The sequence below is a fragment of the Nocardiopsis oceani genome (assembly GCF_054777395.1).
This window is the reverse complement of the sequence record NZ_BAAHAR010000006.1, coordinates 56,443-163,929: the sequence shown is the minus strand read 5'-3', so window position 1 is coordinate 163,929 and position 107,487 is coordinate 56,443. Positions and strand designations below refer to the sequence as shown.

The following is a 107,487-nucleotide window of genomic DNA, read 5'->3' as shown; positions in this document are numbered from 1 at the left end:
CCCCCACGGGCAAACCCCACCCAACAGCCCCCACCCAACAGCCCCAACCCACTGAGCACCCACCACGCCTGAACCCACCCACCCAACAAACCCCACACCCCTGTCCGGTCAGTGCACCTAGGCCACGTTTCAACAGGATGCGGCGGGGCCGGGGTCGGGGCGGGGGCGTGCGGCAGGACGCGGTGGGGCACGCGGCCGGGCACCAAGTCCGGACGCGCTCAGTTCTGGTGCTCGACCGCCGGTGTCCGTGTGGATTCCTCGCTCTGCTTGGGCAGCCAGCGCAGGGCGAGCAGCGCGACGGCGAACGACGCGGCGCTCGCGACGGCCGCGGCGACGTGCATCCCGCTCAGGAAGGCTGTTCGGGCGCCCTCGGCCATGGCAGCGGACAGCCCTGGGGCGTCCAGCGTCTCGGTCAGGGTTTCCGCCACGTCGGGCCCCTGTAGGCGAAAGACCAGTGCGGCGGCTGATCCGAGGAGGGAGACACCCAGCGCGTTGCCGAGTTCGTTGCTGGTCTCGGCGATGGCGCCGGCCGATCCCGCGCGTTCCTTGGGTACGGCAGAGACCGCTGTCTCGGCGACCACGCTGAACGAGATGCCGTAGCCGACGCCCGCGATGACGGTGGAGGTGATGAACCAGGCGACTCCGGCCTCGGTGGTGGCCGGGAGCAGCAGGGCGAGCCCGGTACCGACCAGCAGGTGCGAAGCGGCGAGCGCGGTCCGCTTTCCGAACCGGTGGAAGAACTTGGGCGTCGCGATGCAGGTCACGGTGAGTGTGAGGGCGCCCGGAACCGCCAGCATCGCCGCGGTGAGGACGTCGAGGCCGAGGACTGACTGGAGGTAGATGCCGGTGAGGTAGCTTGCCGCGGACCACACGAAGAGGGACAGCAGCCCGGTGGCGATTGCGAGGGAGAAGACGCGCTCCCGGAACAGGGAGAGGTCGAGCAGGGGGTGTTCGAGCCCGCGCTGCCTGCGGAGGAACCACCACAGGAGGCCGACTCCGACCACCGCCGTGGCGCCTTGGGACCAGGCGAGCCCGTGTCCGGCGGCGTCCTTGACGGTGTGCACGGTCAGCAGCAGGCCTGAGGTCGACAGGACCACGCTCAGCGCGTCCACCCGCCCGGGCCGGACGCCGCGCACCTCCCGCAGGACGAGGGGCGCGAGCACGAGGAAGGCCAGGACGACGGGGATGTTGATCAGGAAGACCGATCCCCAGGCGAACGTGCTCAAGAGCAGTCCTCCCGTGGCCGGGCCGATCGCGATACCCGCGGCGAACGTCGCCGCGAAGAGCCCGATCGCCTGGGCCCGCTGTCTGGGGTCGCGGAAGAGTTCGCTGATCACCGCGAGCCCCGAGGGCAGGAGGGTGGCTCCGCCCAGTCCCATCAGCGCGCGGAAGGCGATGAGCGCCTCCGGGGAGGGTGACAGCGCCGCCCCGACCGACCCCGCGCCGAATACGGTCGCGCCGATCATCATCAGTCTGAGGCGTCCGTAGCGGTCCCCGATGCTGCCGAAGGTGATGAGCAGCGAAGCGACGACGAACCCGTAGATGTCGAGGATCCACAGGGACTGGTCAGCTGTGGGGGAGAGGGCGTCGGTGATGCGGGGCATCGCGAGGAAGAGGATGGAGTTGTCCATCGCGACCAGGAGGACCGGGCCCAGGACGACGGCCAGGCCCAGCCAGGAGCGGCGGCTCGTCCGGTTCCCCGGAGAGCGGGACGTGAGTTGTTCATTCATGGATCCGACAGTGGCCGCCGCTCCGAGAACCAGCCAGAGCCGTGCCGTGGGTATCCCTGACAGGTGCAGGCGCCACCGAGCCGTCCGGACCTACGATCGGGGTATGGAACTCGAGAGCCTCGGTACCTACCTCAGAAGCCGACGGGACCGTGTCACCCCCGACGACGTCGGCCTGCGCGTGTACGGTTCGCCGCGCCGCGTTCCCGGGCTGCGGCGTGAGGAACTGGCCCAGCTCGCGGGGGTCAGCGCCGGGTATTACACGAGGTTGGAGCAGGACCAGGCGGGCACGGCCTCAGTGCAGGTGCTCGACTCCCTGGCCCGTGTGTTGCGGCTCGACGAGGTCGAGGTGGTCCACCTGCACAACCTGGCGGGCCGCCCGCCGGTGGCGCGCCTGGTCCGGCCGCGGCCCGAGGAGCCGCATCCGCGGGTCCTGGCACTGCTGGGATCCCTCGGGGAGGGGGCACCGACGGTCCTGCTGGGCCGCCGAGGCGACATCCTGGCCTGGAACCGCGCCGGGCACGCCCTGACCGCCGAACACTTGGACTTCGACGCGCCGACCGATCCCGAGAACCGTCCGTCGGCGCCTCGGATGTTCTTCCTCGACCCGCTCACCCGCGACCTGCACCGCAACTGGGACGAGCTCGCCGTGGTGCACGTGGCCTACCTTCGCCTGACCGCCGGTCGGCACCCCACCGACGGGCGTCTGGCCGAGCTCATCGGGGAGCTGATCATGCGCAGCCCCGAGTTCGCGGCACTGTGGTCCGAGGTGGACGTGCGCGACTGCACTGTCGGGACCATGCGCCTCCAGCACCCCACCGTGGGCGCGTTGGACGTCGACTACCAGTGCTGGCTCCAGCCCGACAGCCCGGACCACCGGCTCGAGGCCTACACCGCCCGCTCCGCCTCCGACCGCGACGCCTTGCGGCTCCTGCCGATCCACCGCTCCGGGGAGTCGAAGCCGGCGCGTTCCGGCGGCACACGCTTCAGCCGCTGATGTTCTCGGCGAGGGCGTCCAGGAGGTCGGCGCGGCGGTCCGGGTCGTTCTGGGCGTCCCGCCAGCGTTCGGGTACCGGTGGACCCTCCTCCAGGAGACGGCACAGGAGCGTGTCGAGTGCGCCGGGTGGATCGGCGTCGAAGGCCGCCCGGTGGGCCTGGGCCCGGGCGGTGAGCTCGTGGGCCAACCAGCTCAGCCACCGTTGTTCACTCTCCTGGAGGACCTCGGTCCGAGGGGCGTCCTCACCGTAGGTGCTGTCGGCACCGGGAGGCTGGGCGGGGACCGGGGTGTAGGGCGCGCTCCGGGACCGGCCTCGGGCGCGTTGCACCAGGGCGAAATGGTCGGGCATGCGCAGGGCCATTCTGCTGAGTACCCCGGTCAGGCGGCGGGCCACGTCCTCGCCGCTCAGGTTGGGCAGCAGCTGGCGCAGGAGCAGTCGGCGGCGCTGGTCGGCGGTGCGGCCGGGGTCGGCGTCACGCCCGGAGGCCAGTTCGGCGAGCTTGCGCAGCAGGTAGTCGCCGGTGGCGGTGGAGACCATCGGTGGTTCCTTGACCGTGGTGAGAGACCGGCCGTGCAGGTCGGCGACGGGCACGGCGCTGCCGTCCTCAGTGAAGGAGACGGACTCACCGGGGTGGATGTCCTCGGGTAGGTCGGCGGCCGGGTTGCCCCATCCCGCGGTGAGTACCAGCAGGGCCAAGGCTTCCTGCTCGATCACGTCGGTGGCGATCCGGGCGACGTCGCGCCTTTGGGCCCAGCGGCGGGGGCGTTCGGAGAAGATGCAGCGGAGCTGGCCGCCCTGGCCGCGGTGCGGGTAGACGTGGCGCAGGTTCTTGTAGGAGCGGTCGCGGCGCACGTCGTCCAAGGCGTCCCGGAGCCGGTGCGCGGCGCCGCGGTCCACGCCCCTGTCGTCGGGCAGGGCGCGGGCCATGCGCATGGCGACGACGCTGTGCGGGTCACCGGCGTGCTCTGGGCACGGGCAGTGTTCGACACACAGCTCGACGTAGTCGCAGAACTGTTCGGAGTGCCCGGCGCAGTCCTGTGCGGTTCCGTCCGCGGAACATGCTCCGCAACCCAGTGCACGCGTGAAGACGTGCAGGAAGGCGGTGGAACGGAACAGCCCCCAGGCGGAGCAGTGGTGTTCACTCACGAACTCTTCTCCCCGAGTGATTCGGGGCGGGGACGTTCCCCAGCCCTTCCGGGGAGACGCGCTGACGAGCTGTGAGTCCTTCGGTGACACTCCTGCGTTAACGGGAGGTCATACAACAAAATAGGTCCGTTGGTGCTGAACTGTCAATTGACGACCATGATCCTGAAAAAGACCGCGAGTGCAATTATTGGATTAAACGGTCATAGGTCACAGGTGTCTCAGAATGAACAGGGGTTTTCGCTCCGAAGAGATCCCCGTGCCCGATCCCGATCCCGACCCTGCCCCCTGGCCCCTGGCCCCCGGCCTCCGGGGCCGGTGTCCGATCCGGTGTCCGAGAGACTGCGGTGAGGGCCTCGGAACGGGGGGCGGCGCGGAGGGCCGGACAGCGTGGCCGAGCGCCATGGATCGAGAAGAACGGGAGGCCGCCGGATGCCCGTGGTCAATCTGACGCCGCATGAGGTGAGAATCGTCGACGAGCAGGCGCGCGTGATCCGGAGCTGGCGCAAAGCACCGGATCCGGCCCGGGTAGAGGCGGTGCGCACTCCCCTGAATCCGGTGGAGGGTCTGCCCCTCCTGGCCGAGAGGCGCAGCCGCGCGGTCCTGCCCGAGCCGAGGGAGGGGGTGTGGTACATCGTCTCCTCCGTCGTGAGCTCGGCCCATCCGGAGCGGGACGACCTACTGGTGCCCTCCGATTTCGTGCGGGACGACAGGGGGATGGTCACCGGCTGCCGTTCATTTGTGCTCACGTCACCGAAGGGGCGTCCACCAGCGCGCGAACCGGAGAAAGCACTCACGTGATCCATTCCGGGCGCGGTTGAGTAATCTGGCCCCTGCTCCTGTAGCCCGGAAACGGCCGGAAACGGCTCGTTCCCACCCGTGTGGGAAAGGAAACCGTGGACGAACCCCGAGTCGCCGTCGTCCTCGTGGGGCAGAACCCCACCCCGGCCCTGCTGGCAGCGCTGACCCTGCCCGTCGACCAGCTCATCCTGGTCTCCAGTGACGGCACCCTGACGGTCGCACGCCGGGTCGCCGACGCCGTCGAACGCCTCGCCCCCCGCATCTCCGTGCGTGTGCTCAGCGTGGGCCCGGACCCGCACGACCCCCGTCCGGTCACCGCGCTCCTGGATTCCGTCCGCCGCGCGCTCTCCGGGCGGCCCTGGTACCTCGACTACACCGGCGGAACCAAGGTCATGAGCGTGGCCGCAGCTCTGCACCATGAGAACGCGCTTCCGCCCGTGGCCCGCCGCTGGCGCCACTACCTGGACCCCCGCGTCGACGTGCTGCGCACCGCGGACACCACCCGCTCCGGGCGCCCGGTGCACGGCCGAGGCGTGGACTTGCGCACGCTGGCCGCGATCCACGGGGCCCACTGGTTGGACGACCGCGACCCCGAACCCGTCCGAAGGTTCCTCGAAGGCGGTACGGGCGCCCTGGCCGACGCGTTCCCCCGCCTGCCCGAAGGCGAGCGGAACGGGATCGCGGCCGAGGGGCGCGTTCTCGCCCATCTGAGGCGCCTGCTGAGCGGACGGTCCGATACGGAGGTCCTCGGCGCCCGACGCGTCGCCGACCCCTTCCGCCGTGGCGGTTCGATCGCGGACTTCGACGTCCTGGTCCGCCACCGGCACCGCGTGCTCTGCGTGGAGGCCAAGACGCGTGCCGAGGACGTGGTCGCCCGCGCCGGGTGGACCGTGGCCAAGGCCCGACGGGTCTTCGGCAGTGCCACCCAGGTCCTCTTCGTCTACGCGGGTCCTGTCGTCTCCGAGCTGCGTGAGGAGATCACCTCCTACAACCCGGCGCTGTCGGCCCGCCACGTCCACACGTGGAACCTGGACACCCTGCTGGAGCGGGTGACCTCCTTCGACGAGGTGCGCGACAGGTTCTTTCCGGTCCGGGCCGCCGCGCCCCCACCCGGGCCCCGCGGCGCGGCCGCCACGTCCGAACCCGCAACCCGTGTGCCCGCACGGCCCTCCCGCCACCCGGGCCCGGACGACGGGCCTTTGCTCGTCACACCGCTCGGTGGAAGCAGACTGGGCACGCTCGCAGCCGTGCACGCGCACCGCCCGGCCCGCACCCTCGTGCTGCCCTCCAACCAGAGCCTGCGCGCCAAGGTGCGCGACGCGGTCGCCCGCACGCTGCATGCGGCTGAACACCCGGACGGCCCTCCGGCCGACCCCGACACCCTGCGTTCCGAGGGCTACCGGAACCGGGTCCGGCTGGCCGCCGACCCCGTGGACGGTTACGACGCCGACGCCGTCGCGGCGGTCGCCCTCGAGTGGATCGAGCGGGAGCGCGGGGAAGGCCAGCCGGTGGCCGTCGACATCACCACCGGCACCAAGGCCATGAGTCTGGGACTGGCCAAGGCCGCCCGCCTCAGCGGAGCCTGTGCCACCTACCAGCGGGCCCGCGACCGGTCGGTGGTCTGCCTGAGGCACGGCCGGAGCGAACTCGAGGGACGCGCCAGCATCGACTGGCCGCTGGTGCTGTCCGGTTACGAACCCTTGCCGTCCGAGGGGGCCGCGCCGCCGGATGCCGGGGCCCTGTCGGGTCTGGTCACCGGCCCCGCGCGCGACCAGGTGGACGTGGCACTGCTCGACCTGGCCGCCGACGAGCTCCGCACCGCGGCCACGGGCCGGTGCCGGGTGTGGTGGGACGCCTCCCTGGCCGACCCGGACTCCTTCCTGACCGCGCAGGAGCGGCCCAGTCTGGTGCTGACCTTCGACGACCGCGCGGTGGGCCTGACCGCTCCGGCCCGGAGCCGGAGACGCACCTTCGACGGACCGCTGCGGGACGTACGTCCGGGCGCGTGGGCCCAGAGCGTGTTCGCTGCGACACTGCACCTGAACGTGCGCTGTGATGTGGCCGGTACGGTCCTGGCCCTGACCAGGCCGGGAGGCGACGTGTCGCGCGCGGGGGAACTGGTGGACTGGATCGCCCAGGTCGACGCGGGCGATCGGACCGACCCGGCCGAACACGCTCCCGGCCTCTGCTTCGGTGAACCCCTGCGTCCCCTGGTCTTGGCGGTGGACCCGGACCGCCCCCCGGAGCTGCTGCGTACGGACGCCTCCAAGCTCTGACCCCGGGGCGATCCGTCCGCCCGACCCACACCCCGCCAATCCGCGCCCCGCCCCCGTGCCCCGCACCGGCCGGTGCGCCAAGATGGGGGGCGGGGCGCGGCGGCCTGGCCGCGCGGGATCGAAGACGGCGGAATATGCGGTACACGGGCGGTTGGGTCCTGGCAAGCGCGGCGGTGTTCTTCCTCTCCGGCTGCGTTCCGGGGGCGGAGGAACCCGAGCCCCCACCCGTGGACAGCGTCGACTGGACACCCTGCTTCTCCGACTCGGAACTGGACGAAGCGCCCGAATGGGGCGGCGACCCGGACTGGCTGGAGACCCTGGAGTGCGGGACCGTCGCAGTCCCGCTCGACCACGGCGATCCCGAAGGCGCCACCGTCGGGCTGGCCTTGGCCCGGCAGCCCGCCAGCGGGCGCGCGGACGAGCGGATCGGTTCGCTGGTCCTCAATCCGGGCGGACCCGGCGAGCCCGGTGTGGAGATGCTCGACTTCCCCTTCCTGGACGACGACGTGCACGCCGCCTTCGACGTGGTCTCCTTCGACCCGCGCGGGGTCGGCGAGAGCGAGGGCTTCGCCTGCGGCGACTGGTACGCCATGGACGAGGCCCGCCGGGGCGTCGCCGACCCCGAGAACGTCACCGACACCGACCTCGCCGCTCTGGAGGACACCGCCAGGGACTACGCGGACAGCTGCGCGGAAACGGTGGGGGAGGAGTTCCTCGCCAACATGGGCACCGTCAACGTGGTCCGCGACCTCGACCTGGTCCGCGAGGCCCTGGGCGATGAACAGCTCACCTACGCCGGCTTCTCGTACGGCACCCATATCGGCGCCCTGTACGCGGAGATGTTCCCCGAGGACACCCGGGCCCTGGTCCTGGACGGCGCGGTGGAGACCGAACGCCCCAACGTCGAGATCGCCGCGGAGCAGGCCGACGCCTTCCAGGGCACTTGGGACCAGTTCGTCGCCGGTTGCGTACGGCGCGGTGACTGCCTCTTCAGCGGCGAGGACGAGGCGGACGCCGAGATGGGCGGGCTCCTGGATCGGCTCGACGACGACCCGCCCGAAGCCCGGGGCATGCCGGTGGACGGGTCCGCCCTGTTGGGGATGGTCAGCATGGAGCTCTACTACGAGGCGGCCTGGGACGAACTGGCCGACACCCTCGCCGCCTTGGACGAGGACCCGGAGGGTGCGGGGCCCCAGCTGGACCGCCTCTACGACAACACCTTCGGCCAGTACGAGGAACGCGACGCGGACGAGGGCGAGCGGGACCCCGTTCCGGGCTCCGGGGAGTTGGACTCCGAGGCCGCCCTCACCGCCGTGAACTGTGCGGACCGCTCCGACCCGACCGACCCCGAGGTGTACCGGGACACGGCCGAGCGGGTCGCCGGGGAAGCGCCGTTCTTCGGTCCTGACCTGGTGTGGGAACAGCTGCCCTGCGCCTACTGGGCCGATACCGAGGAGGCACCGACCGGGTTCACCGCCCCCGACGCGCCGCCGATCCTCGTTGTGGGCACGGTCGGTGACCCGGCCACCCCCTACGCGTGGGCCGAGGAGCTCAGCGACCAGCTGGCGACCGCGGCCCTGCTCACCTATGAGGGTTCGGGGCACACGGTCTACGGCTACGGCAATCCCTGCATCGACGAGGCGGTTGACGCCTACCTCCTGGACGGGGACGTCCCGGAGACCGGGTACTCCTGCCCGCCGTGGTGACACCCCTGGGAGGCCCCGGCTGGTAAAGACCGGCTGGTAAAGAGCAGAGGAACGCACTGTTTACCCGTGCGCCGGAATGTGCACCACAGTCACACGCATGATCACTCAGAGTATTGAAGCCTCGGTGTTTCCTTGCTGTGAAGGAGGGTGTGCGGGTGCGCTGCACGGGCGGACGGGCTCTCGCTGCCGCGGTTCTGACGGCGGTCATGGTCGCGACCACGGGGCTGGCCCCGGCCGACCGGAAGGACGGAGAACTGCCCTTCTACGGACAGGAGATCGAGTGGGAACCCTGCTTCACCGCGGAGGAGCTCGCTGAGGCCGATCCCACCGAGGGCGATCCCGACTGGACGTCCCGGCTGGAGTGCGGAACCCTCACCGTGCCCGTGAACCATGGAGACACCGACGGGGAGACCATCGACCTGGCCGTCATCCGGCACCCGGCCCAGGGTCCCGCCGAGGCTCGCCAGGGCTCCTTGGTGTTCAACTTCGGCGGCCCCGGAGGTCCGGGCGTCGAACCGATGCGCTCCGGTCCGCTGGCCGTCGGCAAGGAGGTGCGCGACTCCTTCGACCTGGTCTCCTTCGACCCGCGCGGCGTGGGAAGGAGCGAGGGGTTCATCTGTCCCGGCTGGCGGTCCATGGAAAGGCCGCTGGCGGACGTCCGAGGCGTCGAGCCGGCGGACGTCACCGACGCCCAGCTGCGCGCCCTGGCGGAGGGCGCCCGCGACCACGCCCGCAGCTGTGTGGAGGAGGCGGGGGAGGAGTTCCTCGCCAACATGGGCACCGTCAACGTGGTCCGCGACCTCGACCTGCTCCGCGATGGGCTGGGGGACGGCGAGCTCAGCTACGTCGGATTCTCGTACGGCACCTACATCGGGACCCTGTACGCGGAGATGTTCGCCGACCGCACCCGGGCCATGGTCCTCGACGGGGCCGTCCAAGTCGAGCGGGACGCCATCGCCGACGGGGTGGAACAGGCCGAGGGGGCCCAGACGGCCTGGGAGGTTTTCGTCGGCTACTGCCTGGACGGGGCTCCCGAATGCCCGTTCACCAGCGCCGACGCGGCCACCGCCGAAATGGAGGAGATCCTGGCCGCCCTCGACGCGGACCCGCTCGCCATCGCGGGGCAGAAGGTCGACCGGGACGCGCTGCTCAGTCTGCTCCGGCGGTCGCTGCAGGGCGAACAGAACTGGCCGAACGACGCCCGCTTGCTTGCCCGGATGGCCGAAGGGGAGTCCGATGACGAGTTCGTCCAGAATTATCTGAAGGGTCCTCTCGCCAGGGAGGACGCACGCCCGGGAGCCGAGGAGTCCGCGTTCGCCGCCGTGCAGTGCGCCGACCACGCCAACCCCGACGAGCCCGGCGCCTACCGGGACGGTGCCCAGCGGGCCGCGGAAGGCTCCCCGCTCTTCGGCGGCGACGGGGTGTGGCCGTTCCTGCCCTGCGCCTACTGGCCCGACACCGAGATCGCCCCCACCGGGCTGACCGCCCCGATGGCGCCGCCGCTCCTGGTCGTGGGTACCCGCGGCGATCCGGCCACCCCGTACGCGTGGTCCGAGGAGCTGGCCGGTCAGCTCACCTCCGCGACCCTGTTCACCTACGAGGGCGGCGGCCACACCGCGTACGCGGGCGGGCGCTCCTGCGTCGACGGCGTGGTGGACGCCTACCTGCTGCGCGGTGAGATCCCTGCGGAGGATGCTTCCTGCCCCAGCGAACTCTGAGCCGCCGCGTCCAGCTTCCAGCTCCCTCGCCAGGGTGAGCACACTCCCTCCCAAGGGGGAAGCGGCGCCGTTCCGGACCGGGAAGACTCGGAGGCGAGCGGAGACAACGGGGGAGAGGACCAGCGATGAGCCAGAGTGAACGGGACGCCACGGGGGACGGCCCGGTAGGCGGTCTCACGGGGACACCACCCGGTTGGCTCGCCCGGTCCGCGGCCGCGGCGGGGCTACTCCTCGGGGCCGGACACCTGGGGGTCACCGGCGGGTTCGTGGTCACGGGGCTACAGGACCCCTCCTCAGGCTTCCTGGCCTGGGTGTTCGTGCCGGTGGCCATCGCACTGGCCTTCGCGGCCGCGGCAGTGGAGCTCGGGCGTTCCGGGGCGGGACGGCGCCCTGGGATGCTGTGGGCCTGCGGGACGGCGGCGGTCCTCATGCTTGCGCTCACCCTCGTCGGGTTCGCGTCGCTGGTCTTCGGCGCGAGCCCGGCGTCCCTCTTCCTCGGGCCCGGACCCTATGCTCTGCCCGGCGCGGTGCTGTTCACGGCACTCACGGTCAGTGCCCTGCGGATGCGGGACCGAACGCCTCCTCCGGCGGATCCAGCCGCGCCGTCTCCCGGTAGCGCCCCGGGGAGCGGTCGAACTCGCGCTTGAACGCGTTGGCGAAAGCGAACTGCGAGGTGTACCCGACCCGCGTGGCGATCGCGCTCAGCGGGGCGTCCGTCTCGCGCAGAAGCCGCGCTGCGGTGGTCATCCGCCACCAGGTCACATAGGCCAGCGGCGGCAGTCCCACCAACGCGCTGAACCGCCGGGAGAAGGCGGCCCGGGACAGTCCGGCCCGATCCGCCAGCAGCGCCACCGTCCACGGGTGGGCCGGATCGTGGTGCACGGCCTGGATCGCCGCGTACACCGCCGGGTCGCGCATGGCGCCCGCGAAACCGCAACCCGCACCCTCGTCCTCGCCCGTGGAACGCGCCTCTTCCAGGAAAGTGCGCAGGATGTAGACGAGCAGCATGTCCAGCAGGTGCGGGACCAGCGTGTCGCTGCCGGGGCGGGTCGTTCCCAGTTCGCGGCCGAGCAGTCCGACCGCCAGCGGCAGCTCCGACTTCTGCCCCACCCGAGCGGGCAGGTGCACCACGGAGGGGAGCCCGGTGAGCAGGGGATGCGGTCGGGTGGAGCCCACGTGGTAGAAGCCGCCCACCGTGACACAGGCCGGTTCCCCCGACCCCACGTTCCCGGCGGCGGTCGCGCCGAACCGTTGGAAGGGCGGCGCGAACCCGTCCGAACTCTTCAGGTTCGGTACCGGCTCACCCGCTTCGGGCCGCAGGAGATCGCCCCGCTCCCGTAGGAAGTCGACACAGTTCAGGTCGAGAGGCGCAACATTGGGGTCGCTGGCGAGGGCGTGTGTGCGGCCACGAGGCAGGAAGAGCACGTCACCTGCGCCCAGCTGGACCGGAGCCCGGTCGTCCAGCAGCAGCCAGCACGAACCCTGCAGCACCACCTGGAACCCGGCTCCGCTCGATGCACCAGCCGCATCCGAGAATCGCATGCCCCAGGGCGCGTACCACTCGACCCGGGCCGAGCGGGGCTGACCGGTGCGCAGGGTCGAGACGACGTCACTGAGAACATCCATACCGCCACAGTATCCAAGATCACCCGATTGATGGACTTCCGCGTATACAGCAGAGCCAATGACGCATAGGAAATCTCGCCAAAGATTCGTACGGTCATCCTTGTACCTACGTCACAAGGGGGAGGAACCATGACCGAGTCCCGTATCGGAACCAGCACCGCCCGCAGCACACCGGCCTCCCGGCGGCCGCGCCTGGCCGCGGTGGCCGCCGCCACGGCCGCCAATATCGTCCTCGCCCTCCTCGCACCACTGTTCGGCGCGGATCTGGAGGTCGCACCGCCCGGCCAGGACCCGATGCCCCTGTCGTTCGCCGACTTCGCACTCTTCAGCGCCGCGTTCGGCCTGGTCGGCTGGGGCGCACTGGCCGTGGCCGAACGCCTCTTCGGCGCCGGTCGCGGGCGCCTGGTGTGGACCGCCGCGGCGGTCCTCTTCACGCTGGTGTCCTTCGTGCCGTCCCTGAACGCCGGGGCAACGCCCGCGACCGCCGCCGTGCTCGTGTTCTCGCACGTCGTGGTCGCCGCGATCGTCATCCCCGTGTTCTGGCGCAGCTCCCGGGTCGCCTGAGCCCGGAGCCGTGCGCGTATACTCCGGGCATGGCCGACACACACGCAGTGGAGCGGGCCCCCTTCAGGGCCGCCCCAGGGCTGTGCCGGTCTCCTACAGCCGCGACGGCCCCCGCGACCGGACCCTCCAAGGTCACCTGGTCGACCTCCACCCTGCGCGAAGCGCCCGAGACCGGCCTTCGCGCCCTGCACGGCCACGGTTAGCGACCTCACTTCCGACGCTCCGGGCCCAGGCGCCCCCGTCCGCGTCACACCGTTGTTTCTCCGGCTCCACCCCATGTCCCCACATTCCGGCGGCCCGCGGCACCCCGCGGCCGTACCACCGGTGCCGGTCGTGTTCCACGTCCGCGCCACCTTCGAAGGGACACCCCCTGAAACTGAGCTCGCTGCTCAACGGCCATGACCACCGGGTACTCCGCGGCACCCCCGACATCCCCGTCTCTGCGGCGCCCTGCGTCGACCTCGACCGGGTAGCCCCGGGATCCCTCTACCTCGCCCTTCCCGGACACCGCGCGGGCGGCCTCGACGGTCTGGCCACCGCGTTCTCCCGCGGTGCCGTCGCCGCCGTCGTCGAGGAACCCCTGCCCGAAGGCGCACCGGCCGTGCCACCCGGTGCCTGCGTGGTGCGGGTGGAGGACGCCCGGATCGCGGCTGCCCTCCTCTCCGCCCGCCACCACGACGAGCCCGGAAGCTCGATGGACGTGGTCGCGGTCACCGGCACCAACGGCAAGACCTCGGTGTCGTCCATGTACGAATCCCTGCTAAGGATCGCCAACGGCGCGCGGATCGGGGTCATCGGTACCTCCGGCGCCCGGACCGGCGGCGACCAGATCCCCATGCCCAGGACGCTGCTGAGCACGCCCGAAGCCCCGGACCTGCAGTACCTGCTGGCCCGCATGCGCAGTCGGGGAACCCTCAGCGTCGTACTGGAGGCGACCTCCATGGGTCTGCTCGAACACCGTGTCGACGGCGCCCACATCGATGTCGGCGTCTTCACCAACCTCACCCAGGACCACCTGGACGACCACGGCACGATGGAGTACTACCGGGAGGCCAAACTGCGTTTGTTCCGGGGTATGTGCGGCCGCGCCGTGGTGAACGCGGACGACCCCGTGGGCGCCGCGATCCCGGAGATGATGCCCGGAGCCGTGACCACGTACTCCGTCGAGCGCCCGGCCGACTACCGAGCAACCGACTTGGCCGTCGACGCCTCGGGCACCCGGTTCGTCCTGCACCACGACGGCCGCAAGTACCCGGCGGCGATCCCCATGCCGGGGCGCTTCTCGGTGTCCAACGCGCTCGCCGCGCTGGCCGCCTGCCATGTGCAGGGGCACCACCTGGAGGGCCTGGTAGCGGCCCTGGAACGCATGCCGCAGATCCCGGGCCGCTTCGAGCACTTCGCCGCTCCGCGCGGGGTCTCGGTGATCGTGGACTACGCCCACTCACCGGACTCGCTCGACCAGGTCCTGAGTACGGTGCGCGGATTCGCCCCCGGCCGGGTGTACACGGTCTTCGGCTGCGGGGGTGACCGCGACACCACCAAGCGCGCCCGGATGGGCGAGATCGCCGGTACCCACTCGGACCGCTGCGTGCTCACCTCCGACAACCCCCGTCACGAGGACCCGGAAGCGATCATGGACCAGGTCGCCCCGGGTATCGAGGCCACCGGAACCCCCTTCTCCCGGATCGGTGACCGGCGTGCCGCCATCGACCGGGCCCTCTCAGTGGCCCGTTCCGGCGACACCGTGGTCATCGCGGGCAAGGGCAGCGAGCCGTACCAGATCGTCGGCGACGAGATGCTGCCCTTCGACGACATGACCACCGTGCGCGCACTGACTACCGGTCACTGACCGCCCCCTCCGGCGGTCTTCTCGAAACGGGAGGGGAACGGGAAACGGGACTGCAGGAAGTCGTGGATCATGAGGTTCACCGCCTCCTGGGCCTCGGGTGGGGTGTCGAAGTCGTTGAGGCAGAAGAAGTCCACCTCGTCCGAGGCCTCCAAACCCGCCAGCCGGTCGGCGGCGTCGGCGGCCGCGATGTCCACGTAGCGCAGGTTGTACTCGCCGGGAACGGCTCGTCCGGTGAACAGCGCGTAGTGGTGGTGCATGGTGGCCGCGAAACCCACATCGTCCAGGGAACGGAACCGGGACCGGGTCGTCTGCTCCACTTCCTCGCGGTACCGCTCCTCCAGTTCCTGCGCCACCTGGCGGATCTGCGGGTGGGGCGTGTGCTTGAACTTGTGCGTGATGTGGCGGCCGAAGGCCTCGAGGAACAGGGCGCGCACGTTCTTTCCCGCTGAGTTGGGTGCGGGCTCGCCCTCCACCGGCTTCCCGGTCCCGAACTGGTACGGGGAGAAGGGCACCCGCGCGATGCCGTTGGCGTGGAAGAAGTGGGATGCCTCGACGGGGCGGGCAAGGAACACGTCGTCGTTGAAGTACAGGTAGCGGTCGGTCAGCTCGGGGATGTGGTGCAGCCGGGCACCGATGGCGTGCGAGTTGAAGGTCGGCAGGGCCTCGGGGTCGAAGATCTCGCGGTGGTCCACCACGCTGATCCCCGGCGCGTCGGTGTCCAACCAGGCGGGGACCTGGTCATCGGTGACCAGGTGGACGTGGCGCACGAACGGTGCGAACGTCTCCAGGGACCGCAGGGAGTAGCGCAGCTCTTCGCGGTCGGTGAAGCGTGAGGCGTTGCCGGCCAGCGGGTTCGTCTGAGGGGTCTGGCCCTTGTGGCGGGCACGCTTGGCCGCGTGCTCGGGGTCGTCGCCGTCCACCCACGTGTAGACCACGTCGACGGGGAAGTCCACGTCCTCGGCGAGCTTCCAGGTGAAGGGCTCGTACGTGGGGTGTCGACGCTCGTTCACCGTCAGGGTGGCGGGCTTGCGCTCCTCGCGGGGCAGCACGTCGGCCACCTTGTTGCGGGTGGGCGCCACCAGGGAATCGGCCAGGACGGCGGGCGGCGTCTGGGTGCGCAGCTTCTTCAGGATCTCGGCCGAGTCCTCGCGCTCCAGGATGGCGGCGCCGTCCCGCCAGAACTGCACGTCGCAGCCGTACTCGAGGCTGGCCAGCACCCGTCCCCCGGGGGAGAGCAGCGGTTCGGCGAACCGGATGATCAGCCCCGACTTGATGGACTCGTCCAGCGCGCCGTCCGCGTAGGCGGAGCGGGCGGTGACGACACCGCCGGGGCCGGGCTTGACCGCGTGCAGCGCGCTCTGTGCGTAGAGCTCGCGCATGGCGTCCAGGAACTTCTTGCGCTCAGTGCGGTGGACGCCGACCACGTGGCGGAGCGGGGAGCGGCCGCGGACGAGGAAGTAGTCGACCCCGGCGTGTTCCAGCGCGGCGGTGACCAGTTCGAGGTTGTGCGCGCTGGCGCCGGCGGCGGTGAAGCGCTCAACGGTCCGGCCCAGGGTCTCGGCGCCGTCCAGGGCGCAGGCGCGCACGGCCGGGTCGCTCTCCATGACCGACGTACGCCGTCGGGCGATCTTCTCCTGTCGACGCGCCTCAGCGGCCCGGTCGGCGGCCTCTTGGCGTTCGGCTGCCAGCCGTGCCTGGGTCGAGGGGGGAAGGAGCTTTTCGCCAGCTCGTTTGACTCGTGAGGCCAGGGGCACGGGCGGGGGCCTTTCTGCATGGCTGGACGGGTGCGTGGCGCCACCGGAACCCTGGACGCTGGTCGCGGGACACCACTGACGTGACGGGTGATCCTAAGTCCAAGTTGGCACGATTTGGCGTAACGAGACTGTTTTGTCGCCTACGTTCGGTCATGATGCCCTGGCCGAATGTGCCATGGGCGTATGTGCCGAGGGCCCCGTCTATTCCACAGCGGCCGGAATCGGACACCAAGGCAATCCGGGTGCGTGTCGGCGCACCGGTGCCGTATCTATCACGTAGCAGGTCGATAGGGGTGTCTCCGCCTCGTAGCGCGGAGTGTCGTGCCGGAGTCCTCTCGGCGGACCTCGGCGGTGACTCGTTGCCGCGCGGCCCCCACATCCCCGGTGGAGCCGACTGGTGCGACTGGGGCGATGGCGAGACCGGATGCCACCACTAGTCCAGGACCCATGACAAAGGGGCCGCGCGGTGCGGCCCCTCGTCGTATTCAGGCTAGAAGTGGAATGCTCCGGCGCGGACGCCGTTGGTGAAGGCTTCCCACTCCTGACGGGTGTAGACGATGTGGGTGCCTTCGGGATGCTGGCTGTGGCGTACGGCGACCCGCCCGGAACCGTCACCCAGCACACCGGCTTCCACGCAGGTCGGGCCACCGTTGTCGCTGTAGGTGCTGATGTGCCAGTCGACGGTGGCGCGTTCCTGTTCGGACAGCTGCTGGAACGTCGGCTCGGGGGTCACGAAGGCTCCTCGTTGAGGGCCGAGATGCGCTCGGCGGATTCGTCTGATTTTAGGGATTTCTCCCACAAACGATCGTACCGCTGGGCCGCGGGGGCCGATTCTTCCTGTTCCAGGTAGACGGCGCCGTTGGGGGTCTCGGCGTACACCACGTCCGGGTAGGGGTCATCCATCACGAAGTACTTGAACGCACCCTCGGGACTCTCGTGTGCCCCAGCGGAGAACGGGAGTACGCGCAGCTGGATGTGGGGGCGCTGAGACAGCTCCAGCAGGTGGCTGAGCTGTGCACGCATCACTCCGGTGGAACCCACGCGACGGAGGAGTACCGATTCGTCCAGGATCACCCGCATGGTCGGAGGGCTTTCCCGGTTCAGGATCTCCGCTTGGCGCTGGAGCCGAACCTCCAGGCCCTTCTCGATCTGCTCTTCGGGTTTGTCGAATCCGCCAGCGCGCATCGCGGACTCGGCGTAGCGTTTGGTCTGGAAGAGCCCAGGTAGGAGCGTGGTGTCGAACAAGCGGTGTTCGGCGGCCTGGGCCTCCAGCCAGATGAAGTCCACGAACTCGGTGAACTCGTCCGGGTAGCCGTCCCACCAGCCGGTCTGCCAGACACTCTCGCTCAGCCGCATCAGATTCTCGCGATGGCGGGGGTCGTTCACCCCGAAGAGGTCGAGCATGGCCATCATGTCCGGTCGGCGCACAGGGTAGATGCCGTTCTCGAAGCGGCTGACGGTTCCCATGTTGCGCTGGAGGAACTCGCCTACCTCTTCGACGCTCATCCCGGCGGTCTCGCGAAGTTCGCGGAGACGGCGGCCCAGCCAGCGGCTCCGCAGCGTGGCGGTCTTCGCCTTCGCCATCCCGCAACTCCTCTCATCTCACAAGCTGCACTGTCATTGATGAAATACAAGCTTGTTAATCTTTAAAACATGTACCAGCCTAGCAGAAGGTGAGATGGCCATCACAGAGAGGGTGGCAGTCGCCCCGACACAAAAGGGGCCCGGACGGCGAGCTTGGAACCGAACCGTCCGGGCCTGATGAGCCACAGATTGAGGATGCCCATGCAGGACGACCACACCCGTTACTCGGACTCTGTCTATCAGAACGCCGACAAGCCCGCCCACCCCCGCGCGTTCTACGTGGATGTCTGGGACGAGGACACCGACACCATGGAGCACGCCTACTACGGCGTGACCGCCCCTGACGGCCGGGGCGGGATCGCCCGCTCCATCGACGGCGGCTCATGCCACAGCATCCGCGACGCCGAGTCCTTCGCGGACCGCCGCTGCGGCGCGCTCGTCTGGCTCTGACCGAAACCCCCGCCGTACCCCGGCGAACCCTCTCCTCGAACACGACAGCGCCCCGGCCGGAGAGCTCAAGTGCTCCCGGCCGGGGCGCCTTCGGTCCTGGGGCTACAGCTTCGAGGCCGCGGCCTCGTCCACCCAGAACACCGTCTTCTCCCGGCCGCGCGCACCGGCCACCGGGGCCTCGTCCACGCTGCCGCCGGCCACACCCAGGCGCACGGCTTCGGCCTTGGACTCACCCGAGGCCAGCACCCACACCTGCTCGGCGCTCTGGATCGACGGCAGCGCCAGGCTGATCCTCGTCGGCGGCGGCTTGGGGGAGTCGTGCACCGCGATCGCCGCCGCCTCGTCCTCGTGTACTCCCGGCAGCCCCGGGAACAGCGACGCCACGTGGGCGTCCGGGCCGAGACCCAGCAGGCACACGTCGAACTCCGGCACAGGGCCCTTGCCCCGCGCGACCACGGAGAGCGCCTGCGAGTAGTTGGTCGCCGCCCGCTCCACCTCACTGTGGTCGGTACCGTCCGAGGACGGCATCGGGTGCACCTGGTGCGCCGGGATGTCGATGTCGTCGATCAGCGCCTCGCAGGCCTGCGTCTCGTTGCGCTCGGGGTCGCCCTCGGGCAGGAAGCGCTCGTCGCCCCACCACAGGTGGACGTGCGACCACTTCATACCGCTGCCCTTGGCCTCGTCCCGCAAGGCGGCCAGTGTCTGGATACCGACACCGCCACCGGTCAGGACCAGGTGGAACTCGCGATCGGCCGCCTCGGCGCTCACGATCAGCTTCGCCAACCGCGATGCCGCGCTCTGTGCGAGCTGCTTCGCGTCGGTGGTGCGGACGATCTCCGGTTCGCTCATCCTCATGCTCCGCTTCCAGCGAGCAGCGGCCCCAGATGGCGGGCCGCTCTCGCGTAGGTCTCGTCGGCGTCCAGGCGGCGCAGCTCCTCGGCGAGTGCCAGAGCGGCGCCGCGCCGGGCCAGCGCCACCGTCTGGTCCGGCTGCCCGGTCCTCGACAGTGTGGCCACCCGGCCGTCCACCCGGGAGATCGTCACATCCCCCTGGTCGGTGGTCAGCCGCACCTCGGTCAGGCCGGGGCCGTCCGAGGTGCCGCGTTCCACCGGCACCTCCAGACGCTCCGACAGCCACGCCGCCAACAGCTCGGCGCTCGGGTAGTCCGGCTCGGCCGTCACCTTGGCCGAGGTCACCCAGCCGCTCGGCTGGTCCATGGCGCTGGCCAGCAGCGAACGCCACGGGGTGAGCCGTGTCCAGGTCAGGTCCGTATCACCCGGACGGTAGTGGGCTACCCGCTCGACCAGGTCGCGTACCGGATCCGGGGCGCGCAAAGCGTCGGTGATCCGCCGCTGGGCCAAGCGGCCCACCGGATCGGAGGACGGGTCCGCGGGACCCCGGCCAGGCCACCACACCACCACGGGCGCGTCCGGGACCAGCAGCGGCGTCACCACCGAGTCGGGGTGCTCGCCCAGCGGCCCGTACAGGCGCAGCAGCACGGCCTCGCCCGGCCCCGAGGTTCCGGGGCGGCGGATCTCCGCGTCGATGGCCGGTTCGGCCTCCGGGTCGCGGCGGATCAGCGCCACCACCCTGGAAGGGTGCTCGCGGCCCGCCTCGGTGGCGGCGCGGACGGCGTCGTAGTGGTCGGCCTCGTCGGTGACGATGACCAGGGTGAGCACCATGTTCATGGCGCCCCCGCCGACACTGAGCCGCTCGGCCATGAGCGTCTCAGTGATCTGCGAGGTCGTGGTGCGCGGCAGGTAGAGCGTCATCTATTCCTCCCCGCGGGGACTCCGGCGGTCACGGGCGGCGCCACTGGCGGCCGTCCCTTGCGAGTAGCTCGTGGGCGGACTCCGGGCCCCAGGTGCCCGAACCGTACTGTTCGGGCTGGCCGGCCTTGGCCCAGTACTCCTCGACCGGGTCCAGGATCCGCCAGGACAGTTCGACCTCCTCCTGGCGCGGGAAGAGCGGCGGGTCGCCGATCAGCACGTCCAGGATGAGCCGCTCGTAGGCCTCGGGGCTGGCCTCGGTGAAGGACTGCCCGTACGTGAAGTCCATGCTCACGTCGCGCACCTCCATGGAGGCGCCCGGCACCTTGGACCCGAACCTGAGGGTGACCCCCTCGTCGGGCTGGATGCGCAGCACCAGGGCGTTCTGCCCCAGCTCGCTGATGTCGGAGCGGGCGAACATCTGCTGCGGCGCGGCCTGGAACACCAGCGCCACCTCGGTCACCCGGCGGCCCAGCCGCTTGCCGGTGCGCAGGTAGAACGGCACACCCGACCAGCGCCGGGTGCCCACGTCCAGCCGCAGGGCGGCGTAGGTCTCGGTCGCCGAGTCGGCCGGGATGCCGTCCTCTTCCAGATACCCGGCGACGGCCGCGCCGCCCTGCCACCCGGCCGCGTACTGGCCGCGCGCGGTGCCCTTGGCCAGGTCGTCGGGGAGCGTCACCGCCGAAAGGACCTTCTCCTTCTCGGCGCGGATCGCGTCGGCGCTGTAGGAGACGGGCTCCTCCATGGCGACGAGCGCGAGCAGCTGCAAGAGGTGGTTCTGGATGACGTCGCGGGCCGCGCCGATGCCGTCGTAGTAGCCCGCGCGGCCGCCCACACCGATGTCCTCGGCCATGGTGATCTGCACGTGGTCCACGTAGCTGCGGTTCCACAGCGGTTCGAACAGCGTGTTGGCGAAGCGCAGCGCCAGGATGTTCTGGACCGTCTCCTTGCCGAGGTAGTGGTCGATGCGGAACACCGACGACGGCGGGAACACGTCGTCCACCACCGCGTTGAGATCCCGGGCGCTCTCCAGGTCGTGCCCGAACGGCTTCTCGATCACCACCCGGCGCCAGGGAGTAGTCCCCCCCGGCCCTTCTCCCTCTTCCGGCTGCGCCAGGCCGCAGCGCTTCAGCTGGGTGACCACGGTCGGGAACAGTTTGGGCGGCAGCGACAGGTAGAACGCGTAGTTGCCACCGGTGCCGCGGTCGGCGTCCAGTTCGCGCACGGTCCGGGCCAGCTCGTCGAAGGCCGCGTCGTCGTCCAGGTCGCCCTGCACGAACCGCACACCCTCGCTCAGCTGCTTCCACACGTCCTCGCGGAACGGGGTGCGCGCGTACTTGCGCACCGCCTCGTGGGCTTCGGCCGCGAAGTCCTGGTCCTCCCAGTCACGGCGCGCGAACCCGACCAGGCCGAAGCCGGGCGGCAGCATGCCCCGGTTGGCGAGGTCGTATATGGCGGGCAGGAGCTTCTTGCGGGCCAGGTCACCCGTGACACCGAACAGCACCAGCACGCTGGGCCCGGCGATACGGGGAAGCCTTCGGTCCAGGGCGTTGCGGAGCGGGTTGGGTACCGCTCCCGGCATCACCGGTTCTTTCACTGGTTTCCGCGCTTCCTGTCGAGAGTGGCCGGTGGTTCGGTGGCTGGTAGTACCCGCGTCCGCGCGGCTCACGCGCGGACGCGGGTCAGTACTCGAGAACGGGCTTCCGGCTCAGGAGAGTTCGTCGAGCTTCATGGTGAGCTGGCCGAGCAGGCTCTCCCAGGAGTCGACGAACTTGACCACGCCGTCCTCCTCCAGGTGGCGCGTCACGTCGTCCAGGTCCACGCCGACCTCGCCCAGGGCGTCCAGGTCGGCCTGGGCCGCGACGTACTTGGTGCGCACCGTGTCCCCGGTGACCTCGCCGTGGTCGGCGGTGGCGTCCAGGGTGGCCTGCGGCATGGTGTTGACGGTGCCCGGGGCGACCAGCTCGGTGACGTAGCGCGTGTCCGAGTAGGCCGGGTCCTTCACGCCGGTGGAGGCCCACAGCGGGCGCTGCGGGGTGGCGCCCTCCGCGGCCAGGGCCTTCCAGCGCTCGGTGGAGAACACCTCCTCGTAGTCCCGGTAGGCCAGGCGCGCGTTGGCGATGGCTGCGCGGCCGAGCAGCTCCTCTGCGCGGGGGCTGCCGACCGCCTTCAGCCGCTTGTCCGTCTCGGCGTCCACGCGGCTGACGAAGAACGATGCCACGGACTGGATGCGGGACAGGTCGTGGCCGTTCTGCCGGGCCAGCTCCAGCCCGGCCTGGAAGGCCTCCATGACCTCGCGGTAGCGCTCCAGCGAGAAGATCAGGGTGACGTTGACGCTGATGCCGTCCCCGAGCACCTTCGTGATCGCGGGCAGGCCCTCGACCGTCGCCGGGATCTTGATCATCAGGTTGGGCCGGTCGACCAGCCACCACAGCGACCGCGCCTCGGCGACGGTGCGCTCGGTCTCCCGGGCCAGCCGCGGGTCGACCTCGAGGGAGACCCGCCCGTCCACGCGGTCGGTGGATTCGTACACCGGGCGCAGGCTGTCCGCGGCCCAGCGGATGTCGTAGGCGGTCAGCAGCCGGACCGCCTCGCCCACCGAGACCCCGCGCACACCGAGCTCGTGGATCTGGAGGTCGTAGGCGTCGCCCTCGGCGAGCGCCTTGTCGAAGATCGACGGGTTCGAGGTGACACCGGTGACGTGGTGCGTCGACATCAGTTCGGCCAAGTTGCCGGTGCGCAGCCGGTCGCGGCTGATGTCGTCCAGCCAGACGGACTGACCTGCCTCGGACAGGTCCTTCAGGGCGGTGCTCATGTGGTTCTCACGCCTTCCTCGCAGGGCTTCACAGCCCTTGTCGCACACACGGGACGCGGGCCCGCCGGGGGTCGTCCCGGCGGGCCCGAGCCGTCAGCTTCCGGCCTTGGCCCGGCTGTCGCGGACCGCCGCGACGACGGCCTCGGAGGTGATGCCGAACTTCTCGTAGAGGGTCTGGTAGGGCGCGGAGGCACCGAAGTGCTCCAGGCTCACCGAGACGCCGGCGTCACCGACGTAGGAGCGCCAGCCCATGGCGATACCGGCCTCGACCGACACCCGGGTGCGGACGGAGGGCGGCAGCACCTGCTCGCGGTACTCCTCGCTCTGCGCGTCGAACCACTCGACACACGGCATGGAGACCACGCGGGTGCGCGTACCGCCCTGCTCCAGCTCGGTTCGGGCCTCCAGGGCGAGCTGCACCTCGCTGCCGGTGGCGATGATGATCGCTTCGGGGGTGCCGCCGGTGGCCTCGGCCAGCACGTAACCGCCCTGCGCGGCGCCCTCGGCCGCGGCGTACTCCTCGCGGTCCAGGACCGGCACGTTCTGGCGGGTGAGCGCCAGCGCGGAGGGGCCGTCGGCGTTCTCCACGGCCTTGCGCCAGACCACGACGGTCTCGTTGGCGTCGGCCGGACGGATCACGTCCAGGCCGGGGATGGCGCGCAGCGCCCACAGGTGCTCGATCGGCTGGTGGGTCGGGCCGTCCTCGCCCAGGCCGATGGAGTCGTGCGTCCACACGTAGGTGACGGGCAGCTTCATCAGCGACGCGAGCCGCACGGCCGGGCGCATGTAGTCGCTGAACACCAGGAACGTGCCGCCGTAGGGGCGGGTGGGGCCGTGCAGCGCGATGCCGTTGAGGATCGAGCCCATGCCGTGCTCGCGGACGCCGAAGTGCAGCACGCGCCCGTACGGGTTGCCCGGGAACATGCTGCTGGCGCGGTCGAACGGCAGGAAGGAGGGCTCGCCCTTGGGCGTGGTGTTGTTGGACCCGGCGAGGTCGGCGGAACCGCCCCACAGCTCCGGCAGGACCGGGGCGACGGCGCTGAGCACCTCACCGCTGGCCTTGCGGGTGGCCATGCCCTTCTCGCTGGCCTCGAAGGACGGCAGGGACTTCTCCCAGCCCTCGGGCAGCTTGCCCGACTGCAGGCGGTCGAAGAGCTCGCCTTGCTCACCGGCGCCCTTGCGCCAGGCGTGCAGGGCCTCGTCCCAGGCGGCGTGCTCCTCGCGGCCCCGGTCGAGTGCCTTGCGGGTGTGCTCGATCACGGCGTCCTCGACGCCGAAGGGCTCGTCGGGCAGGCCGAGGATCTCCTTGGTGGCCGAGATCTCCTCGGCGCCGATCGCCGCGCCGTGGATGGCGCCGGTGTTCTGCTTGTTGGGCGCGGGCCAGCCGATGACGGTGCGCAGGCGGATGAAGGTCGGGCGGCCGGTCTCGGCCTTGCCGCGCAGGATCGCCTGGTAGAGGGCGTCGACGTCCTCGACGTACTCTCCGGTGGCGGTCCAGTCGACCTCCTCGACGTGCCAGCCGTAGGCGGCGTAGCGCTTGACGACGTCCTCGCTGTGCGCGATGCGGGTGTCGTCCTCGATGGAGATCTGGTTGTCGTCCCAGAGCATGATGAGGTTGCCCAGGTCCTGAGTCCCGGCCAGGGCACTGGCCTCGTGGCTCACACCCTCCTGGACGTCGCCGTCGGAGCAGAAGGCGAAGACGTGGTGGTCGAAGGGGCTGGCGCCCGGACCGGCCTCGGGGTTGAACAGGCCGCGCTCGCGGCGGGCGGCCATGGCCATGCCGACGGCATTGCCGAGCCCCTGGCCCAGCGGGCCGGTCGTGGTCTCCACACCGGCGGTGTGGCCGACCTCGGGGTGGCCCGGGGTGAGGCTGTCCCACTGGCGCAGGGCCTTGAGCTCTTCGAGAGGGAGGTCGTAGCCGGCCAGGTAGAGCTGGATGTACAGCGTGAGGCTGGAGTGGCCGACCGACAGCACGAAACGGTCCCGGCCCACCCAGTCGGGCGCGGCGGGGTCGTGCCGCATGACCTTCTGGAAGAGGAGGTAGGCGGCGGGCGCGAGGCTCATCGCGGTGCCGGGGTGTCCGTTACCCGACTTCTCTACCGCGTCCATGGCCAGCGCCCGAACCGTGTTGACGGCGCGGAGGTCGAGGTCCGACCACTCCAGGTTTTTCGGGGTGTGGGCGTTCACGGACTTACGTCTCCTTCTCGGGCACCCGTGCACCCGGTTCCGGGGCGGGCGGTGGGTTGTGTGTGCAAGGTTGGCGCCGGGCACCCCGGTGGCGACTCGCCGGGTGGGCGGGCCACGGGGAGCGCTGGAGGGCGGGGTCGCCTTCGGCTGCGGACCGGGCACGGCCCCCGTGTCACTGAGGGGCCGGGCCGTGACGCTTGGGCCACAGCACTTGGGCCAGGCTTGCCGGAGCGCGGTTCCCATGGTGGGGGACCACGAACGGGGCCGAATGCGAGCCTATCGTCCGCGGCCGGGGATGTCGTTGCCCGACACCTCCCCTTACCGGCGGGTAGTGCGGCAGGTGTACGGGTTCGTTCCCTCTTCTTGGGCTCTCCTTGGGGCGCGTGGCACGTTGGAAGCACGGCGGGGCCTGTGCGAACCTTTTCCTGCATCCGCGGGCGCGGGCGGGTGTCAGGGCCGGAGGTCAGGGGGCCACCCGGGTCGGAGGTCATCCCTTCGCAGGGGGGTGGTCACCGGGTCGCGGAAGCAAGTACTACAGTATGTCGTTGACGGGGTTTCCGCTGATCCTGACGCTTTGTCGGTTCGATCGACCCCGCGTGGCGAGCAGTGTCGAAATCCCTAAGAGTTGTCGAGGTATCCGCGTGTCTGCAACCGAGCCGGCCCCCCAGGGGACACGAGAGCGTCCGGACGTGGGGACTCGGCACTGATGGCTCTCACCAACCGCGCCCACAGCGACCAGACCCCCGCGAACGCCCCTGAGGCCCCCCGCAAGGCCTCCGTGGGCGCCTACGTCCGCGCCTACGTCGCCCTGTCCAAGCCCCGCGTGATCGAGCTGCTGCTCATCACCACCATCCCGGTGATGTTCGTCGCCGCCGGGGGAGTGCCACCGCTGTGGATCGCGGTCGCCACCCTGGTCTTCGGAACCATGTCGGCCGCCAGCGCGAACGCGATGAACTGCTACATCGACCGCGACATCGACCGTGAGATGCGTCGCACCCGCCAGCGGCCGGGTGCGATGGACCTGGTCACCCCGCGCGGCGCCCTCGTGTACGGCCTGATCCTGGCGATCGGCTCGACCGTCGGCTTCCTCGCGTTCGTCAACGTGCTCTCGGCCGTGCTGTCGGTCTTCGCGATCGCGTTCTACATTTTCGTCTACACCATCCTGCTCAAGCGGCGCACCGCGCAGAACGTCGTGTGGGGCGGTATCGCCGGTTGCATGCCGGTCCTCATCGGCTGGGCGGCCGTGACCAACAGCCTCGACTGGGCGCCGTTCGTGCTCTTCCTGGTCGTGTTCTTCTGGACGCCGCCGCACACCTGGACGCTGGCCATGCGCTACCGCGAGGACTACGCGGCCGCCGGTGTGCCGATGCTGCCCGTGGTCGCCAGCGACCGCCGCGTCCTGCTCGAGTCGGTCCTGTACAGCTGGGCGACCGTGGTGGTCTCCCTCATCTTCTGGCCGGTCGCGGGAACCACCTGGTTCTACGGTGCGGTCGCCCTCATCCTGGGTGCCCTGCTGGTGTTCCAGGCGCACCGGCTGCTCAGCCGCTCGAAGGCGGGGGTGACCGGGGCCAAGCTGAAGACGATGGGCTTCTTCCACCTGTCCAACGCCTACCTGGCGCTGCTGTTCGCGGCGGTCACCATCGACCCGCTGATCGCGCGCCTGGTCGCCTAGGGCGGGGCCCCGAAACGCGCAAGGCGGCGCTCCCGGAGCAGGGAGCGCCGCCTTCGTCGTTCACGGGGGTGTGGCGGCCGACCCCGGTGTCAGCCGGCCGCGGAGCGGTGGCGGAAGGCCAGGACGGCCGCCCACACGGTGAGGGCCGTCAGGAGCAGCGCCAACGGCACGTGGAGCTGCAACGGGCCGTAGGTGCCGGTGGCGGCCTGGGGGAAACCCGTCACGAAGGCGCCGAGGCTCACGACGAGGAGGGTCAGCTCCGGTGACCGGGTTCCCGTGGTCCGGCCCCGGGACCGGAGCCACACCATGAGCGCCGCGAGGGCGAGCAGACCGGTGGCAGCGTGCACCGCGAAGGCCCCGCCGTAGTGCAGCGGCAGGAAGTCCATGTTGTACGTGATCAGCTGCCCGGCCGTGACGAACTCCCACAGGAGCGTCGCCAGGCTGGCCACGGCCCCGATACGCAGCAGCAGGCCCCAGAGTCCGGTGTCGTGCTGGGCGGTGAGTTTGTTCTGGTCCATGGTCGGCCTTCCCGAGTGGCGAACAGTGGGGTCCGATTCTGCCGTACTCGTGCCGTGCGAGAAGCAGGAAACCGGTGGGGCGCAGGGTAGCGGGTTCGGTGTTCGCCGCGCCTGCCCTCCCGGCGCCTCCGACGGGGCCGCCGACCCGCTACGATCTGTGCTCATGCCCCGTCTCGACAGCAAGGCCATCCTCCAGGGTCGCCGCTCCCGTTACTCGATGACCCTCATCCTGGGCACCACCGTCAGCGTGGTGTGCATGATCGGTATGTTCGTGTACCTGTGGCTGTTGGCGATGGCCGGGGGAGCGGCCGCCGGGATCGACGGTGGGACCGGCTTCGTCGTCAGCGTGGCCACCGCGATCATCCCGGTCACCATCCTCATCCCGCTGATCCTCATGCTCGACCGGCTCGAACCGGAACCCGGCTGGGTGCTGTTCTTCGCCTTCGCCTGGGGTGCGGGGGTGGCCGTCGTCGCGTCGTTCGTGCTCAACAGCTGGGGCATGGCCTACTTCGCGGTGCCGCTGTTCGGCGAGGGTGCGGCGGACTTCCTCACCACGTCGGTGGTGGCCCCCGTCGTGGAGGAGAGCGCCAAGGGTCTGGTCCTGCTCATCCTGCTGTGGAGGCGTCGGCACGAGATCGACACCTTCACCGACGGGGTGGTCTACGCGGGGATGGTGGCGACCGGCTTCGCCTTCACGGAGAACATCCTCTACTTCCTCAGCGCCTTCTTCGACGGCACGCTCGTCGCCACCTTCGCCCTCCGAGGGCTCATCGCCCCCTTCGGGCACCCGCTCTACACCGCGATGATCGGCCTCGGCGTGGCGTACGCGGCCATGCGTACCGGCGGGTTCCGTTTCCTGGCGCCGATCGCCGGGTGGGTGGCGGCCGTGCTGCTGCACGCCCTGTGGAACGGCTCGACCTTCTTCGGCTGGTCCGGACTGGGCCTGGCCTACCTGGTGCTGTTCGTGGTGCTCCTGGGCATCCTGGGGGTTGCCGCCCGCGACCGCCGAAGCCAGGTCGCGGCGATCGACCGCTACCTCCCGCCCTACATCTCCACGGGGCTGGTCACCCCGGCCGACCTCACCATGCTCAGCTCGATGGCGGGGCGGCGCCAGGCGAGGGAGTGGGCCGCTCGCAACGCCGGCCCGCGGGGCCGCAAGGCGATGAAGGAGTACCAGCTGGCTGCCACGGAGCTCGCCCTCCTGCACCAGAAGCTGGACGCCGGCCTGCCCCGTGAGGACTGGAAGGTCAGGCGGGACTCGTTCCTGGCACTGATGCACGTGGCCCGGGACACCTTCCTCGGGCGCCTACCGCAGCCGGTGACCCCGGGATGGGCGGAGAACCCGACGGACTCGGGCTTCATGCGCCGTGCCGACTTCGCGCACGTTATCTCTCAGGCGCAGGCTCAGCAGGACTACGTTCCGCGCCACGGCCAGCCTCCCCGCCGCTGAGGCTCCCGGCCTCGGGAACCAGCCGGGTGGTGGAGAAGTACAGGCGGGCGACGGCGACCCAGGTGAGCCCGGAACCGAGCACGTGCAGCACCACGAGCGTCTCGGGCAGTTCCATCGCGTACTGGGTGTAGCCCAGAACGCCCTGCAGGATGACCAGGACGAGCAGGAGAGCACTGCTCAAGCGGACCGGACGGGCCGCCCCGGTGCGGAACGCGATCGCCACGGCCGTGATGCTCCCCACCAGGGTGAGCCAGGCCAGCACGGCGTGTACCTGGGTGACCGAGGGCAGGTCCAGGTTCCAGCGCGGGGCCGCCGCGTCGCCGCCGTGCGGTCCGGTCCCGGTGACCACGGTTCCGGCGATCAGCAGCAGGAAGCCGACCACCACCAGGCCGATGCTCACCGCGTGCAGCATGGGTCCCACGGAGACCTGGGGCTTGCCCGCGGGCTCCTGGCAGCGCACGTACAGCGCCACGGTGATGAAGACCATGACCATGGACAGCAGGAAGTGCGTGGCCACGGCGGCCGGGTGCAGGTTGCTCCAGACGGTGATGCCGCCGACCAGGGCCTGCCCCATGACGCCGAAGGGGATGATCGCGGCCATGACGAACAGGTCCCGGCGGCGCGGGACCATGCGGGCGACGGCGACGAGCGTGATGACGCCGACCGCCAGGACCAGGAACGTCAGCGTGCGGTTGCCGAACTCGATGGCGGCGTTGAACGCGGCGTGCCCGGTGTCGATCGGCACGAAGCTGTCGGGGGTGCACTGCGGCCACTCGGAGCACCCCAGGCCCGAGGAGGTGACCCGCACGGTGGCTCCGGTGACGGCGATCCCGGCGTTCACGACGATGTTGCCGAACGCCCAGGCGCGGACCGACTTCACGGTCGGGTTCCAGATGGTGCGGGCGAGCAGGATCAGCGCGAGGACGCCGACGGCGGCGAGGGCGATCTGCCAGCCCCACAGGGGGACACCGAGGAGGACGATGTCGTCCAGGTCCTCCGCCGCGAGCGGGGCGATCGTGTTCGTGGCCGTCGTCGCGGAGGCCGGGGATGCAAGCATACGACACAGCGTAGTACACGGGTCGGCGCTGCCGGACGCGCCCCCGCCGACCGTTGCGACCAGGGGTCACGGGCGGGGTGCGTCGGTGGAGTACGCCCTTGGCCCCGGACACACTGAGGGCCCCGGAACGCGTTCCGGGGCCCTCAGCGGGGTCGAACGGACCCTTAGTTGTTGAACTGCGCGATGCAGGAGTTCAACAGGTTCAGGTTGAGGTTGATCACCCCGACGGACTGCTGCTGGTTGGCGCAGTACTGCCACGCGTCGGTGCCGGCGGACGCGGCGCCGGCACCGAACCCGAGCAGGCTGGCGGTGAAGAGCAGGGTCAGGGTGAGCTTGGCGGCGATGCGCATGGATTCCCCTTCGAGTGCGAGTCAGGAACGGGTCCGTTTCCCAGCGGGATGAATAGCCCGCCGCGCGCTGGAGAAAACGCACTCGGTGCGAAGTTTGCCGGATTCGTGGCGGTGCGCTGCCGTTCCAGTGCCTCAGCGGCACTGACCCGTGGTCTCTAGTTGTCCGGGTCCGCACTCGTATTGGTCTCGGCCCGTTCCCGCTCCCGCTCCTCGTGCTCCCGTTCTTCCCGCGCCCGGCGCTCCCGCTCCTCGCGCTTGGCTGCACTGCGGGTCGCGCCCGCGCTCGCGGCGATCACGCAGGCCACCGCCAGCCACTGCCACCCGGTCAGCAGCTCCCCCAGCAGCACCAGCCCCACCAGGGCCGCGGCCGCGGGCTGGAGGCTCATCAGTACCCCGAACACCCTCGGTGGCATGCGGCGCAGAGCGGTCAGCTCCAGCGTGTAGGGCACCACGGAGGAGAGCACCCCGACAGCCAGGCCGAACAGCAGCAGGCGCCAGTCCAGCAGGGCCGCGCCGCCCTCGGCGATTCCGGCGGGCGCCATCACGACCACGCCCACCACGCTCGCGATGGCCAGCCCGGAGGCCCCGCTGAATCGCTGCCCCGTGGCCGCGCTCAGCAGGATGTACCCGGCCCAGGCGGTCGCGGCCAGCACCGCGAACAGCACGCCCAGCGGGTCCAGTTCACCGAACTCGATGCCCAGTGCGGCCACGCCCAGCCCGGCCAGGCCCGCCCAGAGCAGGTCGATGCGGCGCCGTGAACCGAGGATCGCGATCGCCAGGGGCCCCAGGTACTCGATGGTGACCGCGATGCCCAGCGGGATGCGGGCGAAGGCCTGGTAGATGAAGTAGTTCATCGACGCCAGGGCCACGCCGTAGCCGACCACCACCATCCAGTCGGTGCGGCTCCGGGCGCGCAGCGCCGGGCGCACCAGCAGGACGAGGAGTACCGCTGAGGTCAGCAGTCGCAGCCACACCACCGCGGCGGGGGGCAGGACGTCGAACAGGTTCTTGGCCACGCCCGCGCCGGTTTGCACGGAGATGATGCTGACCATCACCAGCCAGACCGGGGGAAGCGAACCCAGCGCCGCGCTGGGGGAGAAGGGGCTGGTCGAACCGGTCCGGGAGCTCATGTTGAGTCATCCTACGTTTTCGGTCTCCCGGTCCGCCTCCTCGGCTCCGTCTCCGAGCCCCTCGCCATCCGGTACCGACTCCGCGGCCCGCGGCCGCCACACCAGCGCCAGCAGGAGCAGAATCCAGGCCAGGCACACCACGGCAGGCTGCAACAGGGTCATGACCAGGCCGATCACCGTCAGGTCCCCTTGCCCGGTGAGAAGCTGCACACCGATCCACAGGAACGGCAGCGCCGCCCCCAGCAGGTTCACCGCGAGAGCCGTCCACGCCAGACCGGCCCGCTCCGGTCGCCGCCACAGCAGCAGGGCACCGCCCACCACGAGGAGGAACAGAGGCGGCCCCAGGTAGCGGACGACGATGAACCAGGGCACTCCGAAGGCTTCCATGGGCGAACACCCTACCGAGCGGTCACGGTGAACCCGGGGCCGGACGGACGCGCGGGAAGCACGCGGTGTGAGATGGTGCGGTTCCGATATGACCCCTATCGTCCCGCCCCCGCAGGAGAGCCCCGCCATGTCCCACCGCAGAGCAACGCGTGCCGACGCCTCGGATGGGCACGTGCCCAGGTGGCCGATGGTCGCCGGCGCCCTCGCGCTGGTCCTGGTCGTTGCTCTCGGTGGATACCTCGCGGGAGTGTTCGTCGCCGAGACGGAGGCGGACCCCGACGAGATGTCCGTGGTGTCGGGCATCCTCGTGGAGCCCTCGGGCGCTCCTGACGAGGCCTCAGAGCCCGAGGAGGAAGAGGAAGAAGAGCAGGAGGCCAACCCGGCCGGGCTCGACCCCGACGCGAGTTACGTGATCCAGAACGTGCACGGGGACCGCGTCGCCGACGTCGCGGGCGCCTCCGAGGAGAACGGGGCCCACGTCCACCTGTGGGACCGGCACGACGAGGGGAACCAGCAGTGGCGGTTCGTGCCCCTGGACGACGGCTTCTACGAAGTCGTCGGGGTGGGCAGTGACAAGCTGCTGGAGATCCCCGCCGACGAGGAGGCCCAGCCCGTTGCCTCGATCCTCACCCGGACCGGGGCGCACAACCAGCACTGGACCGTGGCCGAGGCCGGGGACGGAACGGTCAGCCTGGTCAACCGGGCCACCGGGCAGGCCCTCGAAGGGGAGGGCGGCGGCCACGACAACGGCACCATGGTCGTCCAAGCGGACAACGGGGGCCACGCCCACCAGCAGTGGCGGCTGGTGCCCCTAGGCTGATCCGCCCCCGCCTGCTAATCTCTCCCGCATGTTCTCCACCCGTGCGTAGACCGGCGCCCCACCGCGGTCGGCCCCCAGCGGCCCCGCGGTCCTTTGGCGTCCACGCACATCCTCGGCGCTGACCACACGCGCCGTCCTCCCTGCGGAGAACACTTATGTCCTCGCCCCACCGGGCGCCGACCTACCGTGCCGTCCTGCGCGTCACGGGCGTCCCCCGTTTCCTCGCCCCCGCCCTCCTGGGCCGACTGTCGTACGGCATCGTCTCGCTGGCCCTGGTCCTGTCAGTCGTCCACTCCACCGGCTCCTACGCCCACGTCGGCTTGGTGCTGGGCCTGTTCGGCCTCAGCGTCACGGTCCTGTCGCCGCTGCGGGCCTCGCTCATCGACCGCCACGGTCCGCTCCGCGCCCTGCTCCCGATGGCCGGGATCCACGCCCTGGCCCTTGCGGGGTTGGCCGCCACCGCCTGGAACCCCGGTGCGCACGTCGGGGTGCTGTCCGCCCTCACCGCGGTGGCGGGTGCCTGCGCGCCGCCGCTCGGCCCCGTGACCCGGACCGTGTGGCGCCACCTGTCCAGCGACCGGGCCCTGCTCCAGCGGGCCTACAGCCTGGACACCGTGGTCGAGGAGCTCATCATCTTCACCGGCCCCCTGTTCCTGGGCGCCCTGCTGTGGGTGTGGCCGCCCGCGGCCGGGTTGGCGCTCTGTGCCGTCCTGGTGGTGTCCGGGACCGCGGGCCTGGTGACCTCGTCCGCGTCCCGCGGCATGGAGGCCGCGCGCCGTGCCGACGGCGATCCGCCGCAACAGCGCGGGGCCCAGCACGAGGGCCCACACGGGGCCGGGCCAACGGTGCGGCGCCCGAACGGCCCGCACCTCACCGACCGGGGCGGGTTCCTCTCCGCGGTCGCGATCTCCGCGGCGGCGGGCCTGACGCTGGGGTCGGCGGTACTGCTCAACGTCGCCTTCGCCGAACAGCGGGGCGCCGTCGAGGCCGTGGTCTTGGTGGAGTCCGCGCAGGCCGCGGGCAGCGCTCTCGGCGGTCTGGCCTACGGGGCCGTCGCCTGGCGGACCCGAACCCGAACCCGGCTGGCCCTGATCGCGCTGGCGATGGGCGGCGGCGTGGCCGCGGCCGCCCTGGTCCCCGGTGTCCCCGCCCTGGTCGCGCTCCTGTTCGCGGTCGGGATCTTCGGGGCGCCCCTGATCACGACGACCTACCTGCTCGCTGACGAGTCGGTGGCCAGCGGTTACCGGACCAGGGCGGGGAACTGGGTGAACACCGCCTACAACGCGGGTTCGTCACTGGGCGGCGCGGCGGTCGGCCTCTTCCTCGGGGTGGCCTCCCCGAGCGAGGGCTATCCGCTGGTCGGCGCGGCGCTCCTCGCGGTGGCGGTCGTGGTACTCCTGGTTCGAGCGCGCCCCGGCCCGGGCCGACGACGGCAGCCCTCAGGCCAGCAGGAGCGACCCCACGGTTCGCCAGGTCCGCTCGTCGGCGGCGTTGAGTAGGCCCAGCCGGTTGTCGTCGGGCCGGTAGGGGTCGCCCTCGGGACGGAGGGCGACCCCGCCCGCCTCGGTCAGCAGAAGTGCGCCGGGCGCGTGGTCCCAGGGCAGGGTCCGCTGGAACAGCACGAAGTCGAGCTCCCCCTCGGCCAGCCGGGGGTAGTCCACACCCGCGCAGTGGGCGCCCGCATCCACCTCGGCGAAAGCGGACGCGGCGACGGTCACGCGCTCGCGGGCGGACGCCGAGAGGAACCGGGACAGGACGGCCCCGCGCAGCTCGGCCGGGGCGGGGGGCGCGGGCTCGCGGCGCAGCCGGACCCCGTCCCGCCAGGCACCGGAGCCGAGTTCGGCGGTGTACACGCGGTTCTCCACCGGCTGGAGGATCCAGGAGGCGACGGTCCGGCCCTCCCGGACCAGCGCGGCCATGACAGCGAACTCGGTGTCGCCCCGGACGAAGTTGCGCGTGCCGTCGACCGGGTCCACCAGCCAGGCGGCAGGCTCCCGGCGCAGTGCTAGGAGGAGGTCCGGGTCGGCGGAGGCGGCCTCCTCGCCCACGACCGGGACGTCGAGGAGCTCACGCAGCCGCGGGCTGATCAGCTCCTCGGCCTCGCGGTCGGCGACGGTGACGACCTCGCCGGGTGCCTTCTCCGACACCTCACCTCCGGAGAGGGCCCGGAACCGGGGCAGGACAGCCGTGTCGGCGACCTCCCGGAGGATCTTGGTCACCGCGTCGATGTCGATCGTCATGCCGACAGCCTAGAGCGGTGCTTTCTGGGCAGGGCCGCTCGGGTCCATCCGGGCCGACCTGGCCCGCCCTACTCCCAGCGGAACAGGCGGGAGGCCAGGTAACCGGCGACCGCGGTCCACACGGCCAGCACCGCGAAGGCGCCCAGACCCGGCAGGCTCCCGTCGGCGAGCACGTCGCGCAGCCCCGAGCTGAGCGCGGTGATGGGCAGGAAACCCACCGCCTGCTCCATCGGTCCGGGGAAACTGCTGGTGGGGAACAGGACGCCGCCCAGGCCGAGCATCAGCACGTACACCAGGTTGGCGCCGGCCAGCGTCGCCTCGGCACGCAGGGTGCCCGCCATCAGGAGCGCCAGCGAACTGAAGGCCGCAGTGGCCAGGAGTACGAGCGCCACGACGGCGAGCACGCCGACCGGCTCCAGCGACGGCGACCAGCCCAGGAGCAGGGCCACCGCGCACAGCACGGTGATCTGGATGGCCTGCACCACCAGCACGGCCAATGTCTTGGCGGCCAGGAGCCCGAACCGGGACAGCGGGGTCGCGCCCAAGCGCTTGAGGACGCCGTAGCGGCGCTCGAAACCGGTGCCGATGGCCAAGCCGGTGAAGGACGTGGACATGATGGCCAGCGCCAGCACCCCGGGCGTCAGCGCGTCCACGCGCGACCCCTCGCCGACGTCCAGCACGTTGACGAGGCTGAAGCCGACCAGCAGGAGCACCGGGATCACCATGGTGAGGAGGAACTGCTCACCATGGCGGAGCATGACGCGCAGCTCCATCCCGGCCTGGGCCGCGATCATGCGCCGCATCGGGGCGGCGCCGGGGGCCGGGGCGAAGAGGCTGGGTTCGAGGGCGGGCGTCGGGGCTTCGGTGACGGCCGGACCGGCCGTGCCTGAAGTGTGCTCGGTCATTATTTCCGCAGTTCCCGGCCGGTAGTTTCGAGGAAGACGTCTTCGAGGGTACGCCGCCGCATGCGCAGGTCCTCGGCGAGCACACCGGCGGAGGCGCACCAGGCCGTCACCGAGGCCAGGAACTCCGGGTCGAGGGCGTCGGGGTCGTCGGTGGCGATGGCGTACTCGTGCCGACCGCCCGCGGCTGTGGCGGAGACGCGGCTGTCCGCGGGCAGAGCCGCACTCAGCGCATCCGTGTCGACGGGCCCGGTGGTGGAGAAGCGGACCTCGCGCCGACCTTCGGTGAGTTCGTCGGGGGTGCCCTCGACGACCACCGCGCCGCGGTCGATGATGACCACGTGGTCGGCCAGCCGCTCGGCCTCCTCCATGTAGTGCGTCGTCAGGATCACCGCCACACCCGCCTCGCGCAGGGCCGAGACCAGGTCCCAGGTGGCCATGCGCGCCTGCGGATCCAGCCCCGCGGTCGGCTCGTCCAGAAAGACCAGTTCGGGGCGGCCGACCACGGCGCAGGCCAAGGACAGGCGCTGCTGCTGCCCTCCGGACAGGCGGCGGAACGGTGTGGCCGCGGCCGCGGTCAGGCCGAGGCGGTCCAGGAGCAGGTCGGGGTCGATCGGTGCGGCGTGGAAGGAGGCCATGAGGTGGAGCCACTCGGCGGTTCGGGCGCCGGTGGGCACCCCGCCGGACTGCGGCATCACGCCCACGCGCGGTTTGAGCTCGGTGGCGTCGGCGACGGGGTCGAGCCCCAGGACCCGGACCTGTCCGCCGTCGGCGCGGCGAAACCCCTCACAGATCTCGACGGTGCTGGTCTTGCCCGCGCCGTTGGGGCCGAGCAGGGCGGTCACCGCGCCGCGGCGCGCGGTGAACGTGAGGCCCGTGACGGCCGTGGTGGCGCCGTAGCGCTTCACCAGGTCGACGACCTCGACGGCGGCTGTGTCCATGGGGCCCGAGTTTACGTGCGCCGCGGGGCTCGGCTTCACCACCCCGCCTCAAGCGGGTTGCCGCAGTTCGGGCGCCGGTGGGGTGGTCCTGATTCGGGCATCCGTTATGCGGGCGCACTTCCCGTCGCAGAACTGGAAGAATGACGCAGTGGGCCGCGTTGTACCCATCCGGCGCGTGTTTTCCCCTGGTCGTGCGCTCGCCGAGCCCGGTCCCGGTCGCCGTCCCCCCGCGGGCGGTTCGGAGTGTGGGACCACTGTCTCGCCATGTGAGAGATCGGAGAACTTACGGCGTGCGGGAAGGCGGTTCCCACGTGCCACATCAGGGTGAAATCCCTGCTTAGGCAAGCCTGGCCTTCGTGACGAAGTGCATGAATCCGGGTTTGCCACGGCGGACTCAATTAGGCCACACTGATGTTGTCTAAAGTAGGAGCCGATCGATGAGCGGGAGGGGAGCACCGTGCCTGACGTGTCGAACGCGCCCCGAACCCTGAACGGGCCCGATCATGGGACCCGCGCCCGTGTCGCCCGGCTCATCCTGGAGAAGGGCCCGATCACCGCTTCCTCGCTGGGGCAGCGGCTCGGACTCACCCCGGCGGCCATCCGCCGCCACCTCGACAACCTGACCGGTGAGGGCATGGTCGAGGCCCGGGACGCACGGCCCACGCACGGCCGACGCCGCCGGGGCCGCCCCGCCCGTGTCTTCGCCATTACAGAGGCCGGGCGTGACGCCTTCGTTCACGCCTACGACGACCTCGCTTCCAGCGCGCTGCGCTTCCTCGCGCAGACCGCTGGTCCCGAGGCCGTCAGCCAGTTCGCCAAGAGCCAGGTCGCCGACCTGGAGCGGCGCTACAAGCCCATGCTGGACGCGGTTCCCCAGGAACAGCGCGTCCGTCTGCTGGCCGAGGCGCTCTCCAACGACGGCTACGCAGCCAGCGCGGGCCAGGCACCCGCGCCTGGTGGCGGCGACCAGCTGTGCCAACACCACTGCCCCGTCGCGCACGTGGCCGCGGAGTTCCCGCAACTCTGTGAGGCCGAGATCGAGGCCTTCTCGCGGCTGTTGGGCACCCCGGTGCGCAGGTTGGCCACCATCGCCCAAGGCGACGGTGTGTGCACCACGCACGTCACCCCACGGGAGGACGGGGCGAGCGGGGACAACGGCACCCCCGCGTCCAACACGGCCATCCGCCAGAGGGCGGGCGGCTCAGTTCACCAAAAGGACGTCTGAAGTCCAGGAGGAGTCCGCGCATGACTTCCATCGCGCACCCCGAGCTCGAAGGGCTCGGAACATATGAGTACGGCTGGGCCGACTCCGACGACGCCGGCGCCACCGCTCGGCGCGGTCTGAACGAAGAGGTTGTCCGCGACATCTCGGACAAGAAGAGCGAGCCGGAGTGGATGACCAAGCTCCGCCTCAAGTCGCTGAAGCTCTTCGACAAGAAGCCCATGCCCGACTGGGGCGCGGACCTGTCCAGGATCGACTTCGACAACATCAAGTACTTCGTGCGGTCCACGGAGCAGCAGGCCACGTCCTGGGAGGACCTGCCCGAGGACATCAAGAACACCTACGACAAGCTGGGTATCCCTGAGGCGGAGAAGCAGCGCCTGGTCGCCGGTGTCGCCGCTCAGTACGAGTCCGAGGTCGTCTACCACCAGATCCGCGAGGACCTGGAGGAGCAGGGCGTCCTCTTCCTGGACACGGACACGGCCCTCAAGGAGCACCCGGAGGTCTTCGAGGAGTACTTCGGCTCCGTCATCCCGCCCGGTGACAACAAGTTCTCCGCGCTGAACACCGCCGTGTGGAGCGGTGGGTCGTTCATCTACGTGCCCAAGAACGTGCACGTGGAGATCCCGCTGCAGGCCTACTTCCGGATCAACACCGAGAACATGGGCCAGTTCGAGCGGACGCTGATCATCGTCGACGAGGGCGCCTACGTCCACTACGTCGAGGGCTGCACCGCGCCGATCTACAAGTCGGACTCGCTGCACTCCGCGGTCGTCGAGATCATCGTCAAGAAGAACGCCCGCTGCCGTTACACGACCATCCAGAACTGGTCGAACAACGTCTTCAACCTGGTCACCAAGCGCGCCATCGCCGAAGAGGGCGCGACCATGGAGTGGGTCGACGGCAACATCGGCTCCCAGGTCACCATGAAGTACCCGGCCGTCTACCTGATGGGCGAGCACGCCAAGGGCGAGACCCTGTCGATCGCCTTCGCGAGCGCGGGCCAGCACCAGGACACCGGTGCCAAGATGGTGCACTGCGCACCCAACACCTCGTCCAAGGTCGTCTCCAAGTCGGTGGCGCGCGGCGGCGGTCGCTCCTCCTACCGCGGCCTGATCCAGGTCCAGGAGGGTGCGCACCTCGCCAAGTCCTCGGTCGAGTGCGACGCCCTGCTGATCGACACGATCAGCCGGTCCGACACATACCCCTACAACGACCTGCGCGAGGACGACACCGAGCTCGCGCACGAGGCCACCGTCTCCAAGGTCAGTGAGGACCAGCTCTTCTACCTGATGAGCCGGGGGATGCCCGAAGAAGAGGCCATGGCCATGGTCGTTCGAGGATTCGTGGAGCCCATCGCACGGGAGCTCCCGATGGAGTACGCACTGGAGCTCAACCGCCTGATCGAGCTCCAGATGGAAGGATCGGTGGGATAAGTTGACGACCGCGAACACTGAGCCCAAGGCGCACAGCCACGGGCTGGGGCAGATCCCTGTCTCGAAGCTCGACACGCACGGTTCGCACGACGTGGACGCCTTCCCCGTCCCCAACGGTCGTGAGGAGGAGTGGCGCTTCACGCCGATGCGCCGCCTCAAGAAGCTGCACGACTGGAAGGGGACCGCCGACGGCACCGACGAGACCGTCGTCGACGCGCCCGAGGGCGTCACCGTCGAGCAGGTAGGCCGTGACGACGAGCGTCTGGGCAAGGCGGGTCTTCCGGTGGACCGCGTGGTCGCCCAGGCCTACACCTCCTTCGAGCAGGCCACCGTTGTCACCGTGCCGCGCCAGCTGGTCGGCGACAAGCCGATCACGATCGACCGCAAGGGGCTCGGCGGCACCGCCTTCGAGCAGCTGGTCATCGACGTCCAGCCGCTGGCCGAGGCCACCGTGATCATCACCAGCACCGGAACCGGTGTGCGCGCGGGCAACCTCGACATCCACGTCGGCGACGGTGCCAAGCTCAACCTGGTCAGCCTCCAGGAGTGGGACGAGGACGCCGTCGAGGTCAGCCAGCACAACGCGAAGGTCGGCAAGGACGCCTCCTTCAAGTCGGTCATCATCACCCTGGGTGGCGACGTGGTCCGGCTGTCCCCGCGCGTGTCCTACGAGGGCCGGGGCGGCAACGCCGAGCTGTACGGTCTCTACTTCGCCGGTGACAAGCAGCACCACGAGCACCGCTCGCTGATCGACCACAACCTGTCCAACACCCGCTCCCGGGTGGACTACAAGGGTGCGCTGAACGGCAAGGACGCCCACGCGGTCTGGATCGGTGACGTGATCATCGGCGAAGGCACCACGGGCACCGACTCGTACGAGAACAACCGCAACCTGCAGCTCACCGACGACACCCGCGTGGACTCCGTGCCGAACCTGGAGATCTTCACCGGTGAGGTCGCGGGAGCCGGGCACGCCAGCGCCAGTGGTCGACTGGACGACATCCACCTCTACTACCTGCAGTCGCGCGGGATCCCCGCCGACGAGGCCCGTCGTCTGATCATCCGCGGCTACTTCCTGGACATCGTCAACCGCATTGACGACGAGGAACTGCGTGACCGCGTCATGGAGAAGGTCGAGCAGAAGCTGGCCGCGCATGAGTGAGACGGACGGCTGGATCAAGGTCGCCGAGCTCGACGAGATCCCTGAGGAGGGGGTCCTGGGGATCGAGACCGATGACGAGACCCCCGTCGCGCTGGTGCGCACCGAGGGTCAGGTCTACGCGATGCGGGACGTGTGCTCGCACGCGGAGGTCCGTCTCTCCGAAGGAGAGGTCGAGGACGGCACCATCGAGTGCTGGCTGCACGGCTCCTGCTTCGACCTGAGTTCGGGGGCGCCGATCAACCCGCCCGCGACCCAGCCGGTTCCCACATACGACGTGAAGATCGACGGCGACGACGTGCTCGTGTCGCTGGATGAGAAGAATTCCTGAGGCCTGAAATGACGAAGTTCGAAATCCGCGGTCTGCGCGCCGACGTCCTCATCGGTGAGGACGAGCGGCAGGAGATCCTCAAGGGCGTTGACCTCACCATCAACTCCGGTGAGACCCATGCCATCATGGGCCCCAACGGCTCCGGTAAGTCCACGCTCGCCTACGCGATCTCCGGCCACCCGCGCTACGAGATCACCGAGGGCGAGGTCCTCCTCGACGGCGAGAACGTCCTGGACATGGAGGTGGACGAGCGGGCCCGCGCCGGCGTCTTCCTGGCCATGCAGTACCCGGTCGAGGTGCCCGGCGTGTCCATGTCCAACTTCCTCCGCAGCTCGGTCACGGCCGTGCGCGGCGAGGCCCCCAAGCTCCGCCACTTCTCCAAGGAGCTGCAGGGCGCGATGAAGGGCCTGTCCATCGACTCGGCCTTCGCCGCCCGCGGCGTCAACGAGGGCTTCTCCGGCGGTGAGAAGAAGCGCCACGAGATCCTCCAGCTGGAGCTGCTCAAGCCGAAGATCGCCATCCTGGACGAGACCGACTCCGGCCTGGACGTCGACGCGCTCAAGATCGTCTCCGAGGGCATCAACCGCGCCCAGGCCGACAACGACCTGGGTGTCATGCTCATCACGCACTACACCCGCATCCTCAACCACGTGAAGCCGGACTACGTGCACGTCTTCTCCGAGGGCCGTATCGCCGAGTCCGGTGGTGCGGAGCTGGCCGACGTCCTCGAGGCCGACGGCTACGAGCGGTTCGTGAAGGCGGGCGCATAACACATGAGTGATCGCGAGCTGGGACAGCTCGACGTCGCGGCGATCCGGGGGGATTTCGAGATCCTCTCCCGGACCGTCCGTGACGAGCGCCCGTTGGTGTACCTGGACTCCGGGGCGACCTCGCAGAAGCCGCGTTCGGTGCTGGACGCCGAGCGCGGGTTCTACGAGCGCCACAACGCTGCGGTGCACCGTGGGGCGCACCAGCTCGCGGAGGAGGCCACCGACGCCTACGAGGCCGCGCGGGAGACCATCGCCCGATTCATCGGCGCCGACTCCGACGAGGTGGTGTTCACCAAGAACGCCACCGAGGCGGTGAACCTGGTCGCGTACGCGATGAGCAACGCGGCCACCGCGGAACAGGCACTGAGCGGTTTCCAGGTGGGTCCGGGCGACGAGATCGTCGTCACCGAGATGGAGCACCACGCCAACCTGGTGCCCTGGCAGCAGCTCTGCCAGCGCACCGGCGCGACGCTCCGCTGGTTCCCGGTGACCGACGAGGGTCGCCTGGACCTGTCGGACATCGAGGAGTTGGTCAACGAGCGCACCAAGCTGGTGGCCTTCGCGCACCAGTCCAACGTGCTCGGCACCGTGAACCCGGTCGACACGATCACCGCCCGGGCCCGGGCGGTCGGCGCGATGGTGCTGCTGGACGCCTGTCAGTCGGTGCCGCACATGCCGGTCGACGTCGCCGCACTGGACGTCGACTTCCTGGCCTTCTCGGGGCACAAGATGCTCGGTCCCAACGGGATCGGGGTGCTCTGGGGGCGCCGGGAGCTGCTCGCCGCCATGCCGCCGTTCATCAGTGGCGGTTCCATGATCGGCGTGGTGCACATGAGCCACTCCACGTGGGCGGACCCGCCGCAGCGCTTCGAGGCCGGTGTGCCGATGGCCCCGCAGGCCGTCGGTCTGGCCGCGGCCTGTGACTACCTGTCGAAGGTGGGCATGGACCGGGTCGCCGCGCACGAGCACGCACTCACCGAATACGCCCTCAAGCACGTGGGCGCGATCGAGGGTGTGCGGATCGTGGGCCCGACCGAGGCAGTGGACCGGGGAGGGGCGGTGTCGTTCGTCGTGGACGACATCCACCCGCACGACCTGGGCCAGGTCCTGGACGACAAGGGTGTCGAGGTCCGGGTGGGCCACCACTGTGCCTGGCCGTTGCACCGCAAGCTCGGTATCGTCGCGACCACGCGCGCGTCCTTTTACCTGTACAACACCTTCGAGGACGTGGACGCGCTCGTGGAGGCCATCCGGGCTGCCCAGAAGTTCTTCGAACGCCCTGGGCTCTAGTACGAGGATTCTGCCTGACCATGCAGTTGGACGCGATGTACCAGGAAATCATCCTGGACCACTACCGGAACCCGCACCACAAGGGGCTGCGGGATCCGCACAACGCCGAGGCACACCACATCAACCCCACCTGTGGGGACGAGGTGACGCTCCGGGTCACGTTGACCCCCGCCACAGGTTCGGAGCTGGACGAGAAGGCGGTCGTCAGCGACGTCTCCTACGATGGGATGGGCTGCTCGATCAGCCAGGCCAGCACCTCGGTGCTCACCGAACTGCTCATCGGCAAGACGGTGGCTGAGGGTATGACGACCCTGGACGCGTTCACCGAGCTGATGCAGTCCAGGGGGCAAGGCGAGCCCGACGAGGACGTGCTGGAGGACGCCGTGGCGTTCGTCGGCGTGTCCAAGTACCCGGCTCGGATCAAGTGCGCCCTACTGGGGTGGATGGCTTGGAAGGACGCGGTGTCGCAGTCCTTGGAGAAGGAAGGCGCCTGAATGAGCGACAACGAGAGCACGACGACCGAGACCGTTGAGAAGCCCGAAGCGGCTCCGCTCACCCCTGAGCAGGAGGCGCTGGCCGAGGAGATCGGTGAGGCGCTCAAGGACGTCATCGACCCCGAGCTGGGCATCAACATCGTTGACCTGGGTCTGCTGTACGGGGTGAACCACGACGACGAGTCGATCACCCTGGACATGACCCTGACCAGCGCGGCCTGCCCGCTGACCGACGTGATCGAGGACCAGACCAACAGCGCCCTCGAAGAGTTCGAGCGCGAGGTCAAGATCAACTGGGTCTGGATGCCGCCGTGGGGTCCGGACAAGATCACCGACGACGGTCGGGACCAGCTGCGCATGCTGGGCTTCAACGTCTGATGTGACGTGCGTACGGGCCGGGCCCTGGAGGGATTCCAGGGGTCCGGCCCTTTCGTGTGGCCGGGCCCGGCCATTGAGTACGTGTACTGATGTGCTGGGCGCCGCGGCCGGGGATGCTGTTCCCATGAGACCTCACCATCGCGGAGTCCCCCGCGGCCCCGCCGCCCCGTACCACCGCGCCGAGTCTTCCCAGTACGCTCCCGTGCCGGCCCCGCAGGCGCAGCCGACCTCCCATGCGTGGATCGTCGTGTGGCCGCTGGCGGCGGCGGGGGTCGTCCTCTTCGGGGCCATGACCTTCGGGCTCGTGGGGTTCGTGTCGGCGACGGCCGAACTGCCGCAAGTCCGCGGCGTGTCCGCGCTCGGGCTGATGTTCCTGCTGGCGCTGGCCGTATTGCCGCTGAGCATCTGGCACCTCGTCCTGGTGTGCAAGCGTCGCCGGAGCACCATCCGGTCCGTGCTCCTCTGGGTGCAGTTGGCGCTCATCGCGGTGTACTTCTGCTTTGGCTGGGCGGTTCTCTTGTTCGCCGAAACCCATCCGGCTTGAGCCGACACGACCGCGATTCGGTACGCGGAGCAGTTCCTGGTCTCCGTGTAGGGCTTTCACGGGTACGTGCTGGTCTCCGGTGGTGGCCGGACCCTGTCACCGAAGACGGGTACTACTGAGTACGAGTACTGATGTGCTGGGCGCCTCGTCCGGGGATGCTGTTCCCATGAGACTTCACGAACCCTCCCCCAGCGGCCCGGCCGAGCTCCCTACCGTCACCTCAGCGGAGCCAGGAGAGCGGACCTCCGCCTCGCTCATCGCCGTGTGGCTGATCCTTGCCGTGCCGGCGGCCCTTTCCGTGTTCTATGCCTTCGTAGGCGCTCTGATATCCGTGGGGATGTCCGGTCTGCCCCTCTGGGTCATGCCTGTCGCTCTCTGGACGATGCTGGCGGTGGCGCTGTGCGGCATCGTCGTGAGTCTGTGCCACTTCGGCCTGGTGTGCTCGCTCCGGGAGAGCCGCGCGCGCATCAACCTCGTCAAAGTCCAGGCGGCCTACCTGGCCGTGCTCCTCGTCATCGGGTTCGGCCTGTCCGCGTACGCGGAGAGCGTCCCGCCCGCCTATTAGGGGTCCATGAGTACACCCAGGTCAGCAGCGGTGGTGGAGCCCGGCCATGTCCTGGATCTCGGCGGCGACGTCCTGTGGGGCCCGGGCGGGCCTGCGGAAGGGAATGCGGACGTCGTGGTCGCCGTCGGGGCCCTCCAGGCGCAGGCGCAGACCGTAGCGGTCAACTCCGAGCGGTCGCGGGCGGCCCTGGGGCAGTGGTGCGGCGCAGCGGGTGACCAGGGCCCAGAGGACGTCGGGGTGGTCCTGTTCCAGGTGGCGCAGCCACGGCCCCTCCCAACGGCCGAAGGGGTCCGGGGCGGCCTCCGAGAACTCGCCGGGGTGCAGCAGATGGCAGCCCTCCTGGTCGGAGTGGACCAGCAGGTAGGGGGTCAGCGCGACCATCGTGCGGCCGTGTCCTAGGTCGAGCAGGCGTTCGTCGGGGTCGTCGTCCAGGACGGCGAGGGCGCGCGCCCGGGCCTCCGGGAGGGGGAGGACGCTCAGTGTCCCGCTGATCCAGAGCAGGGAACGCGTGGGGTCCCGAAGGTCGACCGGTGCGGTGTCGGTGAACTCGACGGTCGCTTCCAGGTCCCCGCTGCCGATCTCGGACAGAACGCGGTGCTGGTCGGGTACCAGCAGGGTGACCTCGTCATCGGTTCCAGTGTGGCAGGCGGCACCGGTCAGGTGGAGCGAGAGCTCCGCGGTCGTGACCGTGGCGGGGTTGGGGCGGGACAGGACGGAGCGCGCCCGCTCGGCGGGGGAGGGTGCGTGCTGTGGCGGGTGCAGGAGGACCACCTCAAATCTATTAGGTAAGCCTAACCTACATCCTTCTCTTGCATTTGGCACCCCCTGATATACGGAAACGGCACTTCAACCCGGCCCGCGATGGTGCGGGGACGGTGCTGTGCGGCAACAGGCTCCGAGGGTGATCAGTGGGTGGCGAACATGCCCGCGCGCAGCTCTCCGGCGATGTCGTCGTCCCCGCGCAGGGCCAGCATGTCCAGCAGGGCTTGGGGATCGGCGAGCGACTCGTCGCCGTTGTCGGTGATCCGCCGGGACATGATCTTGAGCGCCTCGTCCGTGGCGGCCGGGGCGGTGTAACCGATCAGATGCAGTGCCCTGGCTGCGGGCGGGTACCCGCTCAGGTCTCCGGAGGGGAGCTTGCGCGCGTCCAGGCGGTCGCCGGAGACGGTGATGAACACCCGGTCTCCCGGCTGTGCGGCCTGACGGCGCAGCAGCGGACGCAGGGAGTCGAAGGCCGGCTGGTCGCGCCAGACGAGCACCAGCAGGTCGGCGCCGGGCGCCGTGAGGCACAGTAGGCGTCCGGGCTGCAGGCCCAGGTGGGTCGCGTAGCCGGTGGGCACCGCTACGGGGGCACCGTTGAGGTGGTCGGCGGTGATGTCGATGCGGTGCCACCAGCGCCCGTCGGGTGCGCGGAAGCATCGGGCCGACATGGCCGGGTCGCTCGCCCCGGGGTGGCCGGGTGCGCTGTGCGCCACCGCAGGCGCAGTACCCGGGCCCTGCTGCGGCTGCTGCTGCGGCATCGGGGAAGCGCCGTGACCTGGCTGGAAGGATCCCTGGTCAGGCCCGGGTCTCTGCTGGTATTCCTGCTCGGTCCGGGTGGGGGGCAGGTCCGAGGGAGCCGAAGAGTGCTGCCCGTCGGGCCGACGGCGGATCGGGAGTCCGTTCTCGGTCGTGGCGCCCCCCGGAGTGTCGGGGGAGTGCCCGCCGGGTGCCTCCATGGGGACGGTCTGGTCCACGAACACGTATCCGTCGCGCAGACTCACCCCGGGGGTGCTCAGCAGCCAGGCGCGTAGGTCCTGCTGGCGGATGCCGATCCGGCCCAGCCGGATCCCCGCTTCGGTGAGGTTGGGCGCGTCACCCAGAAGTTCACGGGTCTGCCAACGCAACCGGTTCGGGTCGTCCGCGATGAGCCAACCGTTGTGCATGCGCCGGTCGGTGAACAGGGTGATGATCACGCGCCACAGGGGGGTGTTCAGCGTGGGGACGTCCGCCGGGTGGTCCGGGTGCGCGTTGATGAGCCGGTCGATCGTGGTCGCCGAACCGAGCTGCTCGGAGAGCTCGCGCAGGTGCTTGGTGATGGCCGCGCCCTCGGGGGAACCCAGCCAGCGCAGGAGGCGCTCCTCCACCTTGCGCTGCGCGCCGCGGATGTCGGTGACGTCCACCGCGATCTGCTCCGACAGCACGCGGATGCTGATGGGGTCGGTGGCGAAGAGCCGTTCGGCGGCCACCGTGCGTTCCAGGTCGGGCCAGGAACGGAACATCTCCTCGACCTGGTCCACCAGGGGGTGCTGCCCGAGAACGGGTGCGGCGGGGTGCTCGTCGGTCTGTTCTGCGCGCGGCGCCTTGGGCCTGCTGAAGCTGGGGCGGCGCAGAGTGCGGCCGGGGCCGAGAAGGGAACTGCGGAACTGGGAGCGCAGGTCGCCCACGCCGTCGGTCCCGGTGGCCTGCTGTTCCTCGCCGCCCGAGACCATGGCCGAACCGGGCAGCATCGCCGCGGAGCTGACCATGCCGCCCGCAGCTGGCTCGTGCGGGGTCTCGGGAGCCGGCCCCCGGTCGGGCTGGGTCGGCTGCGGTGAATGCAGCTCCTGGTCCCGCTGGGCGCGCAGCGCCCGAAGGGTCCGGATGGCACGGGTGGCCGGGGTCTGGGGCGGTGCCGGTTCGGCCGCGCCGTCCTGGGAGGCCTCGGCTGTACAGCTCGCGCCCGTGGCGCTGTTGAGGTAGTCGAGCGCGTTGCGCACGTGTTCGGGTGCCGATTCGGGGAGCCAGTGCGCGATGGTGCGCACGGCTTCCAGCATCAGTGCGGGGGAGGGGGTGGGGCCCGTGGGGAGCTCGCAGCAGGGCTGAAGCGCCCGCCAGGAGACCGTGCTCACGATGTCGAGGACTCCGCAGCCCTGCAGGTGCCATTCGCCCAGTTCCTGGGGCGAGGCGCTGATGAGGCGCTCCCAGTCGCCGGCGGTGGCGACCACGGCGCCGCGGACGGGCTCGGACAGCTCTGCGCAGTCCACCGGCTGGGTGCGCAGGCTCGGCAGGAACTCCGCGAGGGGCACGTGTCCCCACTGTTCCACCGCCAGGCGGGCCAGTCCGTTGGCCAGCCACGGCGGTCCCGCGATGTCCAGGACACGGGCGACCGGCAGCGAGTACCACCAGCCGTCGATCAGGCGGTCATGGTGGAGCAGGGGTGCCACGTCCGGCGACCTCGACCACCGCAGGGCGGGAGCGAGGTCGACGAGGCAGATCGGAGAGACGGCGTTCATCCGCTGGGGACCTCGACCTCCTGGTGTCTGCACGTGAATTGGGGAGGAACCGCACGGGCCTTCGGTTCGGTGCTCTACAGTACGCGCCCTGGACCCGGAGGGGGACGGGTCGGAATCCGGCTCGGCCTGTTCCGCACGGGGGTGCGGCGAGCCGAGGGGCAGAGGTGCCGTGAGCACTTCCCGGAGATCGTACGTGGCTGGGGGCCACATGGGTAGCCCCAGGCTGTCCTGGTCCACCGGTTCAGGGGCGTGAGCACAGGGTGTGATGGCGGTGACTGAGGAGATTCATGAGAAACGAGTGGAAACAGATGTGACCTACCGCATAGTGGACATGCGGCTCATCATGCGACCCCCCGGGCGTTGTTTGCCCCGTGTGCCCTTCGCGTTTCGCCCCGAGCCCGGCGGAAGGGCTGAGCTGTGCGGGTGGACGACGGGCGGGTGAAGCCGGAGTGTCGCGACACCAACAAGTCCGGCGCGTGGGATCCGGTCACGGGTATGCTTGAAAGGCACTGTCCTCGCCCGAGCGCCCTTCGGCCGGGTGGCCGCAGCGCGGCCCACCCCGGGGCCGACGGTGCTCGGACATTCACGGGACCGCGGCCCGCCGCGGCCCGCCAAGACTTCCGTTCCCGCGCACCCCGGCGCATGGCAGGCTCGGGACGGTCGATCCGGATGATTGGTTGACGTGACAGACCTTGAGATGAATCCCCCAGCCGCCGCGCCCGCGGCCGGGCCGGAACTGATCCGGTCCTACGTGGCGATCGGCGACAGCATCACGGAGGGGATGGAGGACGACAGCGGCCCGGGTGGCGAATACCGGGGTTTCGCGGATCGCTTTGCGGAGCACCTCGGTACGCTCTCGCCGGACTTCCGCTACGCCAACCTCGGTGTGCGCGGACGCAGGATGAAGCACATCTTCGGTGAACAGCTCGAACAGGCCCTCGAGTGGAAACCGGACCTGGTGACCGTTCTCGCCGGAGGCAACGACGTCCTGCGCCCCGGGGGCGACCTGGACGCGCTGGCCGAGAAGTTCGAGTGGGGGGTGCGGCAGCTGCGCGACGCCGGAATCCGGGTCGTGATCCTCGCCGGACACGACACCGGGTGGATCCCCGTCCTGCGCCTCTACCGCGGCCGCATCGCCGTTTTCAGCATGCACATGCGCGCCGTGGCCGAACGGACCGGTACCGAGATCGTCGACCTGTGGGCGCTCAACGCCCTCAACGACCCGCGTGCCTGGAGCGACGACCGGCTGCACCTCAACGGTGCCGGACACCAGATCGTCGCCGCCCGGGTGGCCGACCTGATCGGCCACCCGATGGGCCCGCGGGAATCGTGGGCCGACCCCTGGGCGACTCCGCCCCAGCAGCTCCCGCGGATCCTGCGTCGCCGTGAGAACCGACGTTGGGCCCGTCAGTACCTCGTCCCGTGGCTGCGCCGCCGTGCGATGGGCCGCTCCTCCGGTGACGGCCGGATGGCCCGGCGTCCGAAGCTGGACTACCTGCACGACGAGGAGACCCGCGAAGCCCTCCGCCAGCAGCTGCGGGAGGTCGGTGCGGACACGCACTACAACGACTATGCCGCGGACGACACGCCCCCGACCAGCAGCCCCTCGGGCACGAAGGGCCCCGAACCCCTGCGCTGAGCCGGGAGGCACCGTCTTGGAGGACCCCGACGGGCCCCGCACCGGAGCCGCTCCGGTACGGGGCCCGCGTCGTATTCCGAGGCGCGCCGGGGTGGTCCGGGGTGCTGCCGGGACAGGGACGTCACTGCCGTGACAGGGACTGGATGAGGTCGCTGACGTGCACGACCCCCATGCACTGGCCGTACGGGTTGGTCACGATCAGGTCGTCGTAGACGCGCTCGCGGTCCTGCCCGGCCACGCGCAGCGCCGAGATCGCCGACATCCACGCCGGAACCGTCCGCGGTGACTCCGCAAGGCGCAGCGCCGGGCGTTTGGCGTGTAGCGCGTGTCCGTAGCGCCCCGTCACCGACAGCAGGAACCTGGTCCGGTCGATCACGCCGATCGGGCGTTCCCGGTGGTCGATGAGCACCACGCTGTTGAGGGCGGTGTCCCCGGTGAAGGCCTCCAGTATTTGGTCCCCGGTGGACTCGGCGTCGAAGTCCACCGGAGGCACCATGAACTCGGTGACCCGAGGGCCGGTGCCGGCGTCGTCCAGGGCGGTGGCGGTCGGTTCTGGTACCGCCGTCACCTTCTCCCCGGGGCGCCAGTGCGGTTCGGCGAAGAACGCACCACTGCCCAGCCGCACACCGCACTCGCGCAAGCAGACGATCTCCGCACCCCTGGTCACCCCCGTGGCCAGCGCGTACACACCGCTGCTCCGACCGACCCGGGCCAGCCCTTCGACGATCCCCCGGTGGCGGTGGTCGCCGTCGATACCCGACACGAGTGCGGGGTCCAAACGGCTCAGGAAAGGGGCGGCTTCCACCACCAGGTCCGGCCGGGCCGTCGCGGTTCCGAAACCGCACCGGAACCCGACCGCGCGCAGGTCCGCGACGCCCGCGAGCACGGTGGACCTGGGCAGGTTCACCAAGTCGGGTGAGAGCATGAGGGTGACGTCGCGCGGTCGTCGCCCCGTCCGGCGCAGCGCGCTCTCGACCAGCGTCGGAAGGTCTGCCCCTTCGGCGAGGACGGCGGCGGGCAGCGGTAGGACCAGCGGGAGCAGGCTCTCGGCCCCGCCTCCGGCACGCACCAGGGAGGCCAGCCACTCCGCCGCGAGCGCGGCCCCGTGACCCCGTCCGCCCGGGCGGCCCATGCCTTCCGGGACGGGGGCGACGACCTCCACGGCTACGACGGCACCGGAGTCCAGGTCCACGACGGGACGGAAGGCCGGGCCCCGGCGTGGACGCGGCGCGTGTTCGTCCGCGCCGACGGCCGGGTGTGTTTGCTGGGGATACGGGGTGGACACGCGTTCCATGGTGGCGCGCGGGGAGCGCCGACCTGAAGACCCGTCCACCGATGTTCAACACACCTTCACGGCGCGTTGAGTGAACCGCTCCCCGCGCACGCGAACGGCCCCCACGCGCGGTGGGGGCCGTTCGGGACCAAGCGGGTCGCAAGGCAGGCCGCCGAGGCCGCGGTGTGCTCCGCGGGCGGCGTCCAGGGGCGCGTCTCAGGCGCGGCGGAAGGCCAGGGCGATGTTGTGGCCGCCGAACCCGAAGGACTCGTTGATGGCGGCGATGTCACCCTCCGGCAGCTCCCGGGGCTTGTCGCGGACGATGTCCACGGCCACCTCGGGGTCGAGTTCTTCGATGTTGATGGTCGGCGGGATCCTGCCCTCGTGCAGTGCCAGGATCGTCGCGATCGACTCCACCGCGCCCGCACCGCCCAGGAGATGGCCGGTCATGGACTTGGTGGAGGTCACGGCGACCTGGTCGGCCGCGGCGTCGCCCAGGGCCGCGCGGATCGCCCGGGTCTCCCCGACGTCTCCGGCGGGGGTGGACGTGGCGTGCGCGTTGACGTGCGCGATGTCGCTGGGCTTGAGGTCGCCGTCGGCCAGCGCCTGGTGGATGGCGCGCGCCTGGCCGGCGCCCTCGGGGTCGGGCATGACGATGTCGTGGGCGTCATCGGTGTAACCGGAACCCGCGGCGCGGGCGTAGACCTTGGCGCCGCGCTTGGCGGCGTGCTCGGCCGATTCCAGGATCACGATGCCGGCGCCCTCGCCCATGACGAAGCCGTCGCGCTCGGCGTCCCAGGGGCGGGAGGCCCCCTTCGGGTCGTCATTGCGCGTGGACAGGGCGCGCATGGAGGCGAAGGACGCGATGTTCAGCGGGTGGATCGCGGCTTCGGTGCCTCCCGCGATCACGATGTCGGCCCGACCGGCGCGGATCATGTCCATGGCGTTGCCGATGGCCTCGGCGCTGGAGGCGCAGGCGCTGACCGGGGCGTGGGCACCGGCACGCGCGGTGAACTCCAGGGCGACGGCCGCCGCCGGGCTGTTGGGCATGAGCATGGGCACGGTGAACGGAGAGACCCGCTTCCAGCCCTTCTCACGGAAGGTGTCGTACTGCTCCAGGATGGTGAGGATGCCGCCGATTCCGCTGGAGACCACCACCCCGAGGCGGACGGGGTCGATCTCCGGGGCGCCCGCGTGGTCCCATGCCTCCTGCGCGGCGATGAGGGCGAACTGCTGAGTCCGGTCCAGGCGACGCAGCCGCGGGCGCGGCAGCTTCTCGGAGGGCTCCTGCGCCACCTGCCCGGCGAAGTGCACCGGAAGCTTCTCGTGCCAGTCCTCCGGCAGCATGCTGATACCGGAGCGGCCGTCGAGGAGCGCGGACCATGTGGTCGCGACGTCACCCCCGAGGGGGGTGGTGGCGCCGAGGCCGGTGACGACGACATCGGTCTTGGACATGATCCAATCGCCCTTCTCGTGGGTCGTTCCCGGCTCTGTGCGCCGGGGGTGGCGGGATTGTTGGTCTGGGCGTCCATGGTGCGGACGGGCGGGCCGCCGGAACGGGGACCCGCCCCGGCGGCCCCACAGGCCTACTTCTGGATGAAGTTGATGACGTCCTGGACCGTCTTGAGGTCCTTGAGCTGGTCATCGGGGATCTCCACGCCGAACTTGTCCTGCGCGGCGACGGCGATCTCCACCATGGACAGCGAGTCGATGTCCAGGTCGTCCACGAAGCTCTTCTCAGGCGTGACCTCGGAAGGCTCGGTGCCGACGATCTCCTCGATGATCTCGCCGAGGCCGGCCAGGATCTCCTGCTCGCTGTGAGCCATGTCTTGTATCTCCTTGATTGACGTTTGTGGTGTCGGGCAAACCGCCCCGTTCGGGGCGGGCGGAACCGTGCTCGGTTCCTGAGTCTGGTTCAGGGGATGCGGATCACCTGTGCGGCGTAGACCAAGCCCGCACCGAATCCCAGGGTGAGCACGGTGCTCCCCGACGGCAGTTCCCCGCGCTCGACCATGCGCGAGAGCGCGAGAGGGATCGAAGCTGAGGAGGTGTTGCCAGCGGTGACGATATCGCGGGCCACAAGTGCCTGGGGTGCCCCCAGCTTGCGCGCGATGGACTCGACGATCCGCAGGTTGGCCTGGTGGGGCACGAAGGCGGTGAGCTCGGCGGGCTCCACGCCCGCCCGCTCCAAAGCCTCCAGGGCCACCCGGTGCAGCTCGGTGGTGGTCCACCGGAAGACGGCCTGGCCCTCCTGGTACAGGTACTTGCCCTCACGCAGGTAGATCTTGTCGGCGCGGTCCCCGGAGGAACCCCACACGACCGGTCCGATGCCGTGGTCCTCGGAGGCCGAGACCACGGCGGCCCCGGCTCCGTCGGCGAAGATCACGCAGGTGGACCGGTCCTCCCAGTCCACCCAGTCGGTGAGCTTCTCCGCACCGATGACCAGGACGTTCTGTGAGCTGCCGACGCGGACGGAGTCCGAGGCCAGCCCCAAGGCGTAGCAGAACCCCGCGCAGGCGGCGTTGAGGTCGAAGGCGCCGGGGGCGACGATGCCCAGCTTGGCGGCGACGGTGGCCGCGGCGTTGGGGATCTGCTCCTGCGCGGTGCAGGTGGCCACGATCACCAGGTCGATGTCCTCGGGGGAGAGCCCGCTGGTGGCCAGGGCCTTGCCCCCGGCTGCCACGGACATGCTCACCACGGTGTCGTCGGGGCCCGCGATGCGCCGCTCCTGGATGCCCACGCGGCTCTGGATCCACTCGTCGGTGGTGTCGACGCGGGCTTCCAGGTCGGCGTTGGTCACGACCTGGGAGGGCTGGTACTCGCCGAAGGAGCGGATCGCGGCGCCGCCGAGCGTGTTCGGGGAGTTGAACATGGTCACCCTTCCCGCTGGGAGCTTGCGGAGGTGGGGGTGCCCGCGTGCTCCTTGATGAGGGCGCCTGCGCGCTCGAGGTCGTCGGGGGTCTTCACCGCGAGGAGCTCGACACCGCGCAGTGCGCGCTTGGCCAGGCCGGTGAGCGTGCCCGCAGGGGTCAGCTCGATGAGTGCGGTGACGCCGAGGTCGGCGAGCGTCTGCGTGCACGCGTCCCAGCGCACCGGCGAGGAGATCTGGGCGACCAAGCGGTCCAGGTATTCGGCACCGGTGTCCACCACGGCGCCGTCGTTGTTGGACAGCAGACGCACCGAGGGGTCGCCGGTCGTCAGGTCCTGGGCGGCGGCGCGCACCCGCTCCACGGCCGGGGCCATGTGCACGGTGTGGAAGGCTCCGGCGACGGGCAAGAGGCGCAACCTGGCGCGCTCGGGCGGGTTCTCGGCGAACGCGGCCAGCTGTCCCATGGTGCCAGCGGCCACGACCTGGCCGGAGCCGTTGTCGTTGGCCGGGGTCAGCCCGGCCGCCTCGACGGCGGCCAGGACTTCCTCGCGCTTGCCGCCGAGGACCGCGGTCATGCCGGTCTCGGTCTGGGCGGCGGCGTCGGCCATCCCCCGACCGCGTTCGGCGACCAGCGCCATCGCGTCGTGGGGGGAGAGCACACCGGCGAGCGCCGCGGCGGTGAACTCACCGACGCTGTGGCCCGCGACGGCGTCCACGAGCGAGGGTTCGACCGGCAGCGGTGACTCGGGGCTGGAGAGCGAGCCAAGCATGGCGGAGGCCGCCGCGAGGCCGGCGCCCACCAGCAGGGGTTGGGCGACGGCGGTGTCACGGATCTCTTCCGCGTCCGCTGTGGTGCCGTAGCGCACCAGGTCGAGTCCGGTCACCTCGGACCACGAGGCGAACGTCTCAGCGATGCCGGGGAGTTCGAGCCACGGGGAGAGGAAACCGGGAACCTGGGCACCTTGGCCGGGAGCAACGATTACAAGCACAACAACAACCTTGCCCTGTAGGAGATCACCAGTTGGATGGGGAGAGACACGAACTTGGCGGGACGTCGTTTGTAGGTACCCCACAAAATGATGTCCGCAATGTGTCCCGAAGCCCTGAACGGGTGGAGGAGATCACTCTCCGACGGTACGCGTAGACCCGGATCCATCGCCCAGGGTGCCCCCGCGAGGACGGTTGACCACGGCTGCGGCGACCGCTGAGAGACAGCGGACCCGGGCGCATTGACCGGGGAACGGACCCAGGAGCGGGGTGGCGGGTCCTCAGCGGGGGAGGTGGGGATGCGAACCTAGAAGAGTGAGCACCGAACCCCAACCGACCGAGGACGACGCGGCCGTGCCCACCGGGGCCGACAGTCCTGAGGACCTGATCCGCGCCGAGACCGTCCGCCGCCTTGAACGCTCCATGGGAGTGCTGGGCACCGCGGCCGTCAGCCGTATGGAGGAGCGGCTCGGCTGGTTCCGCCGGATGTCGGCGCAGGACCGTTCGTGGATCGGGCTGGTGGCCCAGTCCGGGGTCGCCGCCTTCGTGGACTGGTTCCGTGACCCGGTCCGGGGCCGTCCGGCGATCACGGTGGAGGTCTTCGGCACCGCACCCCGCGAACTCACCCGCTCGGTCTCCCTGCAGCAGACCGTAGACATGATCCGCGTGGTCATCGAGGTGGTCGAGAACCAGGTCGAGGACCTCGCCGCGCCCGGCGGAGAGCAGCAGCTGCGCGAGGCCATGCTCCGCTACACCCGCGAGGTGGCCTTCAGCTCCGCCAAGGTCTACGCCCGTGCGGCCGAGTCCCGCGGTGCCTGGGACGCGCGGTTGGAGGCGATGGTCGTCGACGCGCTGCTGAACGGCGACCGGGAGGACGGCCTGCAGTCATGGGGCTCGGCGCTGGGCTGGTCCCACACCTCCGTGTTGGCGTTGGCCGGTGAGGCGGGAGAGGAGAACGGAAACAAGGTCATGGACGACCTGCGCTCCGCGGCCCGGCGCCAGAGGCACGACGTCATCGCCGGAATGCAGGGCCGCCAGGTGATCGTGGTGGTCGGGGTGGGCGACCGCTATCCCCCCGATGACCTCCCGGCCGCCGCCGCTGAGCCCCTCGCCGGCCTGTTCGGCCCGGGCCCCGTTGTGGTGGGGCCGGTGGTGGCCGACCTGCACTCCGCCGGGGCCTCCGTGCGGGCGGCCGTGCGGGGACTGCGGTCCGCCGTCGCCTGGCCCGACGCGCCCAGGCCCGTACTCGCGGACGACCTCCTGCCCGAACGCGCCTTGGAGGGTGACGCCGAAGCCCGGAAACAGCTCGTGACGGAGGTGTACCTGCCGTTGCGCGGGGCGGGCTCTCCCCTCCTGGACACGCTGTCCGTGTACCTCGAACACGCGTCCTCCTTGGAAGCGACAGCGCGCATGCTCTTCGTGCATCCGAACACGGTGCGCTACCGCCTCAGCCGAATCTCGGAGCTCACCGGACACATCCCCTCGGACGGGCGCGGTTCGTTCGTGCTCCGCGTGGCGGTGGCGCTGGGCAGGCTGTCCGAAACCCGAGACGGATGATCCGGATGGGCGGTATCAGCGCGGGAGTGGCGAGGATCTCAGACGCTTCGTAACCTGATCGTTGCCTGCCATATCGGCTCTCTTATGGAAGTTTCACCAGCGTCGGGTATGTCTGTGACTGACCGTGTGCGCCCGGGGACCACGCGAGAAGAGATAGCTTTGATACGGGCAGTGTGCTGGTGGAGCCGTGAGGCGACGAAAACCCTCGGGCGTCGCTCCCCGCACAGCCCCGTCACGACGTTCTTGGGGGGTCCAACGCTGTGGTCGAGCGACCGAGGAAGAAGTTCCGGATACTACGCCCGGTGATCGATTTCGTACTTCAGCCCACGCAGGAAGGCGAACTGCGCAGACGCGTGCTGTTCTGGCTTCCCGCGCCGATCCCGGTCATGGGGCTGGTCTACCTCCTGGTGGGCGGGACGTTTTCCGCCGCCGGGTGGACGATCCTGTTGGCTGCCAGTGTCGGAGTGGGCACACTGCTGCTCGCGATGATCGTGCAGCCCACACCGCTACCGGAAGGGCTCGCCCCGCCGGTCTCGGCCCGCCGCTCCCTGCACCGCTTCCGGCAGTTCACCCAGCTGCGGGTGGCGCTGTCGCTGGTGCCGATGGTCATCGGCGCGTCCGCCGCGCTCATCGGCGGCGGCATGTATCCGCTGTTCGCCTCGCTGGCTCTGGCCTGGCCGCAGCTGCTGATGGCCATGCCCACCTTCTTCACCATCACCAGGGCACGCCGCGCCATGGAGGCCTGGGGCACCACGGCCTACCTGTGGCACGCGCTTTCCCGTCCGGCCAAGGTCACGTGGCCGATCGCCACTCCGCTGGCCCGCTCCTACCGCTCCTGGAAGGCCGACCGCGCCCGGCGCCTGGCCCGGCAGAAGGAGCAGGACCAGCAGCAGGACAAGGCGTGGAAGGAGGCCGTCCGGGAGGAGAAGGCCAACCCGACCGAGGCCTCGGTACCAGCGGACAAGCCCGCACCGGACGCGAAGCCCTCGCTCGAACGCACCCGCAAGCTCCAGGCGCTGCCGGAGGAGAACGCGGACCAGGACAACGAGCCCACCGCGCTCATCCCCAAGCCCGAGTCACTCGGGACCGAAGAGGCGCCCTCCACCGCCAGCGACCAGGGCTCGGTGAACCGGGCCGCACGCCAGATCCTCGAACGGGGCGGCGCGCTGGGCTTGGGCGTGCGCCGCAGGCGACGGGGCAGCCAGTCCACCCGCAGACCGCACTCCAACAAGCCCTGACCGCGTCGGCGGCGCCCCAGCGCCGCCGGTAGCGGTTCCCGCACGCCCCTGGAAGCGCTCGGTGTACCGCCGTAGGCGTACGGCCTCAGAGGATCCCGGTCTGGTTGGCACGGATGATCGCCTCGATCCGGTTGCGCGCGCCCAGCTTCTCCAAGGTGCGCTGGACGTAGGTCTTGACCGTGTTCCTGGTCAGCCCCAGCTCGTCGGCGATCTGCGGGTTGGTCTCTCCCATGGCGATCCGCCGCAGGATCTCGTACTCGCGGCGGGTGAGCCCGTGCGCGCGGTAGCGCGCCTCCGTGGTCAGGGTGTCCGGGAGGTCGTCGGAGACCACCCGTTCCCCGTTCATCACCCGGCGGATCACGTCGATCAGATCCGCGCGGTCGGAGTCCTTGACCATGATCCCGTGGGCACCCGCGGCCAGGGAATCCACTCGTGAGGCGTGGTCCGGATAGGCGGTGAACAGGATGATGCGCGTGTCCTGCGTGCGCGCCAGCATCGACCGCACCACCTCGGGGCCGAGCATGTCCGGCAGCCGCAGGTCAAGCAGGACCACGTCGGGGCGGAGCAGCTCCAGCGCGTCGATCGCCTCCCGGCCGCTGCGCGCGTACCCGACCACTTCCATGAGCGCGGTGCTCTGCAGCGCCAGGGTCACCCCGTCGAGCACGATGGGGTGGTCGTCCACCACCAGAACCCGGATCGGCGCCCCGCTCATGCGCGGATCCACATCTGGAGGGTGGCGCCGCAGTCCTCGTTCGGACTGAGCGTCACTGTTCCGCCCACACGCGCCAGCCTTTCGGTGACCGAGGTGATGCCCAAGCCCGGCACCGGCCGTTTCCCGGAAGCGAACCCCACCCCGTCGTCGGCCACTGATACGGCCACCCCGCCGTCGACCTGGAAGACACTGACGATCGCGGAACGCGCCCGCGCGTGCTTCTCGACGTTGAGCAGCGCCTCGCGCACACCGGCGGCCAAGGCGCTGACACGGGCGCTGTCCAGCGCTGGGAGGTCGGTCAGGGTGATGACGCGCGCGGGGGCCCCGGTGCGCTTCTGGAAGGCTTCGCAGTGCTCGCGCAGGCTGACACCGAGGGCCACCTCTTCCGGCGGCGTGTGCAGCACCCGCAGTGAACCCCGGAGGGCCGCGGTGGCCTCGGCCGCGTGCTGTTCGATGGTGCGCAGCCGCTCGCGGACCTCCTGGTCGAGCCCTTCGCACTGTCCCAGGGGCCGGACCCCGGCGCCCACTGTGTACAGGAGCGCGCCCACCGTGTCATGGAGTTCGATCGCCAGACGCCGCCGCTCCTCGTGCACGGCGACCTCGGCCGCGTGCCTGGCGCGCTCTGCGACCACCCTCGCCGCGGCCGTGCGTGCCGCGACCTCCTCCATGGCGTGGGTGTTCCGGTCGCTGATCGGGTCCACCTCCCGGTTGGCGCCGTAGAGCAGTCCCAACAACCGTCCGTTGTGTGTGATGGGCACGGCGACCATCGCCTTGAGGCCCTCCGCACGCACCAGGGCCTTGTAGTGGCTGGTGATGAACTGGTCGGTGCAGTAGTCGTTGACCCGCGAGGCGCGGCCGGTGGCGATGGTCTGTCCGCCCAGCCCCGTGCCCTCATGGACCACAGTCCCGTCTAGCTGGCCGGTGGCCGCGTTGACGGTGTTGCACAGGATCCATCCGCCGCCGTCGTCGTCGGGTACACCCGACCAGGCGATTTGCAGTCCGGTCGCGTCGGGGACGGTGGCAGTCATGCGCCGCGTCGCCGCGGCGGGGTCCAGGAGAGCCAGAACTTCCGCGTAGTCCCTCTCCAGTGACTGAGTGGCACGCACGACCCCCGGGTCACGGGGGAAGTCGGGGGAGTTTCCCATGCGACGTACGCCTTCCGTTCACACTGTTCACGGGCTCTTTACATCCTCACGCCTGGATGCCGGGGACGTCCATCTCCGATGGGAGACCCCCACACGCCGCTGGTGGAGCGTGTGGCGTGCGCCACACAATCATCGTGCATGGCGGAGCCGCGACACCAGTCGTAGATCGGCAGCGACCCGTCCGGCCGCCCCTACCGGTCTCACCACTCCTCGCTGACAGCTGTCCAGCCGGGAAACGGACCCTGGTTCACCCCCGACACAGAAGGGAGTCCGGACATGACACTCACGTCGGCGCCCCCAAAGCGCCGCATGAGCCGAGTGGCCTTTGCCAGCCTTACCGGCACGACCATCGAGTTCTACGACTTCTTCATCTACGGAACCGCCGCCGCCCTGGTCTTCAACCGGGTGTTCTTCCCCGAGCTCGGCGCCGCCCAAGGCACGGCGCTGGCGTTCGCGACCTTCGGCGTGGCCTTCGTCGCGCGCCCCTTCGGATCCATCCTCTTCGGCCATTTCGGGGACCGCATCGGGCGCAAGGGCACGCTGGTGTCGACACTGCTCCTCATGGGCGGTGCCACGGTGGCGATCGGCCTGCTGCCCAGCACCGACACGATCGGCGCCCTTGCTCCCCTGCTGCTCGTGGTCCTGCGCGTTCTGCAGGGCGTGGCCGTGGGCGGTGAGTGGGCGGGCGCGACCCTGCTCACCGCCGAGTACGCGCCACCCAAGAAGCGCGGCATGTACGCCCTCTTCCCGCAGCTGGGCCCCTCCGTGGCCTTCGTCCTGGCCAGCGCGACCTTCCTCATCACGACCCTGTCGATGAGCGACGAAGCCTTCATGTCCTGGGGCTGGCGGATCCCGTTCCTGCTCAGCATCGTGCTCATCCTGTTGGGCCTGTACGTGCGCCTGAGCATCGAGGAGACCCCCGTCTTCCGCGACCGGGCCAAGCCCAAGACCGCCGCCCGTATGCCCGTCGTGGAGGCCTTCCGGCAGCAGCCGCGCGACATCGCGCTGAGCGCGGGTGCGCTGGTGATGTTGTTCGGCTTCTTCTACGTCGGCGTGACCTACCTGACCAACTACGGGACCGAGATCCTCGGACACTCCTTCTCCGAAGTGCTCGCCGTCGGCATCCTCGCGGGCGTGGTCTTCGCCGGGACGACCGTGCTGGCGGCGATCCTGTCCGACCGCTACGGCAGGCGCAAGCTCATCATGTTCGGCAACGCTCTCGCCCTGCTCATGGGTGCCGCGCTCTTCCCGATCATGGACCAGGGATCTCTGGCCGCGTTCGCTCTGGGTGCCTGTCTGACTCTGGGCGTGGTCGGCTTCTCCTACGGGCCCGCCGGTGCCCTGCTGCCGGAGATCTTCGCGACCCGCTACCGCTACACCGGTGCCGGGATGGCCTACAACATCGCCGGCGTGCTCGGCGGCGCCGTCACCCCTCTGCTGGCAGCGCAGCTGGTGGGCGCGTTCGGCAGCCACGGGATCGGGTTCTACCTGTCCGGGCTCGGCCTGCTGAGCCTGCTGTGCATGATGGCCCTGCGGGAGAGCAAGGACAACACCATGTCCGACTCCAGCACGGGCTGACCGGTGACCGGGGGTTGGGTCGGATCCTGATCCACCCCCGGGACCGGACCCGCCCGGAACGGCGGCGCGGCGGAGGTCAGGCGGGCAGAGCGCCCGGGGCGGGCCAGTCGCCGTCCAGGAGGCGCCTCAGGCGGCGCCCAGAGTGGGTCACCGGCAGCTCGGACCACGCCCCCGCGGGCCGAAGGATGGCCACCTGCCGTAGGGCGCACAGGAGTGAGTACAGGCGCAGCAGGTCTAGGATTCGGGGGACGTCGAACAGTTCCGGGTAGTGCTCGGCCAGCCCGCGCAACACCTCGGGATATGGCCCTCCGCCGGTCAGCACGTCGTTGTCGGCCTGATCCACCATGTCCTGGAGATCAAGCGAGGGCGGTCCGAAACGCACCCATTCCCAGTCCATCAGTGTCAGAGCGCCCCCGTGCCACCACAGGTTGGCCATGTGCCCGTCACCGTGGACGAGCCCGTGCCGGGCCGGATCGTCCACAGCCGGCTCCAGGGTGCGTAGCTCCTCGACTGCCTTGACGGCCTCCGTGAGCAGCCCGGTGTCCGCGCCCGGCAGCTCGCGGGTGAGTTCGGCCAGGTCCAGGCCCCGGTCCACGGGGAGCGGAAGGATGTCGGCGCCGATCAACGCGGTGAGTGATCCCTCCGTCAGCCCGGGGCGGGTGGTCACCAGCTCGGCGACCTCCGCCGGGGGACTCCAGTCGTGGAGTGCGCGCAGGGCCTCGCCGTACTGCCGCAGCGCCGAGCCGCGCTCCGCCGCCCCGAGTACGGGCCAGGCCGCGCTCAGCGGGCGTCCTGGAAGGCGACGTGACACCGCGTACGAGAGCGGGACCCCGTGTGCGTCGAGGTGACCGTTTTCGAGGACCTCCGGGCGCGGGACGCTCTCCGGCAGACTCCGAGCGACCGCCGACTCCCGGTCCATTCGGGCCAGGTCCCCGCGCCAGGCGATCCGCAATACCACGGCGCCGAGCCGGGCGTGGTCCAACAGCCAGACGTCGTTGGAGTCGCTCGCCACGGGTGTGGGTGGAGAAAGCGGCGTCAGTCCCGCCGCCGTGCACACGTGCCGCAACCGCTCGGCGCGCTCCATAGGCTCTCCACCCCTCGACCTTGACGGTGCAACGGGTAGGTCCTATCAGCGTGGGGGGTGGGGAAGCGATGCGTTTTCCTTCGTGCCCCCTTCCCCGGTGGGCCCGGTCCCGAGGGCTGTCAGACCCGGGCGCGGCGGCGGACCTCGGGCAGGGCGCCGTCGCCGCCCTGGGGGCAGTGGTACCAGCGGGCCTCGGCCTCGCGCCCGTCGAAGGCCACCTCGCCGATGGTGTTGCCGAAGTAGGGCCGCTCGGCCATCCGCCAGCCCAGCGGGCTGCGGCGTACCCGGGCCATCCGGGTCATGATCCGCCCGGCCACGTGGAAGGGCCAGCTCGCGGAGAGGGCCGCGGCGCGGCGGAAGTTCGGCGGTAGCTGGTTGCACAGGGCCGAGGAGACCAGCTGGGTCACCCGGGAGCTCGTCTCACCCGCGCGGGCCCGGGCCCGCGCCAGATAGGAGAAGTGGACGTCCCCGCTGAGCAGCAGCACGGTGGCGGGTGCCGGGCCGCGCTCGCCTCGGGCCACCTCCAGCACCGCGTCGGCGAGGCGGTGGAAGGAGTACTGGAAGGCGCCCCAGTGCTCCAGGTCGAGGGCCTGCCGGAGCTTCTCCGCGGGGCCGCGTGCCGCCGAACCCCAGGCACCGCCGCACACGGCCTCGTTCCAGGCCTCCAGGTGGTGTACTGACGGCGGCAGCAGCACCGGGACTGTTGAGGCCACCACAAGGTGTTCCGGGCCGCCGGTGAGGTGCTCGTCGAGCCACTCGTGCCCTTCGGGGCCCAGGATGGACCGGGAGCCGTCAGAGGGGTCTCCTTCGCCCAGGGCACGGGCGCAGCGGGTGTCCGTCACCAGGATCCGCACACCGCCGACGTCGTGGCGGTGGCTCCACCGGTAGGAGGAGGGTTCGCTGTGCGCCTGCCACGCGAAGGAGTCGAGGGTGTCGCCGGCGTCGGCGTCCCGTTCGATGTGGTCGCGGAGCTCGGCCCACAGGGGGTCCTTGGCACGTGCGTCGGGGGAGAGGTTTCCCACGTGCTGGTACACCCAGTACGCGCCGAGTCCGCTGGTCACCCGGGTGCGCCACCACGGGTGCTCGTCCATGTCGCGCCGCCAGGCCGCTGAGGTGTTCCAGTCGTCGCGGATGTCGTGGTCGTCGAAGACCATCAGGGTGGGGACGGTCGACAACAGCCACCGGACCTGGGGGTCGGACCAGGCCTGCCTGTAGAGCTCGGCGTACTCGTCGTAGCGCACGACCTCGTCTTCGGGGGCGTCATCCCCGTTGTCGCTCCGCCGCACCTGCTTGAGCCGTGCTTGCTGGAGGTAGGCGCGCATGGGTTCCTGGATCTCGTCGGCGTAGACCTGGTCGCCGATCAGCAGGAGCACCAGGTTGCCGTCCGCACCCTTGCCCTCGAACCCCTCCTGGGCCAGTCGACGGGCGGTGGCGCGGAGCATGTCGGGGCCGTAGCGGACCAGGCCCTCGGGGGTGTCGCCGGTGGGCGTGTGGCAGGACCCGTAGAGGAGGCGGGTGGGCGCCTCGGGGTCCAGGGTGCGCAGGACGCTGGGCGGCAGAGGGCTGTCGGGTTCGGGCCAGACCCGGTCCTCACCGAGGAACACCTCGTAGGGGAGCGCGGCACCGGAGGGCAGGCCCTCGATTTCGCACACGGCGTAGTGGTGCCCGTGGACCGTGAAGGTCCGGGCGGCCGATACCGCCCCGCCGTCCACGCGGACCCGGACGTCACAGGGGGCGTCCGTCTCCACCCACACGGTCGCCGTGGTGGGTCCGACGTGCCGCAGCAGCGGCCCCAAACGTAACGAGACAGTCACCCTTTCCCCTTCTTTTCTCCAGTTTCACACATGCTTCCGCCGAGTATGGACCCTTTCGGGTCCGCCTGTCGTCCACAGGTCGAGGGCGGATGGTTGCACCGGGGGCCCGGCTGCGCGATGGTGGCGCTATGCGGACACAGATCCTCGAGCTGCACACCGGCGGATCGGAGAGCATCACCGACATCACCGGACAGTGCGGCGACTTCGTCGCCAGGAGCGGCGGTGACGGCCTGCTCAACGTCTTCGTCCCGCACGCGACCGCGGGTGTGGCGATCATCGAGCTGGGCGCGGGGTCCGACGACGACCTCCTCGCCTCCCTGGACGACCTGCTACCCGCCGACGACCGGTGGCGGCACAAGCACGGATCCCAGGGCCACGGGCGTTCACACGTCATGCCGGCGTACGTCGCTCCCCAGACCACGGTGCCGGTGCTGTCCGGCAGACTCGAACTGGGGACGTGGCAGTCCATCGCGATCGTCGACCTGAACATCGACAACCCGGAGCGGCAGATACGCCTGTCCTTCCTGGACTCGGCATGAGAAGACCCGGAGCGTGGCCGGTTCGGCCGCGCGTTGACGGGACATGCCACTACCGTGTGAACTAGGCCATCAGCGATGGTTACGGACCCACGTGACGGGCGACGAGAAGCCCGGCATCGTTGTGACAACTGCTTCGTGCAGGCAAGATTGAGAAAAACCATCTGTGGAGGAGAACTTTCGTGAGCGCGACCGCGGGCCAGGCACAGAGCGAACGCGGCTTGGCTGACCGACTCGGATTCAAGCCGGGTCAGGTGGTGCAGGAATTCGGCTTCGACGACGACGTTGATGAGGGACTGCGCGCATCCATCGCCGAACTCACCGGCGAGGCGCTGGTCGACGAGGATTTCGACGGGGACGTCGATGCGGCACTGCTGTGGTGGCGGTCCGACGAGGAAGGCGACCTCACCGACGCCCTGATGGACACCGTGACCCTGATCGCCGACGGCGGGACCATCCTGGTCCTCACGCCGAAGGCCGGACGTGAGCTACACGTGTCCCCCAACGACGTCGCCGAGGCTTCCAACACCTCTGGGCTGTCCCAGACCAGTGCGGTCAGCATCGGCGCCGACTGGTCGGGTACCCGCCTGGTCGTTCCCAAGCGGTAACGGTCAGCACCCGCACAGGGTGAGACGTCCGGTGCCGCGCGCCGCGGAGGACACGGCGCGCGGCGCTGCAGGGCGCCCGCTGACCGGCGGGCGCCGATTCCGGCCTGTGTGCCGACGACGACGAACGCGAGTATGACCGAGACCCTCACCGTGGGCGCCATCGCGCCCGAGATCGCCCTCCAGGACCAGTACGGCCAGGACACCGTCCTGAGCGCCCACCGCGGCGGCCCCGTCCTCGTGGTCTTCTACCCGCTGGCCTTCTCCGGCGTGTGCTCCGGCGAACTCGCGGACCTGAAGGAACAGCACGCCGAGCTCAAGGAGCTGGGCGTCACCGTCCTCGCGGTGTCCGTGGACTCCACTTTCGCCCTGCGTACCTGGTCCGACCGCGAGGACTTCCCGTTCGCGCTGCTATCGGACTTCTGGCCGCACGGCGCGACCGCACAGGCCTACGGGGTCTTCGACGACCAGCGGGGCGTGGCCCGCCGGGGCACGTTCCTCATCGACTCCGAGGGCGTCGTACGATGGTCGGTGCAGACCCCCATCGGTGAACCCAGGGATGTCGCCGAGTATGTCCACCAGGCCCGGAGCCTGACGGGATAATTCAGGCGCGACGACCTCCGGGAAGCGGTATGATCTCTCGCGACGCACCGGGCGCGTAGCTCAGTTGGTTAGAGCAATTGCCTTACAAGCAATAGGCCAGGGGTTCGAGTCCCTTCGCGCCCACTCCACTCCGGAACGACCCTGCTCGGGGGCCTTCGGCCGCCTCGCCGGGTCGTTTCGTCGTTTCTTCTGGGGGACGGCCCCCAGACCCCCGGTGTGGGGCTTCGCCCCACGGGTTGTAGTTGGTTTGCCCGGGGTCCACTTCACTCCGGAACGACCTTGCTCGCGCGTGACCGCGCTCGCCGGGTCGTTTCGTTGTTTGTTCTGTGGGGACGACCCCCAGAGATTCCCGGGCCCCGACGGGCTCGGACAGTCCTGTCGGCGCTCACGTGGTCAGCTGACATCTGCCCGTGGGACCGGCTGAGCACTGCGTCGAGTTGCTACAGGCCTACGCGGATGCGGGCGCGCACCAAGTGCTCCTGTGGCCGATCGCGGACCCGATCAACCAGTTGGAGCTGTTCACCACGCAGGTACGGACCCACCTCGATCCCGCCTGAACAGGACGGTGGCGTCGGATGCGGAAACTTTGGAGCAGACGATGACCGGTGAGAGGCCAGGGCGTTCATGGGTGGGCGACCGCTACGCCGATCACTCCGGCCACCACCGGTCCTTCGACGACTGGTTCCTCGGTCAGCTCCCGCCGGGACCGGGCGATCGGATCGTGGACGCGGGCTGCGGATCAGGCGAGTTCACCGCCCGTCTCGCCGGTCTTGTCCCGGACGGTCAGGTGATCGGTGTGGAACCGGATGTGTCCATGCTGGCGGTCGCGACACGGCACAGGGCAGAGAACCTGGAGTTCCGCCAGGGACGGCTCCAGGATCTCGACCGCGTGTGCGAACCGTCGTGGGCCGATCTCGTCGTCAGCCGTGCGGTGTTCCACTGGCTGGCGCTGGATGACTACCTGCCCAGCTATCAGGCAGTCGCCCGGGTCCTGCGACCAGGCGGCTGGTTTCATGCCGAATCGGGTGGTGCCGGCAACGTCGCGCTGGTGCGGGGGCTCCTCGACGATGTGGCCTACGGGCTGGGGTTCGAGTCGGCAGCGGTCACGTTTCCGGACCCCGGTTCCGTGCTGGAGCTTTTGGAGCAGGCGGGTTTCGAGATCCGGCGTTCAGGCGTCATGACGGTGGCCCAGCGTCGATCCTTCGACCGGGAACAGCTCCTGGGCTTCATCCACACCCAGGCACTCATGGCGTACAACACCGGCCCCGGCGACGTCGGCCTTGACCGGTTCGTCAACGCGGTCAGCGAGCGAGTCGACGAACTGAGACGCCGCGACGGCTCCTACGACCAGACCTTCGTCCGCCTGCACGTCCTTTGCCGACGTCCCGAGTGACCCTGGTAGGTGCCGCTGGGCACGTGCGGCGACGGGGCGCGGACGGTGTTCCGCCCGCGCCCCGGGGCCCGCACAGTGCATCAGTCCGTGATGGTCCAGGTGCCTCTGCGGTGGTTGCGGGCGTCACTGTCGGGGTCGTAGTTGCCTTCGGTGTTGCCCGCGATGTCCGCGGAGAACCAGTGGACGGTGGTGGTCTCCTCGATCAGCAGGGTCTCCAGGTCCCCGCGCACACCCGTCAGCTCCAGCTTGGGGGAGTCGAAGGTCGGGCGGCTGCCGTCGAGGGTGTAGTAGATCTCCGCGGGTTCGGTGGTCTCGAAGGTGACCTCCACCGGCCCGGAGTGCTCGCCCGCGCGCGGGGAGACGTCGGAGCGCGGCCGGACCTGGTCGTCCTGGTATTCCAGGGCCACCTCCAGCATGTTGTACAGGCCGTTGGAGTACTCCATGCCCTGGGCGTGGGCCTCCTCCCACGGCGGCTGGAACCCTTCCTGCCCCAGCTCGAAGTTCCACGCGAAGATGTCGTGCCCGTACCAGAGGTGGTCGCCTGAGTTGCCCGCCGCGGAGTAGAGCACGTCGATGATCGGTCCGGTGCGGGCCGGGGTCACCACCGTGTCGCGGTGCTCCTTGATCGCGCCGAGGATGCTCTCCGAGGACTCCCAGAAGTAGGCCTCCTCCATCGCCGTGGGCCTGGGGGTGGGTTCGCGGTCCTCGGCGATGTAGGCGCCGGGGGACCACATGAAGTAGTCGCCGGAGGAGTGGATGTTCATCGAGAAGTCGATGTTGTCGTAGGTGTCGACCAGCCACTCCAGGTTCTGGTTCTCCGGCTGCGACATCGGGCCCTCCTCTTCGGGCCCGGCGTAGGTCTGGCTGGTGCAGTCGAAGGAGGCGCCGGAGTAGCCGTCCCACAAGGTGTACTCGCCGTAGTTGCGGTTGTTGTCCACGCCCCACTGCGCGCCCTGTTCCACGGCCCACTGGTCGCGGGGGCCGTCGGTGTCGCAGTAGTTGGTCATGTTCTTGCGGTGCATCGGCTCGTCGTAGAACGAGTAGTTGGCGCCGTCGGGGTTGAACGAGGGCATCAGGAAGATGTCCAGCTCGTCCACCAGGTCGGTGGTGGTGTCGTGGAGGCCGTAGTTCTGCACCAGGCGCTCGGCGGTCTCGATCGCCACCAGCGGAGTCTGCCACTCGCGGGCGTGCTCCTGGGAGTAGCCGAGCACACCGGTGCCGGAACCGTCCCGGTCGGCGCCGATCCGCAGCGCGTAGACCGTCGCCGGGTCGCGGGACACGTCGTCAGGAGCGTTGAGGAAGTCGCTGGCCTGCACTGTTTCGGCCTGCACCACCCCGTCCCCGGCGTTGTCGCGGAAGGTGAAGGCCCGGACCAGGTCGTCGGCCTCGGCGTTGATCGCTTCCACGGTCTCCGCGGCAGTGGTGGTGATCGCGCCGCTGCCGTCGGTGGCCAGGCTGACGGCGATCTCGTCGCCCTCAACGCCCACCGACAGCTCGGAGTCGGGCGTGTAGGGGTCGACCAGGTCCACCACGATGTCGTTGCCGCCCTCGTGGCCGTAGTCGAGCGACTCCACGACCACTCCGCGGTCGGCGTTCTCGCCGTCGATCGCCACACCGAGGATCGCCTGCGCGTGCCGACGGTAGCCGTTGGTCTGGTTGGGCAGTTCGACGACCTCGGCGATGTCGGGGTAGTCGTCCGCGATCTGGTGGATCCGGTCGTAGAGCTCGTCCGGGGTCATGTACGCGTTGAGGAAGTCGGTGTGGGGCAACGGGTCCCCGGGCCCGTCGGGGTCGGGCAGCCACTCGGTCACGTCCGCCTCGGCGGTGCCGCCGTTGGGGCTGGTGACCCGGATACGTCCGGGCTGGTCTTCCACCTCGTCCTGGCCGCGGTGGTACATGTACACCCCGACGTCGACGAAGGGGCTCAGCTCCTGCGTGCCGCCGTCACCGATCTCCGTGCCCGGACCGGCGTCGCGTTCCACGGTGAGCTCGAAGTCCTCGTCCTGGCCGAAGCTGGAGTCGACCTCCACGGACAGGAAGTCCCCGTCGCGGCCCTCGAAGTAGTCCGCGCGCAGGATCTCCAGGTCGTCGGTGTCGGACTGGGTCCCCGGCCCGCCTTCGGGTTCGTTCTCGGCGCTCAACCGCGCGATGGTCGCCTCGCGCTCTTCGACGCGCTCCTCCGCGTCGGCCTCGGTGTAGAGCACGTCACCGAAGGTGAAACCGGCGTCTGTATAGGTGTCCGCGTCGAAGGGGGAGATCACGACCTGGGCGACGAATCCGTCGTCGTCGCCGTTCTCGTCGGCCGGGTCCAACTGGGCGATGTCGCCGCCCAGTTCGACGAGCCGGTCCAGGTCGTCGCGGTCCTCCAGGAAGACCTCCACCACTGCCGTCTCGTCCAGTTCCAGGTCCGCGGCGGTGGTCTCGGCCACGGTGGGTACGGCTGTCGGTATCAGCAGCGCGAGGGCCGCACCGGTGACGGTCCCGGTCCGGCGGGCACCCCGCAAGCCGGGCAATATCACTGACTGTCCCATCCCGATCCTTCTGCTCAGCACGGACCGGGCCGGTCGGCCGGTGGTCCGCGACGCTTGGCGCCGCCACCGTTCGGGCAGCGGCGGAGAGCGGGCACGGTCAGGTCGGCCGCGGAACCACTGGACAGCACTCACACCGTCGGGCTTCTTGTGCTCAGTGATGGGGGAGGACGTGGGGGTCGGGGGATGCGGGGGAAGTGCCTGGGTGGACGGCGCGGCCACCGTCGCGTACCCGAATCTGGCTGTTCGTCAGAGGCTTCCGTGTTGCCGTGGTCGCGTCAAGGACGGTAAAGCGAAAAACTTTGACTACTTGGCCTGAGCGCTGCTTCCGGTGCCGAATTTCACCGGAGTTATCGCTGTTCAGGGTGGTATCGTGCCACTGTGCACCTTCCCCTTTACCTCTGATTCGAGCCTGAGCGCCCGCCACCACTCCACCGTGGCCGCGGGTGCCTGACGTATGCACTGGCCCGTTCTGGGCCGTCCGTCAGCTCGAAGAGCTCCCGCACACCCGTCGCGAACCCGCCGGGCGGAGCTCTGTTCGGAGGAACTTTGGCTACCCTCAACCCCGAGTCCGCCTTGCCCGCCGGAGAGCGGGCCCAACTCACCGCGAACGGCATCCACATCGATCGCGGCGGCCGCACGGTCCTGTCCGCTGTGGACATGACCGTCACACCCCGCTCCCGCTGGGGCGTCGTGGGCGAGAACGGCCGCGGCAAGTCCACGCTGCTGCACATCCTGGCCGGGGCGCTCGAACCCGACGCCGGGACCGTACGCCGCATCGGCACCCTCGGCGTCGCCGAGCAGGAGATGCGGGCCACCGACGGCCGCATCGTCGGGGACCTGGTCGACATCGAACTCGCCGACGCCCGCACTGCGCTGGACGCGCTCGACGCCGGTGCCGAAGGGCTTGCCTCCGGTGATCCCGAGGCCGCGGAGAGGTACGAGGCGGCGCTGCGCACCGCGGAGGTACTCGACGCGTGGGACGCCGACCGCCGCGTGGACCTCGCACTCGACAACCTGGGCGCCGTCACCGACCGGTCGCGGCCGCTGGCGGAGCTGTCCGTCGGGCAGCGCTACCGCGTCCGACTCGCCTGCCTCCTGGGCGCCTCGCACGACTTCCTTCTCTTGGACGAGCCCACCAACCACCTGGACGCAGCCGGGCTCGACTACCTGACCAGGCAGCTGCGCGGCCACCGGAACGGTGTGGTGCTGGTCAGCCACGACCGGGCCCTGCTGTCGGACGTGGCCACGACCATGCTCGACCTCGACCCGAGCCGGGACGGCGGTCCCCGCGTCTACGGCGGGGGTTTCGCCGGGTACCAGGTGGGGCGGCGGGCCGAACGCGAACGCTGGGCCGCCGAGTACGAGCAGCAGCGGGCCGAGCACGCCCGTCTCACCCAGGACCTGTCCGAGGCGCAGAACCGTCTGGTCAGCGGATGGCGCCCCGACAAGGGCACCGGCAAGCACCAGCGGGCGACCCGCGCGCCCGGGCTCGTCCGTTCCGTCCACCGGCGGCGCGACGACCTCGAGGCGCACGCGGTCACCATGCCGCCGCCCCCGATGCGGTTCCGCATGCCGGAGCTGCCGACGCGGCCCGGGGTGACCCTGCTCAGGGCCGAGGAGGTCACCGTCGCGGGGCGCCTGACCGAACCGGCCACGTTCGACCTCGACTCCGGTTCGCGGCTGGTGGTCACCGGACCCAACGGTGCGGGCAAGTCCACGCTCCTGTCGGTGCTCGCCGGGCGGATCGCCCCGACCGGGGGGAGCGTGCGCACCGCACGCACCGCCCGGGTGCGCCTGCTGGCCCAGGAGTCGCCGCGTGCCGCTGCACGGCGGGCCCGCGACGTGTTCGCCGCGCACATGGGGCGACTCGTCAGCGAGGGGGCGCTCCCGGAGGGGGAGACGGTCTCCCTGAGCGCCCTCGGGCTGCTCTCGTCGGCCGACGCCAACCGGCCGCTGCGCGACCTGTCCATGGGTCAGCAGCGCAGGCTCGACCTCGCCCTGGCGCTGGCCTCTCGGCCGCACGTGCTGTTGCTCGACGAGCCGACCAACCACCTCTCGATCGCCCTCGTCGACGAGCTCACCGAAGGGCTCGAAGCCACCGGGGCGGCGGTGGTGCTCGCCACCCACGACCGGCAGCTCCAGCGGGACGTCGGTTCCTGGGACCGGCTGGCGTTGGACCCAGCCGCACCCGCAGCACAGTTGGCGGGCCAGGGGGCGTCGAACGGAGGCGGTGTCTGAACCACCCGCGGGGCCCATCGATAGAGACCGGGGAGGACGGGGCGGTCCGGACGGGAGGATTCGACGTGTGTAGCATGACCCGCGTCACACCAGGGTCCAGCCCTTGGCCACCGCCCCGCGCGCCGGTGGAACCGACCCCCCTTGGAGGTCCCGTGAAGGCACGCACCACCGCCCTCGCCGCCCTGTCGGCCACCCTTCTCGTCGCGGGCTGTGCCGGCGCCGACGAGGGGGAGGAGCCCGGAGACGCCGTCCAGGGAGAGAGCGCACTCGACGACGTCCTCGACAGCGGCACACTCCGTGTGTGCACGACCGGCGACTACCAGCCCTTCACCTACCTGGACCCGGAAGACGACGAGTTCACCGGTATCGACGTCGACCTGGCACGTGACCTGGCCGAAGACATGGATGTGGAGATCGAGTGGGTCCAGACCAGCTGGGACGACCTGATGGAGGACTTCCTCGCGGACTGCGACATCGCGGTGGGCGGTATCTCGATCAGCACCGAACGCGCCCAGCAGGTCTACTTCTCCGCGCCGACCATGGAGGACGGGAAGACGCCGATCACCCTGTGCGAGAACGTCGACGACTACCGGACCATCGAGCAGATCAACCAGCCGGGCGTGCGCTCCATCATGCCCAGCGGGGGGACCAACGAGGTCTTCGCGGAGGAGCACTACCCCGAGGGTGAACTCATTCGCCACGACAACAACACCATCTTCGACGAGATCGTTGCAGGCAACGCCGACGTCATGACCACCGACGCCTCGGAGACACTGTGGGTCGCCAACGAGTACGAGGAGCTCTGCGCGGTCAACCCCGACGAGCCCTTCGACTACTTCGAGAACGGCTACATGCTGCCCCGCGGCGATGACGTCCTGAAGCACTACGTCGACCAGTGGTTGAACATCGCCCTCAACGACGGGACCCGCGACGAGATCGCGGAGCCGTGGTTCGGTGAGGACGTGGACTTCTGACCCGCCCCAGGACCACAACCCCCAAGGACCGGCTCAGGCACCGGGTCTGGGATCTGCTCGACACACACGGTGCGGGCAGGTCCGGGCCGGTACACGGCGAGATCCCGGACTTCCACGGGGCGGACCGGGCCGCCGCGCAGATGGCCGAACACCCGCGCTGGGCCGCGGCCCGGGTGGTCACTGCCAACCCGGACCGGGCCCAGTCCGAGGTCCGCCTCCTCTCCCTGCGAGGTGGGAAGACCGTGTACACGGCGGTGCCCAGGATCGCCGCCCCCGAGCCCTTCTACGAGATCGACCCCGCCGTCCTCACCACGGACCCCGAGGTCCTCGCCACGGGCCGGGGCGCCGCGCAGCACGCGCCCCGTACCCCGATCGAACGGATGCGGCCGGTCGACGCCGTCGTCTGCGGCAGTGTGGCCGTCAACCGTCAAGGCGTGCGCATCGGCAAGGGCGCCGGGTACAGCGACATCGAGATGGCCCTGCTCGCCCAAGCCGGGCTGATCGACGAGCGCACGCTCATCGTCACCACCGTGCACGCACTCCAGGTGGTCGACGAGGCCATCCCCGAGGCGGCGTACGACGTGAGCGTGGACCTGATCGTCACCCCCGAGGAAACCATCGAGTGTCCTCCCCGACGGCGCCCTGCGGGGATCGCTTGGCAGGAGCTGGGGGAGGAGAAGATCGCGGCCATCCCCGTCCTCCGGAACCTCCAGCGTGCTCTCTGGGACAGTGAGCACGGCACACGGTGAGTCCGCTCCCACGGTCGCCGGGTACCGGATGTGGCAGGCCACCCTGAACGGTGGCCGCTGAACGGGCCGATTGTGGCAAACCTCGCCCTGAAGGGTGACGGGCCGGGTTGGGGCGGGGTGCCTTTTGTGGAGATCCCACAAAGCGGCGGCGCTGGTGTGAGCAATTCAGGACATTGGTGTTCCAGGGGGTCATCGACCAGGCTGGAGAGTAGGTGCAGGCGGCGCTCCGGGACGCGGACGCCGCCTGCTGTGCGTCAATACGTGGGGAGCTCAGTCGGTGTTCAGTCGTGTCGCCATCGTCAACCGTGGTGAGGCCGCTATGCGGCTCATCCACGCCGTCCGGGACCTGTCCGCGGAAACCGGGACGCACATCGAGACGGTCGCCCTCTTCACCGACGCCGACCGCGACGCGACCTTCGTCCGCGAGGCCGACATCACCTACCCGCTGGGTCCGGCCTCGGCCCGCCCCTACCTGGACCTCGCCGTTTTGGAGCAGGCCCTGGTGGAGACCAAGGCCGATGCCGCCTGGGTCGGCTGGGGCTTCGTCGCCGAGGACCCGGCCTTCGCCGACCTGTGCGAGAAGATCGGCGTCACCTTCGTCGGCCCGAGCGGCGAGGCCATGCGCAAGCTCGGCGACAAGATCGGCGCGAAGCTGATCGCCGAGGAGGTCGGTGTCCCGGTCGCACCGTGGAGCCGCGGTGAGGTCTCCAACCTCGAGGACGCTCTGCGCGCCGGGGACGAGATCGGCTATCCACTGATGCTCAAGGCCACCGCCGGCGGCGGCGGGCGCGGGATCCGCATGGTCGCCTCGGGCGAAGACCTGGCCGAAGCCTACGAGCGCACCAGCCAGGAGGCGCTGCGCGCCTTCGGCTCCGGCGTGGTCTTCCTGGAGCGCCTCGTCACCGGCGCCCGCCACGTCGAGGTGCAGGTCATCGCGGACGGCCAGGGCACCGCGTGGGCCCTGGGCGTGCGCGACTGCTCGGTGCAGCGCCGCAACCAGAAGATCATCGAGGAATCCGCCTCCCCGCTCCTCGACTCCGAACAGACCGACGAGCTCAAGGCCTCCGCCGAGCGGCTCGCCGTGGCCGTCGGCTACCGGGGCGCCTGCACCGTCGAGTTCCTCTACCACCCCGGCGAGAAGCTCTTCGCCTTCCTCGAGGTCAACACCCGGCTCCAGGTCGAGCACCCCATCACCGAGGCCACCACCGGCACCGACCTGGTCCGGCTCCAGCTGCACGTGGCCGGCGGGGGCAAGCTGGACGGTTTCCAGCCCGCCGAGGTCGGCCACGCCGTCGAGGCCCGGCTCAACGCCGAGGACCCCGACCGCGACTTCGCACCCGCCCCGGGACGTATCGCGCGACTGCGGCTGCCCGTCGGTCCCGGTATCCGCGTGGACACCGGTGTCCGTGAGGGTGACAGCATCCCGGCCGACTTCGACTCGATGATCGCCAAGGTCATCGCCTACGGCCGCGACCGCGACCAGGCCCTGGCCCGGCTGCGCCGCGCGATGGCCGAGACCACGGTGATCATCGAGGGCGGGGCCACCAACAAGGGCTTCGTGCTCGACCTCCTCGACCAGCCCGAGGTGATCGGCGCCAGTGCCGACACCGGCTGGATCGACCGGGTGCGCGCCGAAGGCCGCCTGGTCAACGACCGGCACTCCGCGATCGCCCTGGCCACCGCCGCCATCGAGGCCTACGAGGACGAGGAGGAGGTGAGCCGCCAGCAGCTGCTCTCCACCGCGCGCGGCGGCCGTCCCCAGGTACGCCACGACCCGGGCCGTCCGCTGGACCTCAAACTCCGCGGTGTCGGCTACCGGGTGCACGTGGCCCGCGTGGGGCAGCGCGGCTTCCGGATCGGCATCTCCGGCGGCGGTGACGTGCACCCGGCCGACGTCGAGGTGGAGCGCTTCGACGAGCACACCGGCCGGATCGTGGTCAACGGGCGCCGGTTCCGGCTGGTCTCGGCCACGCACGGGCCGATCCACCTGGTCGAGGTCGACGGCGTCACCCACCGGATCAGCCGTGATGAGGGCGGCGTCGTCCGTTCCCCCGCTCCCGCGCTGGTGGTCGCCACGCCGCTGTCGGTCGGCGACGAGGTCGAGGCGGGCGCCCCGGTCCTGGTGCTGGAGAGCATGAAGATGGAGACGGTGCTGCGCGCGCCGTTCCGCGCCCGGATCCGTGAGTGCCCGGTGTCGGTGGGCGGCCAGGTCGAGACCGGCGCGCCCCTGATGCGACTGGAGCCGCTCAGCGACGACGACAGCGAGGAGTCGGAGGCCGACGCTCAGACCGTCGAGATCGAGCTCCCGTCCGAGCCCGCGGCGGCCTCCGCGGCCGAGCGTGCCGAACGCGGCTTGCGTGACCTGCGCGGTCTACTGCTGGGCTTCGACGCGTACGACAGTGACCGTGTGCTGTCGGACTACCTCTCCGCCCGCCTCGAGATGGGCGGACAGCCGCTCGAGGGTGAGCTGGACCTGCTCACCGTGTTCGCCGACCTGTCCGAGCTGAGCGGCAACCGGCCCGGCGGCCCGATCGAGGCCGAGCCGGACAGCCCGGTGCACAGCTCCCGCGAGTACTTCCACAGCTACCTCCAGAGCCTCGACGTCGAGCGCGCCGGCGTCACCGAGGACTTCCAGGCCAAACTCACGCGGGTCCTCGCGCACTACGGGGTGACCGACCTCGACCGCACGCCGGAGCTGGAGGACGCGGTCTTCCGGATCTTCCTGGCCCAGCAGCGGTCGGGGACCTACGTCGCGATCGTGTCGGCGCTGCTGCGCGAGTGGCTGTCCGGCGCGCCGCCGGTCGAGTCGCTCAGCGAGCGCGTCGGGCTCAGCCTCGAGCACCTGGTCGAGGCCACGCAGGTGCGCTTCCCCGCGGTGTCCGACCTGGCCCGCGGCGTGGTGTTCCGCTGGTTCACCCAGCCGCTGCTGCGCCGCAACCGCGCCAAGGTCTACGCGGCGGTCCGCGACGACCTGCGCTACCTGGACCGCGAACCCGACGCCCCGGACCGCGCCGAGCGGATCCAGGCCATGGTGGGCAGCTCCGAGCCGCTGGTCCGGCTGATCGGCCAGCGGATCGGTCGGCCCGGCCGCGACCACGCGCCGCTCCTGGAGGTCCTCACCCGCCGCTACTACGGCAACCGCGGGCTCTCCGAGGTCACCGAGCGGGAGACGGCGGGCTGCCCGCTGGTCACCGCCCAGTACACCGGCCCGGAGGGGGTGACCCCAGTGGTCACCACCGCCGTCGACATCGCCGCCCTGCCCGACGCCATCGGTGCCGTCGGCGCCTACGCCGCCGAAACGGTCGCGTCCGACGGGCGCTCCGAGAACGGGACCGCCGAGGGCGCCGACGCCCCCGGGGTGGTCGCCGACCTCTACGTGACGTGGGACGGCCAGCCGGACGCCGAAGCCATGGCGGTGCGGCTCAACGAGATCCTGAACGAGAACCCGATGCCGGCGTCCGTGCGCCGGGTGACCGCCACCGTGGCCGGGACCAGCGGCGCGGTGATGCACCACCACTTCACCTTCCGCCAAGGCGAGGACGGGCTCACCGAGGACCTGCTGATCCGCGGCCTGCACCCGCAGATCGCGCAGCGCCTGCAGCTGGAGCGCCTGCGGGAGTTCGACCTCACCCGGCTGCCGTCCGCGGACGAGGAGATCTACCTGTTCAAGGCCGTGGCGCGCAGCAACCCGTCCGACGAGCGACTGTTCGCGATGGGCCAGGTCCGCGACCTGACGGCGCTGCGTGATGCCGATGGCCGACTGGTCGCGCTGCCCGCCGTGGAGGACACGTTCGCCGGGTGCCTGGACGCCATCCGCAACATCCAGGCGCAGCGGCCGCAGCGCAAGCGGTTCGACACCAACCGCATCCTGATGTACGTCTGGCCGTCCACCGAGCTGTCCCTCGACGAACTCGACGGGCTCGTCCAGCGCATCCTGCCGACCACCGAGGGCGCTGGGCTGGAGGAGGCCCAGTTCGTGGCCCGCCAGCGCACCGAGTCGGGCGAGCTGACCGAGCTCGCCGTGAGCATCACCCTCGACCCGGGCAACGGCGCGAGCGTGCACGTCGACAAGCCGTCGACCGAGCCGGTGCTGCCGCTGGACGACTACCGGCAGAAGGTGCTGCGCGCGGCACGCCGCGGGACCGTGTACCCGTACGAGCTGACGAACATGCTCACCGGACCGGACGGCTCCTTCACCGAGTACGACCTCGACGACCAGGGTGTGCTCGCGCCCGTGGACCGGCCCAAGGGCCGCAACTCCGCGGCCATCGTCGCCGGTGTGGTCACCACACCCACCGAACGGCACCCCGAGGGCGTCACCCGCGTGGTGCTGCTCGGCGACCCCACCAAGGCGCTCGGAGCGCTGTCGGAGCCGGAGTGCGCCCGGGTGATCGCCGCACTCGACCTGGCCGACCGGATGCGGGTGCCGCTGGAATGGTTCGCGCTCTCGGCCGGCGCGCGGATCTCGATGACCTCGGGCACCGAGAACATGGACTGGGTCGCGGCCGCCCTCAAGCGGATCGTCGAGTTCACCCAGGACGGCGGCGAGATCAACATCGTGGTCGCCGGGATCAACGTCGGCGCCCAGCCCTACTGGAACGCCGAAGCGACGATGCTCATGCACACCAAGGGCATCCTGGTGATGACACCGGACTCGGCCATGGTGCTCACCGGCAAGCAGTCGCTCGACTTCTCCGGTGGCGTGTCCGCCGAGGACAACTTCGGCATCGGCGGCTATGACCGGGTGATGGGCCCCAACGGCCAGGCACAGTACTGGGCGCCGAACCTCCAGTCCGCCCGGGACGTGCTGATGTCGCACTACGACCACACCTACGTCCTGCCGGGCGAGGAGGCGCCGCGCAAGGCCGGCACGAGCGACCCGGACCACCGGGACGTGACCACCTACCCGCACGAGGTCGAGGGCAGCGACTTCAGCACCGTGGGCGAGATCTTCTCAGCGGAGCACAACCCGGACCGCAAGAAGCCCTTCGACATCCGCACGGTGATGCGTGCCCTGTCCGATCAGGACCACCCGGTGCTGGAGCGTTGGGCGGGCATGGCCGACGCCGACACCTCGGCTGTGCAGGACGCGCACATCGGGGGCTGGCCGGTCTGCCTGATCGGCATCGAGTCCAGGGCCGTGCAGCGCAAGGGTTTCCCGCCCACCGACGGTCCGGACGCCTACACCGCGGGCACGCTGTTCCCGCGCTCGTCCAAGAAGACCGCGCGGGCGATCAACGCGGCTTCGGGCAACCGCCCGCTGGTCGTGCTGGCCAACCTGTCCGGCTTCGACGGCTCGCCCGAGTCCATGCGCAACCTCCAGCTGGAGTTCGGCGCGGAGATCGGCCGGTCGATCGTCAACTTCGACGGCCCGATCATCTTCTGCGTCATCTCCCGCTACCACGGCGGCGCGTTCGTAGTGTTCTCCAAGGCGCTCAACCCGAACATGACGGTCCTGGCGCTGGAGGGCTCCTTCGCCTCCGTCCTCGGCGGTGCCCCCGCTGCTGCGGTGGTGTTCTCCGGTGAGGTGAACAAGCGCACCGCCACCGACCCCAGGATCGTGGAGCTGCAGGCCCGGGTGTCGGAGACCAGCGGTGCCGAGCGCGCCGAGCTCAACGCCGAGCTCAGCGAGATCCAGGCCTCGGTCCGTGCCGAGAAGCTCGGCGAGGTCGCCGCCGAGTTCGACGGGGTACACAGCATCCAGCGCGCGGTCGAGGTGGGCTCTGTGGACGCCATCATCAGCGCCGCTGAGATGCGCCCGAAGATCATCGAGGCCATCAGCAAGGGCACGAAGAACTGACCCGCACCGGTGTACGGTCGGTCCCTTCGGGGCCGACCGTACACGCGTGTCCGGGGTCGCTCTGCTCGCGGAAGAAGCCCCTTCCCAACCGCCCCGCGGTGCTGAAGACTCGCCCCCATGAGCTCTCTCGCGCAGCCCCGGACCGGACCGTTCGACTCCGTTGCCGTGCTCTCCGACGTCCACGGTGTCCTGCCGGTCCTGGACGCGGTTCTCGCCGAACCCGACGTGCGCGGCGCCGACCTGGTGGTCTTCACCGGCGACCACGCCGCGGGACCGCAGCCGGTCGCGGTACTGGACCGCTTCCGCGAACTGGGGGACCGTGCCGTCCTGGTGCGCGGCAACGCCGACCGGGAGCTGGTGGCGCTGGCTCGGGGCGGCTCCACGGAGATCCCCGACCCCATCGCCCCTTGGGCCGCCGGGCAGCTGGCCCCACCCGACGTGGAACTGCTCGACCACCTGCCGCACCCGGTGGAACTCGACGTGCGCGGATTCGGCCCGGTGGTCTTCTGCCACGGCCCCCCGCGCGACGACGAGGAGGTCGTGCTGGTGGACTCGTCGCTGGAGCGCTGGGCCGAGGTCCTGGCGGACCTCGATGACCGGGTGCGCACCGTGGTCATGGGCCACACCCACATGCCGTTCGTCCGGTTGGTGGACCGGCGGGTGTGCCTGAACCCGGGCAGTGTCGGCATGCCCTACGGGCGAGCCGGGGGCTCCTGGGCTCTCCTGAGGGACGGTCAGGTGGAGCTGCGGCACACCCGGGTGGATCTCGACGCGGCGGTCGAGGCAGTCGCGGCCGGCAGCGCCTACGCCGACGCCCGCACCTGGGCCGACACCTATGTGCGCGCCAAGCCCAGTGACGCCGAGGCCCTGCGCCGCATGGGTCCCATGGACGGCCGCAGCTGAGCAGTACCAGACCGGGCAGACCGTCCACTCCGGAATGGCCGCGACCGTGGGGCCCGAGCGGAACGGAAAGGGGAATTCGCCCGTTACGGGCGGCTGAGGGGCGGAAAAATTCTTCTTGCCTCTCTTAATCTATAGCGCACCCCGGGACTTGCGGCAAGACCCCGGTCGTGCCACAGAATTGTCCACCGTGAGCGGGAGTACGGGCAGCGTGCACACGGAATGTGCGGCGCCGGAACGGGTGCGGCGGCTGGCTCGGATTCCCTTTTCCTTCCACGGGGGCATTCATGATCGACGTGATCGTGGTCGGCGGCGGGCCGACCGGTCTGATGCTGGCGAGCGAATTGCGGCTGCACGGCGTACAAGCGCTCGTGCTGGAGAGGGAGCACGAACCGACCAAGGTGGTCCGCTCGCTCGGGCTGCACGCGCGCAGTGTCGAGGTCATGGACCAGCGCGGGCTGCTGGAACGGTTCCTCGACCTGGGCAAGCAGTACCCGCTGGGTGGCTTCTTCGCCGGGATCAGCAAACCGGCGCCGGAGCGTCTGGACACCGCTCACCCCTACGTCCTCGGCATCCCGCAGACCACCACCGACCGCCTGCTGTACGAGCACGCCACAGCACTGGGTGCCGGGGTCCGGCGCGGCAGCGTCCTGGCCGGGTTGGACCAGGACGGGGACGGGGTGACCGCCGACCTGGCCGACGGCACGCGACTGCGCTCGCGCTACCTCGTCGGCTGTGACGGCGGGCGCAGCACGGTCCGCAAGCTGCTCGGCATCGGTTTCCCCGGGGAGCCCTCCAGAACGGAGACGCTGCTGGGCGAGGTCGAGCTGACCGCGTCACCGGAGACGCTCGCCGCCGTCACGGCCGAAGTCCGCAAGACCCACCTGCGGTTCGGCGCCATGCCCTTGGGGGACGGGCTGTACCGAGTCGTCGCACCCGCCGAGGGCGTGGCCGAGGACCGCACGGCCGCGCCTACCCTGGACGAACTGAAGCGGCAGCTGCGCGAGGTCTCCGGTACCGATTTCGGCGTGCACTCGCCGCGCTGGCTCTCCCGCTTCGGCGACGCCACCCGGCTGGCCGACCGCTACCGGTCCGGCCGCGTGCTGCTGGCCGGCGACGCGGCGCACATCCATCCGCCGGCCGGCGGTCAGGGGCTCAACCTGGGCCTCCAGGACGCGTTCAACCTGGGGTGGAAGCTGGCCGCCGAGGTCAACGGCTGGGCGCCGGAACACCTGTTGGACAGCTACCAGGAGGAGCGGCGCCCGGTGGCCTCCGACGTCCTGGAGAACACCCGGGCGCAGACCGAGCTGATGTCACCCGAACCGGGTCCCCAGGCAGCCCGCCGACTGGTGTCGGAACTGATGGACTTCGAGGAGGTGAACCGGTACCTGACCGAGAAGATCATCGCGATCGGGGTCCGCTACGACTTCGGTGCGGGGTGTGGAGGCGCGGGGCACGAACTGCTGGGGAAGCGGATGCGCGACATCGGTCTGAAGCGGGGCCGCCTCTACGCCCTCATGCACGGCGGTCGCGGACTCCTCCTCGACCAGACCGGTCGGCTTTCGGTGGCGGGCTGGGAAGACCGGGTCGACCACGTCGTCGACAACAGCGAGGAGCTGGACGCGCCCGCCGTGCTGCTGCGGCCGGATGGCCACGTGGCTTGGGGCGGGGCCGACCAGCGGGATCTCCAAGCCCACCTGGCGCAGTGGTTCGGTGCCCCGGCCATGTGACGGAACCCGGCGGTCGGCTCGTGTGACTGGTCTGACAAGTTGTACGATGTGACGCAGGCTACAAGGGCTGACCAGAGGAGTGTCTTTCATGCCGGTACGCCGCATGCCCGCGAGGGTGGACGCGGAACTGCCGACCGGGCTTCCCGTCGGACCGGGGTGGCAGGACCCCGCCGGAACGGCGCCGGTCGTGGACGCCTGGACCGGGAAGCACCTGCGCGACGTGCCGGAGGGCACCCCGGTCCTCGCCGCCGAGGCGATGGCACACGCCGAAGAGCTCCGAGCCGCCGCCCGGCGCACCACCTCCGCCACCCGGAAGCGCCTCGTCCGCAGCTGCGCGGACGCGCTGAGCGAGCGGCGCGCCGAGCTGGAGGACCTGCTCGTCCTGGAGACCGGGAAACCGCGCCGCGACTGCCGCGTGGAGGTCGAGCGCACCCTGAGCTGCTGGGAGGCCTCAGCCGAGGAGGTCGGCCGGAACGAGGGAGAGCTCGTGCCCGTCGACCTGCAGAGCGGCGGCGAGGACATGCTCGCCTGGTACAAGCGCCGACCCTTGGGGACGGTCGTCGCCATCGCGGGCTTCAACTATCCGCTCCTGCTGGCCAGCCACAAGGTCGCCCCGGCACTCGCCGTCGGCACCCCAGCGGTGCTGAAACCGGCCCCGGCCACCGCGCTCTCGGCACTGTGGCTCACCGCCGTCGTGCGGGAGGCGCTCCGGACGGAGGGCTTGGACGAGGGCCTCCTCCAGTGCCTCACCGGCGGCCCCGAGGTCGGCCGCGCCCTCGTCGAGGACGAGCGCGCGGCGATCGTGTCCTTCACCGGTTCGGCCGAGGTCGGACACCGGATCGCGCGCTCCGCCGCGCCCCGGAGGACCGTCCTCGAACTCGGGTCGAACGCGGCACTGATCGTGTCGGGGTCGGCGGACGTGGAGGAGGCCGTCGCCGCCGTCACCAGGGGCGCGTTCTACGCCAACGGCCAAGCCTGCATCTCCGTCCAGCGTGTGCTGGTCCTGGACGGGGTCGATCCGGGTTTCGAACGCAAACTCGTCGACGCGCTCGACGGCGTCGTGGTCGGGGACCCGTGGGAGATGACCACCGACGTGGCCGCGCTGATCGACGAGCGGGCGGCGGCGAGGGTGCGCAAGAGCGTCGAGGACGCTCGCGAACGCGGCGCCCGGGTGCTGGGCGAGGCCCCGGTGCCGGAGGGCGGCGTCTCCGCCGGCACGGAGCGGGCCCTGATCAGCCCGCAGTTGCTGGCGGACGTGCCCGAGGACGACCCGCTGTGGCGCGAGGAGATCTTCGCCCCGGTGGCGTGTGTGCGCCGGGTACGGGACCTCGACGAGGCCGTGCGCCTGGTCAACGACTCCCGGTACGGGCTCCAGGCCGCGATCTACACCGCGGACCTCGCCGAGGCGCACCGGGCCATCGACGAACTGGAGGTCGGGGGAGTGGTGGTCAACCAGATCCCCGGGTTCCGCTCGGACGTCATGCCCTACGGGGGCGTGAAGGACTCGGGTGTGGGCCGCGAGGGGCCGCGCTGGGCGATGGAGGAGTACACCGTGACACGGATGGCTCTCGTACGGATCCCGCAGAGAAAGGGTGAGCGTTCATGACCGGGACGGACTACCGCCGCATGTTCCGGCTGGACGGCCGGACCGCGGTCGTCATCGGCGCCGGTTCGGGCATAGGCCGCGAGACGGCCCAGGGGCTGGCCGCGGCCGGGGCGCGCGTGGTCTGCGCCGACCGCGACGTGCGGGCGGCGGAGGGCACCGCGCGGCTGTGCCGCGAGCAGCAGCGTCCGGACAGTCAGCACCAGGACGACGCGCTTCCGGGCCCCGGCGGCGACTCTGTACGGGCCGCGGAGCTCGACGTGACCGACGCGTCCGCCGTCGCCGGAGCCCCGGAACGGTTCGGGCACCCGGAGATCCTGGTCCACACCGCGGCCATGAACGTGCGCCGCCGCATCCTCGACTACACGCCGGAGGAGTTCGACGCCGTCGTGGGGCTGAACCTCGCGGCCACGTTCTCGGTGCTGCGGGCGTTCGGAGCCTCCATGACGCGGCACGGCAGGGGGTCGATGGTCTTCCTGTCCTCGATCCGCGCGCGGGTGGTCGAGCCCGGCCAGGGTGTCTACGGAGCGACGAAGGCGGGGCTGGAATCGCTGGTGCGCTCGGCCGCCAGCGAGTTCTCAGCGCAGGGGGTGCGGGTCAACGCCGTTGCACCCGGGGTCGTGACGACACCGCTGACCCAGCAGGTGCGGGACGATCCGGACTGGTACCGCAGGTACGCCGAGCAGTCCGCGATGGGCCGCTGGGCCGAGCCGGGGGAGATGGTCGGAGCTGCGGTGTACCTGTCCTCCCCGGCCGCGAGCTACGTCACCGGCACGGTGCTGGCCGTGGACGGCGGTTGGACGGCGGTCGACGGAGCCGCGGCCCCCACTCCCTGAAGCGACACAATCTCCTGAGGGGCACAACCCCTGAGGGGGCACGGCCCCCCGGGGGTGAGTCACCGCGGTCCGGTTGAGACCCGGGCGCACCCCCGCCAGTCCGGCACGGCCGGTTCCGGGCGCTGGCGTTCCCACCACGCCATCAGGCGCAGGAGACGTGCGTCGGTGCCGACCGGACCGGCGAACTGCAGGCCGATCCACTTCCCGTCGGCGTCCCGGCCCGCGTTGACGGTCCCCGCGGGCTGGCCGGACATGTTGTACGGGAGTGTGTAGGAGATGTGCGCCATGGGCTCGCCGGGCTCCGGGTGCGGCATCGGCTGCTCCGCGGGGAAGGCTGTCTGCGGCGTGACCGGTGAGAGCACCAGGTCCAGCCCCCGGGTGGCGCCTCGGGCCTTCGCGCCCAGCTCCGCCAGCGCCTCGTAGTCGTCCAGCGTCGTGACGCCGTCCACGTCGCGGCCGCCGAGACACCAGGCCAGGATGTACTCCAGGACGTACCCGTCCCGCAGGTGGGCGGGCAGCTTCCTGAGGGTGTTCAGTGCGCGGACCCGCCAGAACCGGTCGACGCGGACCAGGAGCTGTTCGGTGGTGATCGGATCCACCTCCACGATGTCGGCACCGGCGGCGGCGAAGCGTTCCGCCGCGTCGAGGCAGGCAGCGCGTACGGCGGGGGCCAACGGCAGGCCGGGACCCCCGTCCACCTGGAGGCCCACACGCATCCCCTCGGGGGATGACTCCCCGGGGGAGAAGTCCGCCGGTGGGAAGGGGTGCGTGGACACGTCGCGATCGTCCCACCGCGCCGCGGCGCGCATGAGGGGGAAGAGGTCGGCGACGCGGCGCGCCATCGGCCCCGCGGCCCGGCCGACGTAGGGGCTGTTCAGCGGGATGAGACCGGCGGAGGGCTTCAGCGTGGCCAGGGCGTTCCAGGTGCCGGGCAGGCGGATCGACCCGCCGATGTCGGTGCCCACGTGGACCGGCCCGTGGGCGGCGGCCGCGGCGACGGCGGCGCCGGACGACGAACCGCCGGTGGTCAGCGAGGGGTCCCACGCGCTCCGAGTGATGCCGTGACGGGAACTGACGCCGGAGGAGAGCATGCCCCAGTCCGGCATGACCGTGGAGCCGACGATGACCGCCCCCGCCTCGCGGAGGCGGCTGACGACGGTCGAGTCCTCCGCGGGCGTCGGCGGGTCGGGCAGCGCCGTCCCGGACGGCATGGTCACCCCGACCCGCCCGAGGTTCTCCTTGACCGTGACGGGCACGCCGTCCAGCGGCCCCAGCGGCCGTCCCTCGGCGTGGCGCACGTCCGACCCCTCGGCCGCGCGCAGGGCCTCCTCGGCGGTGACCGCGTGGTAGGCGTTGAGCGGAGTATCCCGCGCGATCCTCTCCAGCACCGCGTGCGCGGTGCGGCTCGGTGTGGTCGCTCCGGAGGCGAAGGCCGCGCGGAGCTCGTCCACGGAGGCATCGGCCCAGGAAGCCGATGGCGTCGGTTCGCTCATTACTCTCCTCGGGACTGCGCTGGACGGTGGGTTGAACGGTGGTCGGTGCGGCCCTGCTACTCCTGCTCCCGTTGACCCTCCTGTGCCCGCTTCCCGGCGAGAACGCGGTCGAGGGTCGGGGTCGCTTCGAGCAGGGTCCGGGTGTAGGCCTCCTGCGGGTCGGCGTAGATCCGCGCCGCTGTTCCGGTCTCGACGATCTCACCGTGGCGCATCACCACGACCCGGTCGCAGAGGTGCCGGACGACGGCCAGGTCGTGCGAGACCATCAGCAGGGTCAGCCCGCGTTCGTCCACGAGCCTGTTCAGGAGGTCGAGCACCTGTTCCTGGACGCTCACGTCGAGCGCGCTCACCGGCTCGTCGGCGACCAGGACGTCCGGGTCGGTGATGAGCGCCCGCGCGATGGAGATCCGCTGCCGCTGTCCACCGGAGAACTGGTGGGGGTAGCGTTCGGCGGCGGAGGCGGGGATCCCCACGGACTCCAGCGACCGTGCCACCTTCTCGTGCCGTTGCGGCTTGGGGGCCGCGTTCCGGTGCCCGAGGAGCGGTTCCTCGACGATCTCCCGCACCGTCATGCGCGGATCGAGCGAACCCATGGGGTCCTGGAAGACCGTCTGCAGCCGTTCGCGGAGCCGGCGCATGGAGCGCTTCGAGGACGTGGCGACGTCGATGCCGCCGACCGACACCGTCCCGGAGGTCGGGCGGTCGAGGCCGGCCAGGATCTTCAGCAGGGTGGTCTTGCCCGAACCGGACTCGCCGACGATACCGAGCCGGTCGCCCGTGCGGACCTCCAAGTCGAAGTTGCGCAGGGCGTGCACCGTCCGGCGCTGTGACCTGAAGGTGCGGTGGAGGTCCCGCGCCCGGATCAGCGGTTGGTCGGAGGACTCGGCCGGTGCGTTCGCGGCTGTGTCCGACGCGTTCTCCGCGCTCTCCGCGCTCTCCGCGTTCGCCGCATCCGCCGGTGCGAGCCGGGAGGCGCTGAGCAGGCGCTTGGTGTACGCGTGCCGCGGCTCGGTGAGCACGTCCATGACGGGGCCGGACTCCACGATGCGGCCGTGCTGCATGACGAGTACCCGGTCGCAGGTGTCGGCGACGACGGCCAGGTCGTGCGAGACGAACAGCAGGCTGGTGCCGCGGTCCCGGACCGCTTCGTCCAGGAGGTCGAGGACCTGGCGCTGGACGGTCACGTCCAGGGCGGTGGTGGGTTCGTCGCAGATGAGCAGGTCCGGGTCGTTGGCGAAGGCCATGGCCAGCATGACGCGCTGCCGCTGTCCGCCTGAGAGCTGGTGGGGGTAGGCCCGCAGGAGGCTCTCGGGCTCCGGGAGGCGCACCGATGCGAGCAACTCGGCCACTCGGGCGCGCACCGCGCGGCGGTTCGGCAGCGTCCGGTGCTGTGCCAGCACTTCGCCGACCTGCTTTCCCACCCGCATCAGCGGGTTCAGGGCGGTCATGGGCTCCTGGAAGACCATCGAGACCCGCCGCCCGCGCAGCGCGCACAGCTCCCGCTCGGGCGCGCTGAGCAGGTCGTCGGAGGCGTCGCGCAGCGCTACCGTGCCGCCGTGCCGCAGCTCGTCGGGAAGCAACCCCATGAGGGACAAGGCGGTGAGCGACTTCCCGGAGCCGGACTCGCCGATGAGCCCCACCCGCTCACCGGCGAGGATGGTCAGGTCCAGGGGATGGACCAGCCGGTCGGTATCGGTGTCGACCCGTAGCCCCGTGACCGTCACCAGAGCGTCGTCGCGGACGGCCTCGGTGCCGTGCTCGGCCGTGGTGGTCATCGCCGTCCTCTCATCTTGGGGTCGAGCACATCGCGGAGCCCGTCACCCAGCAGGTTGAATCCCAGTACCGCCAGCGCGATGGCCAGGCCGGGCCAGACGGTCAGATGCGGTGCGACCGCCAGGTAGTCCTGGGCGCCCTGGAGCATGCGCCCCCACGAGGGTTCGGGCGGCGGTGTGCCGAGGCCCAGGAAGCTCAGCGCGGCCTCGGCGAGGATCGCCAGGGCGAAGGTGACCGAGGCCTGGATCACCACGAGGTCGAAGATATTGGGCAGGACGTGCCGCCGGGCGATGCGCGCCTCGGGTTGCGAGGCCCCGCGCGCGGCCAGGATGAAGTCCGAGGACATCACCTGGAGGGTTCCCGCCCGGGCGACACGGGCGAAGCCCGGCCCCGCCGCGAGCCCGATGGCGACCATCGCCGACAGTGTGCTCGCCCCCATGACCGCGCTGGCCATGATGGCCAGGAGCAGGGCCGGGAAGGCCAGCATCATGTCGGCGCCGCGCATGATCAGCTCTTCGATCCAACCGCGCCGCATCGCGGCCAGGATGCCCAACGGGGTACCGATGAGCGCCGCGATCGCGACGGCCACGCAGCCCACCATGAGCGTGACCTGCGCTCCCGCCATGAGGATCGAGAGGACGTCGCGGCCGTACCGGTCGGTGCCGAGCGGATGCTGCCCCGTCGACCCGCTGAGCCGGTTCTCCGGGTCCGCCTGCAGCGGGTCGAAGGGTGTCCAGAACAGGGAGACGAGCGCGACCAGCACGATGCCCGCCACGATGACCAGACCGACCTTGCCGGTCGCCGGCAGCCCGCGGATCAGCCTGAGGCGCCCGCCGGACGGGCGTTCCGTATCCGTGGGGGCGCCGACGGTTTCCGGGTCCGTTCCACTCATGTCCTCACCTCCGGACCGCGGTGCGCGGATCGAGCAACAGGTACAGCAGGTCCACCGTGAAGTTGACGGTCAGGGTGATCAGTGCCAGGAGCATGACGATGGACTGCACCGTGAGCAGGTCGCGGGTCGCCACAGCTTCCAACAGCTCCGAGCCGATACCGGGGATCACGAAGACCTGCTCGATGACGACGGCCCCGATGACCAGTGTCGTCAGCTGGATGCCGCTGACCGTCAGAACCGGGAGTGCGGCGTTGCGCAGACCGTGCCGCCGCAGCGCCTGGAACCGGGAGAGCCCCTTCGCCCGCGCCGTGCGCATCCAGTCCTCGCCCATGACCTCCAACATGGCCGTGCGGACGTAGCGGGTCATGATGGCCGCCTGGACGGCCGCCAGGGCCACGACCGGCAGGACCAGGTGCAGGACGAACTGCGCGGGGTCGTAGGCCGGGGGCATCCAGCTGTTGGCGGGGAACCACCCCAACCCCAGGGAGAAGACCACCACCAGCAGCATGCCGACGAGGAAGTTCGGTACGGCGATACCGAACTGGGTGCCCGCGCTGATCGCGATGCCGTCGGCGCGCCGGTGCCGAGCCGCGGCCCAGGCGCCCAGGGGGACGGCGACCACCAGGGCCAGGGCCATCGCGCAGACCACGAGGATCAGGCTGACGCTCAGCCGGTCCAGCACGATGGGGCTGATGTCCTCCCCGGTGATGAACGAGACCCCGAAGTCGCCCAACGGGATGCCCGAGATCCAGTCCCAGTACTGCACGACCAGCGGACGGTCGAGGCCGAACTCGGCGCGGGTCTGCTCCAGAGCCTCCTCCGTCGCACCGGTGCCCAGCGCCACCTCGGCGGGGTCCCCGGGGAGGACCCGCATGAAGGCGAACACCAGCACAGAGGTGGCGAAGAGGGTGAGGACGAAGCGCAGGGCCCGTCCGCCGACTGCCCTGATCACGAGCCCTCCCCTTTCACGGCCCCGGCGAGGAGGAGTTCGTCGGTGGGGCGGCTGGCCGGGAGGCCTTGCAGCCTGCGGCGGCGCACGACGATGTTCGGGAAGATGAACAGGGTGTCGGAGGCGGCCTGGTCGACGATGCGCTCTACGGCGGCTCGCATCAGCTCGGTCTGTTCCTCCGGCGGTTCGCGGTCCGCCCGGGCGAGCAGGTCACGCGTCCGCTCGTCGTCGAATCCGAGGTAGTAGTCGGGGTCGCCGAAGAGCACGGGCAGGTCGCGCGCCTCCGCGTGGTCGATGACGCTCATCTGGTAGTCGTGGCGGCCGAAGACCTCGTCGAGCCACAGCGCGGGGAACTCGACGGCCTCGATGGTGGCGGTGATACCGACCTCGCGCAGCAGGGAGACGACGATCTCGCTGATCTGCTGGGCGTAGGGGCGGGTGGGGACCTTGAAGGTGATGTGCAGGTCCTCCTGCCCGGCCTCGCGCAGCAGTTCCCTGGCCTTGCTCGGATCGTGGGGATAGCGGGACGACTCGACGTACCAGGGGTCGGTCGGCGGGGCGGGGGCGCCGCCGGTGTCGTCGCCGAAGCCGCCCCAAGCGGTGTCGATGATCGCCTGGCGGTCCATCGCGTACATGACCGCCCGCCGGACGCGCAGGTCGTCGAAGGGGGCGACGCGGTTGTTCATCGACAGCAGGATCTGGCCGCTGGTGGCGCCGGTCTCTGTGACGAGGTCGTCGTCCTCCTCCAGGACGGCGGTCAGCTCCGGGGACTGCATGTCGTAGACGGCGTCGACGTCACCGGCCTGCAGGGCATTTGTGCTCGCGGTCGTGTCGGTGAAGTACTGGATCGTCACCGCGCTGGACGCGGGTGGTTCGCCCCAGTAGTCCGGATTCGCGACGAACCCGAGGGATTGGCCCCGCGCCCATCGGTCCACGGTGAACGGGCCCGTCCCGACCGGATCGGTCGCCAGGTCGTCGACCCCGTCCTCGGTCATCATCGCGCCGATCAGGGTGCCCATGAACCACAGCCACTGGTTGCTGGGCTCGGTGAGTTCGACCCTGAGGACGTGGGTGTCCTCGGCGGTCGCCGACGCGACCACGTCCATGGCGGCGGAGAGCCCGTTGGTCCAGGCCTCGGACTTGACGCGTTCGATGCTGAACACCGCGCTCTCGGCGTCGAACCGCGCCCCGTTCGTGAAGGTCACCCCGGTGCGGAGCGTGAAGGTGTACACGAGGCGGTCGTCGGAGACGGTCCAGTCCTCGGCGAGGAGCGGGTCGAGCCCGCCCGAATCGTTGATCCGGACCAGGCCCTCGTAGATGTTGCCCATGAGGACCAGGGGGATGGCGACCCCGTCGGTGCGGGTGAAGTCGAGGCTGGTGGGTGCGCCGGTCAGCGCGAGCACCACCGCGCCCTCGGCGCTCTCCGCGGGGTCGGCGATGGCGGTGTGTCCGGCCCGGCAGGAGGTCAGCAGCAAGGGGAGCCCGAGACCCGCGAGCAGGAGGCCGCGCCGGGACACCTGGGTCGGCGGGGTGTTGTGTGGTTCCGGCATGGCCCCTCTCGCACGGTCGTCGTCCGCTTGGCGCATAGTGTGTGGTCCATCTAACAACCGGTGGATCTCTGGACGCAAGACTGGTCCGACCAGTTGTTCCCAGCGATCTACCTGGCACCATGATGGAGTACGTACGGGTCGGTGCCCCCAAGCCGGCAGTGGAGGAGAGTATGGCGTCGAGCATCCAGTTCAGTCCTGCCGTCGGCGTCAGAACCTTCGAACGCATCGTCGACCAGGTGGAGAGCGCGCTCCTGAGCGGCCGCCTGGTCCCCGGTGACCACCTGCCGAGCGAGCGCATGCTCATGGACCAGTTCGACGTGAGCCGCTCCACCGTGCGGGAGGCCCTACGGGTCCTGGAGTCGCGCGGCCTCCTCGAACTGCGGCCGGGCGGGCGGTCCGGACCCCGGATTCTGCGCCCGACGGCGAAGCTGCTGGAACGCGACCTCACCCAGATGGTGCGACTGGGAGGCAGCGGCTTCGGAGACCTCCTCCAAATGCGGATGGGGCTCGAGGGGACGGCCTGCGCGATCGCCGCCCAGCGCGCCACCGACGAGGACGTCACCGCCCTCAGGGAGAGGCTCGCGGACATGGAGCGCGCCGCCGAGGACGGGGGAGAGAGCTTCGCCCGCGCCGACGCGGCGCTGCACCAGCGCATCTGGAGCATCACGGGCAACCAGCTGCTCATCACCACTGGTCAGGCCATCAGCGAGTCGATCGTCCGGTTGATCGCCGCCGACCTCCTGGAGGAGGACGCTGCCGACAGTGGGGTCGGCACTGACGACGGGGGAGACACCGACGGGGGAGACACCGACGGCGCGTGGGATTCGCTGCGCAGGGACCGGATGCTGGTCGACCTGATCGAGTACGGTGACGCGGCCGCGGCGGGGTCTTGGATCCGGAGGAGCCTGTCGGAGCGCTTCGCCCGACACCTCAGCCCCGAGGAAGCCCGCGTCCTGGAATCCCTGGTTTCGTGAGGGGCGGCCGTGCCCTCGAAAGACCGTCCACGGCGAGGGCCAGTCCGCGGTCAGGTAGTGAGCCCAGCCGCGGTCAGGCGGTCAGCCTGTCAGCCTGTCAGCCGGTCGAGCGCGGCTTCGCTCACGCGCTTCCACGCGCTTGCACGCGGGTTTGCCACCGGTAAGGCCCACAATTGCCCGGAACGGCCGTGAATTCCCCCGGGTTGGTTGGAGACTCGCACGTTGTGCTCTGGGGATTGCTGCTGGTTTGGGTTCCCAGTTTGGCTAGGGGTGCCCTCCTTTCCCGCCGCGCGATTGTGGCCGTCTCCGCTACGCGCGTCAAGGTCGTCGCCATCGAGCGCTTCGCGCGTCAACGGCGCTCCACCTTGACACGCTCCGCTCCGACGGCAGGTTGGCGGCTATCGGAAAGAGGGGCCGGGTGGTCGAGGTCCGAGCCATTCCGGGCTTCGCCCGAAAAACTCATTCTGTCGGCCTGGCGGCCGATGCCTGCCACTCCGCCGGAGCGTTGACGCCTGGCGGTGTCGCGGCTGTTCACTGTGCTCTGCGAACCCCGAGCAGCGCGGCCTGGCGGCCGATTCCTGCCCCTGCGCCGGAGCGTCGACGGGTCGGGGGTCGCGGCTGGTCAATGCGCGCGGCGAAAACCCCGATGATCTTGCCCCTGTCTCCACCCTCGGCCGTCGAGAGTGGAACCAGGGGCAAGATCATTCCCATTATGGTGTGCATATGTCCGCTTTGCCCGAGAATGCGCACAGGGGGTCGAGCCCCTTTTCTGGGGCTTCTCTTTGGGGAAAGAGAAAGGCAGGCTAGGGTGGTCGGGTAAGGGTTTTATCACCCCCGGGATAGGTCATTTTCGGGGCGTTGTTGATATCCTTAGGGCATGGCTTCTTCTTTCGGGCAGTGCGGGAACACGGCGGGCAATACTCCCGCCGTGGCCGCCATGGGTGCTGCCCGGGGAAAGATCGCCTCCGAAATGGGTGAGGTGCCTCCGGCGGGTGCGGCCGGTGAGGTCCTGGACGTGATCTCGCAGGTGTGCGAGGACATGGAACAGGCCCAGCTTGCGATGCTGCTGCGCCTGGCCCAGCTGGAAGCGGCCGGGACCCTGTTGGAGGCGGGTGGGCAGAGGTCGGTGCAGAACTGGCTCATCCACTCGGTGGGCATGGTCCCCGTTGAGGCCAACGGGCGCGCCGAGCTGGCCCGCCGCCTGTTCGCCCAGGAACTGCCCGCCACCCGCCAAGGCCTGGACTCCGGGTTGTTGTCGATCGGTGAGGCGGTGGCGGTGTGCCGGGCCGCTGAGAGGGCGGTGGGGGCGCGCAACACCGGTCACTACCCGGACGCGGGCATCTTCCGGCAGATGATGGAGGCCGGGATCGTGGCTTCCAAGGCCAAGGAGCCGGCGATGTCGACCTCCCACATCGCCCGGCTGGGCCGGGAGCTGCTGGCCCAGTACAACCCCGCGGTGGTGGAAGAGCAGTACCAGGCTGCCTTCGACGCCCGTGGTGCGCGCCTGGTGCGCACCTTTGATGCGTCCTTCCTGTTCGAGCTCTGGGGTCCGGGTGAGCACGCCGAGGAGATCCAGCGTGAGCTCAAGGCCCACGAGGTGGAGTATGACCCCGAGAGGCTGCACGTGTCGGCTTCGGAGCGGATGTATGACGCGTTCATGAACCTGGTCCGGTCCGCCCAGAACCCCACCGACCCCAGCGAGAGCGCTGAGGGCGCCGAGGCCGGTACCGGGGAGGGCAAGGGCGGCAAGGGCGGTAACAAGGGTCGGAAGCGTGCTGCGGTGGCGATGATCAACATCATGGTGCCCCTGCCCACCTTCCTCGGCCTCCAGGGTGAGGGTGCGGGTCCGGCGAAGACCCAGGACGGGCAGGTGGTCTCCATGGCCGCCATCCGTGCCCTGGCCCCCAACAGTGTGCTGCGTCGGATGATCACCTCCCCGAAGGGGGAGACGGTGTTGGACGTGGGCCGTACCCAGCGCAACGCCACGGGCGCTCTGCGGGACGCGGGGATGTTCGGTCACACCACCTGCGCCTGGTACCAGGGGTGCAACACCCCGGCCAGCGACTCAGAGGCCGACCACAAGAGGAGCTTCTCCGCTGGCGGGTCCACGAGCGCGGACAATATCCAGCCACTCTGCTCAGACCACAACCGGCTCAAGTACCGCCGGGAGACCAACCCCGACCAGTCCACCTGGCAGGGCCGCCCCTCCCACCGCAACCGGGGAAGTAACAACAAGGGTAAGGACTCGGACGGGGACCCTGACCCAGCCCAGACCCCTGCCCAAAAGCAACCTCACCCCCGCTAGTGCTTCCAACCGGAGGGTTCCCCGCCCCACCACAGGGCGCGCCCCGGTGCTGCGCGCTGCCCACAGTGACCGGCCGTGACACCCTTAACCGGTGTGCTCCGGCGCAGGGGACCACCCGGCCGCAGGCCGCGCTGTTCGGGGCTCGGCTTTCGCAGCTCAGATTGACCGGCCGTGACACCCGACCCGTCATCGCTCCGGTGGAGTGGCAGGTATCGGCCGCTAGGCCGACCGGGGTTGCCCGGCCGGAGGCCGGGACCGCTCGGACCTCAACCATGCGTCCCCCTTTCCCAATAGACGCCAACCTGCCGTCGTAGCGGAGCGGGTCAAGGTGGAGCGCCGTTGATGCGCGAAGCGCTCGATGGCGTCGACCTTGAGGCGCGTAGCGGAGACGGCCACAATCGGGCGGCGGGAAAGGAGGACACCCCAACCCGGAAGGCAAACCCCCGTCACAACAGGGAAATTCGGAAATCCGGAAATCCAAGAACACAGAAATCAGGGCTGTAGGAACCCAGGAACCCAGGAACCCCAGGAATTAATTCAACCTCAGTGCACTCACATGCTTGATGAGGCGGCAGACGCACAGGACGCCGAGGCCGTCCCCGAACGTCCCCGAACGCCCTCGGCGCCTCGCGTTTCCTCATTTCCTCGTCAGATCCCCTGATCAGACTTCGTGTCAGATTTAGTATCAGACTTCGTAGGGATGGTCCTCGCGGGCGGTGTGCAGGGCGCGGGCCCACCAGGTGAGGCGGTCCAGGAATTCCTTGGCCGCCCCCAGGGTGGCCTCGCGGCGGATGGGCTGTCCCTCGGCGTCGAAGCACTCCCAGAACTGCGCGAAGCTCAGCGCCTCGCGGATGGTGGTCGCGTGCACCTCGTTGAACACCTGGCGGAGCTGTTCGATGGCGGGGATACCGCCGCCGATGCCCCCGTAGGAGACGAAGCCGACCGGCTTGGCCGCCCACTCCTCGAAGAACCAGTCGATGGCGTTCTTCAAAGTCCCCGGGTAGCCCCGGTTGTAGACGGGAGTGACGACGATGAACGCGTCCGCCGCGGCCAGGCGCGTGGAGAGTTCTCGGACGTTGGCGACGCCCGGGTCGTCCTCGGTGGTGGGCCGTTCCTCGTGGCGGGCGGCGATCACGTCCGGTAGTTGGGCCTCTTGGAGGTCGATGACGTCCACGGTCAGATCCTCGCGCCTACGAGCCTGCTCGGCGATCCAGTGGGCGGGGACGGGGCCGAAACGGCGGTCGCGGGTGCTGCCGATGATGACCGCGACCTGGAACTTCTTGGTCTGCTGCGGGTTCATGCCTTCTCCTTGAGGGTGTTGTTCTCGTTGATCTCGTTGTTTCCGATGGTCTTGGCGGGTCGGAGGAAGAGCCCTGTGACGGCGGCGAGTACCAGGAGCAGGGCGACGCCCGTGTAACCGACCACGGTGATACCGGTCATGAAGGCCTCCCGTGCCTGGAAAATGAGCGCGTCGGCGGTCTCGGCGGGCAGGTTCTGGGCGGTGGCGACCGCGCTGGGGAGGCTGTCCCGGGCGGCGTCCGCGGCCTCGGGTGGCACGCCTGAGGGAAGGGGTCCGGCCATCACGTGGCGGTAGACCGCGCTGACGACGGTGCCGAGGGTGGCGATGCCCATGGCCACCCCGAGCTCGGAGCTGGTCTCGGACATCGACGACACCGAACCGCTCTTCTCCTTGGGAGAGGACGAGATGACCAGGTCGATCACCAGGACCATCAACGGGGCCAGGCCGACGGCCAGGACCATCGAGCCGGTGACGATCAGCGCCAGCGGCGAGTCGGCCGAGACCAGGGCGAGGACCGCGAAGCCGGTCGCGGAGAGTGCCAGCCCCAGGGACACGGTGTTGGGAGTGCCGAGCCGCGCCCCGATAGCCGGTGTGGACATCGACGCGATCACGCTGGCGGCGGCGAAGGGCACCATCCACAGTCCCGATTGGAGCGGGGTGAGACCGTGGATGAGCTGGAGGTACTGCGCGAACAGGAACACGAAGGCGCCCATGCTCAGCGCGCCGAGCATCATGCTGGCCAGGCCCACGGAGAAGGGCCGGTTCCGGAACAGGCTCAGGTCCACGAGCGGACTGGCCAGCCTCCGCTGCCTGCGGATGAACCACCACCCGAACAGCACACCCGCCACCAGGGTCGTGACGGTCGGCCACCCCCAGCCGCTGCTAGCAGCCTCCTTGGCCGCGTACACAAGCGGCAGGATCGCGGCCAGCGACAGCAGCACGCTGGTCAGGTCGAGACGGCCGGGCTCGGGGTCGCGGTACTCGGGCAGCAGGAGCGGTCCGGCGATCAGCAGCAACAGCATGATCGGGACACCCATGAGGAAGACCGACCCCCACCAGAACCACTCGAGTAGCGCACCCCCGGCCAGCGGGCCGATCGCCGCCCCGCTGGAGAAGGCGGCACCCCAGACGGCGATCGCCAGGGCGCGCTGCCGGGGCACGTGGAACATGTTCCGGATCAGCGACAGGGTCGAGGGCATCAGGGCGGCGCCGGAGATACCGAGCAGGGCCCGGGTGACGATGAGCATCTCCGGGCTGGTGGAGTACGCAGCGGCCACGGAGGCGACCCCGAAGGCCGCGGCGCCGGTCAGGAGGAGTTTGCGGCGGCCGATCCGGTCGCCGAGGGTGCCCATGGTGATGAGGAACCCGGCGATCATGAAGCCGTAGATGTCGAGGATCCACAGTTGTTGGGCGCCGGTCGGGGCGAGGTCCGCGGCCAGGTGCGGCAGGGCCAGGTGCAGGGCGGTGAGGTCGATCGCGAGCAGGAGGACCGGGAGTGTGAGGACGGCGAGCCCGGTCCACTCGCGGGCCCCGGCCGACCGTGTCGGGGTTCTGGCCGTTCCGGACGGGTGGGTGGGTGTGTGGGGAGGCATGTCTGCCCCTTTCCTGGTGTCGTTGCGAACTGACCGCACTCTCGCCCGGAGGGGTTTCGGAAAGGCCCCGGCCCGGGGCGCCCGTCGAAATCCCACTCGATCCCCGCTGCCCGGAGGCCTAGGCTGAACGCATGCGAATCGGGGTTCTGGGGGCACTCGAGGTACGGCGCGACGACGGAGTGGTGGTCCCGGTCCCCGAGGCGAAGGTGCGCACGCTGCTGGTCGGGCTGCTGGTCCGCGAGGGGCGTCCGGTCGGTGCGGACACGCTCGCCGACGACCTCTGGGGGGACCGCCCTCCCGCGAACCCCGAGCGCGTGCTGCGCTCCAACCTGTCCAAGCTGCGCACCGTGCTGGACGGGGTGGAACCCGACGGGCGCGCCAGGGTGGTCCGCTCGGCCGCCGGATACCGGCTGGCAGTCGACAGCGGGGAGGTGGACGCCTGGCGCTTCCGTGAGCTTCGGGAACGGGCGCGTGAGCTCTCGGGGTGGGAACGGGTCGAGGCGCTGACCGAGGCGCTCGACCTGTGGCGGGGGCCGGCGCTGGCGGGGTTCGTGGACGTGCCCTTCGCTGAAGCGGTGGCCGCCGCGTTGGAGGAGGATCGCGCGGGCGCCGTGGAGGAGCGGGCCGAGGCCCGGCTCTCGCTCGGTGAACACCGCAGGGTCGTCGACGAGCTTGCCGAACCGGCCAGGGCCGAGCCGCTGCGCGAGAGCGTGCAGGAGCTGCGCATGCGGGCCCTCTACCTCTCCGACCGCCAGGCCGAGGCGCTGGCCGTGTTCGAACGGTTGCGGCACCAGCTGGCTGAGGAACTGGGCGCCGACCCCGGCCGCCGGATCTCCGCGCTGCACCGGGAGATCCTCCGGCAGGACCCGGTGCTCGGCGCCGACCCCGACGCGCATGGCCCCCGGGGGCCACAGAAGGCCGGCGAGCCCCCGGAGAGCCGACCGCCGCGCCCCCGAACCAACCTCCCCGCACCGGCCACCGCCCTCATCGGCAGGGAGCGCGACACTGAGGACGTCCTTGCCGGGGCGGTGTCGGAACGGCTGGTGACCCTGGTGGGGCCCGGTGGTGTGGGCAAGACCCGGCTCGCGCTGGAGGCCGCGGCCAAGCTCGGACCGGCCTTCGCGGACGGGGTCTGGTGGGTGGAGCTGGGCGCACTGCCTCCCGGGGTCCACCAGGAGGCGAGCGTGGCCGAGACGATCGCCGCGGCGGCGGGGCTCCGCGACACCGACGTCGGCGGGACCGGGAGCAGGGGCCCCGTCACCCTGCTCGCGGAGGCGCTCCGATCCACCAAGACCCTGATCGTGCTGGACAACTGCGAGCACGTGGTGGACGCGGTCGCCGACCTGGTGCGGCGGTTGCTGGCCGAGGCGCCGACCGTGCACTGTCTGGCCACCAGCCGTGAGCCCTTGACCGTTCCCGGTGAGACCGTCCTCGAGGTGTCACCCCTGGAACTCCCAGCGGACCCCGACGGACGGGGGGATCCGGGGGAGGGCCGCCTACCCGGTGCGACGCGGCTCTTCGTGGAACGCGCACGTGCGGCCGCACCCCGCTTCACCCTGGACGAACGGACCCGCCCGCTGGTCGACGTGATCTGCCGCGGGCTGGACGGACTGCCCCTGGCCCTGGAACTGGCGGCCAACCGGGTGCGCGCGCTCGGTGTGGAGGAGCTGGCGGCGCGCCTGGACGACCGCTTCGGGCTGCTGGCCGGAGGTGCGCGCGGGGTCCCCGACCGGCAGCGGACCCTGCAGGCGGTGGTCGACTGGAGCTGGGACCTGCTGACCGAACCCGAACGCCTGGTCCTGCGCAGGCTCGCGGCCCACGCGGGCGGATGCGGCCTTCTCGCGGCGGAGGCGGTGTGCGCTGGCGACGGGATCGAGGCCCACGAAGTGATGGAACCCCTGGCCAGGCTGGTCGGCCGTTCCCTGGTCGTCGCCGCGGACGACGGCGGGGGTCTGCGCTACCGGCTGTTGAAGACCGTCGCCGGCTACGCCGAGCAGCGGATGGTGGAGGCGGGCGAGGCCGGGGCCGTACGCGACCGGCACCTGAGCTACTACCTGGACCTCGCCGAACGCGCGGACACCGGGCTGCGCGGACCCGATCAGGTGGCCTGGTCGCGCCGGTTGGACACCGAGACCGCCAACATCCGTACGGCCTTCGACCACGCGGTCTCTACCGGTCGCACCGACGAGGCCCTGCGCTTGGCCGTCGCCACCTCCTGGCACCGCTGGCTGCGCGGCCGCTTCGGGGCGGCCTACCGGGATCTCGGTACCGTCCTGGAGATGGACGGCGGCATCCCGGTCCACCGGGCCAGGGCTGTCACGGAACGGACCCTGCTGGAGGTGTTCCTCGCCACCACCGACGACCCCGTGGGCGCCGCGTGGCGGTCGGTGGAGCAGTTCGACGCGGACGAGGACCCCGTGGACCGGGCCAGGGCACAGCAACAGGTGGGCTCGTTCCTGGTAGAGGTCGGTGAGCTGGCCGCCGCGGAGGAACACCTGGGTGCCGCACTGCCCGTCCTGACTGAGCACGACGACACGTGGGGCTTGGCCCGGGCCCTGTGTTCCAACGCCCAGCTGGACCAGCTCCGAGGTAAGTACGCCGAGGTCAAGGCGGCCGCACAGCGGGCATGGCACTTGTTCGGCTCGCTCGGCAGCGGGTGGGGGCGGCTGCGCGCGGACTCCGTCCTGTGCCGCGACGCGGAGGTGCGCGGGGAATACGAGGAGGCCGTCCGGATCGCGGGGGAGGCCCTGGAGCTGGCCGAAGGCTTGGAGATGCGGGGCGAGCTGTGCTTCTGGCTCTCCTCTCTGGGCCGGGTCCTCCTCCTGCGCGGCGACCGCGAGCGGGACGACTACGGCGAGGCCGCTCGCATGCACGAGCGGGCGCGGACCACGGCCGTCGAGATGGGGGAGGTCTACGGCGAGTGCCACGCCGTGCTGGGTCTGGTCACCGGGGCCAGGCTGGAGGGCGAGCACGAACGCGCGGCGGAGCGGCTCCGCGGCTGGTTCGAGCTGTTCGGCCAGGCGCCCGTGTCGGCGCTGCACACGGTCGCCCTCGTGGAACGGGGCTTTCTGGCCGAGGCGGACGGGGATGTGGCGGCTGCCCTGGCCGCGCACGGCGAGGCACTCGAACTGGCTCTCGGTACCGGCTCCCCGCCCATGGCCGCACCGGCCCTGGAAGGCTTGGCCGGCGCTTGGGCCCGGGCCGGTGACGGCAAGCGGGCCAGCCGGTACCTCGGTGCGGCCTGGGCAGCCCGGGCGCCGGGGCCGACCAGTGAGGGGCCACTTCACGCCGTTCCCGAGTCCGCGGCCCATCCGGACGGTCGGAGGGTGTTCGAGGCGGTCCGGGCCCTGCTCGCCGAGGAGGACCTCGCCGCCGGGCTCGCCGAGGGTGAACGCTTGGCTGACCTGGGCCGCCACCGGGAGATCTGAGCCGCCCGGGGCGCCCTACGCGCCCGCCCACTCCCCCTGACGGGTTCGACGGCCTCGGGCACCCTGCCAATAGTGCGACGCGCCGGACGGTTGCCGGGAAGGTACCGGCCGGGACAGAAGACCTCCGGGGGACCAATCGAAAGGTCTGCGTTGGAGCAGCCGACCGTTACCCCTTGGAAGTACTCGTCTAGTACTCCAGTTGTAGATCCGGTTTGCCCTGACCTGGAACTATTCGCTGGAAATGACAGCACGACAAGCCTTTGATCTGGGGAAACACCAGACACACGGACGGCCACCGCGTGATCATCGATGGTTGTGAAGACAACGAAAACCCAGGCGGTGGCCGCTGACATCAGCGTAGCGGCCCAGCGCTGGCCACACCGGCTGAACGAGTTGATCCACGCCATCTCCACCCGTCTGGCCCGACCCGAGACCCAACACACCGCCCACGACCTCCTGCGCGGCCTGCTCGCCCCACTCCCACGCAAGAACTGCTGGACCCTGTCCGAACACGTCGGCCACCCCAACCCCCACCGCTTCCAGCACCTGCTCTCCCGCGCCCAGGTCAACGAAGTGGGCCTCGTCGAGGACCTACGCACCTACGCCCGCACCCATCTGGGAGAACAAGACGCGGTCCTGATCCTGGACGAGACCGGCGACCTGAAGAAGGGCACCACAACGGTCGGCGTCCAACGCCAATACACCGGCACCGCCGGGCGCATCGAGAACGCCCAGGTCGCGGTCTACCTCGCCTACGCCACCCCGGCCGGGCACGCGTTGATCGACCATCGCCTCTACCTCCCCCGCTCCTGGACCACCACCCCCGCACGCCTGCAAACGGCGGGCGTTCCCGACCACATCGCCTTCGCCACCAAACCCGAACTCGCCGCCCAGATGATCACCTCAGCTTTGGAGACGACCACACCCGCGAAGTGGGTGGCCGCCGACGAGGTCTACGGAGGCAATCCGCGCCTGCGCCAAACGCTGGAGGAGCACCGGCTCGGGTACGTCATGGCCGTGGCCCACACCGAACGCCTGGTGCTGCCACACGGCCCGGCCACCGTCGGCGAGCTCGCGGTACTGGCCCCAAGCTCCGCGTGGCAACGCCTGTCCGCGGGGCCGGGAGCCAAGGGCCAGCGCTTCTACGACTGGGCGCTCATCGATGCCGAACCCGTCCCAGGCGGGTACCGGTGGGCGCTGATCCGACGCCACCGCACCACGGGCGAGCTGGCGTTCTACCGGTGCTACGCACCCGAAGTGGTGCCGTTGAAGCGTCTGGTCGCCATCGCTGGGCGCCGGTGGGCGGTCGAGGAGAGCTTCCAGCAGGGCAAGGGCCTGGCCGGGCTGGACGAGCACCAGGTGCGCACGTGGTGCTCCTGGCACCGATGGAGCCTGTTCGCGATGCTCGCCTACGCCTTCCTCGCGGCCATGGCCGTCATCGAAGCCCGCCAGAACCCGTCCATGGTCGAGCTGATTGCGTTGACCTGCAACGAGATCGCTCACTTGCTCAACGCCCTGTTCACCACGGATCCCGACATCGAGCACGTGCTGGGATGGTCGCTGTTCAGACGCGCCCACCAAGCGAACGCCCGTCAATGCCACTACCGCAGACAGGCACTCCAGGAACTATGACAAACCGGAACTACAACTGGAGTACTAGACACGCCCGCAGAGGGCTGGAGGCAGCCGAGTGTCTCGATTTAAGACATGGGTCACACGGTGGCTCCTGAAGGTGAGCCGGTCAGTGCGCTCCGGGGCCCTCACGAAGGAAGAACGCGGTGGTGCGGTCCCGGGCGGCCTCGGCCTCCGCGCGCGGGGTGCCCGTCTCCATACTCGCCTCGCCCCAGCGGGCGCTGCTGGCGGTGATGAACCGGCGGCCCTCGTCGGTCCCCTCCCAGCCCTCGGCCTCCTGGGGCGTGTTCGCCCCCGCGTGCAGGTGCCGCTCCAGGACGAGGAAGGCCAGGTCCCAGCCCACGCCGGTGGCGCCCGGGCCGAACTGCTTCCAGAACATCGCCTCCGTGTCGGCCAAGAGCTCCAGGAGGCGCCGTGTGACCGGGTCGCCGAGAACGTCGAAGGCGTGCATGACTTCAGGACATCGGTGATGGCTTATATCAGCGAGAGCCAAATTAAGGCGGAGTGTCCCGCACCAAGACGACCGCTCAGCCCAGGACCACTGGGAGGCGCTCGGCGCCCCTGGACACGATGGACGGGGCCTCGGGGACTTCCTCGCCCTCGGCCAGGCGGATGTTCGGGAAGCGGGTGAACAACTTCTCCAGGGCGGTGATGCCCTCCAGCCGGGCCAGCCCCGCGCCCAGGCAGAAGTGCGGGCCGTGCGAGAACGCCAGGTGTCCGCGCTGCTTCCTCGTGAGGTCGAAAACGTGCGCGTCCGCGCCGTGCTGGGCGGGGTCCCGGCCCGCGGCGCCGAAGCCCATCAGCAGGGCCTCGCCCTCGGGCACGCGCACCCCGGACAGCGTGACCTCGGCCGCCGTGTAGCGCAGCGGCAGGTACTGGATGCTGCCGTCCCAGCGCAGGGTCTCCTCTACGACGTCGGCCCACGAGGCCTCGCCGCTCCGCACCAGGGCGAGCTGTTCGGGGTGGGTGAGCAGCGCGTGCACGGCGTTGCTGATGAGGTTCATCGTGGTCTCGTAGCCCGCGCCGATCATGAGGATGAGGGTCCACACGAGCTCGGTGTGGGAGAGCTTCTCGTCTCCCTCGGCGCGCGCCTCCAGCAGGGCGCTGGTGAGGTCGTCCCCGGGGTCCTCCGCCTTGGCCTCGGCCAGCCCGGCCAGGAAGGCCTGCAGGTCGATGTTGGTCTGAGCCGCCACCTCCGGTGTGGTGGTCGCGTCGAAGACCCGGTGCACCAGGGTGTGCAGGGTGTCCCGGTGCTCGACGCCGACCCCGAACAGTTCGGAGATCACCGTCATGGGCAGGGGCAGCGACAGCGCGGCCTTGAGGTCGACCGGCCCGGGGCCGGCGGCTTCGGCGGAGTCCAGGAGCTCGTCGGTGATCTCCTCGACGCGCGGCCGCAGGACCTCCACCCGGCGGGGGGTGAACGCCTGGGAGGCCAGGGTGCGCAGGCGGCGGTGCCGGTCACCGTCCGCGGTGAGCATGTTGTCCGGGGCGATCCAGGAGATCAGCGGCCAGTCCATGGGGATCTCGCCTCGGGTCCAGGGACGCCAGTGCCGGGCCTCCTTGCGCACGTCCGGGTGGGCCAGGGCCTCGGTGATGACATCGTGGCCGGTCAGCGCCCGAACAACCACGCCACCAGTGATCTCAACCTCGACGACGGGGCCTCGCTCGCGTAGTCGGGCTGTCTGTCGGTGGAGGTCGTAGGGGTGGAGGACGGGGATGTCTGCTGCCATGGCGGTGTGGTGCCCTTCGGGGGTTCGGGGGTGAACATGACGGGGAGTTGGGACAGGGCCAGCGCGAACGGCGCCGGGCGCCACTGGGCGTCGCCCTCCGCCATCCGCACGTCGGAGAGGCGCCTGGTCAGCGTCTCCACCCCGACCTGGGCGATGGCGTAGGCGAACCCCTGGGCGGGGCAGCGGTGCGGGCCGACACCGAAGGCCAGGTGGGCGCGGTTGCCCAACTCGATGTCGGGGCCCCCTCCGGACAGCTCGGCGTGCGCGGCCGCGTACCCGAGTAGGACCGGCTCCCCCGCCCGGATCACCGTGTCGAGGTCGACCCGCACGTCCTCCACCGGGTAGAGGACGGGGTAGTTGTTGACCGGCGGGTCGCGCCAGAGCACCTGGTCGATCGCCTCACCGACCCCGACCCGGGCGCTGTTGAAGGCGCGCCTGACCTCGGCGTCCGCCATGAGCGCTCGCATGGTTCCGGAGATGAGGTTGGCGGTGGGCTCGGCGCCCGCGCCGATGGTCACGACCAGCTGGTGCAGCATCTCCTCGTCGGAGAGCCCGGCCCGGTGCTGGAGCAGCCACGAAGTGACGTCCTCCCCGGGATCGGCGTGCTTGGCGGAGATCGCGTCGGACAGGGCGCGCTCGTACTCGCCGTTGGCCTTGGCGGCGTCGATGCCGTCCCACAGGTCGCTCAGGGAGTTGAGGACCCGCTCACCGACGTCGCGCGAGAAGCCGAACAGGTCGCAGAGCACCAGCAGCGGCAGCAGACGCGCGTACTCGGAGACCAGATCGGCGCGGCCCCGCTCCGTGAAGGCGTCGATGAGGGTGTGGGCGTGCAGGCGGGTGATGTCGCCGACCCTGCTCTCCGGGATACGCCCGAGGGAGTCGACCACCGAGCGCTTGAGCCGGGCGTGCTCGTCGCCGTCGGTGAAGAGGAGGTTGGGCCGGTGCATCATCATCGCGACGGCGGGCGCGTCGTCGGGGATCCGGCCTTCCCGCCAGTCCCGCCACAGGCGCGAGTCGCGGCGGAAGGTGCGGGTGTCCCGGCACCAGGCGGTGATCTTCGAGTAGTCGGCGACGACCCAGGCCCTGATCCCGGGGAAGATCTCCGCGGGGAAGATGGGCCCGTGCTCTTGGACCATACGGCGGTTGACCGCGTGCGGGTCCGCGTGGAAGTCGGCGGAGTGGAGCTCGGCGTACGGGCAGCGGGGGGCCAAGGAGATCCTGTCCAAGAGGGTGGCTGGGGGTGACGGGACGGCTCAGTCTTATGTCACAACCCGGACTTTAGACCCATTACGCAACACCGACAACTCCTGCCCCACAGGGTTTCCCGCGTTCCGTGTCGGGCGAGCGCGCCTGTCCGCTCGGCACCCCCGTGGACTGACCGTGCTGACCTGGACAAAGGTTCGGTCGCCCGGGGTCATTCAGCTGGTGCCCAGGGTCATGTCCTTGCTCATCCTGAGGCCGATTCACTGTGGCCTCCACTGAAACCGGCTCGTCCGGATGCGAGTGTGCACTCCTTAGGGGCTCGCGGTGTGAATCAGTGGGAATGCGTCGGCCCGTTTCACAGCCCTGGTGGTCGAGGGGGTCGTCGAGCGCTAAAAGTTCACTCCTGGGAAACATCATGATTACCGACGGTGGCCACTGGCCACTGGCCGCTGTCGGGGCGTGGCCGAGGGCCGGGTCGGAGAGCGGAATCTTCGGGTCCTCTCCGCTGGAAGCCCCTGCCGCGCAAGGAAAGTGCGCTTGACCTCGCAACACTCACACAGGTGCCCCTCGTTGCAGCTATTGACACACGTCACACGGTGAGCCAATCTGGTTAACCGTTAACGGTTAACCGAAAGGACATCATGTCGGAGATCCTGCCGATCAAGCACCAGGCACTGGGTGACAAGGTCGCCAGTGAGCTCCGGCGTCTGATCATCACTGGGCGCTACGCCCCTGGGACGTCGTTGGTCGAAGGGCACCTGGCCGAACAGTTCAACCTGAGCCGCGGCCCGATCCGTGACGCCCTCAAGACCCTGGCTTCCGAAGGGCTCATCGACACCAACCGCCGAAGTGCGACGGTCGTCGGACTGAACGGTGAGGACATCGACGAGCTCTTCTCCCTACGGGGTTCGCTGGAGCGCCTGGCCCTGGAGATCGGGATCGGGCGCGACCGGAACAGGCTCGCTCGGGAGCTCCGATCCCCGCTCGAACAGATGCGTGAGGCGCGAAAGGCACATGACCCGGAGGCCTTCACCGCCGCCGACGTGCGGTTCCACTCCGTCTTCTACGACGTAGCCGGACACCGGCGCCTCGCTGACGTGTGGGCGCAGTACCGACCGACCATCGAGGTCCTGCTCCTGGCGTCCAACGAGCGCTACACCGACCTCGGACCCTCAGTCGCCGCGCACGAGGTACTGGCCGGACTGGTCGAGACCGGTGAGCCCGACGCGGTCTTCGAGGAGCTCCGCGGGCACCTGGACAACGCCCGGCTCAGGCTCAGGGAGCCCTACACGACCCCCGGATCCGACTGACCCCGGGTGGTCACTGAACACCCGGTCCCCGACCCACGGCTCATGTCCCGCGACGCCATTACGGAGCCGACACCACCGAAACACCGGAGAGCACCATGCGTTCCAGTACCTTCCGCCTGACGGCGTCCGCACTGGCGATCACCGCCCTGACCGCGGGGTGCGCCGACCGGGGCGGCGTCAACGAGGACGCGGGGGAGTACCCCAGTGAGGACCTCACCCTCGTCGTGCCCTACGAGGCCGGAGGCGCCTCGGACCTGGCGGCCCGCACCCTCGCCTCCGAGATGGAGGAGGTCCTCGGACAGAGCATCGTCGTCGAGAACCGCAGCGGCGGAGCCGGTTCCGTGGGCCTGGAGGACCTGGCCGGACGCTCCGCGGACGGCTACAGCATCGGATACCTGCCGGTGGAGACCGTCATGCTCGATCACCAGGGCTACGAGGTGGACCCCGCGGACTACGACCTCGTCGGACAGATGGTCTCGGTCCCCGCTACTATCGCCGTCCCAGAGGACAGCCCCCACGAGACCCTCGACGACCTGGTCGAGGCCGCCCAGGCCGATCCGGGCTCCGTCTCGGTCTCCAACTCAGGGGCCGGATCCATCTGGGAGGCGGCCACCACCGAACTCGGGCAGGTCGCCGACGCCGAGTTCCAGCCGGTGCCCTTCGACGGCGGATCCCCCGCTGTCACGGCCGCCGTCGGCGGCCAGGTAGATGCGGTGATCGCGGGCCTGTCTGAGACCGCGCCCGCTCACGCTGACGACCAGATCCGGGTCCTCGCGGTCTTCGACTCCGAGCCGTCGGAGGCCCTGCCTGGGGTGGAGACCGCCGCCGAGCAGGACCTGGACGTCGTGATCGGTGGCTGGGGAGGTATCGGAGCTCCAGCCGGCGTGCCCGAGGAGGTGCTCCAGCAGCTGGAGGAGGCCTTCGACCAGGCTGCCGACTCGGAGGAGTTCGTCTCCGTCATCACCGACTCCGGGGATATCCCGGTCAACGTGCCCTCGGACGAGTTCGCCGAGTTCGTCGACCAGGAGTACGCCCGCTTCGGCGACCTGATCGCGGAACAGGACTGAGTACTGTGCCCACCCGAG

Annotated in this window: 89 protein-coding genes and 1 tRNA gene (1 of these 90 only partly in view); 49 read left to right on the top strand and 41 right to left on the bottom strand. The window is 70.3% G+C overall.

Annotated features, from left to right (window positions below):
- Positions 1–218 precede the first annotated feature (218 nt).
- The gene (locus ACYVDG_RS05130) at positions 219–1,730 is read right to left on the bottom strand and encodes an MFS transporter (protein ID WP_460747127.1); all 1,512 of its coding nucleotides are present in this window, start codon (positions 1,728–1,730) and stop codon (positions 219–221) included.
- A gap of 103 nt (positions 1,731–1,833) precedes the next feature.
- Between ACYVDG_RS05130 and ACYVDG_RS05125 the strand changes: the two genes are divergently transcribed.
- Complete coding sequence (locus ACYVDG_RS05125; protein ID WP_460747126.1) at positions 1,834–2,724, top strand: helix-turn-helix transcriptional regulator; 891 nt, start codon at positions 1,834–1,836, stop codon at positions 2,722–2,724.
- On the opposite strand, the gene ACYVDG_RS05120 is transcribed toward ACYVDG_RS05125, so the two are convergent.
- A complete protein-coding gene (locus tag ACYVDG_RS05120; protein WP_460747125.1) occupies positions 2,714–3,871 on the bottom strand; it encodes a hypothetical protein in 1,158 nt (385 codons plus the stop codon). The genes ACYVDG_RS05125 and ACYVDG_RS05120 overlap by 11 nt on opposite strands.
- Positions 3,872–4,300: 429 nt before the next feature.
- Here ACYVDG_RS05120 and ACYVDG_RS05115 point away from each other — a divergent pair, with 429 nt between their 5' ends.
- The 5 genes from ACYVDG_RS05115 (at position 4,301) to ACYVDG_RS05095 (ending at position 11,016) form a co-directional block, all read left to right on the top strand.
- The gene (locus ACYVDG_RS05115; protein WP_460747124.1) at positions 4,301–4,669 is read left to right on the top strand and encodes a hypothetical protein; all 369 of its coding nucleotides are present in this window, start codon (positions 4,301–4,303) and stop codon (positions 4,667–4,669) included.
- A 95-nt stretch (positions 4,670–4,764) separates the two neighbouring features.
- On the top strand, positions 4,765–6,945 hold the full coding sequence (locus ACYVDG_RS05110; RefSeq protein ID WP_460747122.1) for a CRISPR-associated protein: 2,181 nt from the start codon (positions 4,765–4,767) through the stop codon (positions 6,943–6,945).
- 134 nt (positions 6,946–7,079) lie between these two features.
- Complete coding sequence (locus ACYVDG_RS05105) at positions 7,080–8,651, top strand: alpha/beta hydrolase (RefSeq protein ID WP_460747120.1); 1,572 nt, start codon at positions 7,080–7,082, stop codon at positions 8,649–8,651.
- A gap of 155 nt (positions 8,652–8,806) precedes the next feature.
- Complete coding sequence (locus ACYVDG_RS05100) at positions 8,807–10,369, top strand: alpha/beta hydrolase (protein WP_460747119.1); 1,563 nt, start codon at positions 8,807–8,809, stop codon at positions 10,367–10,369.
- A gap of 125 nt (positions 10,370–10,494) precedes the next feature.
- Entirely contained in the window at positions 10,495–11,016 is a 522-nt protein-coding gene (locus ACYVDG_RS05095; RefSeq protein ID WP_460747118.1) for a hypothetical protein, read from the top strand.
- Here ACYVDG_RS05095 and ACYVDG_RS05090 read toward each other — a convergent pair.
- Complete coding sequence (locus ACYVDG_RS05090; protein ID WP_460747117.1) at positions 10,919–11,995, bottom strand: AraC family transcriptional regulator; 1,077 nt, start codon at positions 11,993–11,995, stop codon at positions 10,919–10,921. The genes ACYVDG_RS05095 and ACYVDG_RS05090 overlap by 98 nt on opposite strands.
- Positions 11,996–12,124: 129 nt before the next feature.
- On the opposite strand from ACYVDG_RS05090, the gene ACYVDG_RS05085 reads away from it, so the two are divergent.
- The 3 genes from ACYVDG_RS05085 to ACYVDG_RS05075 all read left to right on the top strand — a co-directional run bounded on the left by ACYVDG_RS05085 (position 12,125) and on the right by ACYVDG_RS05075 (position 14,408).
- Positions 12,125–12,559 carry a DUF6069 family protein gene (locus ACYVDG_RS05085; RefSeq protein WP_460747116.1) on the top strand — a complete coding sequence of 145 codons (435 nt, stop codon included), beginning with the start codon at positions 12,125–12,127 and terminating at the stop codon, positions 12,557–12,559.
- A 29-nt stretch (positions 12,560–12,588) separates the two neighbouring features.
- A complete protein-coding gene (locus ACYVDG_RS05080) occupies positions 12,589–12,762 on the top strand; it encodes a hypothetical protein (RefSeq protein ID WP_460747136.1) in 174 nt (57 codons plus the stop codon).
- 83 nt (positions 12,763–12,845) lie between these two features.
- Positions 12,846–14,408 carry a UDP-N-acetylmuramoyl-L-alanyl-D-glutamate--2,6-diaminopimelate ligase gene (locus ACYVDG_RS05075; RefSeq protein WP_460747135.1) on the top strand — a complete coding sequence of 521 codons (1,563 nt, stop codon included), beginning with the start codon at positions 12,846–12,848 and terminating at the stop codon, positions 14,406–14,408.
- On the opposite strand, the gene ACYVDG_RS05070 is transcribed toward ACYVDG_RS05075, so the two are convergent.
- The 3 genes from ACYVDG_RS05070 to ACYVDG_RS05060 all read right to left on the bottom strand — a co-directional run bounded on the left by ACYVDG_RS05070 (position 14,402) and on the right by ACYVDG_RS05060 (position 17,746).
- Entirely contained in the window at positions 14,402–16,162 is a 1,761-nt protein-coding gene (locus ACYVDG_RS05070) for a stealth family protein (RefSeq protein ID WP_460747115.1), read from the bottom strand. The genes ACYVDG_RS05075 and ACYVDG_RS05070 overlap by 7 nt on opposite strands.
- A gap of 490 nt (positions 16,163–16,652) precedes the next feature.
- The gene (locus tag ACYVDG_RS05065; RefSeq protein ID WP_460747114.1) at positions 16,653–16,895 is read right to left on the bottom strand and encodes a DUF397 domain-containing protein; all 243 of its coding nucleotides are present in this window, start codon (positions 16,893–16,895) and stop codon (positions 16,653–16,655) included.
- Positions 16,892–17,746 carry a helix-turn-helix domain-containing protein gene (locus ACYVDG_RS05060; RefSeq protein WP_460747113.1) on the bottom strand — a complete coding sequence of 285 codons (855 nt, stop codon included), beginning with the start codon at positions 17,744–17,746 and terminating at the stop codon, positions 16,892–16,894. Before ACYVDG_RS05060 ends, ACYVDG_RS05065 begins: the two co-directional genes overlap by 4 nt.
- Positions 17,747–17,947: 201 nt before the next feature.
- Between ACYVDG_RS05060 and ACYVDG_RS05055 the strand changes: the two genes are divergently transcribed.
- Positions 17,948–18,196, top strand: coding sequence for a hypothetical protein (locus ACYVDG_RS05055; RefSeq protein WP_460747112.1), 249 nt, complete (start codon positions 17,948–17,950; stop codon positions 18,194–18,196).
- Positions 18,197–18,298: 102 nt separating this feature from the next.
- Here ACYVDG_RS05055 and pgl read toward each other — a convergent pair whose 3' ends face one another.
- The 5 genes from pgl to tkt all read right to left on the bottom strand — a co-directional run bounded on the left by pgl (position 18,299) and on the right by tkt (position 24,967).
- Positions 18,299–19,045, bottom strand: a complete 747-nt coding sequence (gene pgl, locus ACYVDG_RS05050) for a 6-phosphogluconolactonase (RefSeq protein WP_460747111.1) — start codon at positions 19,043–19,045, stop codon at positions 18,299–18,301.
- A 2-nt stretch (positions 19,046–19,047) separates the two neighbouring features.
- Entirely contained in the window at positions 19,048–19,968 is a 921-nt protein-coding gene (locus ACYVDG_RS05045) for a glucose-6-phosphate dehydrogenase assembly protein OpcA (protein WP_460747110.1), read from the bottom strand.
- Between the two features lie 28 nt (positions 19,969–19,996).
- Positions 19,997–21,547: a glucose-6-phosphate dehydrogenase gene (gene zwf, locus ACYVDG_RS05040; protein WP_460747109.1), complete on the bottom strand. Its 1,551-nt coding sequence runs from the start codon at positions 21,545–21,547 to the stop codon at positions 19,997–19,999.
- Between the two features lie 126 nt (positions 21,548–21,673).
- Positions 21,674–22,780, bottom strand: a complete 1,107-nt coding sequence (gene tal / locus ACYVDG_RS05035) for a transaldolase (protein ID WP_460747108.1) — start codon at positions 22,778–22,780, stop codon at positions 21,674–21,676.
- 93 nt (positions 22,781–22,873) lie between these two features.
- Positions 22,874–24,967, bottom strand: a complete 2,094-nt coding sequence (tkt, locus tag ACYVDG_RS05030; protein ID WP_460747107.1) for a transketolase — start codon at positions 24,965–24,967, stop codon at positions 22,874–22,876.
- A 706-nt stretch (positions 24,968–25,673) separates the two neighbouring features.
- On the opposite strand from tkt, the gene ACYVDG_RS05025 reads away from it, so the two are divergent.
- Positions 25,674–26,639 carry a heme o synthase gene (locus ACYVDG_RS05025; RefSeq protein ID WP_460747106.1) on the top strand — a complete coding sequence of 322 codons (966 nt, stop codon included), beginning with the start codon at positions 25,674–25,676 and terminating at the stop codon, positions 26,637–26,639.
- A gap of 89 nt (positions 26,640–26,728) precedes the next feature.
- Here ACYVDG_RS05025 and ACYVDG_RS05020 read toward each other — a convergent pair whose 3' ends face one another.
- Positions 26,729–27,157, bottom strand: coding sequence for a hypothetical protein (locus ACYVDG_RS05020; RefSeq protein WP_460747105.1), 429 nt, complete (start codon positions 27,155–27,157; stop codon positions 26,729–26,731).
- Between the two features lie 163 nt (positions 27,158–27,320).
- Here ACYVDG_RS05020 and ACYVDG_RS05015 point away from each other — a divergent pair, with 163 nt between their 5' ends.
- The gene (locus ACYVDG_RS05015) at positions 27,321–28,607 is read left to right on the top strand and encodes a PrsW family intramembrane metalloprotease (protein ID WP_460747104.1); all 1,287 of its coding nucleotides are present in this window, start codon (positions 27,321–27,323) and stop codon (positions 28,605–28,607) included.
- On the opposite strand, the gene ACYVDG_RS05010 is transcribed toward ACYVDG_RS05015, so the two are convergent.
- The 4 genes from ACYVDG_RS05010 to ACYVDG_RS04995 form a co-directional block, all read right to left on the bottom strand.
- Positions 28,543–29,664, bottom strand: coding sequence for a COX15/CtaA family protein (locus ACYVDG_RS05010; protein WP_460747103.1), 1,122 nt, complete (start codon positions 29,662–29,664; stop codon positions 28,543–28,545). The genes ACYVDG_RS05015 and ACYVDG_RS05010 overlap by 65 nt on opposite strands.
- 164 nt (positions 29,665–29,828) lie before the next feature.
- Positions 29,829–30,014, bottom strand: a complete 186-nt coding sequence (locus tag ACYVDG_RS05005; protein WP_460747102.1) for a hypothetical protein — start codon at positions 30,012–30,014, stop codon at positions 29,829–29,831.
- 155 nt (positions 30,015–30,169) lie between these two features.
- Positions 30,170–31,144 (bottom strand): EamA family transporter, encoded by a 975-nt coding sequence (locus tag ACYVDG_RS05000; protein ID WP_460747101.1) that lies wholly within the window; start codon positions 31,142–31,144, stop codon positions 30,170–30,172.
- 6 nt (positions 31,145–31,150) lie between these two features.
- Positions 31,151–31,531 carry a hypothetical protein gene (locus tag ACYVDG_RS04995; protein ID WP_460747100.1) on the bottom strand — a complete coding sequence of 127 codons (381 nt, stop codon included), beginning with the start codon at positions 31,529–31,531 and terminating at the stop codon, positions 31,151–31,153.
- A gap of 127 nt (positions 31,532–31,658) precedes the next feature.
- On the opposite strand from ACYVDG_RS04995, the gene ACYVDG_RS04990 reads away from it, so the two are divergent.
- The gene (locus ACYVDG_RS04990) at positions 31,659–32,351 is read left to right on the top strand and encodes an RICIN domain-containing protein (RefSeq protein ID WP_460747134.1); all 693 of its coding nucleotides are present in this window, start codon (positions 31,659–31,661) and stop codon (positions 32,349–32,351) included.
- A gap of 155 nt (positions 32,352–32,506) precedes the next feature.
- A complete protein-coding gene (locus tag ACYVDG_RS04985) occupies positions 32,507–33,850 on the top strand; it encodes an MFS transporter (protein ID WP_460747099.1) in 1,344 nt (447 codons plus the stop codon).
- Here the strand turns inward: ACYVDG_RS04985 and ACYVDG_RS04980 are convergent.
- The 3 genes from ACYVDG_RS04980 to ACYVDG_RS04970 all read right to left on the bottom strand — a co-directional run bounded on the left by ACYVDG_RS04980 (position 33,791) and on the right by ACYVDG_RS04970 (position 36,434).
- Positions 33,791–34,591: an inositol monophosphatase family protein gene (locus tag ACYVDG_RS04980; protein ID WP_460747098.1), complete on the bottom strand. Its 801-nt coding sequence runs from the start codon at positions 34,589–34,591 to the stop codon at positions 33,791–33,793. The two genes, ACYVDG_RS04985 and ACYVDG_RS04980, sit on opposite strands and share 60 nt — an antisense overlap.
- Positions 34,592–34,659: 68 nt before the next feature.
- Positions 34,660–35,496 (bottom strand): ABC transporter permease, encoded by an 837-nt coding sequence (locus tag ACYVDG_RS04975; protein WP_460747097.1) that lies wholly within the window; start codon positions 35,494–35,496, stop codon positions 34,660–34,662.
- Positions 35,496–36,434 (bottom strand): ABC transporter ATP-binding protein, encoded by a 939-nt coding sequence (locus ACYVDG_RS04970; protein WP_460747096.1) that lies wholly within the window; start codon positions 36,432–36,434, stop codon positions 35,496–35,498. The genes ACYVDG_RS04975 and ACYVDG_RS04970 overlap by 1 nt, the downstream gene beginning before the upstream one ends.
- A 457-nt stretch (positions 36,435–36,891) precedes the next feature.
- Between ACYVDG_RS04970 and ACYVDG_RS04965 the strand changes: the two genes are divergently transcribed.
- The 10 genes from ACYVDG_RS04965 (at position 36,892) to ACYVDG_RS04920 (ending at position 44,623) form a co-directional block, all read left to right on the top strand.
- Positions 36,892–37,659: a helix-turn-helix transcriptional regulator gene (locus tag ACYVDG_RS04965; protein WP_460747095.1), complete on the top strand. Its 768-nt coding sequence runs from the start codon at positions 36,892–36,894 to the stop codon at positions 37,657–37,659.
- A gap of 20 nt (positions 37,660–37,679) precedes the next feature.
- Positions 37,680–39,092, top strand: a complete 1,413-nt coding sequence (sufB, locus tag ACYVDG_RS04960; RefSeq protein WP_460747094.1) for a Fe-S cluster assembly protein SufB — start codon at positions 37,680–37,682, stop codon at positions 39,090–39,092.
- 1 nt (position 39,093) lies between these two features.
- Entirely contained in the window at positions 39,094–40,254 is a 1,161-nt protein-coding gene (sufD, locus tag ACYVDG_RS04955) for a Fe-S cluster assembly protein SufD (protein ID WP_460747093.1), read from the top strand.
- Positions 40,247–40,582, top strand: coding sequence for a non-heme iron oxygenase ferredoxin subunit (locus ACYVDG_RS04950; RefSeq protein ID WP_460747092.1), 336 nt, complete (start codon positions 40,247–40,249; stop codon positions 40,580–40,582). Before sufD ends, ACYVDG_RS04950 begins: the two co-directional genes overlap by 8 nt.
- Positions 40,583–40,590: 8 nt before the next feature.
- Positions 40,591–41,352, top strand: coding sequence for a Fe-S cluster assembly ATPase SufC (sufC, locus tag ACYVDG_RS04945; RefSeq protein ID WP_460747091.1), 762 nt, complete (start codon positions 40,591–40,593; stop codon positions 41,350–41,352).
- Positions 41,353–41,355: 3 nt separating this feature from the next.
- On the top strand, positions 41,356–42,642 hold the full coding sequence (locus ACYVDG_RS04940) for an aminotransferase class V-fold PLP-dependent enzyme (RefSeq protein WP_460747090.1): 1,287 nt from the start codon (positions 41,356–41,358) through the stop codon (positions 42,640–42,642).
- Positions 42,643–42,662: 20 nt separating this feature from the next.
- Positions 42,663–43,136 carry a Fe-S cluster assembly sulfur transfer protein SufU gene (gene sufU, locus ACYVDG_RS04935; RefSeq protein WP_460747089.1) on the top strand — a complete coding sequence of 158 codons (474 nt, stop codon included), beginning with the start codon at positions 42,663–42,665 and terminating at the stop codon, positions 43,134–43,136.
- Positions 43,137–43,514, top strand: a complete 378-nt coding sequence (locus ACYVDG_RS04930) for a metal-sulfur cluster assembly factor (RefSeq protein ID WP_460747088.1) — start codon at positions 43,137–43,139, stop codon at positions 43,512–43,514. It begins immediately after the preceding gene.
- 124 nt (positions 43,515–43,638) lie between these two features.
- A complete protein-coding gene (locus ACYVDG_RS04925; protein WP_460747087.1) occupies positions 43,639–44,058 on the top strand; it encodes a hypothetical protein in 420 nt (139 codons plus the stop codon).
- A 166-nt stretch (positions 44,059–44,224) separates the two neighbouring features.
- Complete coding sequence (locus ACYVDG_RS04920; RefSeq protein WP_460747086.1) at positions 44,225–44,623, top strand: hypothetical protein; 399 nt, start codon at positions 44,225–44,227, stop codon at positions 44,621–44,623.
- A gap of 21 nt (positions 44,624–44,644) precedes the next feature.
- Here ACYVDG_RS04920 and ACYVDG_RS04915 read toward each other — a convergent pair whose 3' ends face one another.
- Both ACYVDG_RS04915 and ACYVDG_RS04910 read right to left on the bottom strand, forming a co-directional pair.
- Positions 44,645–45,394, bottom strand: a complete 750-nt coding sequence (locus ACYVDG_RS04915; RefSeq protein WP_460747085.1) for a DUF2470 domain-containing protein — start codon at positions 45,392–45,394, stop codon at positions 44,645–44,647.
- Positions 45,395–45,528: 134 nt separating this feature from the next.
- Positions 45,529–47,877, bottom strand: a complete 2,349-nt coding sequence (locus ACYVDG_RS04910; RefSeq protein WP_460747084.1) for a hypothetical protein — start codon at positions 47,875–47,877, stop codon at positions 45,529–45,531.
- A gap of 697 nt (positions 47,878–48,574) precedes the next feature.
- On the opposite strand from ACYVDG_RS04910, the gene ACYVDG_RS04905 reads away from it, so the two are divergent.
- A complete protein-coding gene (locus tag ACYVDG_RS04905; RefSeq protein WP_460747083.1) occupies positions 48,575–49,516 on the top strand; it encodes an SGNH/GDSL hydrolase family protein in 942 nt (313 codons plus the stop codon).
- A 121-nt stretch (positions 49,517–49,637) separates the two neighbouring features.
- On the opposite strand, the gene ACYVDG_RS04900 is transcribed toward ACYVDG_RS04905, so the two are convergent.
- The 5 genes from ACYVDG_RS04900 to ACYVDG_RS04880 all read right to left on the bottom strand — a co-directional run bounded on the left by ACYVDG_RS04900 (position 49,638) and on the right by ACYVDG_RS04880 (position 54,647).
- Positions 49,638–50,810 carry an EAL domain-containing protein gene (locus tag ACYVDG_RS04900; protein ID WP_460747133.1) on the bottom strand — a complete coding sequence of 391 codons (1,173 nt, stop codon included), beginning with the start codon at positions 50,808–50,810 and terminating at the stop codon, positions 49,638–49,640.
- Positions 50,811–51,005: 195 nt separating this feature from the next.
- A complete protein-coding gene (gene fabF / locus ACYVDG_RS04895) occupies positions 51,006–52,244 on the bottom strand; it encodes a beta-ketoacyl-ACP synthase II (RefSeq protein ID WP_460747082.1) in 1,239 nt (412 codons plus the stop codon).
- A 131-nt stretch (positions 52,245–52,375) separates the two neighbouring features.
- Positions 52,376–52,615: an acyl carrier protein gene (locus ACYVDG_RS04890; RefSeq protein ID WP_460747081.1), complete on the bottom strand. Its 240-nt coding sequence runs from the start codon at positions 52,613–52,615 to the stop codon at positions 52,376–52,378.
- A gap of 89 nt (positions 52,616–52,704) precedes the next feature.
- Positions 52,705–53,661 carry a beta-ketoacyl-ACP synthase III gene (locus ACYVDG_RS04885; protein ID WP_460747080.1) on the bottom strand — a complete coding sequence of 319 codons (957 nt, stop codon included), beginning with the start codon at positions 53,659–53,661 and terminating at the stop codon, positions 52,705–52,707.
- Between the two features lie 2 nt (positions 53,662–53,663).
- Entirely contained in the window at positions 53,664–54,647 is a 984-nt protein-coding gene (locus ACYVDG_RS04880; protein ID WP_460747079.1) for an ACP S-malonyltransferase, read from the bottom strand.
- 313 nt (positions 54,648–54,960) lie between these two features.
- Between ACYVDG_RS04880 and ACYVDG_RS04875 the strand changes: the two genes are divergently transcribed.
- On the top strand, positions 54,961–56,202 hold the full coding sequence (locus ACYVDG_RS04875) for a PucR family transcriptional regulator (protein WP_460747078.1): 1,242 nt from the start codon (positions 54,961–54,963) through the stop codon (positions 56,200–56,202).
- A 302-nt stretch (positions 56,203–56,504) separates the two neighbouring features.
- On the top strand, positions 56,505–57,440 hold the full coding sequence (locus tag ACYVDG_RS04870; RefSeq protein WP_460747077.1) for a hypothetical protein: 936 nt from the start codon (positions 56,505–56,507) through the stop codon (positions 57,438–57,440).
- Positions 57,441–57,525: 85 nt separating this feature from the next.
- Here the strand turns inward: ACYVDG_RS04870 and ACYVDG_RS04865 are convergent, their stop codons facing one another.
- Both ACYVDG_RS04865 and ACYVDG_RS04860 read right to left on the bottom strand, forming a co-directional pair.
- Positions 57,526–58,152 (bottom strand): response regulator, encoded by a 627-nt coding sequence (locus ACYVDG_RS04865; RefSeq protein ID WP_460747076.1) that lies wholly within the window; start codon positions 58,150–58,152, stop codon positions 57,526–57,528.
- Complete coding sequence (locus ACYVDG_RS04860) at positions 58,149–59,297, bottom strand: GAF domain-containing sensor histidine kinase (protein ID WP_460747075.1); 1,149 nt, start codon at positions 59,295–59,297, stop codon at positions 58,149–58,151. Before ACYVDG_RS04860 ends, ACYVDG_RS04865 begins: the two co-directional genes overlap by 4 nt.
- Before the next feature lie 276 nt (positions 59,298–59,573).
- Here ACYVDG_RS04860 and ACYVDG_RS04855 point away from each other — a divergent pair, with 276 nt between their 5' ends.
- A complete protein-coding gene (locus ACYVDG_RS04855; protein WP_460747074.1) occupies positions 59,574–60,875 on the top strand; it encodes an MFS transporter in 1,302 nt (433 codons plus the stop codon).
- A gap of 76 nt (positions 60,876–60,951) precedes the next feature.
- Here ACYVDG_RS04855 and ACYVDG_RS04850 read toward each other — a convergent pair whose 3' ends face one another.
- Both ACYVDG_RS04850 and ACYVDG_RS04845 read right to left on the bottom strand, forming a co-directional pair.
- Entirely contained in the window at positions 60,952–61,959 is a 1,008-nt protein-coding gene (locus tag ACYVDG_RS04850; RefSeq protein ID WP_460747073.1) for a phosphotransferase family protein, read from the bottom strand.
- A gap of 119 nt (positions 61,960–62,078) precedes the next feature.
- Positions 62,079–63,773: an alkaline phosphatase D family protein gene (locus ACYVDG_RS04845; protein ID WP_460747072.1), complete on the bottom strand. Its 1,695-nt coding sequence runs from the start codon at positions 63,771–63,773 to the stop codon at positions 62,079–62,081.
- A gap of 128 nt (positions 63,774–63,901) precedes the next feature.
- On the opposite strand from ACYVDG_RS04845, the gene ACYVDG_RS04840 reads away from it, so the two are divergent.
- From ACYVDG_RS04840 to ACYVDG_RS04815, 6 genes are all read left to right on the top strand, one after another.
- A complete protein-coding gene (locus tag ACYVDG_RS04840) occupies positions 63,902–64,312 on the top strand; it encodes a secondary thiamine-phosphate synthase enzyme YjbQ (protein WP_460747071.1) in 411 nt (136 codons plus the stop codon).
- Positions 64,313–64,491: 179 nt separating this feature from the next.
- Positions 64,492–64,917 carry a DUF3052 domain-containing protein gene (locus tag ACYVDG_RS04835; protein WP_460747070.1) on the top strand — a complete coding sequence of 142 codons (426 nt, stop codon included), beginning with the start codon at positions 64,492–64,494 and terminating at the stop codon, positions 64,915–64,917.
- 132 nt (positions 64,918–65,049) lie between these two features.
- A complete protein-coding gene (locus ACYVDG_RS04830; RefSeq protein ID WP_460747069.1) occupies positions 65,050–65,517 on the top strand; it encodes a peroxiredoxin in 468 nt (155 codons plus the stop codon).
- A gap of 49 nt (positions 65,518–65,566) precedes the next feature.
- A tRNA-Val gene (locus ACYVDG_RS04825) sits at positions 65,567–65,640 on the top strand.
- 287 nt (positions 65,641–65,927) lie between these two features.
- Positions 65,928–66,074 carry a hypothetical protein gene (locus tag ACYVDG_RS04820; protein WP_460747068.1) on the top strand — a complete coding sequence of 49 codons (147 nt, stop codon included), beginning with the start codon at positions 65,928–65,930 and terminating at the stop codon, positions 66,072–66,074.
- Positions 66,075–66,115: 41 nt separating this feature from the next.
- Positions 66,116–66,910 carry a class I SAM-dependent methyltransferase gene (locus tag ACYVDG_RS04815; RefSeq protein ID WP_460747067.1) on the top strand — a complete coding sequence of 265 codons (795 nt, stop codon included), beginning with the start codon at positions 66,116–66,118 and terminating at the stop codon, positions 66,908–66,910.
- Between the two features lie 80 nt (positions 66,911–66,990).
- On the opposite strand, the gene ACYVDG_RS04810 is transcribed toward ACYVDG_RS04815, so the two are convergent.
- The gene (locus tag ACYVDG_RS04810; protein WP_460747066.1) at positions 66,991–69,414 is read right to left on the bottom strand and encodes a M14 family metallopeptidase; all 2,424 of its coding nucleotides are present in this window, start codon (positions 69,412–69,414) and stop codon (positions 66,991–66,993) included.
- A gap of 573 nt (positions 69,415–69,987) precedes the next feature.
- On the opposite strand from ACYVDG_RS04810, the gene ACYVDG_RS04805 reads away from it, so the two are divergent.
- The 8 genes from ACYVDG_RS04805 to ACYVDG_RS04770 all read left to right on the top strand — a co-directional run bounded on the left by ACYVDG_RS04805 (position 69,988) and on the right by ACYVDG_RS04770 (position 84,271).
- Positions 69,988–71,679, top strand: coding sequence for an ABC-F family ATP-binding cassette domain-containing protein (locus tag ACYVDG_RS04805; RefSeq protein ID WP_460747065.1), 1,692 nt, complete (start codon positions 69,988–69,990; stop codon positions 71,677–71,679).
- A 152-nt stretch (positions 71,680–71,831) separates the two neighbouring features.
- Entirely contained in the window at positions 71,832–72,653 is an 822-nt protein-coding gene (locus ACYVDG_RS04800; RefSeq protein ID WP_460747064.1) for a transporter substrate-binding domain-containing protein, read from the top strand.
- Complete coding sequence (locus tag ACYVDG_RS04795) at positions 72,650–73,402, top strand: 5-formyltetrahydrofolate cyclo-ligase (protein ID WP_460747132.1); 753 nt, start codon at positions 72,650–72,652, stop codon at positions 73,400–73,402. Before ACYVDG_RS04800 ends, ACYVDG_RS04795 begins: the two co-directional genes overlap by 4 nt.
- 277 nt (positions 73,403–73,679) lie before the next feature.
- Entirely contained in the window at positions 73,680–79,202 is a 5,523-nt protein-coding gene (locus ACYVDG_RS04790; RefSeq protein ID WP_460747063.1) for an ATP-binding protein, read from the top strand.
- 117 nt (positions 79,203–79,319) lie between these two features.
- Positions 79,320–80,105 carry a metallophosphoesterase family protein gene (locus ACYVDG_RS04785; protein ID WP_460747062.1) on the top strand — a complete coding sequence of 262 codons (786 nt, stop codon included), beginning with the start codon at positions 79,320–79,322 and terminating at the stop codon, positions 80,103–80,105.
- Positions 80,106–80,389: 284 nt separating this feature from the next.
- Positions 80,390–81,832 (top strand): rifampin monooxygenase, encoded by a 1,443-nt coding sequence (rox, locus tag ACYVDG_RS04780; protein WP_460747061.1) that lies wholly within the window; start codon positions 80,390–80,392, stop codon positions 81,830–81,832.
- An 88-nt stretch (positions 81,833–81,920) separates the two neighbouring features.
- Positions 81,921–83,438, top strand: a complete 1,518-nt coding sequence (locus tag ACYVDG_RS04775; protein ID WP_460747060.1) for an aldehyde dehydrogenase family protein — start codon at positions 81,921–81,923, stop codon at positions 83,436–83,438.
- Positions 83,435–84,271 carry an SDR family NAD(P)-dependent oxidoreductase gene (locus tag ACYVDG_RS04770; RefSeq protein ID WP_460747059.1) on the top strand — a complete coding sequence of 279 codons (837 nt, stop codon included), beginning with the start codon at positions 83,435–83,437 and terminating at the stop codon, positions 84,269–84,271. Before ACYVDG_RS04775 ends, ACYVDG_RS04770 begins: the two co-directional genes overlap by 4 nt.
- A gap of 59 nt (positions 84,272–84,330) precedes the next feature.
- On the opposite strand, the gene ACYVDG_RS04765 is transcribed toward ACYVDG_RS04770, so the two are convergent.
- From ACYVDG_RS04765 to ACYVDG_RS04745, 5 genes are read right to left on the bottom strand one after another with little or no spacing between them, the layout of a single operon-like run.
- Positions 84,331–85,764, bottom strand: a complete 1,434-nt coding sequence (locus ACYVDG_RS04765; RefSeq protein ID WP_460747058.1) for an amidase — start codon at positions 85,762–85,764, stop codon at positions 84,331–84,333.
- Positions 85,765–85,820: 56 nt separating this feature from the next.
- Positions 85,821–87,539 (bottom strand): dipeptide ABC transporter ATP-binding protein, encoded by a 1,719-nt coding sequence (locus ACYVDG_RS04760; RefSeq protein WP_460747056.1) that lies wholly within the window; start codon positions 87,537–87,539, stop codon positions 85,821–85,823.
- The gene (locus ACYVDG_RS04755) at positions 87,536–88,429 is read right to left on the bottom strand and encodes an ABC transporter permease (RefSeq protein WP_460747055.1); all 894 of its coding nucleotides are present in this window, start codon (positions 88,427–88,429) and stop codon (positions 87,536–87,538) included. Before ACYVDG_RS04755 ends, ACYVDG_RS04760 begins: the two co-directional genes overlap by 4 nt.
- A gap of 4 nt (positions 88,430–88,433) precedes the next feature.
- A complete protein-coding gene (locus ACYVDG_RS04750; RefSeq protein WP_460747054.1) occupies positions 88,434–89,381 on the bottom strand; it encodes an ABC transporter permease in 948 nt (315 codons plus the stop codon).
- Positions 89,378–90,928, bottom strand: coding sequence for an ABC transporter substrate-binding protein (locus tag ACYVDG_RS04745; protein WP_460747052.1), 1,551 nt, complete (start codon positions 90,926–90,928; stop codon positions 89,378–89,380). The genes ACYVDG_RS04750 and ACYVDG_RS04745 overlap by 4 nt, the downstream gene beginning before the upstream one ends.
- A gap of 170 nt (positions 90,929–91,098) precedes the next feature.
- Here ACYVDG_RS04745 and ACYVDG_RS04740 point away from each other — a divergent pair, with 170 nt between their 5' ends.
- Together ACYVDG_RS04740 and ACYVDG_RS04735 are read left to right on the top strand one after the other, a co-directional pair.
- Complete coding sequence (locus ACYVDG_RS04740) at positions 91,099–91,902, top strand: FadR/GntR family transcriptional regulator (RefSeq protein ID WP_460747050.1); 804 nt, start codon at positions 91,099–91,101, stop codon at positions 91,900–91,902.
- Positions 91,903–92,779: 877 nt separating this feature from the next.
- Positions 92,780–94,207: an HNH endonuclease signature motif containing protein gene (locus ACYVDG_RS04735; protein WP_460747049.1), complete on the top strand. Its 1,428-nt coding sequence runs from the start codon at positions 92,780–92,782 to the stop codon at positions 94,205–94,207.
- A gap of 685 nt (positions 94,208–94,892) precedes the next feature.
- Here the strand turns inward: ACYVDG_RS04735 and ACYVDG_RS04730 are convergent.
- Together ACYVDG_RS04730 and ACYVDG_RS04725 are read right to left on the bottom strand one after the other, a co-directional pair.
- Complete coding sequence (locus ACYVDG_RS04730; protein WP_460747048.1) at positions 94,893–95,507, bottom strand: NADPH-dependent FMN reductase; 615 nt, start codon at positions 95,505–95,507, stop codon at positions 94,893–94,895.
- Positions 95,504–97,099 carry an MFS transporter gene (locus ACYVDG_RS04725; RefSeq protein ID WP_460747047.1) on the bottom strand — a complete coding sequence of 532 codons (1,596 nt, stop codon included), beginning with the start codon at positions 97,097–97,099 and terminating at the stop codon, positions 95,504–95,506. The genes ACYVDG_RS04730 and ACYVDG_RS04725 overlap by 4 nt, the downstream gene beginning before the upstream one ends.
- A 131-nt stretch (positions 97,100–97,230) precedes the next feature.
- Here ACYVDG_RS04725 and ACYVDG_RS04720 point away from each other — a divergent pair, with 131 nt between their 5' ends.
- Together ACYVDG_RS04720 and ACYVDG_RS04715 are read left to right on the top strand one after the other, a co-directional pair.
- Positions 97,231–100,527, top strand: a complete 3,297-nt coding sequence (locus ACYVDG_RS04720) for an AfsR/SARP family transcriptional regulator (protein ID WP_460747046.1) — start codon at positions 97,231–97,233, stop codon at positions 100,525–100,527.
- 339 nt (positions 100,528–100,866) lie between these two features.
- The gene (locus ACYVDG_RS04715; protein ID WP_460747131.1) at positions 100,867–102,159 is read left to right on the top strand and encodes an IS701 family transposase; all 1,293 of its coding nucleotides are present in this window, start codon (positions 100,867–100,869) and stop codon (positions 102,157–102,159) included.
- A gap of 109 nt (positions 102,160–102,268) precedes the next feature.
- Here the strand turns inward: ACYVDG_RS04715 and ACYVDG_RS04710 are convergent, their stop codons facing one another.
- The 3 genes from ACYVDG_RS04710 to ACYVDG_RS04700 all read right to left on the bottom strand — a co-directional run bounded on the left by ACYVDG_RS04710 (position 102,269) and on the right by ACYVDG_RS04700 (position 105,100).
- Positions 102,269–102,610: a hypothetical protein gene (locus tag ACYVDG_RS04710; protein WP_460747045.1), complete on the bottom strand. Its 342-nt coding sequence runs from the start codon at positions 102,608–102,610 to the stop codon at positions 102,269–102,271.
- Positions 102,611–102,686: 76 nt separating this feature from the next.
- Positions 102,687–103,787, bottom strand: a complete 1,101-nt coding sequence (locus ACYVDG_RS04705; protein WP_460747044.1) for a cytochrome P450 family protein — start codon at positions 103,785–103,787, stop codon at positions 102,687–102,689.
- Entirely contained in the window at positions 103,769–105,100 is a 1,332-nt protein-coding gene (locus tag ACYVDG_RS04700; protein WP_460747043.1) for a cytochrome P450 family protein, read from the bottom strand. Before ACYVDG_RS04700 ends, ACYVDG_RS04705 begins: the two co-directional genes overlap by 19 nt.
- Positions 105,101–105,733: 633 nt before the next feature.
- Between ACYVDG_RS04700 and ACYVDG_RS04695 the strand changes: the two genes are divergently transcribed.
- From ACYVDG_RS04695 to ACYVDG_RS04685, 3 genes are all read left to right on the top strand, one after another.
- The gene (locus ACYVDG_RS04695) at positions 105,734–106,402 is read left to right on the top strand and encodes a GntR family transcriptional regulator (RefSeq protein WP_460747042.1); all 669 of its coding nucleotides are present in this window, start codon (positions 105,734–105,736) and stop codon (positions 106,400–106,402) included.
- Between the two features lie 95 nt (positions 106,403–106,497).
- Positions 106,498–107,469 (top strand): tripartite tricarboxylate transporter substrate binding protein, encoded by a 972-nt coding sequence (locus ACYVDG_RS04690; protein WP_460747041.1) that lies wholly within the window; start codon positions 106,498–106,500, stop codon positions 107,467–107,469.
- 5 nt (positions 107,470–107,474) lie between these two features.
- Positions 107,475–107,487, top strand: partial view of a tripartite tricarboxylate transporter TctB family protein gene (locus tag ACYVDG_RS04685; RefSeq protein WP_460747040.1) — the 5' portion only. Its footprint extends 494 nt past the window's final position; only the first 13 of its 507 coding nucleotides appear in the window; it begins with the start codon at positions 107,475–107,477; its stop codon lies beyond the right edge, outside the window.

Excerpts from the sequence above, each read along its gene's own strand:
- ACYVDG_RS05020 (WP_460747105.1), bottom strand. The coding sequence starts at position 27,157 with ATGGACCAGAACAAACTCACCGCCCAGCACGACACCGGACTCTGGGGC.
- ACYVDG_RS04840 (WP_460747071.1), top strand. The coding sequence starts at position 63,902 with ATGCGGACACAGATCCTCGAGCTGCACACCGGCGGATCGGAGAGCATC.
- ACYVDG_RS04860 (WP_460747075.1), bottom strand. The coding sequence starts at position 59,297 with ATGGGAAACTCCCCCGACTTCCCCCGTGACCCGGGGGTCGTGCGTGCC.
- ACYVDG_RS05060 (WP_460747113.1), bottom strand. The coding sequence starts at position 17,746 with ATGGCGAAGGCGAAGACCGCCACGCTGCGGAGCCGCTGGCTGGGCCGC.
- ACYVDG_RS04775 (WP_460747060.1), top strand. The coding sequence starts at position 81,921 with ATGCCGGTACGCCGCATGCCCGCGAGGGTGGACGCGGAACTGCCGACC.
- ACYVDG_RS04900 (WP_460747133.1), bottom strand. The coding sequence starts at position 50,810 with ATGGAACGCGTGTCCACCCCGTATCCCCAGCAAACACACCCGGCCGTC.
- ACYVDG_RS05130 (WP_460747127.1), bottom strand. The coding sequence starts at position 1,730 with ATGAATGAACAACTCACGTCCCGCTCTCCGGGGAACCGGACGAGCCGC.
- ACYVDG_RS04695 (WP_460747042.1), top strand. The coding sequence starts at position 105,734 with ATGTCGGAGATCCTGCCGATCAAGCACCAGGCACTGGGTGACAAGGTC.
- ACYVDG_RS05010 (WP_460747103.1), bottom strand. The coding sequence starts at position 29,664 with ATGCTTGCATCCCCGGCCTCCGCGACGACGGCCACGAACACGATCGCC.
- ACYVDG_RS04855 (WP_460747074.1), top strand. The coding sequence starts at position 59,574 with ATGACACTCACGTCGGCGCCCCCAAAGCGCCGCATGAGCCGAGTGGCC.
- ACYVDG_RS04995 (WP_460747100.1), bottom strand. The coding sequence starts at position 31,531 with ATGGAAGCCTTCGGAGTGCCCTGGTTCATCGTCGTCCGCTACCTGGGG.
- ACYVDG_RS04850 (WP_460747073.1), bottom strand. The coding sequence starts at position 61,959 with ATGGAGCGCGCCGAGCGGTTGCGGCACGTGTGCACGGCGGCGGGACTG.
- ACYVDG_RS04970 (WP_460747096.1), bottom strand. The coding sequence starts at position 36,434 with ATGGACACAGCCGCCGTCGAGGTCGTCGACCTGGTGAAGCGCTACGGC.
- ACYVDG_RS04755 (WP_460747055.1), bottom strand. The coding sequence starts at position 88,429 with ATGAGTGGAACGGACCCGGAAACCGTCGGCGCCCCCACGGATACGGAA.
- ACYVDG_RS04890 (WP_460747081.1), bottom strand. The coding sequence starts at position 52,615 with ATGGCTCACAGCGAGCAGGAGATCCTGGCCGGCCTCGGCGAGATCATC.
- rox (WP_460747061.1), top strand. The coding sequence starts at position 80,390 with ATGATCGACGTGATCGTGGTCGGCGGCGGGCCGACCGGTCTGATGCTG.
- ACYVDG_RS04950 (WP_460747092.1), top strand. The coding sequence starts at position 40,247 with ATGAGTGAGACGGACGGCTGGATCAAGGTCGCCGAGCTCGACGAGATC.
- ACYVDG_RS04920 (WP_460747086.1), top strand. The coding sequence starts at position 44,225 with ATGAGACTTCACGAACCCTCCCCCAGCGGCCCGGCCGAGCTCCCTACC.
- ACYVDG_RS05005 (WP_460747102.1), bottom strand. The coding sequence starts at position 30,014 with ATGCGCATCGCCGCCAAGCTCACCCTGACCCTGCTCTTCACCGCCAGC.
- ACYVDG_RS04925 (WP_460747087.1), top strand. The coding sequence starts at position 43,639 with ATGAGACCTCACCATCGCGGAGTCCCCCGCGGCCCCGCCGCCCCGTAC.
- ACYVDG_RS04930 (WP_460747088.1), top strand. The coding sequence starts at position 43,137 with ATGAGCGACAACGAGAGCACGACGACCGAGACCGTTGAGAAGCCCGAA.
- ACYVDG_RS04815 (WP_460747067.1), top strand. The coding sequence starts at position 66,116 with ATGACCGGTGAGAGGCCAGGGCGTTCATGGGTGGGCGACCGCTACGCC.
- ACYVDG_RS04785 (WP_460747062.1), top strand. The coding sequence starts at position 79,320 with ATGAGCTCTCTCGCGCAGCCCCGGACCGGACCGTTCGACTCCGTTGCC.
- ACYVDG_RS04985 (WP_460747099.1), top strand. The coding sequence starts at position 32,507 with ATGTCCTCGCCCCACCGGGCGCCGACCTACCGTGCCGTCCTGCGCGTC.
- ACYVDG_RS05090 (WP_460747117.1), bottom strand. The coding sequence starts at position 11,995 with ATGGATGTTCTCAGTGACGTCGTCTCGACCCTGCGCACCGGTCAGCCC.
- sufU (WP_460747089.1), top strand. The coding sequence starts at position 42,663 with ATGCAGTTGGACGCGATGTACCAGGAAATCATCCTGGACCACTACCGG.
- ACYVDG_RS04975 (WP_460747097.1), bottom strand. The coding sequence starts at position 35,496 with ATGACCGAGCACACTTCAGGCACGGCCGGTCCGGCCGTCACCGAAGCC.
- ACYVDG_RS04830 (WP_460747069.1), top strand. The coding sequence starts at position 65,050 with ATGACCGAGACCCTCACCGTGGGCGCCATCGCGCCCGAGATCGCCCTC.
- ACYVDG_RS05045 (WP_460747110.1), bottom strand. The coding sequence starts at position 19,968 with ATGACGCTCTACCTGCCGCGCACCACGACCTCGCAGATCACTGAGACG.
- ACYVDG_RS04720 (WP_460747046.1), top strand. The coding sequence starts at position 97,231 with ATGCGAATCGGGGTTCTGGGGGCACTCGAGGTACGGCGCGACGACGGA.
- ACYVDG_RS04725 (WP_460747047.1), bottom strand. The coding sequence starts at position 97,099 with ATGCCTCCCCACACACCCACCCACCCGTCCGGAACGGCCAGAACCCCG.
- ACYVDG_RS04740 (WP_460747050.1), top strand. The coding sequence starts at position 91,099 with ATGGCGTCGAGCATCCAGTTCAGTCCTGCCGTCGGCGTCAGAACCTTC.
- ACYVDG_RS04865 (WP_460747076.1), bottom strand. The coding sequence starts at position 58,152 with ATGAGCGGGGCGCCGATCCGGGTTCTGGTGGTGGACGACCACCCCATC.
- ACYVDG_RS05095 (WP_460747118.1), top strand. The coding sequence starts at position 10,495 with ATGAGCCAGAGTGAACGGGACGCCACGGGGGACGGCCCGGTAGGCGGT.
- zwf (WP_460747109.1), bottom strand. The coding sequence starts at position 21,547 with ATGCCGGGAGCGGTACCCAACCCGCTCCGCAACGCCCTGGACCGAAGG.
- ACYVDG_RS04730 (WP_460747048.1), bottom strand. The coding sequence starts at position 95,507 with ATGAACCCGCAGCAGACCAAGAAGTTCCAGGTCGCGGTCATCATCGGC.
- ACYVDG_RS05080 (WP_460747136.1), top strand. The coding sequence starts at position 12,589 with ATGGCCGACACACACGCAGTGGAGCGGGCCCCCTTCAGGGCCGCCCCA.
- ACYVDG_RS04910 (WP_460747084.1), bottom strand. The coding sequence starts at position 47,877 with ATGAACGCCGTCTCTCCGATCTGCCTCGTCGACCTCGCTCCCGCCCTG.
- ACYVDG_RS04690 (WP_460747041.1), top strand. The coding sequence starts at position 106,498 with ATGCGTTCCAGTACCTTCCGCCTGACGGCGTCCGCACTGGCGATCACC.
- ACYVDG_RS05015 (WP_460747104.1), top strand. The coding sequence starts at position 27,321 with ATGCCCCGTCTCGACAGCAAGGCCATCCTCCAGGGTCGCCGCTCCCGT.
- ACYVDG_RS04760 (WP_460747056.1), bottom strand. The coding sequence starts at position 87,539 with ATGACCACCACGGCCGAGCACGGCACCGAGGCCGTCCGCGACGACGCT.
- ACYVDG_RS05000 (WP_460747101.1), bottom strand. The coding sequence starts at position 31,144 with ATGAGCTCCCGGACCGGTTCGACCAGCCCCTTCTCCCCCAGCGCGGCG.
- ACYVDG_RS05115 (WP_460747124.1), top strand. The coding sequence starts at position 4,301 with ATGCCCGTGGTCAATCTGACGCCGCATGAGGTGAGAATCGTCGACGAG.
- sufC (WP_460747091.1), top strand. The coding sequence starts at position 40,591 with ATGACGAAGTTCGAAATCCGCGGTCTGCGCGCCGACGTCCTCATCGGT.
- sufB (WP_460747094.1), top strand. The coding sequence starts at position 37,680 with ATGACTTCCATCGCGCACCCCGAGCTCGAAGGGCTCGGAACATATGAG.
- ACYVDG_RS04735 (WP_460747049.1), top strand. The coding sequence starts at position 92,780 with ATGGCTTCTTCTTTCGGGCAGTGCGGGAACACGGCGGGCAATACTCCC.
- ACYVDG_RS05085 (WP_460747116.1), top strand. The coding sequence starts at position 12,125 with ATGACCGAGTCCCGTATCGGAACCAGCACCGCCCGCAGCACACCGGCC.
- ACYVDG_RS05125 (WP_460747126.1), top strand. The coding sequence starts at position 1,834 with ATGGAACTCGAGAGCCTCGGTACCTACCTCAGAAGCCGACGGGACCGT.
- ACYVDG_RS04980 (WP_460747098.1), bottom strand. The coding sequence starts at position 34,591 with ATGACGATCGACATCGACGCGGTGACCAAGATCCTCCGGGAGGTCGCC.
- ACYVDG_RS04765 (WP_460747058.1), bottom strand. The coding sequence starts at position 85,764 with ATGAGCGAACCGACGCCATCGGCTTCCTGGGCCGATGCCTCCGTGGAC.
- ACYVDG_RS05055 (WP_460747112.1), top strand. The coding sequence starts at position 17,948 with ATGCAGGACGACCACACCCGTTACTCGGACTCTGTCTATCAGAACGCC.
- fabF (WP_460747082.1), bottom strand. The coding sequence starts at position 52,244 with ATGTCCAAGACCGATGTCGTCGTCACCGGCCTCGGCGCCACCACCCCC.
- ACYVDG_RS04710 (WP_460747045.1), bottom strand. The coding sequence starts at position 102,610 with ATGCACGCCTTCGACGTTCTCGGCGACCCGGTCACACGGCGCCTCCTG.
- ACYVDG_RS04990 (WP_460747134.1), top strand. The coding sequence starts at position 31,659 with ATGTCCCACCGCAGAGCAACGCGTGCCGACGCCTCGGATGGGCACGTG.
- ACYVDG_RS05105 (WP_460747120.1), top strand. The coding sequence starts at position 7,080 with ATGCGGTACACGGGCGGTTGGGTCCTGGCAAGCGCGGCGGTGTTCTTC.
- ACYVDG_RS04745 (WP_460747052.1), bottom strand. The coding sequence starts at position 90,928 with ATGCCGGAACCACACAACACCCCGCCGACCCAGGTGTCCCGGCGCGGC.
- ACYVDG_RS04905 (WP_460747083.1), top strand. The coding sequence starts at position 48,575 with ATGAATCCCCCAGCCGCCGCGCCCGCGGCCGGGCCGGAACTGATCCGG.
- tal (WP_460747108.1), bottom strand. The coding sequence starts at position 22,780 with ATGAGCACCGCCCTGAAGGACCTGTCCGAGGCAGGTCAGTCCGTCTGG.
- ACYVDG_RS05025 (WP_460747106.1), top strand. The coding sequence starts at position 25,674 with ATGGCTCTCACCAACCGCGCCCACAGCGACCAGACCCCCGCGAACGCC.
- pgl (WP_460747111.1), bottom strand. The coding sequence starts at position 19,045 with ATGAGCGAACCGGAGATCGTCCGCACCACCGACGCGAAGCAGCTCGCA.
- ACYVDG_RS04940 (WP_460747090.1), top strand. The coding sequence starts at position 41,356 with ATGAGTGATCGCGAGCTGGGACAGCTCGACGTCGCGGCGATCCGGGGG.
- ACYVDG_RS04770 (WP_460747059.1), top strand. The coding sequence starts at position 83,435 with ATGACCGGGACGGACTACCGCCGCATGTTCCGGCTGGACGGCCGGACC.
- ACYVDG_RS04885 (WP_460747080.1), bottom strand. The coding sequence starts at position 53,661 with ATGTTCAACTCCCCGAACACGCTCGGCGGCGCCGCGATCCGCTCCTTC.